Source organism: Methylobacterium fujisawaense (assembly GCF_039619325.1).
GTDB classification, from domain to species: Bacteria; Pseudomonadota; Alphaproteobacteria; order Rhizobiales; family Beijerinckiaceae; genus Methylobacterium; species Methylobacterium fujisawaense.
This window is the reverse complement of sequence record NZ_CP155000.1, coordinates 5,924,401-6,034,855: the sequence shown is the minus strand read 5'-3', so window position 1 is coordinate 6,034,855 and position 110,455 is coordinate 5,924,401. Positions and strand designations below refer to the sequence as shown.

The 110,455-nt window shown below is 70.8% G+C and carries 107 protein-coding genes and 2 pseudogenes (2 of these 109 running past the window's edge); 60 read left to right on the top strand and 49 right to left on the bottom strand.

Going from position 1 to position 110,455, the window contains the following annotated elements:
* Positions 1–333: the 5' end (the start) of an MFS transporter gene (locus ABC766_RS28635; protein ID WP_345820051.1), read on the bottom strand. It extends 972 nt beyond the left edge of the window; only the first 333 of its 1,305 coding nucleotides appear in the window; the start codon lies at positions 331–333; its stop codon lies beyond the left edge, outside the window.
* Positions 334–558: 225 nt separating this feature from the next.
* Here ABC766_RS28635 and dnaN point away from each other — a divergent pair, with 225 nt between their 5' ends.
* Entirely contained in the window at positions 559–1,680 is a 1,122-nt protein-coding gene (gene dnaN / locus ABC766_RS28630) for a DNA polymerase III subunit beta (protein WP_043384901.1), read from the top strand.
* Between the two features lie 209 nt (positions 1,681–1,889).
* Positions 1,890–3,044 carry a DNA replication/repair protein RecF gene (gene recF / locus ABC766_RS28625; protein WP_051045120.1) on the top strand — a complete coding sequence of 385 codons (1,155 nt, stop codon included), beginning with the start codon at positions 1,890–1,892 and terminating at the stop codon, positions 3,042–3,044.
* A gap of 7 nt (positions 3,045–3,051) precedes the next feature.
* Here recF and ABC766_RS28620 read toward each other — a convergent pair whose 3' ends face one another.
* Positions 3,052–4,743, bottom strand: coding sequence for a methyl-accepting chemotaxis protein (locus ABC766_RS28620; protein WP_287090731.1), 1,692 nt, complete (start codon positions 4,741–4,743; stop codon positions 3,052–3,054).
* A 427-nt stretch (positions 4,744–5,170) separates the two neighbouring features.
* On the opposite strand from ABC766_RS28620, the gene ABC766_RS28615 reads away from it, so the two are divergent.
* Both ABC766_RS28615 and ABC766_RS28610 read left to right on the top strand, forming a co-directional pair.
* Positions 5,171–5,566, top strand: a complete 396-nt coding sequence (locus tag ABC766_RS28615) for a VOC family protein (RefSeq protein WP_043384907.1) — start codon at positions 5,171–5,173, stop codon at positions 5,564–5,566.
* A 44-nt stretch (positions 5,567–5,610) separates the two neighbouring features.
* Entirely contained in the window at positions 5,611–6,198 is a 588-nt protein-coding gene (locus ABC766_RS28610) for a histidine phosphatase family protein (protein WP_345820050.1), read from the top strand.
* On the opposite strand, the gene ABC766_RS28605 is transcribed toward ABC766_RS28610, so the two are convergent.
* The 5 genes from ABC766_RS28605 to ABC766_RS28585 form a co-directional block, all read right to left on the bottom strand.
* Entirely contained in the window at positions 6,199–6,915 is a 717-nt protein-coding gene (locus ABC766_RS28605; RefSeq protein WP_345820049.1) for a hypothetical protein, read from the bottom strand.
* Positions 6,916–6,976: 61 nt separating this feature from the next.
* A complete protein-coding gene (locus tag ABC766_RS28600; RefSeq protein WP_043384916.1) occupies positions 6,977–7,969 on the bottom strand; it encodes a nickel/cobalt transporter in 993 nt (330 codons plus the stop codon).
* Complete coding sequence (locus tag ABC766_RS28595; protein ID WP_053608340.1) at positions 7,960–8,634, bottom strand: DUF1007 family protein; 675 nt, start codon at positions 8,632–8,634, stop codon at positions 7,960–7,962. Before ABC766_RS28595 ends, ABC766_RS28600 begins: the two co-directional genes overlap by 10 nt.
* Before the next feature lie 100 nt (positions 8,635–8,734).
* A complete protein-coding gene (locus tag ABC766_RS28590; protein ID WP_345820048.1) occupies positions 8,735–9,649 on the bottom strand; it encodes an amino acid ABC transporter substrate-binding protein in 915 nt (304 codons plus the stop codon).
* Positions 9,650–9,904: 255 nt separating this feature from the next.
* Positions 9,905–11,185 carry a dicarboxylate/amino acid:cation symporter gene (locus tag ABC766_RS28585; RefSeq protein ID WP_043356732.1) on the bottom strand — a complete coding sequence of 427 codons (1,281 nt, stop codon included), beginning with the start codon at positions 11,183–11,185 and terminating at the stop codon, positions 9,905–9,907.
* Positions 11,186–11,429: 244 nt separating this feature from the next.
* Between ABC766_RS28585 and ABC766_RS28580 the strand changes: the two genes are divergently transcribed.
* From ABC766_RS28580 to ABC766_RS28535, 10 genes are all read left to right on the top strand, one after another.
* On the top strand, positions 11,430–12,347 hold the full coding sequence (locus tag ABC766_RS28580; protein WP_020094234.1) for a branched-chain amino acid ABC transporter permease: 918 nt from the start codon (positions 11,430–11,432) through the stop codon (positions 12,345–12,347).
* Positions 12,347–13,741, top strand: coding sequence for a high-affinity branched-chain amino acid ABC transporter permease LivM (livM, locus tag ABC766_RS28575; protein ID WP_043384925.1), 1,395 nt, complete (start codon positions 12,347–12,349; stop codon positions 13,739–13,741). The genes ABC766_RS28580 and livM overlap by 1 nt, the downstream gene beginning before the upstream one ends.
* Positions 13,741–14,631 (top strand): ABC transporter ATP-binding protein, encoded by an 891-nt coding sequence (locus ABC766_RS28570; RefSeq protein ID WP_043757476.1) that lies wholly within the window; start codon positions 13,741–13,743, stop codon positions 14,629–14,631. Before livM ends, ABC766_RS28570 begins: the two co-directional genes overlap by 1 nt.
* Complete coding sequence (locus ABC766_RS28565) at positions 14,628–15,425, top strand: ABC transporter ATP-binding protein (RefSeq protein WP_043348611.1); 798 nt, start codon at positions 14,628–14,630, stop codon at positions 15,423–15,425. The genes ABC766_RS28570 and ABC766_RS28565 overlap by 4 nt, the downstream gene beginning before the upstream one ends.
* 5 nt (positions 15,426–15,430) lie before the next feature.
* Positions 15,431–15,799, top strand: a complete 369-nt coding sequence (locus ABC766_RS28560; protein ID WP_043348619.1) for a DUF6867 family protein — start codon at positions 15,431–15,433, stop codon at positions 15,797–15,799.
* A 49-nt stretch (positions 15,800–15,848) separates the two neighbouring features.
* Positions 15,849–16,970 (top strand): branched-chain amino acid ABC transporter substrate-binding protein, encoded by a 1,122-nt coding sequence (locus ABC766_RS28555; protein WP_043348612.1) that lies wholly within the window; start codon positions 15,849–15,851, stop codon positions 16,968–16,970.
* A gap of 391 nt (positions 16,971–17,361) precedes the next feature.
* Positions 17,362–18,285: an amino acid ABC transporter substrate-binding protein gene (locus tag ABC766_RS28550; RefSeq protein ID WP_043384931.1), complete on the top strand. Its 924-nt coding sequence runs from the start codon at positions 17,362–17,364 to the stop codon at positions 18,283–18,285.
* 89 nt (positions 18,286–18,374) lie between these two features.
* Positions 18,375–19,097: an amino acid ABC transporter permease gene (locus ABC766_RS28545; RefSeq protein WP_043348617.1), complete on the top strand. Its 723-nt coding sequence runs from the start codon at positions 18,375–18,377 to the stop codon at positions 19,095–19,097.
* 56 nt (positions 19,098–19,153) lie between these two features.
* Positions 19,154–19,846, top strand: coding sequence for an amino acid ABC transporter permease (locus tag ABC766_RS28540; protein ID WP_043384934.1), 693 nt, complete (start codon positions 19,154–19,156; stop codon positions 19,844–19,846).
* A gap of 152 nt (positions 19,847–19,998) precedes the next feature.
* Positions 19,999–20,727, top strand: coding sequence for an amino acid ABC transporter ATP-binding protein (locus tag ABC766_RS28535; protein ID WP_043385028.1), 729 nt, complete (start codon positions 19,999–20,001; stop codon positions 20,725–20,727).
* 11 nt (positions 20,728–20,738) lie between these two features.
* Here the strand turns inward: ABC766_RS28535 and ABC766_RS28530 are convergent, their stop codons facing one another.
* Positions 20,739–21,758, bottom strand: coding sequence for a gamma carbonic anhydrase family protein (locus ABC766_RS28530; RefSeq protein WP_053608400.1), 1,020 nt, complete (start codon positions 21,756–21,758; stop codon positions 20,739–20,741).
* A 159-nt stretch (positions 21,759–21,917) separates the two neighbouring features.
* Between ABC766_RS28530 and ABC766_RS28525 the strand changes: the two genes are divergently transcribed.
* Positions 21,918–22,385 (top strand): molybdenum cofactor biosynthesis protein MoaE, encoded by a 468-nt coding sequence (locus ABC766_RS28525; protein WP_043757480.1) that lies wholly within the window; start codon positions 21,918–21,920, stop codon positions 22,383–22,385.
* A gap of 499 nt (positions 22,386–22,884) precedes the next feature.
* The gene (locus tag ABC766_RS28520; protein WP_043761155.1) at positions 22,885–24,030 is read left to right on the top strand and encodes an AI-2E family transporter; all 1,146 of its coding nucleotides are present in this window, start codon (positions 22,885–22,887) and stop codon (positions 24,028–24,030) included.
* A 528-nt stretch (positions 24,031–24,558) separates the two neighbouring features.
* Here ABC766_RS28520 and ABC766_RS28515 read toward each other — a convergent pair.
* Positions 24,559–24,789, bottom strand: coding sequence for a DUF6894 family protein (locus ABC766_RS28515; protein ID WP_043350926.1), 231 nt, complete (start codon positions 24,787–24,789; stop codon positions 24,559–24,561).
* Positions 24,790–25,170: 381 nt separating this feature from the next.
* Complete coding sequence (locus tag ABC766_RS28510) at positions 25,171–26,403, bottom strand: amidase (RefSeq protein ID WP_345820047.1); 1,233 nt, start codon at positions 26,401–26,403, stop codon at positions 25,171–25,173.
* Between the two features lie 111 nt (positions 26,404–26,514).
* Here ABC766_RS28510 and ABC766_RS28505 point away from each other — a divergent pair, with 111 nt between their 5' ends.
* The 6 genes and pseudogenes from ABC766_RS28505 to ABC766_RS28480 all read left to right on the top strand — a co-directional run bounded on the left by ABC766_RS28505 (position 26,515) and on the right by ABC766_RS28480 (position 31,785).
* Positions 26,515–27,501 (top strand): extensin family protein, encoded by a 987-nt coding sequence (locus ABC766_RS28505; protein WP_043757487.1) that lies wholly within the window; start codon positions 26,515–26,517, stop codon positions 27,499–27,501.
* A 196-nt stretch (positions 27,502–27,697) separates the two neighbouring features.
* A complete protein-coding gene (locus ABC766_RS28500; RefSeq protein WP_043350928.1) occupies positions 27,698–28,159 on the top strand; it encodes a hypothetical protein in 462 nt (153 codons plus the stop codon).
* A 2-nt stretch (positions 28,160–28,161) separates the two neighbouring features.
* Complete coding sequence (locus ABC766_RS28495) at positions 28,162–28,824, top strand: ribonuclease T2 family protein (protein ID WP_043350900.1); 663 nt, start codon at positions 28,162–28,164, stop codon at positions 28,822–28,824.
* 66 nt (positions 28,825–28,890) lie between these two features.
* Positions 28,891–29,740, top strand: a pseudogene (locus ABC766_RS28490) (23S rRNA (adenine(2030)-N(6))-methyltransferase RlmJ).
* 222 nt (positions 29,741–29,962) lie between these two features.
* Positions 29,963–31,240, top strand: a complete 1,278-nt coding sequence (locus ABC766_RS28485; protein WP_043350904.1) for a porin — start codon at positions 29,963–29,965, stop codon at positions 31,238–31,240.
* Positions 31,241–31,506: 266 nt separating this feature from the next.
* Complete coding sequence (locus tag ABC766_RS28480) at positions 31,507–31,785, top strand: hypothetical protein (protein WP_345820046.1); 279 nt, start codon at positions 31,507–31,509, stop codon at positions 31,783–31,785.
* A 43-nt stretch (positions 31,786–31,828) separates the two neighbouring features.
* Here ABC766_RS28480 and ABC766_RS28475 read toward each other — a convergent pair whose 3' ends face one another.
* A complete protein-coding gene (locus ABC766_RS28475) occupies positions 31,829–32,383 on the bottom strand; it encodes a GNAT family N-acetyltransferase (protein WP_043384948.1) in 555 nt (184 codons plus the stop codon).
* 202 nt (positions 32,384–32,585) lie between these two features.
* On the opposite strand from ABC766_RS28475, the gene ABC766_RS28470 reads away from it, so the two are divergent.
* Positions 32,586–34,097 carry a peptidoglycan DD-metalloendopeptidase family protein gene (locus ABC766_RS28470; protein WP_345820045.1) on the top strand — a complete coding sequence of 504 codons (1,512 nt, stop codon included), beginning with the start codon at positions 32,586–32,588 and terminating at the stop codon, positions 34,095–34,097.
* 113 nt (positions 34,098–34,210) lie between these two features.
* Here ABC766_RS28470 and ABC766_RS28465 read toward each other — a convergent pair whose 3' ends face one another.
* Positions 34,211–34,552 carry a YidB family protein gene (locus tag ABC766_RS28465; RefSeq protein WP_043350910.1) on the bottom strand — a complete coding sequence of 114 codons (342 nt, stop codon included), beginning with the start codon at positions 34,550–34,552 and terminating at the stop codon, positions 34,211–34,213.
* Positions 34,553–34,716: 164 nt separating this feature from the next.
* On the opposite strand from ABC766_RS28465, the gene ABC766_RS28460 reads away from it, so the two are divergent.
* Positions 34,717–34,977, top strand: a complete 261-nt coding sequence (locus ABC766_RS28460) for a hypothetical protein (RefSeq protein WP_043757495.1) — start codon at positions 34,717–34,719, stop codon at positions 34,975–34,977.
* Positions 34,978–34,988: 11 nt separating this feature from the next.
* Here the strand turns inward: ABC766_RS28460 and ABC766_RS28455 are convergent, their stop codons facing one another.
* Positions 34,989–35,381, bottom strand: coding sequence for a YidB family protein (locus ABC766_RS28455; protein ID WP_345820044.1), 393 nt, complete (start codon positions 35,379–35,381; stop codon positions 34,989–34,991).
* Between the two features lie 123 nt (positions 35,382–35,504).
* On the opposite strand from ABC766_RS28455, the gene ABC766_RS28450 reads away from it, so the two are divergent.
* From ABC766_RS28450 to ABC766_RS28425, 6 genes are all read left to right on the top strand, one after another.
* Positions 35,505–36,386 (top strand): alpha/beta hydrolase, encoded by an 882-nt coding sequence (locus tag ABC766_RS28450; protein ID WP_345820043.1) that lies wholly within the window; start codon positions 35,505–35,507, stop codon positions 36,384–36,386.
* A gap of 131 nt (positions 36,387–36,517) precedes the next feature.
* Positions 36,518–36,850: a preprotein translocase subunit YajC gene (gene yajC, locus ABC766_RS28445; protein WP_012319243.1), complete on the top strand. Its 333-nt coding sequence runs from the start codon at positions 36,518–36,520 to the stop codon at positions 36,848–36,850.
* A gap of 57 nt (positions 36,851–36,907) precedes the next feature.
* The gene (secD, locus tag ABC766_RS28440; protein ID WP_043350919.1) at positions 36,908–38,512 is read left to right on the top strand and encodes a protein translocase subunit SecD; all 1,605 of its coding nucleotides are present in this window, start codon (positions 36,908–36,910) and stop codon (positions 38,510–38,512) included.
* A gap of 228 nt (positions 38,513–38,740) precedes the next feature.
* Positions 38,741–39,682 carry a protein translocase subunit SecF gene (secF, locus tag ABC766_RS28435; protein WP_043757501.1) on the top strand — a complete coding sequence of 314 codons (942 nt, stop codon included), beginning with the start codon at positions 38,741–38,743 and terminating at the stop codon, positions 39,680–39,682.
* A gap of 13 nt (positions 39,683–39,695) precedes the next feature.
* Complete coding sequence (locus ABC766_RS28430) at positions 39,696–40,094, top strand: Mth938-like domain-containing protein (RefSeq protein WP_043384961.1); 399 nt, start codon at positions 39,696–39,698, stop codon at positions 40,092–40,094.
* Positions 40,094–40,972 (top strand): phytoene/squalene synthase family protein, encoded by an 879-nt coding sequence (locus ABC766_RS28425; protein WP_043757506.1) that lies wholly within the window; start codon positions 40,094–40,096, stop codon positions 40,970–40,972. The genes ABC766_RS28430 and ABC766_RS28425 overlap by 1 nt, the downstream gene beginning before the upstream one ends.
* A gap of 104 nt (positions 40,973–41,076) precedes the next feature.
* Here the strand turns inward: ABC766_RS28425 and ABC766_RS28420 are convergent, their stop codons facing one another.
* The 5 genes from ABC766_RS28420 to ABC766_RS28400 form a co-directional block, all read right to left on the bottom strand.
* Positions 41,077–41,724 carry a protein-L-isoaspartate O-methyltransferase family protein gene (locus ABC766_RS28420; protein ID WP_345820042.1) on the bottom strand — a complete coding sequence of 216 codons (648 nt, stop codon included), beginning with the start codon at positions 41,722–41,724 and terminating at the stop codon, positions 41,077–41,079.
* Complete coding sequence (gene surE / locus ABC766_RS28415; protein ID WP_043346675.1) at positions 41,721–42,485, bottom strand: 5'/3'-nucleotidase SurE; 765 nt, start codon at positions 42,483–42,485, stop codon at positions 41,721–41,723. Before surE ends, ABC766_RS28420 begins: the two co-directional genes overlap by 4 nt.
* A complete protein-coding gene (gene serS / locus ABC766_RS28410) occupies positions 42,485–43,825 on the bottom strand; it encodes a serine--tRNA ligase (RefSeq protein WP_043385037.1) in 1,341 nt (446 codons plus the stop codon). Before serS ends, surE begins: the two co-directional genes overlap by 1 nt.
* 100 nt (positions 43,826–43,925) lie before the next feature.
* Positions 43,926–44,291 (bottom strand): nuclear transport factor 2 family protein, encoded by a 366-nt coding sequence (locus tag ABC766_RS28405; protein ID WP_345820041.1) that lies wholly within the window; start codon positions 44,289–44,291, stop codon positions 43,926–43,928.
* An 80-nt stretch (positions 44,292–44,371) separates the two neighbouring features.
* Positions 44,372–44,815: an OsmC family protein gene (locus tag ABC766_RS28400; protein WP_345822851.1), complete on the bottom strand. Its 444-nt coding sequence runs from the start codon at positions 44,813–44,815 to the stop codon at positions 44,372–44,374.
* A 165-nt stretch (positions 44,816–44,980) separates the two neighbouring features.
* On the opposite strand from ABC766_RS28400, the gene ABC766_RS28395 reads away from it, so the two are divergent.
* Positions 44,981–45,856, top strand: a complete 876-nt coding sequence (locus tag ABC766_RS28395) for an ATP-binding protein (protein ID WP_345820040.1) — start codon at positions 44,981–44,983, stop codon at positions 45,854–45,856.
* A gap of 8 nt (positions 45,857–45,864) precedes the next feature.
* Here the strand turns inward: ABC766_RS28395 and dut are convergent, their stop codons facing one another.
* Complete coding sequence (gene dut / locus ABC766_RS28390; RefSeq protein WP_345820039.1) at positions 45,865–46,335, bottom strand: dUTP diphosphatase; 471 nt, start codon at positions 46,333–46,335, stop codon at positions 45,865–45,867.
* Positions 46,332–47,213, bottom strand: coding sequence for a CoA ester lyase (locus ABC766_RS28385; protein WP_342142646.1), 882 nt, complete (start codon positions 47,211–47,213; stop codon positions 46,332–46,334). The genes dut and ABC766_RS28385 overlap by 4 nt, the downstream gene beginning before the upstream one ends.
* Before the next feature lie 101 nt (positions 47,214–47,314).
* Here ABC766_RS28385 and ABC766_RS28380 point away from each other — a divergent pair, with 101 nt between their 5' ends.
* The 3 genes from ABC766_RS28380 (at position 47,315) to ABC766_RS28370 (ending at position 49,400) form a co-directional block, all read left to right on the top strand.
* Positions 47,315–48,058, top strand: a complete 744-nt coding sequence (locus ABC766_RS28380; protein ID WP_043384979.1) for a DUF429 domain-containing protein — start codon at positions 47,315–47,317, stop codon at positions 48,056–48,058.
* A gap of 115 nt (positions 48,059–48,173) precedes the next feature.
* On the top strand, positions 48,174–48,689 hold the full coding sequence (locus ABC766_RS28375; RefSeq protein WP_043351773.1) for an NUDIX hydrolase: 516 nt from the start codon (positions 48,174–48,176) through the stop codon (positions 48,687–48,689).
* 45 nt (positions 48,690–48,734) lie between these two features.
* On the top strand, positions 48,735–49,400 hold the full coding sequence (locus ABC766_RS28370; RefSeq protein WP_043351772.1) for a carbonic anhydrase: 666 nt from the start codon (positions 48,735–48,737) through the stop codon (positions 49,398–49,400).
* Positions 49,401–49,712: 312 nt separating this feature from the next.
* On the opposite strand, the gene ABC766_RS28365 is transcribed toward ABC766_RS28370, so the two are convergent.
* A complete protein-coding gene (locus tag ABC766_RS28365; RefSeq protein ID WP_345820038.1) occupies positions 49,713–50,414 on the bottom strand; it encodes a DUF4142 domain-containing protein in 702 nt (233 codons plus the stop codon).
* Between the two features lie 256 nt (positions 50,415–50,670).
* Between ABC766_RS28365 and ABC766_RS28360 the strand changes: the two genes are divergently transcribed.
* The 5 genes from ABC766_RS28360 (at position 50,671) to nudC (ending at position 54,881) form a co-directional block, all read left to right on the top strand.
* Positions 50,671–51,864 (top strand): acyltransferase, encoded by a 1,194-nt coding sequence (locus ABC766_RS28360; RefSeq protein ID WP_345820037.1) that lies wholly within the window; start codon positions 50,671–50,673, stop codon positions 51,862–51,864.
* A 27-nt stretch (positions 51,865–51,891) separates the two neighbouring features.
* A complete protein-coding gene (locus ABC766_RS28355; protein WP_043351769.1) occupies positions 51,892–52,755 on the top strand; it encodes a universal stress protein in 864 nt (287 codons plus the stop codon).
* A 121-nt stretch (positions 52,756–52,876) separates the two neighbouring features.
* Positions 52,877–53,470 (top strand): hypothetical protein, encoded by a 594-nt coding sequence (locus ABC766_RS28350; RefSeq protein WP_236952938.1) that lies wholly within the window; start codon positions 52,877–52,879, stop codon positions 53,468–53,470.
* Between the two features lie 81 nt (positions 53,471–53,551).
* Positions 53,552–53,971, top strand: a complete 420-nt coding sequence (locus ABC766_RS28345; RefSeq protein ID WP_053608360.1) for an HIT domain-containing protein — start codon at positions 53,552–53,554, stop codon at positions 53,969–53,971.
* Positions 53,972–53,978: 7 nt separating this feature from the next.
* Positions 53,979–54,881 carry an NAD(+) diphosphatase gene (gene nudC, locus ABC766_RS28340; protein WP_345820036.1) on the top strand — a complete coding sequence of 301 codons (903 nt, stop codon included), beginning with the start codon at positions 53,979–53,981 and terminating at the stop codon, positions 54,879–54,881.
* Positions 54,882–54,896: 15 nt separating this feature from the next.
* Here the strand turns inward: nudC and ABC766_RS28335 are convergent, their stop codons facing one another.
* The 8 genes from ABC766_RS28335 to ABC766_RS28300 all read right to left on the bottom strand — a co-directional run bounded on the left by ABC766_RS28335 (position 54,897) and on the right by ABC766_RS28300 (position 67,188).
* Positions 54,897–55,391, bottom strand: coding sequence for a cupin domain-containing protein (locus ABC766_RS28335; protein ID WP_345820035.1), 495 nt, complete (start codon positions 55,389–55,391; stop codon positions 54,897–54,899).
* Between the two features lie 126 nt (positions 55,392–55,517).
* Positions 55,518–56,990, bottom strand: a complete 1,473-nt coding sequence (cysG, locus tag ABC766_RS28330) for a siroheme synthase CysG (protein ID WP_345820034.1) — start codon at positions 56,988–56,990, stop codon at positions 55,518–55,520.
* A 109-nt stretch (positions 56,991–57,099) separates the two neighbouring features.
* A complete protein-coding gene (locus ABC766_RS28325; RefSeq protein ID WP_345820033.1) occupies positions 57,100–59,796 on the bottom strand; it encodes a molybdopterin-dependent oxidoreductase in 2,697 nt (898 codons plus the stop codon).
* 209 nt (positions 59,797–60,005) lie between these two features.
* A complete protein-coding gene (locus ABC766_RS28320) occupies positions 60,006–61,610 on the bottom strand; it encodes a sulfite reductase subunit alpha (RefSeq protein WP_345820032.1) in 1,605 nt (534 codons plus the stop codon).
* Positions 61,607–63,424, bottom strand: a complete 1,818-nt coding sequence (locus ABC766_RS28315; RefSeq protein WP_345820031.1) for a NirA family protein — start codon at positions 63,422–63,424, stop codon at positions 61,607–61,609. Before ABC766_RS28315 ends, ABC766_RS28320 begins: the two co-directional genes overlap by 4 nt.
* Positions 63,425–63,434: 10 nt before the next feature.
* A complete protein-coding gene (locus ABC766_RS28310; protein WP_345820030.1) occupies positions 63,435–64,703 on the bottom strand; it encodes an NAD(P)/FAD-dependent oxidoreductase in 1,269 nt (422 codons plus the stop codon).
* 899 nt (positions 64,704–65,602) lie between these two features.
* On the bottom strand, positions 65,603–66,604 hold the full coding sequence (locus ABC766_RS28305) for a CmpA/NrtA family ABC transporter substrate-binding protein (protein ID WP_345820029.1): 1,002 nt from the start codon (positions 66,602–66,604) through the stop codon (positions 65,603–65,605).
* Complete coding sequence (locus ABC766_RS28300) at positions 66,601–67,188, bottom strand: ANTAR domain-containing response regulator (protein WP_043353887.1); 588 nt, start codon at positions 67,186–67,188, stop codon at positions 66,601–66,603. The genes ABC766_RS28305 and ABC766_RS28300 overlap by 4 nt, the downstream gene beginning before the upstream one ends.
* Before the next feature lie 222 nt (positions 67,189–67,410).
* Here ABC766_RS28300 and ABC766_RS28295 point away from each other — a divergent pair, with 222 nt between their 5' ends.
* From ABC766_RS28295 to ABC766_RS28265, 7 genes are all read left to right on the top strand, one after another.
* Complete coding sequence (locus ABC766_RS28295; RefSeq protein ID WP_345820028.1) at positions 67,411–68,007, top strand: hypothetical protein; 597 nt, start codon at positions 67,411–67,413, stop codon at positions 68,005–68,007.
* A 107-nt stretch (positions 68,008–68,114) separates the two neighbouring features.
* Complete coding sequence (locus tag ABC766_RS28290; protein WP_043385017.1) at positions 68,115–70,004, top strand: glycoside hydrolase family 15 protein; 1,890 nt, start codon at positions 68,115–68,117, stop codon at positions 70,002–70,004.
* Entirely contained in the window at positions 70,001–72,076 is a 2,076-nt protein-coding gene (gene tkt, locus ABC766_RS28285) for a transketolase (protein WP_345820027.1), read from the top strand. Before ABC766_RS28290 ends, tkt begins: the two co-directional genes overlap by 4 nt.
* A gap of 236 nt (positions 72,077–72,312) precedes the next feature.
* Positions 72,313–75,159, top strand: a complete 2,847-nt coding sequence (locus ABC766_RS28280) for a bifunctional transaldolase/phosoglucose isomerase (RefSeq protein ID WP_345820026.1) — start codon at positions 72,313–72,315, stop codon at positions 75,157–75,159.
* A gap of 111 nt (positions 75,160–75,270) precedes the next feature.
* The gene (gnd, locus tag ABC766_RS28275; protein WP_043384168.1) at positions 75,271–76,248 is read left to right on the top strand and encodes a phosphogluconate dehydrogenase (NAD(+)-dependent, decarboxylating); all 978 of its coding nucleotides are present in this window, start codon (positions 75,271–75,273) and stop codon (positions 76,246–76,248) included.
* A 65-nt stretch (positions 76,249–76,313) separates the two neighbouring features.
* Positions 76,314–77,039 carry a 6-phosphogluconolactonase gene (gene pgl / locus ABC766_RS28270; RefSeq protein ID WP_345820025.1) on the top strand — a complete coding sequence of 242 codons (726 nt, stop codon included), beginning with the start codon at positions 76,314–76,316 and terminating at the stop codon, positions 77,037–77,039.
* Between the two features lie 322 nt (positions 77,040–77,361).
* Positions 77,362–77,883: a cysteine dioxygenase gene (locus ABC766_RS28265; RefSeq protein ID WP_075380259.1), complete on the top strand. Its 522-nt coding sequence runs from the start codon at positions 77,362–77,364 to the stop codon at positions 77,881–77,883.
* Between the two features lie 22 nt (positions 77,884–77,905).
* On the opposite strand, the gene ABC766_RS28260 is transcribed toward ABC766_RS28265, so the two are convergent.
* Both ABC766_RS28260 and ABC766_RS28255 read right to left on the bottom strand, forming a co-directional pair.
* Positions 77,906–78,367, bottom strand: coding sequence for an Lrp/AsnC family transcriptional regulator (locus ABC766_RS28260; RefSeq protein ID WP_012319278.1), 462 nt, complete (start codon positions 78,365–78,367; stop codon positions 77,906–77,908).
* 35 nt (positions 78,368–78,402) lie between these two features.
* A complete protein-coding gene (locus ABC766_RS28255; RefSeq protein WP_345820024.1) occupies positions 78,403–79,527 on the bottom strand; it encodes a 2'-deoxycytidine 5'-triphosphate deaminase in 1,125 nt (374 codons plus the stop codon).
* A 275-nt stretch (positions 79,528–79,802) separates the two neighbouring features.
* On the opposite strand from ABC766_RS28255, the gene apaG reads away from it, so the two are divergent.
* Genes apaG through speG form a run of 3 tightly spaced genes read left to right on the top strand, consistent with a single transcriptional unit; the run spans position 79,803 to position 81,965 of the window.
* A complete protein-coding gene (apaG, locus tag ABC766_RS28250) occupies positions 79,803–80,195 on the top strand; it encodes a Co2+/Mg2+ efflux protein ApaG (RefSeq protein ID WP_043355208.1) in 393 nt (130 codons plus the stop codon).
* A 34-nt stretch (positions 80,196–80,229) separates the two neighbouring features.
* Positions 80,230–81,399 (top strand): acetylornithine deacetylase, encoded by a 1,170-nt coding sequence (gene argE, locus ABC766_RS28245; protein ID WP_345820023.1) that lies wholly within the window; start codon positions 80,230–80,232, stop codon positions 81,397–81,399.
* Positions 81,396–81,965 (top strand): spermidine N1-acetyltransferase, encoded by a 570-nt coding sequence (speG, locus tag ABC766_RS28240; RefSeq protein ID WP_427902270.1) that lies wholly within the window; start codon positions 81,396–81,398, stop codon positions 81,963–81,965. Before argE ends, speG begins: the two co-directional genes overlap by 4 nt.
* A gap of 232 nt (positions 81,966–82,197) precedes the next feature.
* On the opposite strand, the gene ABC766_RS28235 is transcribed toward speG, so the two are convergent.
* The 4 genes from ABC766_RS28235 to ABC766_RS28220 all read right to left on the bottom strand — a co-directional run bounded on the left by ABC766_RS28235 (position 82,198) and on the right by ABC766_RS28220 (position 87,300).
* Positions 82,198–83,472, bottom strand: coding sequence for a hypothetical protein (locus ABC766_RS28235; protein WP_345820022.1), 1,275 nt, complete (start codon positions 83,470–83,472; stop codon positions 82,198–82,200).
* A gap of 169 nt (positions 83,473–83,641) precedes the next feature.
* The gene (locus ABC766_RS28230) at positions 83,642–84,685 is read right to left on the bottom strand and encodes an Hsp33 family molecular chaperone (RefSeq protein WP_053608403.1); all 1,044 of its coding nucleotides are present in this window, start codon (positions 84,683–84,685) and stop codon (positions 83,642–83,644) included.
* A 275-nt stretch (positions 84,686–84,960) separates the two neighbouring features.
* Positions 84,961–85,941: an ornithine carbamoyltransferase gene (gene argF / locus ABC766_RS28225; protein ID WP_051045020.1), complete on the bottom strand. Its 981-nt coding sequence runs from the start codon at positions 85,939–85,941 to the stop codon at positions 84,961–84,963.
* A gap of 168 nt (positions 85,942–86,109) precedes the next feature.
* Entirely contained in the window at positions 86,110–87,300 is a 1,191-nt protein-coding gene (locus ABC766_RS28220; RefSeq protein WP_043384310.1) for an aspartate aminotransferase family protein, read from the bottom strand.
* Between the two features lie 372 nt (positions 87,301–87,672).
* Here ABC766_RS28220 and ABC766_RS28215 point away from each other — a divergent pair.
* The 6 genes and pseudogenes from ABC766_RS28215 (at position 87,673) to ABC766_RS28190 (ending at position 93,068) form a co-directional block, all read left to right on the top strand.
* Positions 87,673–88,147 (top strand): annotated as a pseudogene (locus tag ABC766_RS28215) (RidA family protein).
* Between the two features lie 2 nt (positions 88,148–88,149).
* On the top strand, positions 88,150–88,899 hold the full coding sequence (locus tag ABC766_RS28210) for a glycerophosphodiester phosphodiesterase family protein (RefSeq protein ID WP_345820021.1): 750 nt from the start codon (positions 88,150–88,152) through the stop codon (positions 88,897–88,899).
* 42 nt (positions 88,900–88,941) lie between these two features.
* The gene (locus ABC766_RS28205; protein ID WP_345820020.1) at positions 88,942–89,376 is read left to right on the top strand and encodes a lysozyme inhibitor LprI family protein; all 435 of its coding nucleotides are present in this window, start codon (positions 88,942–88,944) and stop codon (positions 89,374–89,376) included.
* A gap of 197 nt (positions 89,377–89,573) precedes the next feature.
* Positions 89,574–90,851: a GNAT family N-acetyltransferase gene (locus tag ABC766_RS28200; RefSeq protein WP_345820019.1), complete on the top strand. Its 1,278-nt coding sequence runs from the start codon at positions 89,574–89,576 to the stop codon at positions 90,849–90,851.
* Positions 90,852–90,854: 3 nt separating this feature from the next.
* Positions 90,855–92,015, top strand: coding sequence for a M20 aminoacylase family protein (locus ABC766_RS28195; RefSeq protein ID WP_345820018.1), 1,161 nt, complete (start codon positions 90,855–90,857; stop codon positions 92,013–92,015).
* A 465-nt stretch (positions 92,016–92,480) separates the two neighbouring features.
* Positions 92,481–93,068, top strand: a complete 588-nt coding sequence (locus tag ABC766_RS28190) for a PAS domain-containing protein (RefSeq protein ID WP_345820017.1) — start codon at positions 92,481–92,483, stop codon at positions 93,066–93,068.
* 16 nt (positions 93,069–93,084) lie between these two features.
* Here ABC766_RS28190 and ABC766_RS28185 read toward each other — a convergent pair whose 3' ends face one another.
* The 3 genes from ABC766_RS28185 to modC form a co-directional block, all read right to left on the bottom strand.
* Positions 93,085–94,728 (bottom strand): TadG family pilus assembly protein, encoded by a 1,644-nt coding sequence (locus ABC766_RS28185; protein ID WP_342143953.1) that lies wholly within the window; start codon positions 94,726–94,728, stop codon positions 93,085–93,087.
* On the bottom strand, positions 94,725–95,171 hold the full coding sequence (locus ABC766_RS28180; RefSeq protein WP_043345500.1) for a TadE/TadG family type IV pilus assembly protein: 447 nt from the start codon (positions 95,169–95,171) through the stop codon (positions 94,725–94,727). The genes ABC766_RS28185 and ABC766_RS28180 overlap by 4 nt, the downstream gene beginning before the upstream one ends.
* Before the next feature lie 193 nt (positions 95,172–95,364).
* A complete protein-coding gene (modC, locus tag ABC766_RS28175; protein WP_342143951.1) occupies positions 95,365–96,468 on the bottom strand; it encodes a molybdenum ABC transporter ATP-binding protein in 1,104 nt (367 codons plus the stop codon).
* Between the two features lie 62 nt (positions 96,469–96,530).
* Here modC and ABC766_RS28170 point away from each other — a divergent pair, with 62 nt between their 5' ends.
* Positions 96,531–97,187, top strand: coding sequence for a glutathione S-transferase (locus ABC766_RS28170; protein WP_043384205.1), 657 nt, complete (start codon positions 96,531–96,533; stop codon positions 97,185–97,187).
* A 30-nt stretch (positions 97,188–97,217) separates the two neighbouring features.
* On the opposite strand, the gene modB is transcribed toward ABC766_RS28170, so the two are convergent.
* From modB to ABC766_RS28150, 4 genes are all read right to left on the bottom strand, one after another.
* Positions 97,218–97,910, bottom strand: coding sequence for a molybdate ABC transporter permease subunit (modB, locus tag ABC766_RS28165; RefSeq protein ID WP_043345507.1), 693 nt, complete (start codon positions 97,908–97,910; stop codon positions 97,218–97,220).
* A gap of 15 nt (positions 97,911–97,925) precedes the next feature.
* Complete coding sequence (modA, locus tag ABC766_RS28160; protein ID WP_345820016.1) at positions 97,926–98,744, bottom strand: molybdate ABC transporter substrate-binding protein; 819 nt, start codon at positions 98,742–98,744, stop codon at positions 97,926–97,928.
* A 118-nt stretch (positions 98,745–98,862) separates the two neighbouring features.
* Positions 98,863–99,060 (bottom strand): hypothetical protein, encoded by a 198-nt coding sequence (locus tag ABC766_RS28155; protein ID WP_043345513.1) that lies wholly within the window; start codon positions 99,058–99,060, stop codon positions 98,863–98,865.
* Between the two features lie 156 nt (positions 99,061–99,216).
* Entirely contained in the window at positions 99,217–99,360 is a 144-nt protein-coding gene (locus ABC766_RS28150; RefSeq protein WP_167380412.1) for a hypothetical protein, read from the bottom strand.
* 298 nt (positions 99,361–99,658) lie between these two features.
* On the opposite strand from ABC766_RS28150, the gene ABC766_RS28145 reads away from it, so the two are divergent.
* The gene (locus ABC766_RS28145) at positions 99,659–100,579 is read left to right on the top strand and encodes a 50S ribosomal protein L11 methyltransferase (protein WP_182593132.1); all 921 of its coding nucleotides are present in this window, start codon (positions 99,659–99,661) and stop codon (positions 100,577–100,579) included.
* A 48-nt stretch (positions 100,580–100,627) separates the two neighbouring features.
* The gene (locus ABC766_RS28140; RefSeq protein WP_342143943.1) at positions 100,628–100,816 is read left to right on the top strand and encodes a ribosome modulation factor; all 189 of its coding nucleotides are present in this window, start codon (positions 100,628–100,630) and stop codon (positions 100,814–100,816) included.
* On the opposite strand, the gene ABC766_RS28135 is transcribed toward ABC766_RS28140, so the two are convergent.
* A complete protein-coding gene (locus ABC766_RS28135) occupies positions 100,817–101,080 on the bottom strand; it encodes a hypothetical protein (protein ID WP_053608381.1) in 264 nt (87 codons plus the stop codon).
* Positions 101,081–101,207: 127 nt separating this feature from the next.
* Between ABC766_RS28135 and ABC766_RS28130 the strand changes: the two genes are divergently transcribed.
* Together ABC766_RS28130 and ABC766_RS28125 are read left to right on the top strand one after the other, a co-directional pair.
* Positions 101,208–103,046: an aminopeptidase P family protein gene (locus tag ABC766_RS28130; RefSeq protein WP_345820015.1), complete on the top strand. Its 1,839-nt coding sequence runs from the start codon at positions 101,208–101,210 to the stop codon at positions 103,044–103,046.
* Between the two features lie 88 nt (positions 103,047–103,134).
* Positions 103,135–105,306 carry a protein-disulfide reductase DsbD family protein gene (locus ABC766_RS28125; protein ID WP_345820014.1) on the top strand — a complete coding sequence of 724 codons (2,172 nt, stop codon included), beginning with the start codon at positions 103,135–103,137 and terminating at the stop codon, positions 105,304–105,306.
* Positions 105,307–105,485: 179 nt separating this feature from the next.
* Here ABC766_RS28125 and phoB read toward each other — a convergent pair whose 3' ends face one another.
* From phoB to pstS, 6 genes are all read right to left on the bottom strand, one after another.
* Positions 105,486–106,181 carry a phosphate regulon transcriptional regulator PhoB gene (phoB, locus tag ABC766_RS28120; protein WP_342145464.1) on the bottom strand — a complete coding sequence of 232 codons (696 nt, stop codon included), beginning with the start codon at positions 106,179–106,181 and terminating at the stop codon, positions 105,486–105,488.
* Positions 106,182–106,369: 188 nt separating this feature from the next.
* A complete protein-coding gene (gene phoU, locus ABC766_RS28115) occupies positions 106,370–107,089 on the bottom strand; it encodes a phosphate signaling complex protein PhoU (RefSeq protein WP_043345524.1) in 720 nt (239 codons plus the stop codon).
* A gap of 118 nt (positions 107,090–107,207) precedes the next feature.
* On the bottom strand, positions 107,208–108,023 hold the full coding sequence (gene pstB, locus ABC766_RS28110; RefSeq protein WP_342145462.1) for a phosphate ABC transporter ATP-binding protein PstB: 816 nt from the start codon (positions 108,021–108,023) through the stop codon (positions 107,208–107,210).
* Positions 108,024–108,043: 20 nt separating this feature from the next.
* A complete protein-coding gene (gene pstA / locus ABC766_RS28105) occupies positions 108,044–108,934 on the bottom strand; it encodes a phosphate ABC transporter permease PstA (protein ID WP_345820013.1) in 891 nt (296 codons plus the stop codon).
* A 12-nt stretch (positions 108,935–108,946) separates the two neighbouring features.
* On the bottom strand, positions 108,947–109,924 hold the full coding sequence (pstC, locus tag ABC766_RS28100; protein WP_043345529.1) for a phosphate ABC transporter permease subunit PstC: 978 nt from the start codon (positions 109,922–109,924) through the stop codon (positions 108,947–108,949).
* Between the two features lie 84 nt (positions 109,925–110,008).
* On the bottom strand, positions 110,009–110,455 hold the 3' end of the coding sequence (pstS, locus tag ABC766_RS28095) for a phosphate ABC transporter substrate-binding protein PstS (protein ID WP_043345532.1). 594 nt of this gene lie beyond the right edge of the window; the window shows 447 of its 1,041 coding nt (coding positions 595–1,041); the start codon falls outside the window, past its right edge; the stop codon is at positions 110,009–110,011.

Sequence of the window (110,455 nt, the reverse complement as noted above, 5' to 3'; positions counted from 1 at the left end):
CAGGCAGCCGATCAGGACCGTGGAGAGGCCCATGATCAACAGGGAGGCCACCAGGGTCGCCTTGCGGCCGACGCGGTCGCCGAAATGCCCGAACAGGGCCGCGCCCACCGGCCGCGCGAGGAACGCGATCGCGAAGGTCGCGAAGGCGCTGAGCTGCTGCACGCCCGGGGCGCCGGCGGGGAAGAAGACTGGCCCGATCACGAGGGCGGTGGCGGTGGCGTAGATGTAGAAGTCGAAGAACTCGATGGCGGTGCCGACGAAACTCGCGGCGAGAATCCGGCCGGCGCTCGGCGTGGCGTGCGTCGAGCCCGCGGTGTCGATGGTCTGCAACATGATCGGGATGGGAGAGGAGGAATCCGGGTCGGTTGCGGCGCTTTCGCACGGGGCGGCGCGAGCGGATACCCCGGTTTCGGCATGGGCACCCGACATGGGCGCGGAGGTCGCTGTGCGGCGCACCAGCGGCGGCCTTGCGTTCCCCGGTCCCGTTCGCCAAGCTGAACGGCCATATTCCGCGACGGCTGCCGGCCGCGGCGCCGTCCACATCACTTGAGTATTGCGATGAGAGTCACTGTCGAGCGCGCGGCCCTACTCAGGTCGCTCGGCCACGTGCACCGGGTCGTCGAGCGCCGCAACACGATCCCGATCCTGTCGAACGTGCTCCTGCGGGCGGAAGGCTCGGGGCTCCAGCTGCGGGCGACGGATCTCGACATCGAGGTGACCGAGAGCGTGCCGGCCGACGTGGCGGATGCCGGCGCCACCACGGTGCCGGCGCACGTGATCTACGACATCGTGCGCAAGCTCCCCGACGGCGCGCAGGTCTCCCTGGAGACCGGCGGCGAGTCCGGCCAGATGACGATCCGGTCCGGACGCTCGCGCTTCGCCCTCGGCGCCCTGCCGGAGGGCGACTTCCCGGATCTCGCCGCCGGCGAGATGCCGCACGGCTTCGAGATCGCCGCCGCCGACCTGAAGCGGCTGATCGAGAAGACCCAGTTCGCGATCTCCACCGAGGAGACCCGCTACTACCTCAACGGCATCTACCTGCACACGCTGGAGACCGAGGGCGGACCCGTGATGCGGGCCGTGGCCACCGACGGCCACCGGCTCGCCCGCGTCGAGATCCCGGCCCCGCAGGGCAGTGTCGGCATGCCGGGCGTGATCGTGCCCCGCAAGGCGGTCGCCGAGATCCAGAAGCTCCTCGACGACGGCGGCGAGACCGTCGCGGTCGACCTGTCGCCCGCCAAGATCCGCCTGCGCTTCGCGGGTGGCCTGACCCTCATCTCCAAGCTGATCGACGGCACCTTCCCGGATTACCAGCGGGTGATCCCGGCCAACAACGACAAGCGGCTGACCGTGGAGCGCGACGCCTTCGCCAAGGCGGTGGACCGGGTCTCGACGATCTCGTCGGAGCGCGGGCGCGCGGTGAAGCTCGGGCTCGCCGAGGGGCGCCTCGCGCTCTCGGTGAACAACCCGGATTCGGGCAGCGCCACCGAGGAGCTCGATGTCGACTACGAGGCCGCCAACCTCGATATCGGCTTCAACGCCCGCTACCTGCTCGACATCACCGCGCAGCTCGAGGGCGACACCGCCCTGTTCAAGCTCGCCGACCCGGGCTCCCCGACCCTGATCCAGGATCGCGAGGGCGCGCCGGCGCTGTACGTGCTGATGCCGATGCGGGTGTGAGTCTGCCGAGGCACAGCCTGGTCCTGCCCTCGTCCTGAGGTGCCGGAGCGTAGCGGAGGCCTCGCAGGAGGTCTCCAGATGGCGACACGGGTTCTGGAGCACTCCTTCGAGGACCGCCGACGCGGGCACCTCGGGATGCGGTAGTTGGATGGGATGTCAGACAAGAAGGGACGGTTGAGCGCGGTGCGGCTCGACCTCCGGGTTCCCCGATGAGCGATGTCCTCGATCCGCGGGTCGAGCCCAACGGGTCGGATCTGCGCGTCACACGCCTGATCGCCCGTGATTTCCGCAACCACGCCGATCTCGAGCTCACCCCCGGGGCGCGGTTCGTGGCGCTGGTCGGGGAGAACGGCGCGGGCAAGACCAACCTGCTCGAGGCGATCTCGCTGTTCGTGCCGGGAAGGGGCCTGCGCCGGGCGGAATTCGCCGCGATGGCGCGCAACGGCGGTCCGGGGGGCTTCGCCGTGTCCCTCACCCTCGATCGAGAGGGCTCCGAGCACCGACTCGGCACGGGGCTGGAGCCGCCGGGCCCCGACGGGCGGACGAGCCGGCTCTGCCGGATCGACGGCGCCACCGCCGCCTCGCCGGTGGCGTTCAGCGAGTTCCTGCGGGTGGTCTGGCTGACCCCCGACCTCGACGGGCTGTTCCGCGGCGCGGCCGGGGACCGGCGGCGGTTCCTCGACCGTCTCGTGCTGGCCGTCGATGCCGCGCACGGCGCCCGGGTCTCCGCGATGGAGCGGGCCCTGCGCTCGCGCAACCGCCTGCTGGACGAGCGCCCCGACGACGACCGCTGGCTCGACGCGGTGGAGCGGGAGGTCGCCGAGCTGGGCGTCGCCGTGGCCCTTGCCCGGCGCGAGACCGCCGAGCGCCTCGACCGGCTGATCGCCGAGACCCGGGACGACGCGCAGCCCTTCCCCTGGGCCTCCATCCGGCTCGAAGGCGATCTGGACGATCTCGTCGCGGTCTGGCCGGCCATCGAGGCGGAGGACCGCTACCGCCTCGCCCTGCGCAACGGTCGCCACCGGGACCGGGCCGCCGGGCGCACGCTGATCGGGCCGCAGAGCAGCGACCTCGTGGTCCGCCACGGTCCCAAGGACGTGCCCGCGGGCACGGCGTCCACGGGGGAGCAGAAGGCGCTCCTGATCGGGCTCGTCCTCGCCCATGCGCGGCTCGTGCGCGCCATGAGCGGCATCGCCCCGCTGATCCTCCTCGACGAGGTGGCGGCCCATCTCGATCCCCGCCGCCGGGCCGGCCTGTTCGAGGCCCTGGAGGCACTCCCGGGGCAGGTCTGGATGACCGGTGCCGACCCGGACGCCTTCGCCCAGGCCGGCGCACGGACCGAGGTGTTGCGGATCGGGGCCTGAGGCGGTCTCAGGCCGCCCGCACCGTGCTCAGGAAGCGGGCGACCTCCGCCCCGAGATGCTCGGACTGGCGCGACAGCTCGCCCGCCGCGCCCAGCACCTGGGCGGCGGCCGCGCCGGTTTCCTCGGAGGCTCTGGCGACGCCGGTGATGTTGCTGGTCACCTCGTCGGTTCCGGCCGCGGCCTGGGAGACGTTGCGGACGATCTCCTGCGTCGCCGCACCCTGCTCCTCGACGGCCGCCGCGATGGTGGTGGCCACCCCGTCGATCTCGCGGATGCGGCTGGCGATCGTCTCGATGGCCGTGACCGCCTGGCCGGTGACGCCCTGGATCTGTCCGATCTGCTGGCTGATCTCCTCGGTGGCCCGTGCGGTCTGAGCGGCGAGTTCCTTGACCTCGGCGGCGACCACCGCAAAGCCGCGGCCGGCATCCCCCGCGCGGGCCGCCTCGATCGTCGCGTTGAGCGCGAGCAGGTTGGTCTGCCCGGCGATGGTCGAGATCAGCCCGACCATGTCGCCGATGCGGGCCGAGGCTTGGCTCAACGCCTGGACGAGATGCTGCGTCTGATCGGCCTCCCCCACCGCCGACTGGGCGAGCTGGGCCGAGCCGGAAACCTGCCGGCCGATCTCCTGCACCGACGAGCCCAGTTCCTCCGCGGCGGCCGCCACGGTCTGGACATTGGCGGAAGCTTCCTCGGCGGCGGCGGCCACGGTGGTGGACTGGCTGGCCGTCTCGGTGGCGCTGGCCGTCATGGTCTGGGCGGTGGCCTGGAGTTCGGTGGCCGAGGACGAGACCATGCCGACGATGCTGCCGACTGCCCGCTCGAACCCGTCCGCCAACTCCAGCATGGTGCGCCGGCGCTCGGCGGCCGCGGCCGCGTCGGCCAGCCGCTTGACCTCGGCCTCCTCGGCGGCCTTGCGGGCGACCATGGCCTTGATGCCCTCCACCGCCTTGCCGACGGCGCCGACCTCGTCCTGGCGCGCCGCCTCCTTGATCTCGGCATCGATCTCGCCCCGCGCCATGCGCTGCAGGACCTGCACCAGGCGATCGAGCGGGCGAGTGATGCCGACCGTCGCGACGAACACGGCTGCGATCAGTCCGGCGAGCAGCCCGAGGGCGCTGACGGTCATCAGCGCGCGGCGGGTGTCGTTGGTCTGGTCGGTCAGGTCGTCCGAGCCCTTCGCCATGTAAGCGCTGATGTCTTCGGCGAGCCTGTTGCCGTCCGCGAGCATGCCGGAGAAGACCGGGTCGATCGCCGAGTGGACCAGCGCGATGGCTTGGTCGTTCTGGTTGGAGGTGCCGAGCCGGCGAACCTCGCTGACGTCCCGGATGTAGCGCTCCATGCGTGCCGCCTGCTCGTCGATGCGCGCCGCGAAGCTCTGTGCGTGCGACCGGAAGAGCGGCAGCAGGGCCTTCACCTCAGGCAGGACGGCTTCGAAGCCCTTGTTGGCATTCTCCATCTGGGACGGCTCGGTCTCCGCTATGACCCGGTACACGTAGTAATTGAGCTCAATCATCAGGCGGTTGAGCCGGCGCGCCTCGGCGACGGCGGCCGCCTCGTTGACGATGAAGTGGCTGTACCCGTCGTCGATCTTGGTCATCTGTGACTGTGCATACCAGATGCATCCGCCGACGATCGTGACGATCAGGGTAATGACGGCCAGCAGTTTCGGCAGAACCTTGATGTTGGACAGGCGTAACATGGCGGTCGTGCACCCGATCGGACTGGTTGGTCTGTGAAATAATCGATCTCGGAGCATTTGTAAGCATCATAAGTAAAAAATCTATTAATGCGATGATGTTATCAAGATACAAACATCGGCAGATTTGAGTTTGAAACTTACAGGTGGCGATGTTGTCGAATATCACTAATCTTTTCTCGAATAGGACATCGAGAAAGACAAATCCAAAGCGAATTGGCTGGCCAATCGCGCGAATTGGCGGTTGAAAAGCCCGGACGATGTCCTGCCGGTTTCCCCGCGTCCGGTGACGCCGACCCTCCGAGGGTGCGGCGCCGGACACCATCGGGGCCGCGGATCTGCAGTCGGGCCCGGCCCTTTTCGGCATGGGGGTCGGGCGCCACATAGGAGGCCCGGCGCGCCGCCCGCCCGCTCACGGAACCCACAGCATATGTCCAAGCCCGTCCACGCCATGATCCGCGTCCTCGAGGAGGAGCGCGCGCGCGACTACTATGCCCGCGCCTTCGGCCTGGAGGTCTCCGACCGGTTCGACTTCCCGGACTTCACCCTCGTCTATATGCGGGATCCGGCCTCGCCGTTCGAGCTGGAGCTCACGGTGAACAAGGGCCGCGACAAGCCCTACGATCTCGGCGACGGCTACGGGCACATCGCCTTCGTGGTCGACGACGTGGAGGCCGAGCACGCCCGGCACCGGCGCGAAGGCTTCACGGCCACCGACGTCAAGACGCTCAAGCACGGGGATGACGTGCTGGCGCGCTTCTTCTTCGCCACCGATCCGGACGGCTACAAGATCGAGGTCATCCAGCGCGGCGGCCGCTTCCTCTGACCGGTCCCGTGCACCCCGCCCTCCCCGACACGCATCCGAGATCCATGCAGGACAAGACCCGCATCGTCTGCATCCGCCACGGGCAATCCACGTTCAACGCCGCGCACAGGCATGGGGGCGGCGATCCCGGCCTCCTCGACGCGCGCCTGACCGAGCTGGGCCACGCCCAGGCCCGGGCCGCGCGGGACCGGCTCCGGTCGGTCCCCTTCGATCTGGTGGTGGTCTCGCCCCTGACCCGGGCGATCGAGACCGCCGCGATCCTGTTCGGCGACCATCCACGCCGGCCGCGCGTCCTCGTCGAGGTGCTGCACCGGGAATGCCAGGAGAGCAGCTGCGACGTCGGCCGGGCGGCCTCGGAGATCGCCGCGGAGTTCCCGCACCTCGATGTCGGGCACCTGCCGGAGGTCTGGTGGCATGCGGAGCCGAGCTGCGAGGTCGGCGGCTACCCGGTGGAGCCGCGCCCCCTGTTCGACGCCCGGGTCGCGGCGTTCCGCGACTGGCTGCGGGCCCGGCCGGAAGCCACCATCGCGGTGGTCGGGCACGGCACGTTCTTCTACCACCTCACCGGCACGTTCCTGGAGAATTGCGGCTCCGTCGAGCTAGATCTCGAGGCGGCGCCCGCGGCGGCCTGATCAGGCCAGTGCCCTGGTCCGCGCGGCGTCCATGCGCTGACGGGCGCCGACGAGCGCGATCTCCGGAGCCTGTCGGCCGATGGCGAGCGCCTCGTCGAGGATCGCGCAGGCCTGGCTCCAGGTCCCGGCCACGAAGGGCGCGGCGCCTTCGGCCACCTCCGCGGCGCAGCGCGCATCCGTGCCCGCGCGTTGTGCCGCCGTCGCGGTGCGGGACACCGCCGCGGTCAGCGCGCCCTCGCGCCAGCGCCGCGCCTCGGCCGCCGCCTGCGAACGCGCCCCGCCCCGCCACGCGGCCGCATTCGCCGCCGCCAGGGCCGCGGGCCAGTCCGGCGCGCCGATGCAGGCCTTCGCGTCCTCGACCATGCCGGCGACGGCGCAGAGCGGCGCCAGGATGCGGCGGACACTCTCCAGCGCCAGCGTCCGGGTGCGGGCGGCCTCGATCTCCGGAGCGTCGGCGCTGCCCGACAGCCGCAGCACGAAGGCCATCAGCTGGGGGCGCGCCTCGTCCGGCATGGTGTCGTTGAGCCCGAGGGCGTAGGCGGCGACCGGCCTGGAGAAGCAGGGCGGGCAATCGGCGCTGGAGCGGATCGCCCGGTAGGGCAGGCCCGCGGCCACGATCGCGGCCTCGTTGATGCAGGTCCCGCCGTCCGGGCCGGGGAAGGGATGCGATCCGGCGAGCAGACGCCAGTTCAGGATCGTCTCGAAATCGGGATGCATCTGCGCGCGCTCCGTCTCGGGTGCGCAGCGTGGCACGCCGCGCCCCGGATGGCGAGGCCCTTCAGCCGCCGAGCCCGGGCGCGAGGCCGGAGAGCATGGCGGCTCCCAGAACCAGCACGAAGGCGGCGGCGACGAGTTCGAGGCCGCCGAGCGCCAGGAGGCCCGCCTGTCCCCGGCCGCCGGCGAGGCGCAGGGCCGCCCGCTTGGCGAAGACCGCGAGGCAGGCCAGCGCCGTCGTAGTCAGGGCGGTGCCGAGGGCCATCGCCAGAACCGCCAGCACGCCCGCCCCGGGCACGCCCTGCGACACCGCGAAGACCAGGACCAGAACCGCGCCGGCGCAGGGGCGCGTGCCCGCCGCCAGCACCACCCCGGCCCGCTCGCGCCACGTGTCGAGGGTGTCGAGGGCCTGCGGCCCGGGCAGGTGGTTGCAGCCCGGGCCGCAGCCCGCACCGAGGGTCGCGAGGCGTCCGGCCTTGCGCCACGTCAGCACCAGCCCGATCAGGGCGACGAGGGCGAAGCTCACGGTCTCGATCAGGGTGCCGGCCCGGGTGATGCTCGCCGCCGTGGCGTTGAGGACCAGGGTGCCGAGGCCGACGATCGCCCCGGCCATGCAGGCCTGGAGCAGCGCGGCGCAGAGGCTCAGCGCGGCGCCGCGCCGGAGCGCCCGCTCCCCCGCCAGGATGTAGCCGGCGATCACCGCCTTGCCGTGGCCGGGACCGGCGGCATGGAACACGCCGTACGCGAAGGCGAGGCCGACCAGCGGGCCCCAGCTGCCGCCGCCCCGCAGCGCGCCGACCGCCGCGTTCAGGCTGCGGGAAAAGCTCGCCTGCAGCGCCAGGATCACCCCGCCGATCCCCGTGGCGGACGGGGCAGCCTCCCGGAAGCCGATCCCGAAGGGCGAGCGCGGCGGCGGCGCGGAGAGGCCGGGCGCGACGAGCCACGCGATCCCGGCCGCCAGGAGCGCGGCCAGCCCGATGGCCAGGGCCATGAGGCCGAGCCTCAGTCCCAGCCGTCCCGCCCCGGCGGGGGCGACGATCCCGATCCCTACGGACATGCCACGAGAACCCGGCTGGCGAACTGCACCCCGTAGGTCGAGGCGGCGGTGAGCGCCTCGAAAAAGGCCTCGGTCATCCCCGGGGATCCGGCATCGGCCGTCTTCGGCTGCTCGGTCTTCGGGCGGGTCACCGTGGCGGCGCAGCCCTGCGGCGCTCCCGCGAGGGTCGCGGCGTCGGTCCCCTCGGCGAACGAGAAGGCGACGAAATAGGTCGGGTCGTAAACCTCCAGCGCAGCCACGCCCCGCCCCTGCTGGACCGGCGTCTTCAGGGGCAGCAGGAAGGTCATGACCAGCGCCTTGTCCTCCATATGGGCCGCCGGCTCCTTCGGATCGCTGAAGGCCTGCTCCTTGCCGCCGACCTTCAGCTTCGTGAAGTAGCCGAACTCGGCGAGGTTGGCGGTGTTCTCGGCCGCGAGCCCGGCAAGCTCCTCCGGGCTGAGCTTGCCGTCCTTGTTGGTGTCGAGGCCCTGGGTCACGAAGGCCGTGTATTCGGGGTCGAAGCTCCACGTGTCGCGGACGCCCACGAGCTTTCCGCCCTCGTAGACGAGCTGCGCCTTGGCGGTGACCCAGACGTGGGGGTGGGCGGAAGCGCCCGAGGCGGCGCAGGCGAGGGCGGCGGCCAGCACCAGGGCGAGCGGTTTCGGGCAGTGCGCGGCGATCAGCATGGAAGGAGGCACGCTCGCGGCGGGAGGAACACGGTCAGGCCGGATCTTCCTCGCGTGCCGGTTGGGCGAAAGCGAGGCGCCGCCCCGTCGCGTGCGACGCTCACTCGCCCCCGTCGAGCCCCATCAATTGGAAGCTCACCCGCAGGTCGTTCGACATCGGGATGTCGAGGCGCTCGCCGTTGGGCAGGCGCTTGAGGAACCAGCGCTCGTAGGTCCAGCGCAGCGCCCGGCTTTCGGCGAGGCGCGTGAAGGTCTGCTGCACGATGCCGGCGAACTCCGGGTCGTCCTTGCGGAACATGATGCCGTAGGGCTCGTAGGAGAGCTTGTCGGGGAGCACCGTGTAGTTCGCCCCGTCCCGCGCGTCCGTGGCGATCAGCCCGTAGAGCAGCACGTCGTCGGTGGCGAAGGCGTCGGCCTTTCCGGCCTTCACCAAGGCGTAGGACGCGGCATGGTCGGGCGCCGTCACCACCTGCGCGTCGATCTTCAGCCGGGCGAGGAGGTCGCGCACGGCCTTCTCGTTGGTTGTGCCGGCCGTCACCACCACGGTCTTGCCGCCGAGATCCCGATAGGAGGCGACGCCCGAGCCCCGCTTCACCAGCAGCTGCGTGGCGCTGATGTAATCCACCGGCGAGAAGGCGACCTGCCTGCGGCGCTCGGCATTGGCGGTGGTCGAGCCGCATTCGAGGTCGATCTTGCCGGAGGTGAGCGCCGGGATGCGCGTCTCGGCGGTGACGGGCTCGTAGCGGATCCTCACCGGCCGGCCGATCGCCGCCTGGACGTCGTCGGCGATCTCGCCGCAGAGGTCGATGGCGTAGCCGATCGCCCGGGGGCTGCCGTCCGGCCGCTTGCCTTCCACGAAGGAGAACGGCACCGAACTCTCCCGGTAGCCGAGCACGATCTCCCCGCGCTCGGCGACGCTCCTGAGCGTGCCGGTGAGCACCTCGACGGCGGCTGCGGGCGACACGCCCGCCAGCGCCAGCGCCAGCGCCAGAACCGCGATGAGCCGCATCGTCATCACAGAGCCTCCCAGGCGCACCGCACAAGCCACACCGCACGGGAGAGTGCCGGCGCCCGGCCCCTCCCATCCATCCCCCATCCAGAGGTGCCGAAGCGCAGCGGAAGCCTCGAAGCAGCCTTCCGGTCAGCGCCGCGATCCCTGGCGTCCTCCTCCGAGGCCCGCAGACGCGGTCACCTCAGGATGAGGAGGATGGGTTCGACAGCCGCCCTGCACCCGACATCCCGGCGGGTGCAGATCCCGTAAAACCGGCCCCTACTCCGCCGGCGAGGCCACGGTGCCGACATGGTCGAGGCGCTGGTCGGTGGTGGTGAGCTGCCCCTCCCACTTGGCGACCGCCACGGTGGCGACGCTGTTGCCCAGCACGTTGGTGGCCGAGCGCCCCATGTCCAGGAACTGGTCGATGCCGATGATCAGCAGCAGCCCGGCCTCCGGGATGTTGAAGTGCGCCAGCGTCGCCGAGATGACCACCAGCGAGGCGCGCGGCACGCCGGCCATGCCCTTCGACGTTACCATCAGCAGCAGCAGCATCGTGAGCTGCTGACCCCAGCTCAACGGGATGTTGTAGGCCTGCGCGATGAACATCACCGCGAAGGTACAGTACATCATCGAGCCGTCGAGGTTGAACGAGTAGCCCATGGGCAGCACGAACGACGTGATGCGGTTCGGCACCCCGAACTTCTCGAGGTTCGTCAGCATCTTCGGGTAGGCCGCCTCGCTCGACGCGGTCGAGAAGGCGAGCACGAAGGGCTCCTTGATCAGGTTGAACAGCCGCATGATGCCGCCGCCCCCGAGCATCAGGAAGCCGACGCCCATGAGCAGCGCCCAGAGCACGGCGAGCCCGATGTAGAACTCCACGAGGAACTTGCCGTAGGTCACGAGCACGCCGATGCCCTGCGTGGTGATCGTCGCCGCGATGGCGGCGAACACCGCCACGGGGGCGAACATCATCACGTAGCCCGTGACCTTGAGCATCACGTCGGCCAGGCCCTCGATGCCCTGCGCGAGGAGGCGCCCCTTCTCGCCGAGGGATGCCAGGCCGACGCCGAAGAAGATCGAGAAGACCACGATCTGCAGGATCTCGTTGTTGGCCATCGCCTCGACGGCGCTCTTCGGAACGAGGTGCGTCACGAATTCCTTGAGCGACAGCGAGGCCGCCTTGAGCCCCGTCCCGGCGCCGGCATCGGGCAGCGGCAGGTTCAGGTTCTGGCCGGGCTGCATCAGGTTGACCATGATCAGGCCGAGCATCAGCGAGCAGAACGAGGCGCCCACGAACCAGAGCAGCGCCTTGCCGCCGACCCGGCCGACCGCAGCGGTGTCCCCGAGATGCGCGATGCCGACCACGAGCGTGGAGAAGACCAGCGGCGCGATGATCATCTTGATCAGCCGCAGGAACACGTCGGAGACCAGCGCGATGTAGCCGGCGATCTCCTTGGCGGTCTGCGGATCGGGCCAAGTGATGCTGCAGGCGTAGCCGACGGCGATTCCGAGGAGCATGCCGACGAAGATCATCGTCGTGAGTCTCGACCCTGCCATCGGTACTGCTCCTCGCCTGAGCCCGGGATGATCGAGCATTTCAATTCGTTAACGTGTCGCAGGAACTGCGCCGCACGCAAGCCCGGCCGGGGCGCGTTACTGGCGTGGTCGACTGTTTTCGCGCGACGCTCGGGCGGCGATGAAACCTGTGGCCGGTGTGCTACGGCTGCGGTACGAGACTTGCCCCGCCGCGCCACCTGCGGTTCCCGTAGGCGGCACGAGAAACCTGCGCGCGCGAGAGTTCATGGACGTCTTCGTACAGCAGTTGATCAACGGGCTGACGCTCGGCTCGATCTATGGCCTGATCGCCATCGGCTACACGATGGTGTTCGGCATCATCGGCATGGTGAACTTCGCTCACGGCGACGTCTTCATGGTCTCCTGCTTCATCGCGCTGATCACCTTCCTGCTGTTGACCGTGTGGCTCGGGGTCAGCTCCATCGCCCTGGCCTTCCTGGTGGTGCTGGTGGTCGCCATGGTGCTCACCGCCCTGTGGGGCTGGGCGATCGAGCGCGTCGCCTACCGGCCGTTGCGCGGCTCGTTCCGGCTGGCGCCGCTGATCTCGGCGATCGGCGTCTCGATCTTCCTGTCGAACTTCGTCCAGGTGGTGCAGGGCGCGCGCAACAAGCCGACGCCGCCGATGCTGTCGGGGGGCATCACCCTGTTCGAGCGGGACGGCTACGCGGTGTTCCTGGCCTGGAAGCAGGTTCTGATCATGGCGGTCACCGCCGTGCTGCTCACGGGCTTCTGGTATCTCGTCCAGCGCACCCCCTTCGGCCGGGCGCAGCGCGCCTGTGAGCAGGACCGCAAGATGGCGGCGTTGCTGGGCATCGACGTCGACCGCACGATCTCCCTGACCTTCGTGCTCGGCGCCGCGCTGGCGGCCGTCGCCGGCGTCCTCTACCTCATGTATTACGGCGTCGTGTCGTTCTCGGACGGGTTCGTGCCCGGCGTGAAAGCCTTCACGGCGGCGGTGCTCGGCGGCATCGGCTCCCTACCCGGCGCGGTTCTCGGCGGCCTGATCATCGGCCTGATCGAGACCTTCTGGTCCGCCTATTTCTCCATCGAGTACAAGGACGTTGCCGCCTTCTCGATCCTGGCGATCGTCCTGATCTTCATGCCCTCGGGCATCCTGGGCCGGCCCGAGGTCGAGAAAGTCTGATGGCCCGTTCTCAGGCTGCGCTTCCCGACTCCGCGATGGCCGGCATCCTGCGCGACGCCGCCCTGTACGCCCTCGTCACCTTCGGCCTCTGCGTGCCGATCATCGCCTACCGCACCGATCCCGGGCCCGGGACCGAGCTGGTGCTCGTTCCGCGCTGGGGACTGGTGGCGGCGCTCTGCGCGGCGATCTTCGTGGCGCGGCTCGTCCAGCGCCTCGTGCTGCTGCGCCGTGACGCCCGGCGGGCGCTGACCCCCTCCCCGTCCCAGGCCACCGAGGCGGTCCACGGCGAGCCGGATGCGGGCCAGAAGACCTCGAAGGTCGGGCTCTATCTGTTCATCGGCATCGCCCTGACGCTGCCGATGATCGCGGCGGCGGCCACCGGCGGCCTGTCCTCGGCGCGCTACTGGATCGACCTCGGCATCCTGATCCTCACCTACGTGATGCTCGGCTGGGGCCTGAACATCGTGGTCGGCCTCGCCGGTCTCCTCGATCTCGGCTACGTCGCCTTCTACGCGGTCGGCGCCTATTCCTACGCCCTGCTCTCGACCACCTTCGGCCTGTCGTTCTGGGTCTGCCTGCCGCTGGCGGGCTTGTTCGCCGGCCTGTGGGGGATGATCCTGGGCTTTCCCGTGCTGCGCCTGCGCGGCGACTATCTGGCCATCGTCACCCTGGCCTTCGGCGAGATCATCCGCCTCGTCCTGATCAACTGGACCGACGTGACCGGCGGCGGGGCGGGCATCTCGTCGATCCCGCGGGCGACCTTCTTCGGGATCCCGTTCACGGCGGGCGACGACGGGTTCGCGGCGACCTTCGGCATCCCGTACGATTCGATGCACCGGCTGGTCTTCCTGTACTACCTGATCCTCGGCCTCGCCCTGATCACGAACTTCGTCACCCTGCGCCTGCGCCGCCTGCCGATCGGGAGGGCCTGGGAGGCGCTGCGCGAGGACGAGATCGCCTGCCGCTCCCTCGGCATCGACACCACCGCCACGAAGCTCACGGCCTTCGCGCTGGGGGCGGCCTTCGGGGGCGTCGCCGGCTCGTTCTTCGCCGTGCGCCAGGGCTTCATCAGCCCGGAGAGCTTCAACTTCCTCGAGAGCGCCATCATCCTGGCGATCGTGGTGCTGGGCGGCATGGGCAGTCAGGTCGGCGTCGCGATCGCCGCTGTGGCGATGGTCGGCGGGCCGGAGATGCTGCGCAACCTCGGCTTCCTGAAGGCCGTGTTCGGCGAGGGGTTCGATCCCAGCGAGTACCGCCTGCTCCTGTTCGGGCTGGCCATGGTGGCCATGATGGTCTGGCGCCCGCGCGGCCTGATCTCGGAGCGCATGCCGTCGGTGTCGCTCGGCGAGCGCCGCGCGGTCTCGGGCGCCCATGTGAGCGAGGGGCACGGCTGATGGCGGCCTCACCCCTCGCCCCCCCGGTGCTCACGGTCGAGCACCTGACCATGCGGTTCGGCGGGCTGACCGCCGTCTCCGACCTGTCCTTCGCGGCGCGGCGCGGCGACATCACCGCCTTGATCGGCCCGAACGGGGCCGGCAAGACCACGGTGTTCAACTGCATCACCGGCTTCTACAAGCCCACCGAAGGCATGCTGACGCTGGCGCATGCCGACGGCACCGCGCACCTGCTGGAGCGGCTGCCCAACCACAAGGTCAACCGCACCGCCCGGGTGGCCCGGACCTTCCAGAACATCCGCCTGTTCCAGGGCATGACGGTGCTGGAGAACCTTCTGGTCGCCCAGCACGCCCCGCTGATGCGCGCCTCGGGCTACACGATCCTGGGCTTGCTCGGCCTCAAGACCTACCGGGACGCGCAGGAGGCCGCGATCGAGCGCGCCAAGGCGTGGCTGACGCGCATCGACCTGATGGCGCGGGCCGACGATCCGGCGGGCGCCCTGCCTTATGGCGCGCAGCGGCGCCTGGAGATCGCTCGGGCGATGTGTACGGACCCGGTCCTGCTCTGCCTCGACGAGCCGGCCGCCGGCCTCAACCCCCGGGAATCGGCCGAGCTGAACGGCCTCCTGCGCCACATCCGGGACGAGCACGACACCTCGGTGCTGCTGATCGAGCACGACATGTCGGTGGTGATGGAGATCTCCGACCACGTGGTCGTGCTGGATTACGGCGTGAAGATCGCCGACGGCTCTCCCGCCGAGGTGCGGGCCGACCCGAAGGTGATCGCCGCCTATCTGGGTGTGGAGGACGAAGAGGTGGAGGCCGTGGAGGCCGAGGTCGGGATCACCGTGCCGCACGCGGACGAGACCCATACGGGAGCCTCGGCATGAGCGTCGCCGGCATCAACGTCCTGGTCGAGGAGACGCGGGCGATCCAGGCGGGCCGCAAGCCGCCGCTCCTCGCGGTGCGCGACGTCTCGACCTATTACGGCAGCGTCGCCGCCCTGCGCGGCGTCGATCTCGACGTCGCCGAGGGCGAGATCGTCACGCTGATCGGCGCCAACGGCGCCGGCAAGTCGACCCTGATGATGACGATCTTCGGCAGCCCCCAGGCGCGCTCGGGGACGATCACCTATGACGGGCGCGACATCACCCGGATGCCGACGCACGCCATCGCCCGGCTCGGCATCGCCCAGTCGCCGGAGGGCCGCCGGGTCTTCCCGCGCATGACGGTCTACGAGAATCTCCAGATGGGCGCCGCCCTCCATGACGGGCGCTTCTTCGCCGAGGATCTGGAGAAGGTCTGCACCCTGTTCCCGCGGGTCAAGGAGCGCCTGAACCAGCGTGCCGGCACCATGTCGGGCGGCGAGCAGCAGATGCTGGCCATCGCCCGGGCGCTGATGAGCCGCCCGCGCCTGCTGCTCCTCGACGAGCCGTCGCTGGGCCTCGCGCCGCTGGTGGTGAAGGGCATCTTCGACGCGATCCGGGAACTCAACCGGACCGAGGGCATGACGATCTTCCTCGTCGAGCAGAATGCCTACCACGCCCTCAAGCTCGCCCATCGCGGCTACGTGCTGGTCAACGGTCGGGTCACCATGAGCGGCACCGGCCGCGCGCTGCTCGACGACCCGAACGTCAAGGCCGCCTATCTGGAAGGGGGCCATGCCGGCCCGGTCGGGGCATGAGCGCGCTGCAGGGAATCCTCTACGAGGAGCCGTCGGCCTGGCTGTTCCTGCTCGTCACCGTGGTGATGGGCGGCTGGGCCGGCTGGATGGCGGCCCGCGGCATCGCCCGGGGTTGGCGGCCGTTCTGGCACTGCGCACTGGCGCTGCTTCTGGTGGCGGCTGCCGTGCGCTTCATCCACTACGCCCTGTTTTCGGGCACGCTGCTCTCGCTGCACTACTATGCGGTCGACGCGGTCGTCGTCATGATCATCGGCGCGGCGGGCTTCCGCTACACGCGGACGCGCCAGATGACGAGCCAGTACCGCTGGCTCTACGAGAAGACCTCACCGCTGACATGGCGCGCACGGGCGCCCGAAGCGGACGAGGTCCGATGAGTGCGGCCGGATCCGCACGTGCGGTCCTGACACTTAGGGGTAGTACGCGATGAGATCGATTCTGCTGGCCGGGCTCGCCCTCGGCGCGATGGTGGCGGCCGCCCAGGCCGCCGAGGTCAAGCTCGGCGTCGCCGCGCCGATCACCGGCAACAGCGCCGCCATCGGCGCGCAGCTCAAGAACGGCGCGAGCCAGGCGGTCGAGGACCTGAACAAGGCCGGTACCCTCAAGGGCACGACGCTCACCGTCACGGTGGGCGACGATGCCTCCGACCCGAAGCAGGGCGTCTCGGTGGCCAACAAGTTCGCCAGTGAAGGCGTGAAGATGGTCGTCGGCGACTACAATTCCGGCGTGTCGATCCCGGCCTCCGACGTCTACCTCGACGCCGGCATCATCCAGGTCACGCCGGCCTCCACGAACGTGAAGTTCACCGAGCGCGGCATGTGGAACACGTTCCGCACGTGCGGCCGCGACGACCAGCAGGGCGCGGTGGCGGGCAATTACCTGGCCGAGAAGTTCAAGGGCAAGAAGATCGCCTTCGTCCACGACAAGACGCCCTACGGCAAGGGGCTGGCCGACGAGACCCTGAAGGCGCTCAAGGCCAAGGGCGGCAAGGAGGTCATGTACGAGGGCATCAACCCGGGTGAGAAGGACTACTCTGCGCTCGTCTCCAAGCTGAAGTCGGCCAATGTCGATGTGGTCTATTTCGGCGGCTACTACACCGAGGCCGGCCTGATCCTGCGCCAGATGCGCGATCAGGGCCTGAAGGCGCCGATGATGGGCGGCGACGGCATGGTCGATCGCGAGCTCGTGGCGATCGCCGGTCCCGCCGCCGAGGGCACGCTGACCACCTTCCCGCCGGACGCCCGCAAGAACCCGAACGCCAAGGCGGCGCTGGCCGCGTTCAAGGCCAAGAACATCGATCCGGAGGGCTACACGCTCTACTCGTACGCGGCCGTGCAGGTCCTGGCCAAGGCGATGGCCGAGACCGGCTCCAGCGACGGCAAGAAGCTGGCCGACTGGCTGCACCAGGGCAAGCCGGTGGACACGGTGGTCGGGCCGATCGCCTACGACAAGAAGGGCGACATCACCCGGCCCGACTACGTCATGTACGAGTGGAAGAAGGGGCCGGACGGCAAGATCGACTACAGCGGCAATGAGCTGACGAAGTAAGCCGCGGCCACGAACCGGGTTTCCAGTCCGACGCCGTCTCCCGATACCGCGGGGGGCGGCGTCGTCGTTTTCTATGCCGTGGATTCGTCAGCTTTCCGGGCGGATCCGTCCTCCGCACCGCGTGCGTACGCCTAAGAAGTGTGCATGATGCCGCCGGCGCGAGCGAGAGGCCGGCTCAGCGCTTGGGAGGAGGCCATGGGGACGGCAGGGACCGCGTCTGCAGACGTGCGCAGCAGCTTGGCCGCGACGTGTCCGTACTCAGCCGCAGGCCTGCGCGGCACGACAGCCCTTCTCCCGGCACCATCATTGCAAAGGCGTCGCCCGAGCGGGCGGGCCCGCGTACCCCGCCGCCGGCCGACACGATTCGGCCCGATCCAGGAGTTCCGTACCGATGCAGTCTGATATCGCTCGCCGCGGCCTTGCCGCGGCGCTGGGCCTGACCCTCGCCCTTGCTCCGATGAGCCTGCGGGCGGAGGAGCTGACCGGCACCCTCAAGAAGGTGAAGGACGCCAACGCCATCGTCATCGGCTATCGCGATGCCTCCGTCCCGTTCTCCTATCTCGGCGGCGACCAGAAGCCGGTCGGCTACGCGATGGACATCTGCTACAAGATCGCCGACGCCGTGAAGGCCAAGCTCAACCTCCCGAACCTTGAGGTGAAGCTCAACCCGGTGACCTCCGCCACCCGCATCCCGCTGATGGCGAACGGCACGATCGATCTCGAGTGCGGCTCGACGACCAACAACGCCGAGCGCGAGAAGCAGGTGTGGTTCACCAACTCGCACTTCCTGACCGCGACCCGCTACGTCTCGAAGAAGTCGGCCAACCTGCACACGATCGAGGACCTGAAGGGCAAGACCGTCGTGTCGACCTCGGGCACCACGAACATCAAGCAGATCAACGAGGCCAACACGGAGCGCAAGCTCGGCCTGACGATCCTGCCGGCCAAGGACCACGCCGAGGCGTTCCTGATGGTCGAGACCGGCCGCGCCGCCGCCTTCGTGATGGACGACGTGCTGCTCGCCTCGCTCGCCGCCTCCTCGAAGGACCCGTCCGCCTACGAGATCTCCACCGAAGCCCTGTCGAAGCCTGAGCCCTACGGCATCATGCTCCGCAAGGACGACACGGAGTTCAAGAAGGTCGCGGACGACGCCACCGCCAAGCTCTACACGAGCCCCGAGGGCAAGGCGCTCTACGACAAGTGGTTCACGAAGCCGATCCCGCCGCGCAACATCAACCTCAACCTGCCGATGAGCGCGGAGATGAAGAAGCAGTTCACGACCCCGATCTCGAGCCCCGACCCGGCGGCCTACTGAGATCCGTTCGGTACGCTTTCATGCCATGATGCGCACCGCGGGCTCCCGCCCGCGGTGCGTCTCTGTAAGTTCACAGTAGAAGCGGCGCGATGAACTACAACTGGAACTGGCGGATCTTCTTCGACGCCTCGCCGGAGGGCACCGGCACGTATCTCGACATGCTGCTCTCGGGGCTCATGTGGACGATCACGACCGCGCTCTGCTCCTGGGTGATCGCTTTCTTCCTGGGCTCCCTGATCGGCGTGCTGCGGACCCTGCCGTCGAAGACCGCGAACACCGTCGGTACCGCCTACGTGGAATTGTTCCGCAACGTGCCGCTGCTGGTGCAGATGTTCCTCTGGTACTTCGTGCTGCCCGAAGTGGTCCCGACCCGGATCGGCGACGCGATCAAGCAATTGCCCGACGCGCCGTTCTACACGGCGGTGGTGTGCCTCGGCTTCTTCACCGCTTCGCGCGTCGCCGAGCAGGTCCGCGCCGGCATCCAGGCGCTGCCGCGGGGCCAGCGCATGGCCGGCACCGCCATGGGCTTCACGACCTATCAGACCTACCGCTACGTGCTGCTGCCCAACGCCTACCGGATCATCCTGCCGCCGATGACCTCGGAATTCCTCAACAATCTCAAGAACACGTCGGTGGCGCTGACCATCGGCCTGCTGGAGCTGACCGCCCGGGCCCGCTCGATGCAGGAATTCTCGTTCCAGGTGTTCGAGGCGTTCACGGCGGCGACGATCCTCTACGTGATCATCAACCTCGTGGTGGTCACGGCGGCGACCTTCCTGGAGAAGGCGGTCGCCATCCCCGGCCAGCGCTGAGGGCCGCCCGCTTCCGTTCCGCCACCCCGCCCGACGGCCACCGGTAACAGGCCCCGATGCTCTCGAATTTCGACTTTTCCGTCATCGTCTCGTCCCTGCCCTACCTGTTCGGTCAGGGCATGGTCTTCACCGTGACGCTCACCGCCATGGCTGCCGTGGGCGGGGTGATCATCGGCACGCTGCTGGCGATGGCGCGCCTGTCGGGCATTCCCGGCCTGTGGCACCTCGCCAAGGGTTATGTCGAGCTGTGCCGCTCGCTCCCGCTGGTTCTGGTGATCTTCTGGTTCTACTTCCTGGTGCCGTATATCGGCGCCTACGTGACGGGGGCCTCGACGCCGATCCAGGTCGGCGCCTTCCCGTCCGCCCTGATCACCTTCATGGCCTTCGAGGCGGCCTACTTCTCGGAGATCATGCGGGCCGGCATCCAGTCGATCCCCAAGGGCCAGACGGCGGCCGCCCAGGCGCTCGGGATGAATTACTGGCAGACCATGGGCAACGTGATCCTGCCCCAGGCCTTCCGCAACATGCTGCCGCTGCTGCTGACCCAGACCATCATCCTCTTCCAGGACACGTCGCTGGTCTACGTGCTGTCGCTCACCGACTTCATGGGCGCCGCCTCGAAGGTCGCCCAGCGCGACGGACGCCTCGTCGAGATGTATATCTTCGCGGCGGTGGTTTATTTCGTGATCTGCTTCTCGGCCTCGTTCCTGGTGCGCCGCCTGCAGCGCCGCGTGGCCATCATCCGCTGACCGACACTGGAGACCGTGCCATGACCTCGTCCCCGATGCCGGCTCCCACCGCCGCCGAACCCGTCGCCGATGCCAGCCACGCGCCCAAGGATGCCGGCCTGCAGTCGGGCGGCCTCATCGCCGGCGCGCCCGTCGTCGCGCCCGGCGAGACGATGATCGCCATCGACAACATCAGCAAATGGTACGGCGACTTTCAGGTGCTGACGAACTGCACCACCAAAGTCGCCAAGGGCGAGGTGGTGGTCGTCTGCGGTCCTTCGGGCTCGGGCAAGTCGACCCTGATCAAATGCGTCAACGCCCTGGAGCCCTTCCAGAAGGGCCAGATTACGGTGGCCGGCACCAAGGTCGCCGACAAGGCGACCAATCTGCCCAAGCTCCGCTCGCGGGTCGGCATGGTGTTCCAGCATTTCGAGCTGTTCCCGCACCTGTCGATCACCGACAACCTCACCATCGCCCAGCGCAAGGTGCTCGGCCGCAGCGCCGAGGATGCCAAGAAGCGCGGGCTCGACCTTCTCGCCCGGGTCGGCCTCGGCGCCCACGCGAACAAGTTCCCCGGCCAGCTCTCCGGCGGCCAGCAGCAGCGCGTGGCCATCGCGCGGGCGCTCGCCATGAACCCGGTGGTGATGCTGTTCGACGAGCCGACCTCGGCGCTCGACCCCGAGATGGTCGGCGAGGTGCTCGACGTGATGGTCGAACTCGCCAAGGAAGGCATGACCATGATGGTCGTGACCCACGAGATGGGCTTCGCCCGCAAGGTCGCCGACCGGGTGATCTTCATGGATCGCGGCGAGATCGTCGAGGACGCCAAGAAGGAGGAGTTCTTCGGCAGCCCCCGCTCAGAGCGGGCCCAGACCTTCCTGTCGAAGATCCTGCAACACTGAGTTGGAGCGCTCTACTCCGACGCCTCCTGCGCGGCCCGATATTCCCGCCCGTGCTGGCAATAGCCCTCGACGATGCGGATCATCATGGCGCGTTTCTCGGCGTCGAGGGGGCCCAGGATCCTGGCCGGGCGGCCGCCCCACAGATAACCGGCCTCCAGGATCTGGCCGGGATCCGTGGTGGCGCCCGCCGCCAGCATGACGTCGTCGGCGATCAGGGTTCCTGACGCAATCGTCGCGCCGATGCCGATCAACGAACGTGCCCCGATCCGGCAATCCGAGATCCGGACGTTGTGGGCGATGGTGGTGTCCCGCCCGATCACCACGCCGTCCGCCCGGGTGCGGATGACCGTGTTGTCCTGAATATTGGTATCGGCGCCGACGACGATCGGGCCGACCTCGGCGTTGAGGTCGCAGCAGAACAGCACGCTCGCCCCGGCTCCGAGGCTCACCCGCCCGCGCAGACGGGCGTTGCGCGCCACGAACACGCTGTCGTCGACCTCCGATACTTCCCCGGGCGGGAGAGCGGATCCGTCGCCCATGCGCTCACGCAGCCGCTCGGCGCGCTCAGCGATCTCATCGGCTCCGATCGCACGGCTCGGACGGGCGGGACTGCCGGCATAGGCGTAGCCGCCGGGCAGCGTCGCCCGAGGGAATACGGTCGAGCCCGCCTCGATCACCGCACCGTCGCCGACCTCGGCGCCGTCGAGGATCACCACGTCGTCCTCGACGACCACGTCGGAGCCGAGCGTGCAGGCGTGCACGACGCTGTTGCGCCCGACCGTGACGCGGTCACCGACCCGGGTGCCGTGCGTCCGGGTGGCGATGTGCACCGTCGAGCGGTGGCCGAGCCAGAAGCGGTCGCCGAGGATGACGGTTTGGCCGTCGGCGCGAATCACCGCCTCGTCGCCGATCCAGGCCTGCGCGCCGATCCGCGCGGCGCCGATCACCGTGCTGCCGCGACCGCACCAGACCGGGCGGCTGACGAAATCCGGCTGCACGCCGTCGTAGGGCAGGATCAGGTCGGGGGTCACGCGGGTATCCTTCTCCAGCGCCGTCCGGAGCACGCGGGCTCATCCGAGGACCGCGCGCCGGGCCGGCAGGGCGCGACGGACCGTCTCATATAGAGGCGGGGCCGGGTGTGACAGGGACGGGACTGGCCCGCAAAGCCGCGGACTCCTATGGATCGGGCCATGAGCGCCCCCGTTCCGAGCATCGCCATCCAGGCCGAGCCCTTCGACACCGCGGCCGAGATCGCCAGCGTGAGCGCGGCGCTGGGCGGCCGGGCGGGCGCCGTCGTCACCTTCACCGGCCTGTGCCGCGACGAGGGCGGGCGGTTGACCGCCCTGGAGCTGGAGCACTACCCCGGCATGGCCGAGGCCGAGATCCGGCGGGTCGCCGACGAGGCGATGGCCCGCTGGCCGCTCCAGGCCCTGCGGGTGATCCACCGCCATGGGCTGGTGCGCCCGGGCGACGGCATCGTGCTGGTGGTGACCGCCGCGAGCCACCGGGTCGCGGCCTTCGCGGCCGCGGATTTCCTGATGGATTACCTCAAGACCCGCGCCCCGTTCTGGAAGCGCGAGCACCTCGCCGACGGCACCACCGGCGGTTGGGTCGAGGCGACGGCTCAGGATGACGCCGCGGCCGGGCGCTGGCGCTGAGGGTCGAGTCCCGGGCCGCGCCGCGCGACACGATCCGCGTCCCGAAGAGGACGAGGCGGCTGGATTGATCGCCGGTATCGATGTCCGGCCCGGGCGCGGGCGCGGATCCGGCTGGCGCCGCCAGTGCTCCTGCTGGGGCGCCCGATGGGCCGAAGCCTGCGGTCCGGCGGCGCGCGCGGGACAATCGGCGGACGGGCATCCCCGCCCCGCAGCCCCCCGCAAAGGCCGGAGAGAGCCGGCGGTTCAGGACATCGCCGTCCCGAACGCCCGCCGCCATCGCGCAGACGCCTGCGTGTCCCCCCCGGTCCCGCCTTCGGTGCCCGGACTGACGGGACGGCCGATCGGGGCATCCGTCGCAGTCGGAGGGTCGAACAAGCCGGGGACGTCGCCGGCGAACCCGGACCATGGTTTCGGGCTCGCTTCACCCTGAGAACCCGCGGTCTCGCCCTTGACCCCTGAGGGCCCAGGGCGTTCGTGAACCCGCGGTGCAGGAGTGATGATGTCGGACAGCAAGCTACAGGACTTGGACGGCCCGGTCGGGCCCTGGCGCGGAACGGCGCCGCTCGCAGCCTCCGGGATCGCCGTGGTGTGCTTCGTGGCGGCGCTGGCGCTGGCCTGGATGTCCGCCGGCACGCTCCTGCTGATCTTCGCCGGCGTGCTCCTCGGCGTGTTCCTCGACGGCCTGACCCGCGGGCTCGGCCGCATCCTCCCCCTGCCGCGGGCCCTGCGACTGTCCGTCGTCAGCCTCGTGGTGGCGATCGCGGTGGTCGGCTTCGCGAGCTACGGCGGGGCCACCATCGTCCAGCAGGGCCGCGAACTCGGCACCACGATCAAGGATCAGGCGGCCACGGTGTCGGGCTGGCTCTCGGAGCGCGGCATCGACGTGCCGAGCCTCGCCCCGCAGGGCAGCGGCAAGGACGGCTCGACGGATTCGGGCCAGAAGGAGGGCGGCCTCGCCGGCCTCGCCTCTGGCCTGATGAAGGGCAGCGGCTCCTTCGTGTCGGATGCCGGCAGCGTCCTCGGACCGGCCGCGGCGGTGGTCCTGGGCCTGTTCGATGCCCTCGGCAACGTCCTGGTGATCGCCTTTCTGGGCCTCGCCTTCGCGGCCGACCCGAAGGCCTACCGAGACGGGGTCGTCCGGTTCGTGCCTCCGGCGAAGCGCTGGCGCGCCAGCCAGGTCCTCGACGGGGCCGGCGAGACCCTGCGCCACTGGCTGTTCGGCCAGCTGATCATCATGGCGGTGATCTTCCTGTGCACCTGGGCCGGCCTCGCCTTCCTGGGCATCGGCGGTGCGCTGATCCTGGGGCTCCAGGCGGGCGTGCTCGCCTTCGTGCCGACGGTCGGGCCGCTGGTCGCGGGCCTCGTCATCATCCTCGCCGCGCTCGCCTCGGGCACGAAGGCGGTGATCGGCGCGATCGGCGTGTATCTGGCGGTCCAGTGCCTGGAGAGCTACGGCCTGACGCCGTTCATCCAGAAGCGGGCGCTGGACATCCCCCCGGCCACGATCTTCGCCGGCCAGCTGATCCTCGGCGTGATCTTCGGGCTGTGGGGCATCGCCCTCGCTCTGCCCTTGATGGCGGTCATCAAGGTCCTGCTGGAGCAGCTCTACGTGGAGGATACGCTCCACGAGCAACCGAGCAATTGAGCGGAGGGACTTGCGCCAGGGCGGCCGGCGATCGGATCGCCGCCGCAGAGGGCGTGCCGGCCGAGCTTCCGCGTCGGGTAGCCGGCCCGATCCCCGAGCCTTCCCCGGGAGGGGCCGCCGCACCGCGCATGCCGGGCCTGACCGAAGGACGGCGCGGTTCGAGGGCTTGCCGCCTGCGCGACGGCGCGCCGGTCTCCAGGGGTGGCATCTACGGCCTGCCCGGCGCCCCGAAGGAGAGCGCCGATGAGGCTCCGGCCGCCGCGGTGTCCTCCGGCGATGTCCGATTGTCGGCGGGGTGTAGGCCGACACCGCGGGTGATCTGAGGGCCGCGACGATGCCGACCGACACATGCGCCAAGACGAAACCCGCCGAGCCGAAACCCGTCAGGTGCGGCGCCGATAAGCGCGCCCCGAGGAAGAGCGTCGCCGGTTCATCGACGCCGCGCGCGGCAGGGGCCAATGAGGACGAAGCTGAGTCCGCTTCCGTGCCGAAGCGGAGCGCGACCTCCGGGTCCTTGAGGGAGCCGGCCTATTGGTCCGTGACGGAGAAGCTGGCCCGCGCGACCATGACCAGTCTGCCCGCCTCGTCATAGGCGTGAGCGGAATACTCATTGACCCCGGTCAGATCGCCTTCGTCGCGCAGGAGTTCCGTCAGGACTCGGCGCAAGAGCTCGCGGAGCGCGCCGTGGCTCGGGAGCTCGACGCCCTCCTCGTCCATGACCGTGACGTGGTTGGTCGTGCTGATGAAGTAGCGTGCCAAAAGACGCTCCACCATTTGGGCGGGAGCGCGCGTCTTCCGGCCGCTTGCGCCCGGATAACGTTGCGAGCGATGAGCCGTGTCTAGTGTCGCGTCGGTGAGCTCACAATCACAAATGTACGCTAGGGAACATAACGCGACATTTTGCGCGACCGTCATCATCGCGGCCAGCGAAGGGGCCCCCTCCCGAGCGGCTGACGGCGCTGCTTGGCCGGGGCGACGCTGGCGAACCCGGACTTCCTGAACGCCGCTGGCGCCAGGATCGGCCGGGTCGGTGGTTCTGGATTCCGGGCGCCGCGCTGCGCGGCCCCGGAACGGCGGACGGGATGGGCACCCGGCGGCGTCGCCCGAATGCGTGCCGGTGCGGGTCGCCCTGACGGCCGGTCAGCCGCGCAGCGCGGTCTCGATCATCCGGGCCACCGCCAGGGTCCGGCCGTCGTCGCCGAAGCGGCCGATCACCTGGACGCCCACCGGCAGGCTCTGGCCGGGCACCGGCACGTTCACGCAGGGCACGCCCATCAGCGTCCACAGCTGGTTGAAGCGCGGGTCGCCCGTCGAATCCAGGGTCGCGGGTGCGGATCCCGGCGCCGAGAAGGTCAGGATCGCGTCGTAATCGGCGAAGAGGCCCTTCAGCACCCGCCGGGCGTGATGGCCGTGGCGGCGGGCATCGTCGTACTGGGCCGGCTCGATCGCCGCGCCGGCGTCGAGATGCTCGCGGACGCGGGGCGGGAGCGCGTCGGCCTGCGTGTCGTACTCCCAGGCGAGCGCCAGCCGCCCCTCGTAGTTCTGGATGATGCGGTGGCGCTCCCAGGCCTGCGCCAGCTCCGGCGGCAGGGCGAGGTCGCTCACCCGCGCCCCGGCCCGCTCGGCCGCCTGCCGGGCGCGCATCAATGCGGCCTCGGCCGCCGGTTCTGGGGCCTCGGCGAAGTCCTGCCGCACCACGGCGATGCGGGGGGCCGAGCCCGAATCCGCGCCGTCGATCTCCGGGCGTCCGGTGACCAGGGCGAGGGCATGGGCGACGTCCGCGACCCCGGCGGCGAACAGCCCGACCGTGTCGAGGGCCCAGGAATAGGTCTTCACGCCGACCGTGGGGATCAGCCGGAACGACGGCTTCACCGCCGCGCAGCCGCAATAGCTCGCGGGCCGGATCACCGACCCCGCCGTCTGCGTGCCGAGGGCCAGGGGCAGCATCCCGGCCCCCACGGCGGCGGCCGAGCCCGCCGATGAGCCGCCCGGCGTGTGGCCGGGATCGTGCGGGTTGACCGTCTCGGTCGGGTCGCTGCTGGCGAAGGCCGTGGTGGTGGTCTTGGCGAGGGCGACGGCGCCGAGCTGCTTCAGCCGGCTCACCACGGCGGCGTCACCCCGGGGCGTCCAGCCCGCGTAGATCGACGAGCCCATCTGGCTCGGCAGGCCGGCGCTGTCGATGATGTCCTTCACGCCCACCGCGATGCCGGCGAGCGGCCCGGTCTCCGGGATCGCCGGCGCCGGGTCGAGGGTGACCAGCGCGTGCAGGTCCGGCTCCCGCGCGGCGATCGCGGCGCGGCACAGATCGATCGCCCCCGCGGGGGTCAGGGTGCCGGCGGCGATGCGGGCGCGGAGGTCGAGAAGTGAAAGCATAATGCATTCAGTCTGCGGTCCGCGGCGCTGTCAACCGAGACGCCACAGGTCGCGTCATTCCCGAAACGCCGTTGACGAACGCTTTACGCGACCGTGCGCATCGTCCGGGTCATGTGGCGTGGCGTATCCCTGTTCTCGGCTCTGGCGCTGTTCGGCGCGGGCCTCACCGCGTGCTCGATCAATCATTTCGAGCGGCGCGAACCGTGGCGCGATCAGGCGGAGCAGGTCTGCCTGGCCAAGAAGCTCGTCGAGCCCTCGGAGTTCATCACGCCGATCGCGGCCATGGACGGCCCGGGGCCGTGCGGCATGCAGCAGCCCTTCCGGGTAACGCGGCTCGGCGGCGGCTCCGTCCTGCTGAAGCAGCGGATGACCCTGGGCTGCCCGGCGCTGGCCGAGGCCGAGGCGTGGCTCGCCGACACGATCCAGCCGGCCGCCAACCTCTATTTCGGCGTGCCGGTGGCCGAGATCAACGCGGGTTCCTATTCCTGCCGCGGCCGCAACAACCAGCCCGGCGCCAAGCTCTCCGAGCACGGTTTCGGCAACGCCATCGACGTCATGTCGATCAAGCTCGCCGACGGCCACGTGATCACCGTGAAGGGCGGCTGGCGCGGCACGGAGGCCGAGCAGGGCTTCCTGCGCGAGATCTTCCTCGGCGCCTGCCAGCGCTTCACCACGGTGCTGGCCCCCGGCTCGAACGTGTTCCACTACGACCACATCCACGTCGATCTCGCCCGGCACGACCCGCGCGGTCTGAGGCGGATCTGCCAGCCGATGATCAAGTTCACGCCGCAGCTCGGCACCGGCGTCGAGCGGCCGCTGAGCCGTCCGGTCCCGCCGCAGCGCCAGCCCGCCGCCCCGCAGGCGCCGGTGGATGTGGAGCAGGACGATCCCTACGGCGTGTCGCCGATGTCGAAGGCCGGCGGCGCGACGCAGGTCGCCCGGGCGCCGGCCCGCCCGACCGCGGCATCGGCCTACACCGCCGCGCCGCCGGTGCGGCCGGCGCCACGGATCGCCGCGGCCGCCCCCGAGGAGCCCGCGCAGGACTACGACGAGCCGCTGCAGCTCGGCGCGCCACCGAGCACGGGGCCGATCTACTGACCGGGCGACGCCGGAACGCGTGTTGATGGGATCGGGCCGCGGGCCGGTCCCGCTCCGGGGGCATCGGCCGGCGAGTGTAGCGGCCGCGCCGCACAGGCCGCCAAAGCACCGGCGCGGGGCCGCCGGAGCTTGACTGGCGGCGCGGCCGGGCCATCGTTCGCGGATGCAGGATCGCACATCCGTCGAGGCACGCGCCATGCGCCCGCTCTTTCACGGCTTCGCCCTCGGGCTGGCCCTTCTCGCCCTGGCCCAGCCGGCGCTGGCCCGCTCGGCCCGGGAGGACATCGAGCCCGCCGAGGAGCGGATCTTCCCCTTCGACGCGCAGATTCCCGGCTGCCAGGACCCGTCGGTGCTGGAGCGGGTCTCGACCAACTTCGCCGAGAAGGAGGCGAAGTTCTGGAATTCGTCGATGACGATCCTATCCTTCGACACGATCGAGCGCACCGCCTGGCGGCCCTGGGGCCTCGACACCTATCCCCGCCGCTTCTGCACCGCGACCATCACCACGTCGGACGGCGTCCGCCGCAAGGTCGACTACTCGGTGCGCGAGAGCCTCGGGATCATCGGGGCGACCTGGGGCGTCGAGTTCTGCGTCCACGGGCTCGACCGGGACCTCGCCTACGCCTACGCCACCGCCTGCCGGATGGCGCGTCCCTGACCATGCGCAGGCTCGCCGCCGGCCTCGCGGGCCTGCTCCTCGCCGGGCCGGCCGCCGCCCAGGATTACGGCGGCTTCGCCCGTGGCGGCACGCCCGGCGCGTTCGACTTCTACGTCCTCGCCCTGTCGTGGTCGCCGACCTACTGCGCGGGGCCGGGCGCACGCCGGGACGACGTCCAGTGCGCCCCCGGTCGCGGCCTCGGCTTCGTCGTCCACGGCCTGTGGCCGCAATATGCCCGCGGCTATCCGGAGAACTGCTCGGCGGTGAACCGTGCGCCCACCCGGCAGGCCATGGAGGTGGCCGGACAAGTCTATCCGAGCGAGGGGCTCGCCCGGTACGAGTGGCGCAAGCACGGCACCTGCTCGGGACTCGATCCCGCCGCCTATTTCGCGGCCGCCCGCACGGCGCGGCAGGCGGTGACGATCCCCGACGGCCTGACGGGCGGCTCCCCGCCGCAATCCCTCGCCCCCATCGAGATCGCGCGGCAATTCGTGGCGGCCAATCGCGGCCTGCGCCCCGACATGATGGCGGTCACCTGCACCCGCGGGCAGCTCCAGGAGGTCCGGATCTGCTTCGGCAAGGACCTGCGCGGCTTCGCCCCCTGCCCCGAGGTCGCCCGCGGCAATTGCCGGGCGCCCGAGGTGCGTCTCGACGCCGCCCGCTAGGTTTTTTCGGCGTTTTGCGCGCCGGGTGCTGGACCTGGGGCGCCGGATCGGCTTGAGCGCGCGGCCATGAACTATCGGCACGCCTTCCACGCCGGCAACCACGCCGACGTCCTCAAGCACCTCGTTCTGGCGCGGGTGCTCGACCACCTCCGGCTCAAGGACAAGCCGTTCCGGGCGCTGGACGCCTTCGCGGGACTCGGCGTCTACGATCTCGAGGCCGACGAGGCGGCCCGCACCGGCGAGTGGCGGGAGGGGTGGGGCCGGATGGCCGCGCCCTTCGCGCCGGATGTCGAGGCGCTGCTTGCGCCCTACCGGGCCGCGGTGGCCGCGGTGCAGGCGCGCGACGGCGCCACCGCCTATCCCGGCTCGCCCGCCCTGATCCGCGAGGCGCTGCGCCCCGGCGACAAGGGCGTGTTCGTGGAACTCCATCCGGCGGATGCCGCCACGCTGCAGGACCGCTACGCCCGCGATCCCCGCACCAAGGTGATGAGCCTCGACGGCTGGACTGCGATCAACGCCCAGATCCCGCCGCCGGAGCGGCGCGGCCTCGTGCTGATCGATCCGCCCTACGAGGTGCCCGGCGAGATCGAGCGCCTCGGCGCCCACCTCGCCCGGGCGGTGGCGAAATGGCCCACCGGGGTGTTTTTGGCCTGGTATCCGATCAAGGACACCGAGGCCCTCGACCGGATGGTCCGCGACCCTCGATGCCGCCCTGCCCCGCCCGGCCCTGCGACTCGATCTCCTGATCGAGCGGCCGGGCGACCCGACGCGGCTCACCGGGAGCGGCCTGATCGTGGTCAACCCGCCGTGGCGCCTCGCCGAGGAGGCGATGCTGTTCCTGCCGGCCCTGGCCGAACGGCTGGCCCGGCATGAGTTCGGAGGATTTCGCTGCGATCCGATCGGTCCCGCGGCCTGACACGGTAGACTTGGGCCGTGCCGGGAAAGCTGTTCCGGACGCCCGCAAAGGAAAACGCCGGTCCGCCCGGACGATTGTGGCGGCAAAGTCACATTTCCGCGTCGAACGTGTTCAGCGATAGGGATCTGCCCAAAAAATATGCAACTGCTCTTTGTTTGATTTTGTGTCATCCGCAGCGCGATGTCAGCTTGGCCGTAGACGAATCCGAACGAGCTCCGAACCATGCTGAAGCGATCCGCCCTGGCCGGCCTGGCCACCGTGCTGCTGTCCTCGACCAGCATCCTCGCGGCCGATCTGTCGGCCCCGGCGCCGGTTCCCGTCGCGCCCCCCGCCGAGCCGTGCAAGGCCACGCTGATCGGCCCGGCCTATAGCGGCGTGATCAAGGCCAACCCGAATCCGAGCTGCTTCTCCGCGGGTCCGCTCGGGGACCTCTACGTGGGCGGCGCCATCACCGGCTACGGCTACACGCAGTCGAACCCGTTCGCCTCGTTCTCGACCCCGGCGGCGCCCAACGACCGCGACCGGTCGGCCCGGTTCGACTTCTCGAACGTGCAGGGCATCATCCAGAAGCCCGAGGGCGCGTTCCAGTTCTACATCCAGGCCGGCGGCTACTCGATCCCGCAGCTCGGCTTCCCCACGCTCGGCACCTTCACCCAGACCGATCTCCTGTTCGGCCCGGTCCCGGTCGCCTTCGGCAAGATCCAGATCAACGATGAATGGTCGGTCCAGGGCGGCCGGATGTTCACCCTGATCGGCACCGAGCTGCTGTTCACCTACCAGAACCTGAACATCAACCGCGGCCTCCTGTTCGTGCAGGAGAACTTCATCAACCAGGGCGTGCAGGTCAATTACAGCAGCGGCCCGCTCTCGGTGTCCCTCGCGGGCACGGACGGCTTCTTCTCCAACGAGATCACGTGGTTCACCGGCAACGTCGCCTACAAGCTCGACGACTACAACACGATCGGCGTCAACGGCGGCCTGAACGTCGGCCGGACCAATGCCCTCGACCGCAGCCCGCGCTACCAGTTCGCGACGCCGAACCTCCAGCAGAACAGCGGCATCTTCAACATCAACTACACCTACGCGAACGGCCCGTGGATCATCTCGCCGTACTTCCAGTTCACCAATGTCGAGCGGGACCTGCGCGTCGGCATCGCCAACTCGGCGTCGACCTACGGCGGCGCGCTGCTGGCGGCCTACTCGTTCACCGATAATTTCTCCCTGGCCGGCCGCGTCGAGTACACCGAGCAGACCGGCGTCCGCGGATCCGGCGGGACCAACCTGCTGGGCTTCGGTGCGGGCAGCAACGCCTTCTCGGTCACCGTCACGCCGACCTTCACCTTCGACCGGTACTTCTTCCGGGTGGAATACGCCCACGTCGAACTCGGCGGGATCACCCGTGGCAACCTCGCGGAGGGGACGCTCGGCACCGGCTTCGGCCGCACCGGCAACAAAACCTCCCAGGACCGCTACATGGTCGAGACCGGCATCACCTTCTGATCGGATGACCCGGACCGGTTCACGGAACCGGTCGCCAGCAAGCCCCCGGCCTCAGGTCCGGGGGCTTTTTGTTGTCTGCTGAAATTGAAGGTATTCTGGCAAATCGATTGCGACATTTGTAGTAATCGACTTCGTATATCGACGTATTGTTGTGACAATATGTGCTCGATGAGCCGCCGATCTTGCGGTCGTCTGAACGAGACTTGCGTCGTTGCTGGGCCGATCCGTATAAAGACGATGGGACTCGACCGACGGGGGCGTTTCGGATGGCTTCGATCGAGGCGCTCGCGGCGACGCTCTGGAGCCTGGCCGCACTTGGCATGACGCCGAAGGCGCTGCGCGTCGCCGTCCGCGAGACGCATCCCGACGCGTCCAGGAAGGATGTGGTGCGGGCGGCCTTCTACGCCCTGGTCGCGGTGCAGCCCCGGGACGGGGGCGGGCTGAACGAACTGCACAGCTTCGCCCTGGCGGAGCGCTCGCCGGAGGACGAGGCGTCCTTCGCGCTCGGCCCGCGGCGCACGAAGGTGCGGCGGCGTGGAGCCTGAGACCTGAGACCAGCGGTCGGGGTCCGCCCGCCGGCCATGGGGCTCAATCCCGTCTGAGCAGGCGGCGGCCCGGGCGGTGCCCCTCCTCGCCGGTGTCGCGAAAACCCAGCTTCTGCAGCAGGCCCCAGGACGCGACGTTGGCCGGGCGGCATTCCGCCACCACGAGGCGCGCCGGGAAGCGCGCGCCGAGAAGGCCGAGGATCGCCGATACGGCCTCGTAGGCGAAGCCGCGCCCGCGGGCGGCGCCCCCGATCCAGTATCCGATCTCGATCGTGCCGGTGCCGCGCAGATGCGTCCCGACCACCCCCACCAGGTCGCGTCCCGCCGGATCGGGGGCGACACCGGGATCGGCGCCGCCGCGGGTCCAGGCCCCGAGGAAGCAGTCCCGGCCCCGCCGACCGCTGCGAATCAGATCCTCGGCATCCTGGAGCGTGAACGGGGTCGGCAGGAAGTCCACCGCGGCGGTGATCGCCGGATCGTCGGTGAGCCGGCGCAGGGCCGCTGCGTCCGCGGGCTGAAGGGCGGCGACCGAGAGGCGCGCGGTCTCGATCGCCGGCAGATCGGCCAAGCTGTCGCGCGCGCCGCGGATGGTAAACATGTCCACGATGTGGGGAGCCGCCCAGGTAGGAAAAGGGACGGTCTCGCCCCTGGGTTTCATCCCCGGCACGGCGCGAAACCCTGCGCGAAACCCTGCGCGCTCCTTCGCTTCTGGGTCGCAGGTATGCGGAACGGGAACGGTTGCTTAACCTGAATCCGTCTTCATTGGGGCATCAGGTTGCGTCAGGCAAACGGGTGTGTCGATGCGGGTGCGCGGTACGGGTCAGATGTTGCGGACGCTGTCGCGCGTCGCGCTCATCGGCATGATCGGCGGGGCGGCCGCCGCCTGTTCCTCGGACGCATCGCGGCTGGGCAACCCATTCTCGAATCCGTTCGACTCGGAGCCTTCGGCCACCGGCAGCCTGCCGGACGGATCCCTGAAGTCGGTGCCGCCGGTCCGGACCGGCCGCATCCAATCGGAGGCGCTGAGCGCGCCCGGCGCCGCGCGTCCGGCCGCCGCCGCGAGTCCGGCCCAGACCCCTGCTGCCGCCCCCGCGACCCGAGTCGCCTCCACCGGCGGCGTCGGCTGGAGCGCCGAGGGCGGCACGCAGATCACCGTCTCGCGCAACGACAGCCTGAACCAGATGTCCACCCGCTTCGGCGTGCCCGCTTCGGCGATCCTGGCCGCCAACGGCCTGAGCAACGCGAGCCAGATCACGCCCGGTCGTCAGATCGTGATCCCGGTCTACAACGCCTCCGGGCTGAACCCCGCCGCGGCCCCGATGTCCGCCCGACCCGCCCGGGCTGCCGAGGAGAAGCGCGAGGACGCCAAGCAGGTCGAGAACAAGATCGCCGCGAAGCGCGAGGAGGCCAAGGAGGCCGCCCAGAAGCTCGCCGAGGCGAAGGCCGCCAAGGAGGCGGCGCAGAAGGCCGCCGCCGCCGAGAAGGAGGCGGAGCGCAAGGAGGCGCTCGCCCGCGACGCCGCCGCCCGCAAGGTCGCCGACGCCAAGACCCGCAAGGACGCCACCGCGAAGGACGGCGAGAAGCCGAAGCACGTGCGTCCCGGACAGGTCGCCAAGGCCGAGGAGAAGAAGGTCGACGACAAGAAGGCGGATCCGAAGCTCGAGGCGAAGGCGAAGGCCGAAGCCAAGGCCCAGGAAGCCCGCGCCGAGGCGAAGGCCGCCGCGAAGGCGGAGGCCGCCCAGAAGCTCGCCGAGGCGAAGGCCGCCAAGGAAGCCTCCAAGGAGGCGGCCAAGCAGGCCACCAAGGAGGCCGCCAAGGAGGCGGCGCAGAAGCCCGCCGCCGCCGAGAAGGTCGCCGCCAAGGAGACGCCGAAGCCGGTGGCCGCCGCGGCTCCTGCCCAGGCCAAGTCCGAGCCCGCCGCCACCGGCTCCGTGGCCGAGGCGACGGAGAACTTCCGCTGGCCCGCCAAGGGCCGGGTGATCTCCGGCTATGGCAGCTCCGGCAACGAGGGCATCAACATCGCCGTCCCGGAGGGCACCCCCGTCAAGGCCGCCGAGGAGGGCACGGTCGCCTATGCCGGCTCCGACGTGAAGGGCTACGGCAAGCTGGTCCTCGTGCGTCACGCCAACGGCTACGTCTCGGCCTACGCCCATAACGGCGAGATCGACGTGAAGCCCGGCGAGAAGGTCAAGCGCGGTCAGACCATCGCGAAGTCCGGCGCGTCGGGCAACGTGACCTCGCCGCAGCTCCATTTCGAGATCCGCAAGGGCGGCGCGCCCGTGGATCCCATGTCCCAGCTCGCCAGCAACTGAGCCGACCGGAAAGGCGGCGGCACGCGGCGGCGGTCCCGGACGGGGCCGCCGTTTCGCGTTGCGGACCGACGGTCATGCCGCGCCGGCCCTCCCCCCGCCCGCGCCGTGGCCGCCTAGGCCTTGGGCACCTGCAGGGTCCCGTCGGGGCTGTGGTGGTCCACGGTCTCGGGAAGGGCCTGCGCGAGGGTCGGGAACAGCTGGTCCATCGGGATTCCGAGCTTTCCCGCCATCTGGCGCACCTGATCGTTGTCGAGGACCTTGCGCAGGTCGTCGGCGGTGATCGGCTCATTGGGCCCGCGGCCGAGCCAGGAATTGACTTGGCTCTCGTAGCCGGATCGCCGGAGCTGATCGAGCAGGGCGTTGAGCCCGCCGGGCAGGACCTGCTGGATCACGCCCGGCAACGCCTTGAGGGCGATCTGCCCCAGCGAGCCGCCGAGGGAATTGAGCAGACTCATGTGGGCCTCTCGTCGAAGGATCGGTCGACGGGAGTCTAGGGCGTCGTCCGGAAAGCGGGAGAGGCCGGCGGCTGCCCCCGGCCCGCGTGAACCGCAATTTAGTCGACAGGACCCGGACTTTGGCCCGGTATGCCGGCCCGGACACGGTTCCACGGTCGACGCGAATGAGAGTCCTGGCACCGTCTTTCGTGCTCGTGGTCGCGGCCGGTGCGGCGGTGGCGCTGCCGGCCGCGGAGACGGCGCGGTCGTCGGAGGCGCGCCCCCTCGCCGATGCCGTCTTCGTTCGGCCGCTCTACGGCACGTACCGGCATTGCGGCGGATCCTGCCTGAAGAGCGGCGCGCTCTCGTGGTTCTGCTTCGCGAAGCAGAGCTGCCATCTGAGCTGCGCGACCGCCCCGCCCCTGATGAAATGCGCGGCCCCATGAGGCCCCGATGATCAGCGGACCTGCGTGCTGAAATTCGGCTGGGGCTTCAGGCTCCCGTTCTCGCTCTGATCCGCGACGGCGGCGGGCAGGAACTCCGCGAGCACGGTGGGAACGCGCGCGGCCGGCACGCCGAGATCGTAGGCGAGACGCTCGGTCACCGCCTCCGGCAGGCAGGCCGCCAGCGCGGAGGCCGGAACCGCCTGCCGCGTGCCCGCCGAGAGCCACGAATCGACGGCCGCGCCGTGTCCGGTCTCCCTCAGGCGGTCGAGGAAGGCCGCGAGGCCGCCGGGATAGAATTTCGCGAGCGCCAGGGCGAGCTTGCCGCTACCGGTCTCCTCAAAGGCCCGGTCGGCCGCCGCGACCACGTCGCCGATCAGGTTCTTCGCACCGTCGAGCAGTCCCATCGTTCTCCACCGTCGCGCTTCTTCGTCGCAGGAGAAGTCGGGCGCGACGCGGCGGCGGCAAGCGCGTGCGGCAATTGCGCGGCGAACCCGTTAGGATCGCCCCGTGGCGAGGGGGAGTCGTTCATGGAACGCGTGCGGGCCGGCGTGCTGGACATCGCCTATCGGGAGTTCGGTCCGCCGGACGGGCCGCCCGCCGTGCTGCTCCACGGCTTCCCCTACGATATCCAGGCCTGCGAGGCGGCGGCCCTGCGGCTCGCCGCCGACGGGGTGCGCTGCCTCGTCCCGTACCTGCGCGGCTACGGGCCGACCCGCTTCCTGGACCCCGCCACGCCGCGCTCGGGCGAGCAGGCGGCCCTCGGGGCCGACCTGCTCGCCTTCCTCGACGCCCTCGGCATCGGGCGCGCCGTGCTCGCCGGCTACGATTGGGGCGGCCGGGCCGCCTGCGTGGTAGCGGCGCTCTGGCCGGACCGGGTCCGGGGCCTCGTGAGCTGCGGCGTCGGCTACAACATCCAGAACATCCCGGCCGCCGGGCGGCCGGTCGCGCCGGAGACCGAGCACCGTCTCTGGTACCAGTACTACCTCCACGGCGAGCGCGGCCGCGCCGGCCTCGCCGAGAACCGGGATGCCTTCTGCCGCCTGCTCTGGCGGCTCTGGTCGCCGACCTGGGCGTTCGACGCGGAGACCTTCGCGCAGACCGCCCGCGCCTTCGACAATCCCGACTTCGTCGACGTGGTGGTGCATTCCTACCGCCACCGCTTCGGGCTCGTGCCGAGCGATCCGGCGCTGGTGGAGATCGAGGCGCGGCTCGCCGCCCAGCCGGCGATCGCCGTGCCGACGATCGTGCTGCTCGGGGCCGACGACGGCGTCGGGCCGCCGCCCGCCACCGACACGGACGCCCGCCACTTCACGGGACCGTACCGGCGTGAGATCGTCGCGGGGGTCGGGCACAACTTTCCCCAGGAGGCGCCGGAGGCGTTCGCGGCGGCGATCCGCGCCCTGCTGTGAGCGCGCCGCATCGGCCTGTCGCTTCGGCGTTGCTTTCGGGTAGCCCCTGGCTATAGTCCGCGCGCTTTTCGACAGGTCTGCGGGCGCCTCATCCGGCGGCAGACCTGCACGCCATTCGCAGGAGACGCTCGTTGATCACCCCCGCCTTCGCGCAAGGGGCCGGTGCGGCCGCTGGCGGAGCGGAGATCGCCTTTCAGGTGGTCCCGTTCGTTCTGATCTTCGTGATCATGTACTTCCTGATCCTGCGGCCGCAGCAGAAGCGGGTCAAGGACCACCAGGCGCTGCTGAAGTCCGTGCGCCGGGACGATACGGTCGTCACCAATGGCGGCCTCGTCGGACGCGTGACCAAGGCGTCGGACGACCAGCCCGAGATCGAGGTCGAGATCGCCCCGAACGTGCGCGTTCGGGTGGTCCGGTCGATGATCTCCGAGGTCCGCGCCAAGGGCACGGTGAAAGCCGCCTGAGTTCCCGGTTGAACCGGCCGGCGTCGTGCGCCGGCCCAAAAGAGAAAAAGACGGCCGATGCTGCGCTTCTCCCGTGCGAAGATCATCGCGACACTGGGCTTGATCCTGGTGGGGCTGATGCTCGCCGTGCCGAGCTTCTTCTCGCCCGAGCAGCGCAAGGGCTTCGTCGCCAGCCTGCCCACGTGGTTCCCGAGCTGGATCGTGCCGACCCGCGCCATCGTGCTCGGCCTCGACCTGCAGGGCGGCTCGCAGCTCCTGCTTGAGGTCGACCAGAACGAGCTGGTCGCCTCCCAGGCCAAGGCCCTGCGCGACGACGTGCGCCGCGTGCTCCAGCAGGAGAATGTCCGCGCCGACGGCGGCATCGGTCTCCTGCCGCGCGGCGTCCAGGTGAAGATCGACGACGCCGCCGCCCGTGCCAAGGTCCTGCCGAAGCTTCAGGAACTGTCGCAGCCGATCACCACCTCGATAGGCCAGACGGCGGCCCGTACCCTCGACATCTCCGAGCAGCCGGGCGGCGTGATCCGCCTCATGCTGACCGATGCCGGCATCACCGACCGGACCCGCCGGGCCGTGAGCCAGGGCATCGAGGTCATCCGGCGCCGCCTCGACTCCACCGGCACCACCGAACCGTCGATCCAGCAGCAGGGCGCCGACCGGATCCTGATCCAGGTGCCGGGCGAGCAGAATCCCGAGCGGCTGGAAAAGCTCCTCGGCTCGACCGCCAAGCTCGAGTTCCGCATGCTCGCCGACAGCCCCTCGGGCGACGTCGACATGCTGCCCTCCAAGGACGAGAAGGGCGCCAAGGTCCCGGTGGAGCGCCGGGTCATGGCCGATGGCGGCGAGCTGACCGACGCGCAGCCCGCCTTCGACCAGCAGTCCCACGAGCCGATGGTGAGCTTCAAGTTCAACCTGCGCGGCGCGCAGCGGTTCGGGCAGGCGACTTCGGAGAATATCGGCCGGCGCATGGCGATCGTGCTCGACAACGAGGTCGTCTCCGCCCCCGTGATCCGCTCGGCGATCACCGGCGGTTCGGGCCAGATCACCGGCAACTTCACCGTCCAGCAGGCCAACGACCTGGCGGTCCTGCTCCGGGCCGGCGCGCTGCCGGCCAAGTTCACCGTGGTCGAGCGCCGCGTCGTCGGCCCGGGCCTCGGCCGCGACTCCATCGAGGCCGGCAAGCTCGCGACCCTGGTGGCGGCGGGCCTCGTGGTGGCCTTCATGTTCGCGACCTACGGGACGTTCGGCTTCATCGCCAACATCGCGCTGATCGTCCACGTCGGGCTGATCCTGGGCCTGATGTCGGTGCTGGAGGCGACCATGACGCTGCCGGGCATCGCCGGCATCGTGCTCACCATCGGCACCGCGGTGGATTCGAACGTCCTGATCTACGAGCGCATGCGCGAGGAGAGCCATGCCGGCCGCTCGCTGATCTCGGCGCTGCAGGCGGGCTTCGACCGGGCCTTCGCCACCATCATCGACTCGAACTCGACCATGGCGATCGCCGCCCTGATCCTGTTCTTCCTCGGTTCGGGCCCGGTGAAGGGCTTCGCCGTGGTCTTCATCCTCGGCATCCTCACGACGGTCATCACCGCGGTGACGCTGACCCGGATGATGATCGCGGTGTGGTACAAGACCTTCCGGCCGAAGACCCTGCCGTTCTGAACGAGTTCACTTTCGGGAGACGCATCACCGGCGGAAGAAGGCCGCTCCAGACCCTCACCTCATCCTAAGGTGCCCGCGTCAGCGGGCCTCGAAGGGGCCCTCCAGACGGCGCTGCGATCCCTGGAGCCCTCCTTCGAGGCCTCCGCTTCGCTCCGGCGCCTCAGGTCGAGGGTGAGGGTGGGACGAGCGGACCGGTGCTGAGATCTCCCAAACGTTAGGTCCGTTTCCATGCGCCTGCTCCGCCTCTGGCCCGATGAATCGCATTTCGACTTCATGCGATTCCGGCGCTTCACCTTCCCGCTCTCGGCGGTGCTGTCGCTCGTCACGGTGGCGCTGTTCCTGACGATCGGGCTGAACTTCGGCATCGACTTCAAGGGCGGGACCCTGGTCGAATTGCAGGCGAAATCCGGCACCGCCGACGTCGCGGCGATCCGGCACACGGCGGCGGGCTTCGGCTTCGGCGAGCCGGAGGTGCAGGAACTGGGCAACCAGGGTACCGTGCTGGTCCGCCTGCCGCTCCAGCCCGGCGAGCAGGGCCAGACCGCGGTGATGAACAAGGCGCACGCCGCCTTCGACAAGGATTACGAGTTCCGCCGCACCGAGACCGTCGGCCCGCGCGTCTCCGGCGAACTCGTGCAGTCCGGCACGCTGGGCGTCGTGCTCTCCGTCGTGGCGGTGCTGCTCTACCTCTGGTTCCGGTTCGAGCGGGAGCTGGCGCTCGGCGCCATCGTCGGCACGCTCCACGACATCGTGCTGACGGTGGGCGTGTTCATCATCACCCGGATCGAGTTCAACATGACCTCGATCGCGGCGATCCTGACCATCGTGGGCTACTCGCTCAACGAGACCGTGGTGGTGTTCGACCGGACCCGCGAGCTGATGCGGCGGTACAAGACCATCCCCACCGTCGACCTGCTGAACCTGTCGATCAACTCGACCATGTCGCGCACGGTGATGACGTCGATCTCGTCCTCCCTGTCGCTGCTGGCGCTGGTCCTGTTCGGCGGCGAGGCGATCAAGGGCTTCGCCGTGGTGATGCTCTGCGGCGTCCTGATCTGCACCTACTCGGCGATCTTCATCTCGACTCCGGTGTTGATCTATCTGGGCCTGATGCTCTCGGGCGCCCGCGCCGCGTCCGAGCGGTCCGGCGTCCCGCAACCGGCGGAGTAGTCCTTTTTCCGAGATGGCCGATCAGCCAAGTCCGAAGACCTTCGACTCCGGCTTCGTGCCGGGTCGCCACATCATCGACACCTACGGCAATGGCGGCTTCCGCTTCGCCGGGATGTCGCATCGCGGCTCGATCCTGCTGCTGCCCTCGGGGGTTCGGGCCTGGGAGGTGACGGAGCCGAGGGCGATCGACCGGACGGCCCTGCGGCCGGTCCAGGCGGAATCGGAGGGGATCGAGTTGCTGCTCGTCGGCACCGGCCTCGACATCGCCGCCATCGACCCCGCCTTGCGGGGCTGGCTCAAGGATTTCGGCGTCGGCCTCGACGTGATGCAGACCGGGGCCGCGGCCCGGACCTACAACATCCTGGTGGCCGAGAACCGCAAGGTCGCGGCCGCGCTGATCGCGGTGGCCTGATGCCGGAGGTCGAGGGCAGGACCACCGAGACCGGGCTCGCCTTCGCGCAATCCCATTGCGAGGATCTCGTGCGGACCGGCGATCCGGACCGCTACTACGCCACCCTGTTCGCCCCGGCCGCCGCCCGTCCGCACCTCTTCGCCCTCTACGCCTTCAGCCTGACCATCGCGCGGGTGCGCGAGGCGGCCTCGAACCCGCTGGCCGGCGAGATCCGCCTGCAATGGTGGCGCGACGCCCTCCAGGGGGAGGCCCGGGGCGACGTGCGCGCCAATCCGGTGGCGGCGGCCCTGGAGGAGGCGATCCGGGTCAACCGCCTCGGTCGCCAGCCCTTCGTCGACCTGATCGACGCACGGGTGTTCGATCTCTACGAGGACCCGATGCCCCGGGTGAACGACCTGGAGGGCTATTGCGGCGAGACCGCCTCGGCCCTGTTCCGGCTGGCGAGCCTCGTGATCGGCAACGGTACCGAGCCGGGCGGCGCGGGGGCGGCCGGCCATGCCGGGGTTGCCTATGGGATCACCGGACTCCTGCGTGCCCTGCCCTGGCACGCCCGCTCGGGGCAGGTCTACCTGCCGGCGGACATCCTCGGCCGCTACGGCGTCACCCGCGAGGACATCGTCACGGGCCGCGGCGGGCCGGGCCTGCGCCGGGCCTGTGCCGACCTGCGCGACCTCGCCCGGCAGCACCTCAAGGCATTCGAGGCGGCGCGTCCGACCATCGCCCCCTCGGCGGGCGCCGCCTTCCTGCCCACGGCCCTGGTGGAACCCTACCTCGCCGCCATGGAGCGGGCCTCCTACGACCCGCTCAACACGCCCGTCGAACTGCCGCGCTGGCGCCGGCTGTGGCGCCTGTGGCGGGCGGCGCGGCGGGTGGGCTAAGGGTCGCTCCACCGTCCTCGCGAGGGGGCAATCCAGCGGCGCCGCGCTCGCAAATGTCGCCCGGCCCTCGGTCGCTTCGCGGCGCGCGCGCTGTCGGCTCGGCGTCAGAGAACCCGCGCCAGTCCCGGCATCAGCGCCGTCAGCCGCACCGGCGCCCCCGGTTCCGGCTCGGCCTCCGGCGTCGGCAGCACCGCGACCCGGCAGCCGCCCTCGCCCCTGAGGCCCGCCACCAGCCGTCCGCTGGGTTCGAGGGCCGCGCGCCAGTGCTGCGGGATCGCCGCGACGCTGCCGTGGACCAGGATCCGGTCGAACCCCCCGTCCGGCAGGTCCGGGGCCAGCCCGTCCGCCCGGACGACATGCACCTCGGACAGGGCCGCGAGCCGCCGCGTCGCCGCCCCGGCCAGGGAGGTGTAGCGTTCCAGGCTGAGCACCGCCCCGGCCCCGAGCTGGGCGAGCAGGGCGGTCACGTAGCCCGAGCCCGTGCCGATCTCCAGGACGCGCTGGCCCGGCTCGAGCCGCAGCAGCGCCAGCATCAGGGCCACGGTGGAGGGGGCCGTCATCGATGCCCCGCAGGACAGCGGCAGGGCGATGTCCCGCCGCGCATGCTCCCGATGCTGCGGCGGCGCGAAGGTGTCCCGGGGCACCTGTTCCATGGCCCGCAGCACCGCAGTGTCCCGCAGGCCCCGGCCCCGGAGCGCCATGACGAAGGCCGCGTTGCCGGCAGCCTCTTCCAGGCTGCCCAGATCGATCACTCGGCGAAGGCCTGCGCGAAGCGCGTCAGCGTCGGCTCGTCCGTGAGATCGAGGCGCAGGGGCGTCACCGAGATCCGCTTCTCGGCGATGGCTTTCAGATCCGAACCGTGGCCCGGCTCGAACCGGGCCTTGGCGAAGGCCAGCCAGAAATACGGGTTGCCGCGCCCGTCGACCCGGGCGTCGATGGACAGCAGCGCCTGGTTGCGGAAGCCCTGCGCGGCCACCGCGATGCCCTGCACGTCGGCCGGTTCGCAATCCGGGAAGTTCACGTTGACCAGGATGCCGGGCTCGATCCCGGTCTCCAGGATCTTCCGGACGACCTTCGCCCCGTGCGTCCGGGCGCAGTCCCACTTGAGGGCGCCGCGTCCGCCCACCCCGTAGGCTTGGCTGAGCGCGATCGAGCGGATGCCGAGGATCGTCCCCTCCATGGCGGCCGCGATCGTGCCCGAATAGGTCACGTCCTCGGCGACGTTCTGGCCGCGGTTGACCCCCGACAGGACGAGGTCCGGCCCGTGGTCGCCCAGGATGTGGCGCACGCCCAGGATCACGCAGTCCGACGGCGTCCCCTTCACGGCGAAACGCTGTTCCGAGACCTGCCGCAGGCGCAGCGGGTCGTTGAGCGACAGCGAGTGCGACACGCCGGACTGGTCGCTCTCCGGCGCCACCACCCAGACGTCGTCCGACAGCTCCCGGGCGATCTCCTCCAGGGTACTGAGCCCCGGCGCGTGGATGCCGTCGTCGTTGGTGACCAGGATGCGCATCAGCGGGTGCCCTCGATCCGGTTGAGCCCGCCCATGTAGGGGTGGAGCACCGACGGGATCGTGATGCTCCCGTCCGGGTTCTGGTAATTCTCCATCACGGCGATGAGCGCGCGGCCGACCGCCACGCCCGAGCCGTTGAGCGTGTGGACATAGGCCGGCTTGCCGTCCTTGCCCCGGTAGCGGGCGTTCATCCGCCGGGCCTGGAAGTCGCCGCAGACCGAGCACGACGAGATCTCGCGGTGGGTGCGCTGGCCCGGCACCCAGACCTCGATGTCGTAGGTCTTCTGCGAGGCGAAGCCCATGTCGCCGGTGCAGAGGGTCATGACCCGGTAGGGCAGATCCAGCTTCTTCAGAACCGCCTCGGCGCAGGTGAGCATCCGTTCGTGCTCGGTGGCGGATTCCTCCGGCGTGGTGATCGAGACCAGCTCCACCTTGTTGAACTGGTGCTGGCGTAGCATGCCGCGGGTGTCGCGCCCCGCCGACCCGGCCTCGGCCCGGAAACAGGGCGTCAGCGCGGTGAAGCGCAGGGGCAGCTCCTCCTCGCGGAGGATCGACTCGCGGACGAGGTTCGTCAGCGGCACCTCGGCGGTGGGGACGAGCCAGAACTTCTCGGTGTTGCCGGAGGCCGGGTCCGCCGCGGAGTCCAGCGTCTTCACGGCGTCCAGCCCCTTGAACACCGAGAACTGATCGTCCTCGAACTTCGGCAGCTGCGCGGTGCCGAACATGGCGGCGTCGCGCACCAGAACCGGCGGCGCCACCTCCAGGTAGCCGTGCTCCTGGGTGTGCAGGTCGAGCATGAACTGGCCGAGCGCCCGCTCCAGCCGGGCGAGCTGACCTTTCAGCACCACGAAGCGCGCGCCGGACAGCTTGGCCGCCGCCTCGAAATCCATCAGGCCGGCGGCCTCGCCGAGTTCGAAATGCTCGCGGCCCTCGGTAAGCCGCTCGCGGGTCGCGGCGTGGCTGCGGTAGAGGACGTTGCCGTGCTCGTCGGCGCCCTCCGGCACATCGGGTTTCGGCCGGTTCGGGATCGCGGCGAGCTTGTCCGCCAGCGCCTTGTCGGCCGCGTCCTGCGCGGCCTTCAGCTCCGGCTCGGCACCCTTCAGGGCCGCGACCTCCGCCATCAGGGCGGCGGCGCGGTCCTCGTCCTTGGCCTTCTTGGCGCCGCCGATCTCCTTGGCCAGGGCGTTGCGCCGCTCCTGGTTGGCCTGCGCGGCCGAGACCGACGCCTTCCGCGCCTCGTCCAGCGCGATCAGCGCGGCCGAGAGCGGCGCGAGGCCCCGGCGGGCGAGGTCGCTGTCGAAGGCGTCCGGGTTCTCCCGGATGGCGCGGATGTCGTGCATCGAGTCGGCTCGGGTCTTCTGCGCAGCGTCGAGCGCGCGGGCTCCGCTTTGCCGCATCGCGTCCGGTGGGACAAGCGCGGGGGCGCGTCCGGGCCGACGGTCAGCTCTTCGGCGGCGCGATCTTGAGCTGGTCGATCGCCCAGAGCCACGTCCCGTCCGCCTGCTCCCGGGCGGCCTCCACCGACAGGGCGCCGTTCGGCAGACGCGCGAAGGTCAGGGCGAGGGGGCCGTTGCGCAGGGGCGGCAGCGTCTCCGGGGCCGGGAAGTCGGATTTGCGCGCCAGCAGGTCGGCGTAGAAGCTCCGGATCTCGGCATGGCCCGTGGCGACGACCCGGCCGGCGGCCAGCACCGCGTCGGGCTCGTAGAGGGCGACGAGGCCCTCGACATCGCCGGCATTGGCGCGCAGGTTGAACAGGACGGCAAGGTCCTCGGGGGCGCGGGCGGGTTCTCGCGTCTGATCCGACATGGCGTCTCCTCGTCCGGCTCCGGCGGCCGGTTGGTGCTGCGGCAATGCGCCGGGCGGCCGATCTTTCCCCGGGGCGCCGGTCATTTCAGGCGCGTGCCGTCGCGATCGGCCACCGACACGGCGACCGGGATCCCGGCCTTCACGCTCTCCGAGACGGTGCAGAACCGCTCGAACTGCTCCAGCACCCGGTCGATCCGCGGCAGGTCGGCCGCCGCCGCGCCGAGGCGGATCCGCACGTCGATCGCGGTGACGCGGAGCCGCCCCTCGGCATTGCGCTCCAGCCGGCAGGACGCCTCGGCGGCCACGCCCCGCGCCTCCTGGCGGAACTTCCCCAGGGCGAAGACCAGGCTGGCGCAGAGGCAGTTCGCGACGCCGGAGATCAGCAGCTGCTCGGGGAACGGCCCGGTCCCGCCGCCGATCGGAGGCGCCTCGTCGGTGAGAAGCGCCGGCAGGGCCGCGCCGAAATCCACCGTGAAGACGTAATCGGCGACCTGGGTGATCCGGATCGTCGGTCCCGCGTCCATCATGCCCCCCGGCCGTTACGGCACCCGCGCCGCCGCGATGATCAACGCCCGATCCGGGTTCCCGTTCGGAAGGCCCGGGCCATGCATCCAAATACGGATGATTTCCCCGGATCTTCCCCGTAGAACCGGCCGCCTGACCGACCCGCACGCGAACCCCCCGATCCGATGACGAGCCCCGCGACCCTGGATACCCTGATGCCGCTCCTGGAGCGCATCGCCACCGCGCTGGAGCGGGCCGCGCCCGCCGCCCCGCCGGCCTTCGATCCCGACGCCGCGGACGCCTTCCTGTGGGGCCCCGAGCGCCGGCTGACCCCGGTGCCGCAGGTGGCGCGGGTGGAGATGGGCCTGCTCACCGGCATCGACCGGGCGCGCGACACCCTGGTGGAGAACACCGAGCGCTTCGCCCGCGGCCTGCCGGCCAACAACGCCCTGCTGTGGGGCGCCCGCGGCATGGGCAAGTCGTCGCTGGTCAAGGCGGCCCATGCCGAGATCAACGCCCGCAGGCCCGCCGGCAGCCGGCCGATGAAGCTCGTGGAGATCCACCGCGAGGACATCGAGGCCCTGCCGGACCTGATGGCCCTGCTGCGGCCGGACCCGCACCGCTGGCTGGTCTATTGCGACGACCTCTCCTTCGACGCCGACGACACCTCGTACAAGTCGCTCAAGACCGCGCTCGATGGCGGCATCGAGGGGCGTCCGAACAACGTGCTGTTCTACGCCACCTCGAACCGCCGGCACCTGCTCGCCCGCGACATGGTGGAGAACGAGCGCTCCACGGCGATCAACCCCGGCGAGGCGGTCGAGGAGAAGGTCTCGCTCTCGGACCGGTTCGGCCTCTGGCTCGGCTTCCACAAGTGCAGCCAGGACGAGTACCTGGCGATGATCCGCGCCTATGCCGAGCGCTACGGCCTTTCCGTGCCGCCGGAGCAGCTGCGCGCCGAATGCCTCGAATGGGCCACCACCCGCGGCTCCCGCTCGGGCCGGACCGCCTTCCAGTTCATCCAGGATCTGGCGGGGCGGCTCGGCAAGACGCTCGACTGAGGGCGCCCCTACCGCCCGCTCGACCCGAACCCGCCCGACCCCCGCTCGGAGCCGGGACCGGGCTCGCCCTCCAGCACGGTCAGGACCGGCCGGGTGATCCGCGTGAAGACCAGCTGGGCGATCCGCTCGCCCGGCTCGATCCGGACCGGATCGGATTCGTCGCGGTTCCAGGCGGAAACCATCAGCGGCCCTTCGTAATCCGCGTCGATGACGCCGGTGCCGTTGCCCAGCACCAGACCTTCGCGGTGCCCGCGCCCCGAGCGCGGGAAGATCAGGCCGCACCAGTCGGGATCGCGGATCAGGACGCTGAACCCCGCCGGGATCAGCGCCGGCTTGCCCTGGGGCGGGAGCACCAGCGGCGCGTCGAGGCAGGCGTGCAGGTCGAGGCCGGCCGCGGCCGACGAGCCCCAGCGCGGGAAGCCCCAGCCCGGCAGCCGCGGATCGAGCAGCCGCAGGCCGATCTCCGGCCGGTCGCTCACGCGTCGAGACGCGCGATCGCCTCGGCCATGGCGAGGGTCCGCCGGGCGGCCTCGACATGGAGGCGCTCGACCATCTTCCCATCCACCGCGATGACCCCGCGCGCCCGGTTCTCCGGCGCGTCGAAGACGTCCATCAACGACCGCGCCTGCGCGATCTCCGCGGCATCCGGGCCGAAGGCCGCGTTGGCCGGGCCGATCTGGCTCGGATGGATCAGCATCTTACCGTCGAAGCCGAGGTCGCGCCCCTGGACGCACTCCGCCTCGAATCCGGCCGCGTCGGTGAGGTCGGTGAAGACGCCGTCGATCGCCTCGATCTCGTAGGCCCGGGCGGCGGCCAGCACGGTCATCAGCCAGGGCATCAGAGCGGCCCGCCCCGGGGGCCGGATCCGGGACGCCTTCAGCAGGTCGTTCGGGCCGATCACCAGGGCGGCGAGCCGCCCGTCCACGTCCCGGGCCGCGCCCGCGATCTCGGCGGCGTTCACCACCGCCATCGGCGTCTCGATCATCGCCCAGACCCGCGTCGCCAGGGGCGCGCCGAGCCGGCGCAGCCGGGATCCGACCGCGATCAGCGTGTCGGAGGTGCGCACCTTGGGCACCAGAATGGCATCCGGTGCGGCCGCAGCGAGCGCCACGAGATCGGCCTCGCCGTCCTCGGTCTCGGGCGCGTTGATGCGCACCACCACCTCGCGGGCGCCGAAGCCGCGCGCCGTGACCGCTGCGGCGACCTGGGCACGGGCGGCCGCCTTGACCTCCGGGGCCGTGCCGTCCTCAAGGTCGATCAGGATGACGTCGGCGGGGAGCGACCGCGCCTTTTCCAGCGCCCGGGCGTTGGAGCCCGGCATCGCCAGCACGCTGCGACGGGGACGGATCTCGCTCATCACGCTTCTCCCGGGCCGGCGGCGCCCTCGGCGACGCGGATAGCTTTCCCTGCGCATCCCGGCAAGAACGCCCGCCGCGCGTCGCGCGAGGAAGGAACGGCATGGCACGCTGGATCGCGGGTTTGGACGGCTGCCGCGGAGCCTGGGCGGGCGCGCTCCTCGACCTCGACGATCCCGACCGGCACCGCTCTGCCCTGTTCCCCGACGTCGCCGCGCTGCTCGACGCCCCGGAGCGGCCCTGCATCGTCGGGATCGACGTGCCGATCGGCCTGCCGGACCGGATCATCGGCGGCGGACGTGCCGCCGACCGGGCGGCCCGCGCCCGGCTCGGGCCGGCGCGGGCATCGGTGTTTCCGATGCCGCCGCGGAGCGCGGTCTACGCCCCCGACTATGAAGCCGCGAAGGCCGCCTCGCGCGAGGCGAGCGACCCGCCCTTCGCGCCCTCGATCCAGGGTTACAACATCTTCCGCGCCGTCCGCGCGGTCGACACGCTCCTGCGGGAGCGGCCGGAGGTGCGGGCGCGGGTCCACGAGGTCCATCCCGAGGTGGCCTTCCACACCCTCAACGGCGGCCGGCCGCTCGGCCTGCCCAAGAAGGGCCGGCGCGCCCGGGAAGGATTGGACCTGCGCCGGGCGCTCCTCGCGGCGGCGGGCCTGCCGGGCGCGCTGATCGAGGCCCGGGCGAAGGGCGTTCCGGAGGACGACCATCTGGATGCGCTGGCCGCCCTGGTGGTCGCCCGCGACATCCGCCTCGGATGCGCCGTGCCGCTGCCGGATCCGCCGGAGCGGGACGCGTTCGGGCTTCCCGTGGTGATCTGGGCCCCGGCTTTGCGCGCGCCGTCCTGAGCGGCCGTCCGCCAGGGATCGCAACCGGCGCCGTGCGCGACCCAACGTGCTGTTTTGCACGCAGCCTCGCGCACAGGCGGTGTCCGTTCACCGCGCCCGCTCTAGCTCTCGCTGCATGAGCGCCGCGAACCCCCTGCCCGTCCGCCACATCGCCCGCGCGATCGTGCTCGATCCGCAGGATCGGATCCTGCTCATCGCCTACACGTCGGTCCATGCCAAAGGGCCGGACGGCGCGCCCCTGCGGTTCTGGTTCATGCCGGGGGGCGGCCTGGAGCCCGGCGAGGACCACGTCACCGCCTGTCGCCGGGAGCTCGAGGAGGAGATCGGCCGCGGCGATGTCGCCATCGGCCCGCAGGTCGCCGCCTGCGACGGCCCGTTCCACCTGTTCCGGCAGGCGCGGGACGCCCGCGAGCGCTACTTCCTCGTCCGCCTGCCCGACGACCGGGTCGATACGAGCCGCCTCGCCGAGACCGAGGACAACCCGCTGATCGGGACACGCTGGTGGCCGATCGACGAATTGCGCGCCAGCGGCGAGCACTTCGAGCCGGCCGGTCTCGCCGATCTCGCCGCGGATCTCGCGAACGGGACTATTCCGGCCCACCCACGCGTTCTTGCCTGGCGAGAACTTTGAGTTCACTTCCTGCCGTCGCGGGATTGTCTAACTGGAGACGCCTTTATGTTCCCCGTCTACCTGACCGAAGGCTACCGGTCCTTCCTCCTCGACCGCTTCCCGACCGAGCGCCGGCGCTTCGCGCAGCTCGCCTCCACACAGAACCCGGAGATCCTGGTCATCAGCTGCTGTGACAGCCGGGTGTCGCCCAGCGCGATCTTCAACGCCGGGCCGGGCGAGCTGTTCACGATCCGCAACGTCGCGAACCTCGTGCCGGTCTACCAGCCGGACGGTCAGTACCACGGCACCTCGGCGGCGCTGGAATTCGCCGTCCAGGCTCTGGAGGTGAAGCACATCGTCATTCTCGGCCACGCCACCTGCGGCGGCATCAAAGCCTACGCCAACAAGGCCAAGCCGCTCTCTCCCGGCGACTTCATCGGCAAGTGGGTCTCGCTCGTGGGTCAGGCCGAAGACAAGGCCGGCGATCCCGGCGCGCCGGACTACCTGACCAAGCTGGAGCATGCGGTGGTCGTCCAGAGCATGGAGAACCTGCTGACCTTCCCGTTCGTGAAGGAGCGGGTCGACGACGGCCGTCTGGAGATCCACGGCGCGCATTTCGGCGTGGCGAGCGGCTCCCTGCTGGTGCGCGACCCGGAGACCGGCGTGTTCAAGCCGCCGATCGACACGACGGGCCAGACCGTTCGCTCGGTCGCCGCCATAGCGTGCGATTGAGCGCGACGCGCGCCGAAGAACGGGGTCGGCTGACCGGCTCCGATCGGTAACTTTGCGGCAACGGCCGGCTGCGCATCGCGCACCGGCCGTTTTCGTTTGGGGCTCCGGTCGGCGCGCGGATCTCGGCACTGCCTCTGCGCGGCCCGTCCGTGGCGGAAACGAATGGCGCAACGTGCCGGCCCGTGAACGCGGCGCGCCCGCGGGTTAGCCGGTGGTCGGGGCAGAGGGGCCGGACATGAAAACGGCGGCGGGCTCGCACCCGCCGCCGGAGGTCTGGCCCGGCGGAAGCCGGGCCGTCCCTGACGATGACCCTTACATCGCGCCGGGGAGGCGCTGAGCCTGGTTGTAGTGCATCTGCAGGGCCGGAAGGGCCTGCTGGGCGTAGTTGCGCAGGGCCGGGTTCGGGCCGCCCTGGGCGTAGGCCTGCGTCATCGCGATGGTCATCTGATGCGCCTGGAGCTGCTGGCTGGCATAGACGCGGTCGAAGCGCGGGCCGGCCGGGGTCGACGACAGCTCGGCCAGCATCGCCTGCTGCTCGGGGCTCGGCGCCACCATCGTCGAGGCGCCCGTGGCCATCATGTCGCCGCGCCCGATCTGACCGCCCGCGGCGGCGCCGCGCGCCGCACCGGCGCCGGCGCCCTCGAGGCCGCCGACCGGTCCGCCCGCGAGGGTGCCGCCGACCACGCCGGTCGCCGCGCCGACGCCGGCGCCCACGGCGCTGCCCGCCACCGCGATCGGCGCCGTGATCAGGCCGCCGACGCCCGGATCGCCGGCCACGCCGTTCATCTGGCCGCCCGCCAGGGCGACGTTGGCGGCCCGGTGGTCGCGGAGGACCTCCTGGGCGTAGGAGCGGACCTTCGGGTTGCGCGACTTGGACAGGGCGATCTGCGAGGACTGGATTTCGAAGGCGTTCGCCTGCATCGACTGGAGGCGGAAGTCGTTGGCGCTCTGAGCCAGGGCCGGGGTCGACAGCGCCAGGACAAGCGCGGACGCGGCAGCATAGTTCTTCAGCATCGGGACCTCTGTTCGAAATGGATACGCGAACTCTGGCAGGTCGCATGCGCAGCACGAAGGATCGGGCGCAGGCGGGTTCGCGAATTGGTCGGTCAACGAGGTTATGGGCTTATGGTTCCTGCCGTTTTCGCCCCGGATGGGGCGGTGGCCGAAGGGCGGCGGTCCGCGGGGTGAGCCGCCGGTCCGCAGACTCGGCCGCCGGACCGATCGCCGTCCGGCCCGCCTCCGACCTCGGCTGCAGCCGCGGCGGAGCCGCATGCGCGCCCTGCTGGCGGGGCGCGGGGCGAGGCATGGTCGCCCGGTGATCTTCGTCCTGCTCCAGGTCCTGCGCGCCGCCGCCGCCCTGATGGTCGTCTGGCATCATGCGCGGCACGAGGCGGGGCTGCTGGCGGAGCGCGGCTTCGGCCACGCGCCCGCCCCGGAAACGCTCCTGCCCTGGTGGGGCGGGGTCGATTTGTTCTTCGTGATCTCCGGATTCGTCATCGTCCATACCGGGATCCGGCTGGCCGGCAGGCCGGGGGGGCGGGCCCGCTTCCTCGCCCATCGGATCGCCCGGGTGGTCCCGCTCTACTGGCTGGTGAGCCTCGTCTTCCTCGCCCTCGCGCTGGCCCGGCCGGATCTGCTCGGCGACGCGGCGGCCCTCCTCGGCGATCCCGCAGCCCTCGTGGCGAGCTTCCTGTTCTGGCCGGTGGCCCGGCCCGACGGCACCGTCCAACCGCTCTATGGCCTCGGCTGGACCCTGAACTACGAGGCCTTCTTCTACGCAGTCTTCGCGGCAGGGCTCGCCTTCGGCCGGCGCGGCGCCGTCGCCTGGCTGTGCGGGGGCCTTGTGCTCCTCGTGGCTGTCGGAGCCCTCGTGCCCGGTCTTCCGGTGCCGCTCCGCTTCTGGACGGATCCGATCGTGCTCGAATTCGTCGCCGGCGCCGGTCTCGCCCTCGCCTACCGCGGGGGTTACCGGCCGGGCCTGCCCCTGCGGGTCGGTCTCACGGTTCTGGGCGGCGTCGGGCTCGTCCTGGCCGCGCGCGTGCTCGCCGGCCAAGGCGGGGCCGACGGATTTCTGCGGCCCCTCCTCGTCGGCGGCCCGGCCGCCCTGCTGGTGGCGGCCGCCCTCGGACCGACGCGCGATGCCGCCCAGGTCGCGCGCCTTCCCGTCCCGGTGCGCGGGCTCGCCGGGCTGGGCGACGCCTCCTACGCCCTTTATCTCGTGCATCCCTTCGCGCTGCGCCTCGTGCGCGAGGGGCTGCTCCGGCTCGGGCTGGCGCCGGCCGTGCAGCCCTGGGGCAGCATGGTCCTGATGCTCGCCGGCAGCGTGGCGGCCGCGCTCGTGGTCCACCGCCTCGTCGAGGCGCCGCTGACCCGGATCCTGCGGGCGCGCCTCGATCCGCGCGGGCCGCAAAACCGTGTGCGCGCCGCGCTGGCCCCGGTTCCACCGGGCGGCCGGGCGGATTAGCCTCTCGAGACCGGGGAGATTGCCACCATGAAGACCCTGCTCGTACCCGTCGCGATGCACGACGCCCTGCCCTCCGTCTTCGAGACCACCCGGCTGGCGGCGACGCGCTTCGGCAGCCTGATCGAGGGCGTGTCCCTGCGCCCGGCCCTCGCCGAGTACGTCCCCGTCGACATGGTCGGCGGCATGACGTGGCTGCGCGACGAGGAGGCCGACCGGGCCGAGGCCGAAGAGGCGGGCAGCCGTTTCATCGCCTTCATGGACGGTGCCGGCATCCCGCGGCATGCCCGCGACGGCCTGTGCATTCCGGATCGCGTGCCGGATGCCGGCCCGCGCTACCGCTGGCGGCAGGACGTCCCCACCGGCGACGCGTTCCTCGGCCAGTATGCACGGCTCTTCTCGGCCACCGTGGTCGGGCGTCCGGGCACGACCGACAATGCCCCGCGCATGACCACCTTCGAGACGGCCCTGTTCGAGAGCGGCCGGCCGATCCTTCTGGCCCCGCCCAGCGCCCCGGCGAGCCTCGGCGACGCGGTGGTCATCGCCTGGAACGGCTCCACCGAGACCGCCCGGGCGGTGGCCTTCGCGATGCCGTTCCTGCGGCGGGCCGAGCGGGTGCTGGTGCTCAGCGTCGAAGGCGGCATGGTGCCGGGCCCGACCGCCCAGGATCTCGCCCAGGCACTGGCCTGCGAGGGCGTGGACGCGTCGCACCGGGCGCTGCCGGCCGGCCGGCGGGTGCCCGGCGAGACCTTCCTGGCGGAGTCCAAGGCCTTCGGTTGCGACCTGCTGATCAAGGGCGCCTACACCCAGAGCCGCCTGCGCCAGATGATCTTCGGCGGCGTCACCAGCCATGTCCTGGCGCATGCCGACATGCCGGTGCTGATGGCCCATTGACCGCTGCGCGGACCGGGCCGGTGGCAACCGGGACCGCGCCGGGAACCGGCGCCGGCCCGTGGCGTTCGGCTCCCGCGTCCGGATGGTGCGACGCCGCGAAAGGAGCCCCGTGACGAGCCCCGTGAGACGCCTCTTCCTCGCCGGCCTTCTGGCGATCTCAGCCGTCGGCGCCGCCCGGGCGGAGCCGACGACGGTCCGGTTCCGCGGCACGGTGGTCCGGGCCGACTCGGAGCGCCTGGAGATCCGCCGCGCCAGCGGCGGCACCCTCACCGTGCGGATGGTCCCGCGCACCCGGATCTACGCGGTCAATGCCGCGAGCCTCCGCAACATCAAACCCGAGAGCTACGTCAGCGTCATCGGCGAGGCCGGCCCCGAGCCGCGCCAGGCGACCGCGGTGACCCTGTACTCGCCCTCGGAGCGCGGCTTCGAGGCGGGCAGCCAGCCCTGGGACACGGCGCAGGGCGCGAGCCTGACGGCCGGCTGGGTCGCCGACCTGCAGAGGGGGCCGCCGATGCGCGTGACGCTCGCCTACAAGGACGGGCAGGCGTCCTTCGCGATCCCGGACGGCGCGCCGGTGACGCAGTTCGCCCCGGGCGAGAAAGCCATGCTCCAGCCCGGCGCCGCCGTGACGATCTTCGCCCGCTCCCACCCGGAGGGCGGCCTCGTGGCCGGCACGATCGCGGTCGGCCGCCAGGGCGTCGTGCCGGGGCTCTGAGGCGGACGAGACCCGCGCCGCATCATCGGCGGCGCACCAAACCCGCGCGCCGATGCGGAAGCTGCGCTACATCGTGTCCCGATGACCGAGCCCGCCTTCACCCTCGACCCGCGCCTCTCCGCCGACACGGCGGAGGTGGGCGACCTCGCCCTGTGCCGCGTGCTGCTGATGGACGATGCCCGGTTCCCATGGCTGATCCTGGTGCCGCGCCGCCCGGACCTCTGCGAGATCACCGATCTCTCCGAGGCCGATGCCGCCGCGCTTTGGCAGGAGATCCGTCTCGCCACGGGGGTGATGCAGGCCCTGTCGAAGCCCGACAAGGTGAATGTCGGCGCCCTCGGCAACGTGGTGGCGCAGCTCCACGTCCACGTCATCGGCCGATTCCGGTCGGATCCGGCCTGGCCGGGTCCGGTCTGGGGGTTCGAGACCCGCAAGCCCTATCCACCCCACGCCCGCGCCCAGCTCCTCGAGCGCGCCGGCGCCCTGTTCTCCGCGGCCTGACCCTGGCATGACCGATCCCCGCGACACCCTCGGCTTCGTCCGCAACCGCCTCGTCCGCCACTCGTCCGAGCAGCCCGAGGAGGCGGTGCCCGCCTTCGACGCGCCGGACGCGCGCCTCGTCCTGATCTGCGGCGACCGGATCGTGCTGCGCGGATCGACCGCGCTGATCGCCCCCGCGGAGGCCGCGGGCCTCGACGGCGGGATGCGCATCTTCCTCGGGCACCGGGACGGGCAGCCCGTCTTCGCCGCCGCAGCCTCCGCCGAGGCGGCCGAGCGGTTCGCCGAGGCGCCGGTCCGCACCCTCGACCTGCGGTCGATCGCCACCGAATCCGCCGTGGAGGCCGAGGAGCTCGGCCTGCTGGCCGTGGCCAAGTCGATGCTCGACTGGCACGCCCGCCACGGCTTCTGCGCCAAGTGCGGCACCGCCACCGTGGCGAAGGCCGGCGGCTTCCGGCGCGAATGCCCGGGTTGCGACGCCCACCACTTCCCCCGGGTCGATCCGGTGGTGATCATGCTCGTGCGCCGGGGCGACACCTGCCTGCTCGGCCGGGGCCCGCATTTCAAGCCGGGCATGTTCTCGTGCCTCGCGGGCTTCCTGGAGCCCGGCGAGACGATCGAGGACGCGGTCCGCCGCGAGGTGTTCGAGGAGACGCGGATCCGCGTCGGCGCCGTCACCTATCGGACGTCGCAGCCCTGGCCGTTCCCGTCCTCGCTGATGGTCGGCTGCGCCGCCGAGGCCCTCGACGCGGCCATCGTGACCGATCCGAACGAGCTGGAGGATGCCCGCTGGTTCGACCGGGACGCCGTCGCGGCGATGCTCGACGGGACGCATCCCGAGGGGATCCAGGCCCCGCCGCCCATGGCGATCGCGCACTACCTGATGCGCGCGTTCGTGGCGGGCGAGACCTGAGCCCCCCACCCGTTTCTAGCCGGGCTTGCCGGCGTCCCGGCTCGGATCGTCGGCGGGGTTGATGTAGTTCAGCCCGAACGGCCCGGAGCCGTTGACCTGCAGTTCGACCGCCTCGTCGGTGGTCCACAGCGAATGCGGCATGTCCTCCGGCAGGTAGACGAAGCCGCCGGCCTTCAGCACCGAACCCTTGGTCTTGTCCAGGGTCCGCCCGTGCGCGTGATGGATCGAACCCGAGAGGATCGTCAGCGTCTCGGGCTTGGAATGGGTGTGCGGCGCGATCACCGTATTGGCCGGTACCTTCACCCGCAGCACGAAGGCGCCGGGCTTCGACGGATCGCCCGCGATCCGGCTGATCTGGGTCCCTCTGGGCAGGTTGGGCGGGCCGGGCTCGTAGGTGGCGGAGGCGCCATCCGGAACCACCACCAGCCCGGCGTGGTCGGCCGCCGAAGCCGGCCCGAAACCGCCGAGCATCGCCAGCGCCGCCGCGGCGCTGATCCATGACCGTGTCATTCCACCCTCCGTTTCTGCCCGGGGCCTGGGCCCACGGGCAGTTCTGGGTCCGGGCGGGCCGTTTCCCAGGCAGGGCAACCGTTTCAGATCGTCGCAAGCCGCGCGGGGCACGCGGGATCCGTGCGGTCAGACGACCATCCGGCTCTGCGCCCCGTCTTCCGTCACGGCGCTCCGCATCTCCGAGAAGGCCGTACCGACCATCAGCAGCGCCGGCCCTTCGAGCCCCGCCGCCTCCACCCGGTCGGCGAGGTCGGCGGCCGTGCCCCGCAGGGCCTGCTGGTTCGGGCGCGTCGCGTTGAACACCAGCAGCGCCGGCGTCGACGGCGCCAGACCTTCCTCCACCGCGCGCGCCAGCAGCGCCCGCAGGGTCCGCTTGGGCATGTAGATCACCGTGGTGACGCTCGGATCGGCGAGCGCCCCCCAGTTCAGGTCGTCCGGCAGCGCCCCGCGGCGGTCGTGGCCGGTGACGAACTGGAGCCGGCGCGCGGCGTCCCGATGGGTCAGGGACACGCCGAGCGCCGCCGCTGCGCCCTGCGCGGCCGAGACCCCGGGGATCACGGTGACCGGGATGCCGGCGGCCCGGCAGGCCTCGATCTCCTCGCCGGCCCGGCCGAAGACCAGCGGGTCGCCGGATTTCAGCCGCACCACCTGCTTGCCCGAGCGGGCGAGCTGGACCATCAGCGCGTTGATGTCGTCCTGGCGGCAGGACGGGCCGTGGCCGGTCTTGCCCACCAGCATGGTGCGCGCCTCGCGGCGGGCGTAGTCCAGGATCTCCGGGGCGACGAGGTCGTCGTAGAGGATTACGTCGGCGTTGCGGAGCGCCCGCAGCGCCTTGAGGGTCAGAAGCTCCGCGTCGCCGGGGCCGGCCCCGACCAGGGTCACCGCCCCGCCCTTCGGGGCGGCTTCCGTCTCGCCGAGCAATTCCGCGAGATCCGTGTCGGACGGGGCGCGGTCCGGCTCCGCGAAGGCCCGGTCGGTGAAGCGCTCCCAGAAGGCACGGCGCTCCGCGAAGCCGTGGAAGCGCGCCGTGACGCCGTCGCGCCAGTCGCGGGCCGCCCCGACCCAGCGGGCGAAGCCCCGGGGCAGCATCGCCTCGATCCGGGCGCGCACGGTCTGGCCGAAGACCGGGGCGGCGCCCTCCGTCGAGATGCCCACGACCAGCGGCGAGCGGTTGACGATGGCGCCGAACTTCACGTCGCAGAGATGCGGCCGGTCGACCGCGTTGACGATCGCCCCGGCTCCGCGGGCCGCCACCACGAAGGCGACGCACTCGGCCTCGTCCTCCAGGGCGCCGATGCAGAAGGCCGCGCCCCAGAGGTCGTCCGGCGTCCAGGCGCGCTCGTGCAGCGTGACGTGCCCATCGACGATCTCGCCCGGGACCGCGCGCAGCTCCTCGCCGGGATCGGGGGCGTAGACGTCCACATGGGCGCCGGCCGCCGCCAGGACCTTCACCTTCCACGGCGCCCCGCCGGAGGATCCGGCCAGAACCACCCGCTTGCCGCGCAGGGGCACGAAGACGGGCAGCACCGCCAGCGGCTCCAGGCCGGCGGCCTTGGTCTCGCGGGGGGCGCGGGCTGCGCGCAGGGGGGTCTCGGTCACGGGCCTGTCCTGAATCGACTCGAACCGGCCTCTCCTGTCCACCCCCCCCAGGATGAGGGGGTCCGGTTGGACGGGTCGGTCTGTCCTCGCCGGCGAGTGTATCAGAAAATCACGCGGCGCATGCGGTCTGCCCGGCCAGCATCTTGCGGATCTCCGGTATGCACGAGCCGCAATTCGTGCCGGCCTTGCAGGCGGCGCCCACCGCCTCCACGGAGGCGGCGCCCCCGGCGATGGTGGTGGCGATGACGTCGGCGCCGACGCCATGGCAGGCGCAGATCACGGGCCCCGCCGAGGCCGTGGCCGCGCGGCCCGAGAGCAGCGCCCGTCGCTCGGCGGCGTCGGGCACCTCGGTGGCGAACAGGGCCTTGGCGGCCTCCCAGTCGGGCCGCTCCCCCGCGGGCGCGTAGGCGAGGCAGGCGACGAGGCGGTCGCCGTCATAGACCGCGCAGCGGTAGCGGTTGCGGGTGTGATCGGAATATTCCGCCAGTTCGCAGCCCGACAGTGCCTCGCTCTGGATCAGGCCGCGCACCATCAGCGCCACGGCCCGGGAGCTGTCGGCGGTGGCGAACTGCGCGCCCCAGCCGCCGGTGATCGCGGCGCGCGCCCACCACCAGCCCTCGGGCATCGCCACCTGCCGGCGCGTCAGCAGGAAGCCGCGGGCGCGGTAGCCGACGGACGCGATGGCCGCCGGGGTCGCCTTGAGTTCGGGCTGGCCCGAGACCGGATCGGTCATGCCGCGCACCAGCGCGCCGACCCGGGCCTGCGACGCGAAGGCGCCGCCCCAGTGCATCGGCATGAACAGATTGCCCGGCACCACCGTGTCGGTGACCGTCACCTCCAGCTCGGCCGCGCCGTGCTCGGTCGTGAGCCGGGCGATGTCGCCCTCCGCGAGGCCGTGGGCCGCCGCGTCGTCCGGGTGGATTTCGACGAACGGGACGGCCCGGTGCGCCGAGAGGCGCTGGCTCTTCCCGGTGCGCGTCATCGTGTGCCAGTGGTCGCGGACCCGGCCGGTGTTGAGCATGAGCGGGAACGCCGGCGAGGCCGCGAGCGCGAGGGCCGGCGGCTGCACCGCGACGAAGCGGGCGCGCCGGTCGAAGGTGTAGAACCGGCCGTCGCCGAACAGCCTGGCCTTGCCCTGCGGGGCGCCCCGGAAGCCGGAGCGCTTCGGGATGGGCCACTGCACCGGCAGGGTCACGTCGTAGGCGGCGTCGCCGATGTCCGCGAGCGCGCCGAGGTCGAAGTCGCGGGTGCCGTTGTTCTCGTAGGCCGAGAGCCCGGCATGCTCGCGGAAGATCGCGGCGGCGGAGTCGAACGCGAAGGCCTTTCCGTGCCCGAGGCGGCGGCCGACATCGGCCAGCGCCGCCCAGTCCGGCCGCGCCTCGCCGGGGCTCGCGAGGAAGCGGCGCTGGCGGGAGATCCGCCGCTCGGAATTGGTGACCGTGCCGTCCTTCTCACCCCAGGCCTGGGCGGGCAGCAGCACCGTGGTTTTACCCAGGCCCCGGGCGGTGTCGGAATCCGCCACCGCCTCGGACACCACGTAGAGGTCGAGGCCGGCGAGCGACTCGCGGATCGCGTCGGCCCGCGGCATCGAGACCAGCGGGTTGGTGCCCATCACCCAGAGCGCCTTGATCTTGCCCCGGGCGATCGCCTCGAACAGCGCCACCGCCTTCATGCCCTCGCCGGTGATGATCCGCGGGGCGCCCCAGTAGCGGCGCACCCGGTCCACCTCCTCGGGGGTGAAGTGCATGTGGGCGGCCAGCATGTTGGCCAGCCCCCCGACCTCGCGCCCGCCCATGGCGTTGGGCTGGCCGGTCAGGGAGAACGGCCCCATCCCGGTCTCGCCGATGCGGCCGGTGACGAGGTGGCAGTTGATGATGCTGTTGCCCTTGTCGGTGCCCTGCGCCGACTGGTTCACCCCCTGCGAGAAGGCCGTGACCACCCGGCGGGTACCGGCGAACAGGGCGTAGAAGGCCGCGATGTCGGCCTCCGGCGCCCCGGTGACGGCGGCGACCGCCGCCACGTCCGGCGCGATCTGGCGGGCGCGGTCGAGGGCGCCGTCGAGGCCGGCCGTGTGGGAATCGATGAAAGCGCGGTCGCGGAAACCGTTGTCGGACAGGTAGACCAGCAGGCCCGAGAACAGCGCGGTGTCGGTGCCCGGCCGGATGCCGAGGAACAGGTCGGATTCCTGCGCGGTCTGGGTCCGGCGCGGGTCGATGACCACGAACTTGGTCCCGCGGCGCGCCTTGGCGTCGGCCATGCGGCGGAACAGGATCGGGTGGCACCACGCGGTGTTGGAGCCGACCAGCACGATCAGGTCGGCCTCGTCGAGATCCTCGTAGCAGCCCGGCACCGTGTCGGAGCCGAAGGCCCGGCGGTGGGCCGCCACCGCGCTCGACATGCACAGCCGGGAATTGGTGTCCACGTGCGGCGTGCCGATGAAGCCCTTCGCGAGCTTGTTGGCGACGTAGTAATCCTCGGTCAGGAGCTGGCCCGACAGGTAGAAGGCGATCGCATCCGGCCCGTGCTCCTCGGCGACCGCGCGGAGTTGCTCCGTCACGGTGTCGAGCGCCGCGTCCCACGAGACCTGCGCGCCGTCGACCTGCGGGTGAAGCAGGCGGTTCTCCAGCGACAGGGTCTCGCCCAGCGCCGAGCCCTTCGAGCACAGGCGCCCGAAATTGGCCGGGTGGTCGGTGTCGCCCGCGATCGTGGCGCCGCCCTGCCCGTCCGGACTCGCGAGCACGCCGCACCCGACCCCGCAATAGGGGCAGGTGGTCCGCACCGTCGGCGCCGCCACTGGCTGGGTCATGGCTGAAGTCCTCGAAGGTTCGCGCCGCGTCTCCCTCCCCCCTCTGCGGGGGAGGGTGGCCCCCGAAGGGGGTCGGGAGAAGGGAGCGACGCATCCGGGAGGAGTGCAGCCTTCATGAAGGCCACAGCCCTCTTCTGCACCGTCGCTCCCCTCTCCCGCCCCGCATCCGCGGGGCACCCTCCCCCGCAGAGGGGGGAGGGTTGGGCTGCTCAGTACACATCGGCCTGATAGCGCCCGGCCTTCTTGAGCGCCGCGAGATACGCCACCGCATCCTCGGGGCTCTTGCCTCCGTGCTGCGCGGCCACGTCGATGATCGCCCGCTCGACGTCCTTGGCCATGCGCTTGGCGTCGCCGCAGACGTAGAAGTGCGCGCCGCCCTCGAGCCACTTCCACAGCTCGGCGCCGTTCTCGCGCATCCGGTCCTGGACGTAGGTCTTCTCCTTGCCGTCCCGGGACCAAGCCAGGGACAGGCGGGTGAGCACCTTGTCGTCCTTCAGCTGGGTCAGCTCGTCCTTGTAGAAGAAGTCGCTGGCTTGGCGCTGGTGACCGTAGAACAGCCAGTTGCGGCCCGGCGCCTGCGTGGCGGCGCGTTCCCGCAGGAACGCCCGGAAGGGCGCGATGCCGGTGCCGGGGCCGCACATGATCACGTCCTTCGACAGATCGGCCGGCAGCCCGAAGCCGTGCGCCTTCTGAAGATAGACCTTGACCCTGGTCTGCTCGGGCAGGCGCTCGCCGAGATGGGTCGAGGCCACGCCGAGCCGCAGCCGCGAGCGGTGGTTGTAGCGCACCGCGTCCACCGTCAGGGACACGCGGCCGACATCCATCTTGGGCGAGGACGAGATCGAGTAGAGCCGCGGCTGCAGCTCGTCCAAGGCCTCCAGGAAGACCTCGGCGTCGGGCCGCGCGCCCGGGAACTTGTGGAGCGCGCCGAGGACGTCGAGATAGGCGGCGTCGCCGTCCGGATCCTCGCCGGAGGCGAGCGCCTGCGCCTTCTTGCGGGCTGGCCCCGAGGTGAGGAGCGACAGGAGCTGATAGAGGTTGTCGGGCGCGGCACCCAGCGCGTAGTTGATCAGCAGGTGCTCGCGCAGGGTTTTCTCGCCGATCACCCGCTCGGGCCGGGCGCCGAGCTCCGCGATCACCGCGTCCACCAGCGCCGGGGCGTTGGCAGGGAACAGGCCGAGCGAGTCGCCGACCTCGTACTGGATCGGCGTGCCGTCGAGGCCGATCTCGATGTGCCACGTCTCCTTCTCGCCGCCCGGATCGTTGAGGCGGCGGCGGGACAGGAACAGCGCCTCGACCGGGTTCTCGCGGCAGAAGCCGAGCGGCCCGAGGTCGGCGGCGGCCTTCGGGGCGTCGTCCTCCGCCTTCGGCGCGGCCGGGGCGCCCCCGGCGGCGCCGAACTCCTCGTCCAGCTTCTTGAGCATGCGCAGGGTCTCTTTGCCGCCGGGCTGGCAAAGGTTCAGGCGCGCTTCGTTCTTCAGAAAGATCGCGTTGGCGTAGTCGGCGCAGTTGTAGCCGCACTGGCCGCAATCCTGCTGGGCCATGGCGGCCATCAGCTTCTGCGGCTCGGGCCGGTCCTTGGCCATCTCCATCCGGTCGCCGAGCGGCATCGACGGGTCGTGCCAGGGGGCGTCGTCGTTGTCGGCCAGTTTCGGCCCGGTCGCGGGGCCTTCGCCGGGCGCGAGCGCCGTGGCGCCCGCGACGGCGGGGCCGAGCAGGGCCGCGAAGTAGCCCGAGAGCCAGGCGCGCTGGTCCTCGTTGAAGGGCGCGGTCTCGGGGATCAGGACGAGGGGGGGCGAGACGTGCTGGGTCATGCGGCGGCCTTCAGGGCGGGCTGGTCCTCGGCGGCGTCGCGGAGCGCCTCCGCGCCGGTGCGGCTGGTGAAGGCCTGGAAGCTCTCCTCAGGTCCCTGTCGCAGGGCGAGGTAGGCGCGCAGCAGCGCCTCGACGCGGGAGGGCGCATCCTCGGCCTTCACAGCCTTCCAGATCTCGGTGCCGATCTTCGGGTTCTCGGCGAAGCCGCCGCCGACCACGACGTCGTAGCCCTCGACGGTGTCGCCCTCCTCCGAGACGACGACCTTGGCGCCGATCAGCCCGATATCGCCGATGTAGTGCTGGGCGCAGCTGTGGTGGCAGCCGGTGAGGTGGACGTTCACCGGCACGTCGAGGTTCGGCACGGCCTTCTCGACATGGTCGGCGATGATCAGCGCGTGGCCCTTGGTGTCGGAGGCCGCAAACTTGCAGCCTTTGGCGCCCGTGCAGGCCACGAGGCCGGAGCGGATGCCGGCGGCCTTGGTGGTGAGGCCGAGCGCGTCCACGCGAGCCTCCACCTCGGCGACCTTCGCGTCCGGAACACCGGAAAAAATGAAGTTCTGCCAGACGGTGAGGCGGATCTGGCCGTCCCCGCACTCCGCGGCGATCTTGGCGAGCGCCCGCACCTGATCGCTCGTCATCTTGCCGACCGGCAGGACCACGCCGACCCAGTTGAGGCCGGGCTGCTTCTGGGCGTGGACGCCCACATGGGCGTAGCGGTCGGTGGCTTTACGCGGCGCCACGTGCTCCGGCGCGACCCTGTCGAGCTTGCGGCCGAGCTTGTCCTCGACGGCGGCGAGGTACTTGTCGAAGCCCCAGGCGTCGAGGACGTACTTCATCCGGCTCTTGTTGCGGTTCGTCCGGTCGCCGTTCTCGATGAACACCCGGATGATCGCGTCGGCGACCGCGTTGCAGTCTTCCGGCTTCAGGACGATGCCGGTGTCGCGGGCGAGGTCGCGGTGGCCCGAGATGCCGCCGAGCACGAGGCGCATGTAGATCCCCGGAGGCACCGAAGCGCCGTCGAGAACCTCCACCGCCTGGAAGCCGATGTCGTTGGTCTCCTCCAGGGTCGGCATCACGCCGCTGCCGTCGAAGGCGACGTTGAACTTGCGCGGCAGGCCGTAGAGGGAGCGGTCGTTCAGGATCCAGTTGTGCCAGGACTTGGCGAGCGGGCGCGTGTCCAGCAGCTCCTGGGCGTCGATGCCGGCGGTCGACGAACCGGTGACGTTGCGGATGTTGTCGGCGCCCGCCCCCCGGGCCGTGAGGCCGATATCGGTGAGCCCGTCGAGGAAGGGCTGGGCATGCTCGGGGCCGATCTCCCGCACCTGGAGGTTCGCCCGGGTGGTGACGTGGACGTAGCCGCCGCCATGCTCGTCGGCGAGGTCGGCGACGCCCGCGAACTGCCAATGGTGCAGGATCCCGTTGGGGATCCGCAGCCGGCACATGTACGAGACCTGGTTCGGCGCGACCCAGAACAGGCCGTGGTAGCGCCAGCGGAAATTGTCCTCGGGCTTCGGCTGCTTGCCGGCGGCGGCCTCCTGGATCAGGCGGTTGTGGCCGTCGAACGGGTTCTCGGCGCGCTTCCACTTCTCCTGGTCGCAGAGCTTGCCGCCCGCCTTGACGGTCTTGTCCTGCGCCTTGATGTGGATCGCGTCCGGGCCCGTGGGCTCGGCGGGTGGCGCGGCCGCCCCGGCCCCGCCCGCGGCGAGGCCGCCGGTCATGCGGACGGCGGCGATGCCGGAGGCGAAGCCTTCGAGATAGCGCTTCTGCTCGGCCTCGAACGCGCCTGCGGCGCTCTGGGTGGTGGTCTCGGACATCCGCGCCTCCTCAAGCAGCCAGCGGCTCGGGCACGGGGCGCCCGAACATCAAGTCGTCCACGTTCTCGATCGGGTCGCCGGAGCGGATCAGCCCCTTGCAGGCGCCCTGCTCGGCGATGTCGCCGACGAACACCGCGCCGATCAGCTTCCCGTCGCGCACCAGAAGCTTGCGGTAGAGGCCGGCGCCCGGGTCGGAGAGCACGATCGCCTCAGCATCGTCGGGCGTGTCCACGATGCCGGCCGAGAAGACCGGCAGGCCCGACACCTTCAGGCTCGTGGACAGGGCCGTGCCCCGGTACTCGGCCGGCTCGCCGGCGAGGTGGCGGGCGAGCGTCTCGGCGTGCTCGTAGGCGGGCTCGACCAGGCCGTAGATCTGGCCGCGGTGCTCGGCGCACTCGCCGAGCGCGAAGATCTGCGGGTCCGAGGTGGTCATCCGGTCGTCGACCGTGATGCCCCGGCCGACCGCCAGTCCCGCGTCCTGCGCCAGCGCCACCGAGGGGCGCACGCCCACCGACATCACCACGAGGTCGGCCGGGAGCGCGGTGCCGTCCGCCAGGACGAGGCGCTCGACGCGGCCGTCTCCTTCGAGGCGGGCGGTATCCGCCTTGAGGATCACCCGAACCCCCCGCGCCTCCATGGCGCGCTTCACGAGCGCGGCGGCATGGTGGTCGAGCTGGCGCTCCATCAGCCGGTCCATGACGTGGAGCAGCGTGGTCTCGACGCCGAGGCGCGCGAGCCCGACCGCCGCCTCCAGGCCGAGAAGGCCGCCGCCGATGACGATCGCCCGGGCGTGCTGCACGGCGGCCTTCCGGATCGCCGCCACGTCGGCGAGGTCGCGGAAGGTGATGACGCCGGGGAGATCCATGCCGGGCTTCGGCAGGCGGATCGGCAGGGAGCCGACCGCGAGGACCAGCCTGTCGAAGGGCAGGACGTGGGTCTCGCCCACGCGGACGTACCCGTTCTCCCGGTCGATCCGGGTCGCCGGCGCGCCGGTGATCAGGCGGATGCCGTGATCCGCGTACCAGTCGAGGCCGCGGAAGGCGCAGGCGGCCTCGTCGACCTCGCCGCCGAGCAGCGAGGAGAGCAGGACCCGGTTGTAGGCGACCGTCGGCTCGGCGCCGATGCAGGTGATGTCGTAACGGCCGGGTGCGATCTCCGTGAGCCGCTCCAGGAATCGCAGGGAGGCCATGCCGTTGCCGACGACGACCAATCTCTCGCGCGGCAGGCCGCTCTCGGCGCGCGCGTCGTGTCCGCGTGTGTCCTCAGGGGATGTCGCCATCGCTCGATCGTGTCTGGAACCTCGATTGCAGGGTCGTTGGCGGACCGCCCACGAAAAAGCCGCTGCCGGTCGTCTCCCGGCAGGCTTCAGCCCCAGGAGAACCGGATCAGCGGCCTCGCTGACGGCGCTGTCCGTCGCCGTTGACGGACGCGGCTCGCCTCGCAGGTTCCGTGCCAATCGAAATGCGCTGCACGGCGCGCGTGGACGTTGCCGCCGGAGCGAGGCCTGCCGATCGGAGGTGCAACAAGAGGCCGCCCATCGGCGCTGCACAAAATCTGTGCGGCCCGTCGCAAAAGCGATCACGCGCCAGCGGCGCGGTGGGGCAAGCTGCGGAGGGTTAAGGATGACTTCCGGACTGACGGAGGGTCGGCTCGGCGCTTACCGTCGCGAGATCACGACACGGGCAAATTGGAGAGCGAGCAAAGGTCGGTCGAGAATACTTCGACGACGAAATACCGAACTTATATGTGAACAACATCCGTATTTGAACGACATTCTACCTGTAACGAATGTCGAATTCTGTCCTTTTGGACAGCGCGGGCACTCAGCTCCCACTCTCGCTGGACGATAACCAGTCCAATTGATGTGGAGCCTAAAGGAGCTGCGACAGCATCGCCAGGAGGCCCAGAGTCGGCATCGCGCCGGCCGCCAGCACCCAGTACCAAGCGTGGCGCGCACCAGCCCGCCGGTTGTCGTTGCAAGCGCGGGGGACACGGCCGCCCCGGCATACGTAGCGTCGAAGTTCGACCCGCCCGCGCGGATGCGACATCAACGATCCAGTTTCGAGTTTGCGACATCCAGGCATGGCGTAGGCACAACGGGCGAGCCCGCCCGACGTTCCGCGGCTGTTCGCGCCGGCGTTGCGGGTGGATGACGAATGGCTCGAAGTGTCGCGGGCCTCAGATGTCGGCGACCGCTTGCCGGTAAAGGTCGGGTCTGTAGACGGTCGTGATCGCCGCCGGGATGTCGAAAGGCCCGGGGATCTGCTGCGCGGCGCGCATCTGCTCCAGCACCCAGCGGGCCTGCGCCGCGCGCGGCTCCTCGATCGCCGCGCCGAAGCGGAGACGCGCACCCGTCCCGGCCATGACGTCCGGACCGTCGGAAAAGGTCCGCGCGACCAACGCCGGATCGAGATTCAGATAGGTCCGGCGTGCGAGGCGATGGATCAGCTCGGTCCGGTTCTCCGGATCCGCGCACCAGCGTCCCGCCCGGGCGACCGCCCGCACCAGCGGCAGGATCGCGCCGTCGAGCCGTGCGGAGACGGCCAGGACCTTCTCGGTCGCGTTCGGCGCGAGGGCGCTGCCGTGGACGGCGATGCGCCCATGGCCGGCCTCGGCCGCCACGTCGTTCCAGGGTGCGCCGGCGCAGAATCCGTCGACCAGGCCGCGGGCCAGGGCCTCCACGCAATGTTGCGGGGGGACCACGACCGTGCGGAACGCGGCAGGGTCGAGGCTCCCGGCTTCGGCGAACAGCCGTAGCTGGTAGCTGTGGCACGAGAAGGGATGCACGGTGCCGAGGGTGAGCGGGTCTCCGGCGCGGTGCCGCATCTCCGCGACGCCCGCGAAGGCGCGGGCGACATCCGGCAGGGCCTCGCTGTCGGGGGCCATCGCCGCCCAGAGGGTGCGGGACAGCGTGAGGGCATTGCCGTCGGTGCTGAGCTGGAGCGGCACGATCAGGTCGGAGGGCGGCCCGGACAAGGCGAGCCGGCTCGCCAACGCCAGCGGCGCCAGCATGTGCGCGCCGTCGAGGTGCCCCAGCGCCAGCCGGTCGCGAAGGGTCGCCCAGGAGGGCTCGGCGGTGAGGTCGAGGTCGAGCCCCTCGGCCCGGGCGAAGCCCAGTTCATGGGCCGCGATCAGGGGGGCCGCATCGCAGAGCGGGACGTAGCCGAGCTGGAGCCTCATCCGAGCAGGTCCGCGGTGGTGACGATCGCCCGGGCGATGTCGACGATCTTGCGCTTCTCGTTCATGGCCTTGCGGCGCAGCTGCTTGTACGCCTCGTCCTCGGACAGGCCCTTCATGGTCATCAGGATGCCCTTCGCCCGCTCGATCAGCTTGCGGTCGGCGAGTTCGCTGCGCGCCTCCGTCAACTCGCGCTGGAGGCGCGCGAAGGCGTTGAAGCGCAGGATCGCGATGTCGAGGATCGACTTGATCCGTTCCGCCCGCAGCCCGTCCACCACGTAGGCGGAGATCCCGGCATCGACGGCGGCCTGCATCATGGTCGAATCCGAGCGGTCGACGAACATCGCCACCGGCCGCTCGACCTGCCGGGAAACGCCCGACATCTGCTCCAGGATGTCCCGGCTCGGGCTCTCCAGATGGATCACCACCACGTCGGGCTTCAGCGCGGCCACGCGTTCCATGAGGTCGGCGGTATCGGGAATCACCACCACACGCCCGATTCCGGCTGCGCGCAGGCCCTCCTCCAGAATGGCCGCGCGGGCGCGGCTCGGATCGATCACGGCGACGGTGAGATTGGATTCGGTCATCTTGGCCCGGGACGGGGCGGGTCTTCTTCTGGAGGACGGCCCGGTTCGGGCCGCCGCGAACTAAGCAAGGCCCGTGCCCGCGTCGGGGCCCGTCGCGGACGAATCCGCGCAATCCCAATGTACGATGCCGGTAACCGCCGCGCAAAGAAACGGTCCAGCTTCCGCCGCAATGCTGGCCGCATTCTCTTCGCCTCACGGTGGTCAGGGAGATCGGTGATTCGGATGCGCAGGCCAGATCAGCCCGCCCTGACGGATGCCGCGAATGGCCGCGTGTCCATGCCCTTCCTGCCGACGCTGGCCGTCGTGGCGCTCCTGGGTGTGGCCTCGCTCTACTGCCCGTCGTCCAATCCGGTGCCCCCCGGTGCCCGGGCGGGCGGATCCCCCGCTCTCGGACCCACGGATTTCGCACCGGTCGCCGCGGTGGCGTCGCCGATCCGGCCGCCGGCCGCGATCGCGTTCGCCGAGCTGTACCCTCTGGACGCTGCTGTCTCGCGGACGGGGGCCCTGCCCGTCCGTCCGGCGACGACGGCGCGGGCGACGTCCCATGTGGCGGTGGCGGGTCGGCGTCCCTGCCCGGGACGGCGCTGCCCCGAGCCGCTCCGCAGCCCGATCGATCCCATGGCGCCCGGACGCGCGGAAGCCGCCGAACCGGCCGAGGATGCGCTGCTCCCTGGGCGGGCCCTGCCCTTCGCCACCTCGGTGGTCGAGACGCTGGTCCCTGCGGCCCGGGCGGTCGGCGATGCCGCGGACTTCGTGCGCAAAGGTGCGGCGTCGGTTCAGGGCTCGGTGGCCCTGGCGGTGGCCGACTGCCTGCGCTGACCGCATCCGCGGGCCGGCCCCAAACCTCTGGATCTCGTGGACGGACGTCCTAGGTGCGTCGCAGCGGATGGACCGAGCTTCCGTCCGCGGACCGGAGCCGGGGCCGGATGGCTGCACGCATCGAGGATTACGCGCTCGTCGGGGATTGCCGCAGCGCCGCGCTGATCAGCCGGCAGGGCAGCGTCGATTGGTTGTGCTGGCCGCGCTTCGACGCGGCCGCCCTGTTCACAAGCCTGCTGGGCACCGAGGCGCACGGCTTCTGGAAGATCTTCCCCGAGGCGGAGCACGTCGAGACCCGGTGGTCCTACCGCCCGGGCAGCCTCGTCCTGGAGACGCGGCACACCACGCGGCTCGGCGAGGTCCTGGTCACGGACTTCATGCCCGTCGGCGACGGATCGCATCTCGTGCGCCTCGTCGAGGGCGTGCACGGGCGGGTCGCCATGCGGATGGAGATGGCGGTCCGGTTCGATTACGGCTCGGCCGTGCCCTGGGTGTCGCGCTCCGAGCTGGGCGACCTGCGCGCCGTCTCGGGACCGCACAAGGTCGTGCTACGCTCCGACGTCCATCTCAAGGGATCGGAGGCGCAGACCACCGTGGCCGAGTTCACGGTCCATGCCGGCGACCAGCACCGGTTCGTCCTGAGCTACGGGGCCTCCCACGAGGACGATCCGCCCCCGATCGAGCCGCGCAAGGTTCTCGAAGCCACGGATCAGCACTGGCGGGATTGGGCGTGCCGCTGCGCGGGCGGTGCCCCCTGGGATCGGATGCTCCAGCGCTCCCTGCTGACCCTCAAGGCGCTGATCTACGAACCCACCGGCGGCATCGTGGCGGCGCCCACGGCGTCCCTGCCGGAGGGGCTCGGCGGGATCCGCAACTGGGATTACCGGTTCTGCTGGCTGCGCGATTCGACCCTGACCCTGATCGCCCTGATGGATGCGGGCTATATCGACGAGGCCCGGGACTGGCTGGGCTGGCTGCTTCGGGCCGTGGCCGGCAATCCCGAACAGGCGCACATCCTCTACGGGATCGGCGGCGAGCGGCTTTTGCCCGAGATCGAGCTCGACTGGCTGCCGGGCTACGAGAATTCGAGGCCCGTGCGAATCGGCAACGCCGCCGCCAGCCAGTTCCAGATCGACGTCTACGGCGAGCTGTTCGACGCGCTCTATCAGGCTCACGCCCGCGGATTGCCGGTGAGCCAGGACGGCCTGCGAGTCGGCCTCGCGATCCTCGGCCACCTGGAACAGGCATGGCGCGAGCCCGACGAGGGGATCTGGGAGGTGCGCGGCGGGCGGCGCCACTTCACCCATTCCAAGGTCATGGCCTGGGTGGCGTTCGACCGGGCCCTGCGCATGCACGAGATGCACGAATCGGGCGCCACCGAGGAGCATGCCAAGCGCTGGCGCGCCATCAAGGACGAGATCCACGCCGAGGTCTGCGCCAAGGGCTTCGACCCCGCGCTCAACAGCTTCGTCCAGTCCTATGGCTCGAAGGCGCTGGACGCGAGCCTGCTGCTCATCGCCCATACCGGCTTCCTGCCGCAGGACGACCCCCGGGTGATCGGCACCGTCGAGGCGATCGGCAAGGGGCTGATGCGGGACGGGTTCATCCTCCGCTACGAGACCGAGGGCCAGACGACCGACGGCCTGACGGGCAGCGAGGGGGCTTTCCTGCCCTGCACCTTCTGGTACGCCGACAACCTCATCGGCCTGGGGCGCCGCGACGAAGCGGGGGTGCTGATCGAGCGCCTGATCGGCATCTGCACCGATCTCGGCCTGGTCAGCGAGGAATACGACGTGCAAGCCAAGCGTCTTGTGGGTAACTTCCCTCAGGCGTTCACGCACGTCGCGCTCGTCAACACGCTGCTCAGCTATACGCGCGGCGAAGGGCCGGCGGATCGGCAGGGTGGTAAGGCCAATGGAGCCCCTCCCGCCGTCCTACGGCAGCGCGAAGCCGCGAAACGGACCGCGCGAGGCGAACTGGAAGACGCGACATCATGAGCGGTGCTGACACTCCCGCCAAGGCGGACCTCGCTGAGATCGATACGCTCAGCATCAACACGATCCGGACGCTCGCGATCGACGCGGTGCAGAAGGCCAATTCCGGCCATGCCGGCGCGCCCATGGCGCTGGCGCCGGTCGCCTACACCCTGTGGAACCGCTACCTGCGCTACGACCCGGCCCATCCGCACTGGCCGAACCGCGACCGCTTCGTGCTGTCCTGCGGCCACGCCTCGATGCTGCTCTACGGGCTGCTGCATCTCGCGGGCGTCGCGCAGAGCGACGGCGGCAACGCGCCGGCGGTGTCGCTGGACGACATCAAGAAGTTCCGCCAGCTGGACAGCCGGACCCCGGGCCATCCCGAGTACCACTTCACCACCGGCGTCGAGACCACCACCGGCCCGCTCGGCCAGGGTGTGGCCAACTCGGTCGGCATGGCCATGGGCAGCCGCTTTCTCGGCCAGCACCTGAACAGGCCGAACCTGCCGCTCTTCGACTACAATGTCTACGCGATGTGCTCGGACGGCGACCTGATGGAGGGCGTGGCCTCGGAGGCTGCGTCCCTCGCCGGCCACCTCCGGCTCGCGAACCTCTGCTGGATCTACGACGACAACACCATCACCATCGAGGGCCACACCGAGCTGGCCTTCGGCGAGGAGGTGGCCACCCGGTTCCTCGCCTATGGCTGGCAGGTTCTGCGCGTTGCGGACGCCAACGACGTGCACGCGCTCGCCGGCTCGATCGAGACCTTCCTCGCCACCAACGACCGGCCGACCCTGATCGTCGTCAAGTCGGTGATCGGCTACGGGGCGCCGAAGAAGCAGGGCACGTCCAAGGCCCACTCGGACGCGCTGGGCGAAGACGAGGTCAAGGGGGCCAAGCGCGCCTACGGCTGGCCGGAGGACGCGCAGTTCCTCGTCCCGGACGGCGTCCGCGAGAATTTCCGCGATGGGATCGGCAAGCGCGGCGCCGGCCTCTACGACGCGTGGCAGGGCCTGCTGAGCCAGGCCAAGGCGGCGGATGCCGCCCACGCCGAGGACCTGAACGCCTTCCTGGAAGGCCGGCTGCCGCACGGCTGGGACAAGGACATTCCGGTCTTCGAGGCCGACGCCAAGGGCCTCGCCACCCGGGAATCCTCCGGCAAGGTGCTGAACGCCATCGCCCAGCACGTGCCGTTCCTGCTCGGCGGCTCGGCGGATCTGGCGCCGTCCAACAAGTCGAACCTGACCTTCGAGGGCGCGGGCTCGTTCGGCCCGTTCTCGCCGGGCGGCCGCAACCTGCATTTCGGCGTCCGCGAACACGCCATGGGCTCGATCGTGAACGGCCTCGGGCTGTCGGGTCTGCGGGCCTACGGCGCGACCTTCCTGGTCTTCGCCGACTACATGCGCCCGCCGATCCGTCTCGCCGCCCTGATGGAGCTGCCGGTCTTCCACATCTTCACGCACGATTCGATCGGCGTGGGCGAGGACGGGCCGACCCACCAGCCCGTCGAGCAGCTGCTGTCGCTGCGCTGCATCCCGGGCCTCGTGACCCTGCGCCCGGCCGATGCCAACGAAGTGGCCGAGGCCTACCGGGTGATCTTCTCGCTGAGGAACCAGCCGGCCGTGCTCGCGCTCTCCCGCCAGCCGCTGCCGACCCTCGACCGGACCCGGTACGGCGCGGCCTCCGGCACCGCCAAGGGCGGCTACGTGCTCGCCGATTGCGACGGCACGCCCGACGTCATCCTGCTGGGCTCGGGTTCCGAGGTGCAGCTCTGCGTCGGTGCCTACGAGGCGCTGAAGGCCGAGGGCGTGAAGGCCCGGGTGGTGTCGATGCCGTCGTGGGACCTGTTCGAGCGGCAGGATCAGGCCTACCGCGACTCGGTGCTGCCGCCCGCCGTCAAGGCGCGCGTCGCCGTCGAGCAGGGCAGCGTCATCGGCTGGGACCGCTACGCCGGCTCCGAGGGCGCGATCATCGGCATGCACACCTTCGGCGCCTCGGCGCCGATCAAGGATCTCCAGACCAAATTCGGCTTCACCCCCGACAAGGTCCTGGAGGCCGCGAAGGCGCAGATGGCCAAGCATAAGCGGTAACAGCTGATGCGCGACGCCTCCCTCCCCCCTCTGCGGGGGGAGGGAGGCCCCGAAGGGGGTCGGGAGAGGGGAGCGACGGTGCACAGGACGGTGCCGTCCTTATATGAAGGCCCGCGTCCTTCCCTGAACCCGGGTCCCCCTCTCCCGACCCTCGCTGACGCGAGGGCCACCCTCCCCCGCAGAGGGGGGGAGGGAGAGCGCCCGGCAAGTAGCGGCACGCGAGACGAGGAACCGACATGAACGCGCTCAAGGCCCTGCACGACGAACAGGATCAGGCGGTCTGGCTCGACTTCGTGGCCCGCGGCTTCATCCAGAAAGGCGAACTGAAGCAGCTCGTCGAGCGCGACGGCCTGCGCGGCGTCACCTCCAACCCGTCGATCTTCGAGAAGGCGATCGGGCACTCGGACGAGTACGACGACAGCCTGAAGGCCGTTCAGGTGACCGGGGACAGCCGCGTCATCGACCTCTACGAGGGTCTCGCCATCGCCGACATCCAGGCGGCCGCCGACGTGCTCCGCCCGGTCTACGAGGCGAGCGACGGGGCCGACGGCTATGTCAGCCTGGAGGTCTCGCCCTACCTCGCCCTCGACACCGAGGAGACGCTGGCCGAAGCCCGGCGCCTGCACAAGGCGGTCGCCCGCGACAACCTGATGGTGAAGGTGCCGGCCACACCGGAGGGCATCCCGGCGATCCGGCAGCTCACCAGCGAGGGCATCTCGATCAACGTCACCCTCCTGTTCTCGCAGGAGGCCTACGAGGCCGTGGCCCGCGCCTTCATCGACGGGCTGGACGCGCGCGCCAAGGCCGGCCACGACGTCTCGAAGGTCGCCAGCGTGGCGAGCTTCTTCATCAGCCGCATCGACGTCCTGGTCGACAAGCGCCTCGACGAGAAGATCGCCGAGGCCAACGACCCCGACGAGAAATTCGCCCTGGAGCAGCTGAAGGGGAAGGTGGCGATCGCCAACGCCAAGCTCGCCTACCAGCGCTACAAGCGGATCTTCGCGGAGTCCAAGTGGACGGCCCTGGCCGAGAAGGGCGCCAAGGCGCAGCGCCTGCTCTGGGCCTCCACCGGCACGAAGAACAAGGCCTATTCGGACGTCCTCTACGTCGAGGAGCTGATCGGGCCGAACACCGTCAACACCATGCCGCCCGCCACCATGGACGCGTTCCGCGACCACGGCGTGGTGCGGGCGACGATCGAGGAGGACGTGCCCGGCGCCGAGGCCGTGATGGCCAAGCTCGCGCGGTCCGGCATCGACATCGAGGCCGTCGCCGAGCAGCTGGTGAAGGAGGGCGTGCAGCTCTTCATCGACGCCGCCGACAATCTGCTCGGCGCCGTGGCGGGCAAGCGCACCGCGCTTCTGGGGCATCGGCTGGACGGCCAGAGCCTCGTCATGGACGACACCCTCGCGGCCGAGGCCAAGAAGACCGTCGAATCCTGGCGCGCGAGCGGCTCGATCCGTCGGCTCTGGGCGGGTGACGCCTCGGTCTGGTCCGGCCACGACGAGGCGAACTGGCTCGGCTGGCTGCACATCGTCGAGGAGGAACTGGAGAAGGCCGCCGACTACGCGGCTTTCTCGGACTGGGTGAAGGCGGAAGGCTTCACCGACGTCGTCGTGCTGGGCATGGGCGGATCGAGCCTCGGCCCGGAGGTTCTGAGCCTGACCTACGGCCAGCGCGAAGGCTTCCCGAAGCTTCAGATCCTCGACTCGACCCACCCGGATCAGGTGCGCGCTCTGGAGGCGAGCATCGATCTGGCGAAGACGCTGTTCATCGTCGCGTCGAAATCCGGCTCGACGCTGGAGCCCAACGTCTTCCGCGACTACTTCCTGGCGCGCGCCAAGGACGTGCTCGGCGACCGGGCCGGTGGCCACTTCGTGGCCGTCACCGACCCCGGCTCCGACATGGAGCGCGCCGCGAAGGCGGACGGGTTCAAGCGCATCTTCTACGGCGTGAAGCAGATCGGCGGGCGCTACTCGGTGCTCTCGGCCTTTGGCCTCGTGCCGGCGGCCGCCATGGGCCTCGACGTCAAGGCGCTTCTGGAGACGGCCCGCATCATGGTCCGTTCCTGCGGCCCGGCGGTGCCCCCGGCCCAGAACCCGGGCGTGCTGCTCGGGACCGCCATGGGCGCGGCGGCGCTGGCCGGCCGCGACAAGGTGACGATCGTCGCCTCCCCGGCGATCGCGAGCTTCGGCGCCTGGGCCGAACAGCTGATCGCGGAATCGACCGGCAAGCAGGGCAAGGGCTTGGTTCCCGTGGACGGCGAGCCGGTGGGCGTTCCGGCGGTCTACGGGCACGATCGGTTCTTCATCTATCTCCGCCTCGACGGCAACGCGGAGGCGGCGCAGGACGAGGCCCTGCGGGCGCTGGAGCGGGACGGCCACCCGATCGCCCGCATCACCCTCGATTCGGTCGAGCAGCTGCCGCAGGAATTCTACCGGCTGGAGATGGCCACCGCCGTGGCCGGCGCGGTGATCGGCATCAACCCGTTCGACCAGCCCGACGTCGAGGCCAGCAAGGTCGAGACCAAGAAGCTGTTCGCCGAGGCCGAGGCGAGCGGCGCCCTCCCCGCGGAGAAGCCGCTCTTCTCGGATGATGCGATCGCCCTCTACGCCGACCCGCAGAACGCGGACGGGTTGAAGCAAGCGACCGACGGACTGGAGCCTGCGCTCAAGGCGCAGATCGCCCGGCTGAAGGACTGCGATTACCTCGGGTTGCTCGCCTACGTGCCGCGCAACGCCGAGGCCGCCGGCATCCTCCAGGAGGCGCGGATCGCCGTGCGCGACACCCGCAAGGTGGCGACCTGCCTGGAGTTCGGGCCCCGGTTCCTGCACTCCACCGGTCAGGCCTACAAGGGCGGCCCGGATACCGGCGTGTTCCTGCAGATCACCGCGGATCCGTCGCAGGACCTGCCGATCCCGGGCCGCTCCCTCGGCTTCGCCACCGTCGTGGCCGCGCAGGCGCGGGGTGATTTCGCCGTGCTGGCCGAGCGGGGACGGCGGGCGCTGCGGGTCCACATCAAGGGCGACCTCGAGGCCGGGCTGAAGCGCATCGCGGCGGCCCTCAAGGCCGCCGTGGCGTAGGCGCCGGAGGTGGGGGCGATTCCCGATGAGGCTCAGCGGTTCCGTCTGCACCACCCCCACCCCTGACCCCTCCCCGCACGGGGGAGGAAAACCCCCGAGGAGATGACGGCAATGCAACTCGGCATGATCGGCCTCGGCCGGATGGGCGGCAACATCGTCCGGCGTCTCCTGCGCGACGGACACACGGCCGTGGTGTTCGACCAGAACCCCGAGGCCGTCGCGGCGCTGGTGGAGGCCGGCGCGGTCGGCGCATCGAGCCTGGAGGATCTGGTCTCCAAGCTGGAGGTGCCGCGCGCGGCCTGGGTGATGTTGCCGGCCGGCGCGATCACCGAGCAGGCGGTCCAGACGCTGTCGGGCCTGATGCAGGCGGGCGACTGCGTCATCGACGGCGGCAATTCCTTCTACGGTGACGATGTCCGCCGTGGGCTCGCTCTGAAGGAGAAGGGCCTGCACTACGTGGATGTCGGCACCTCGGGCGGCGTCTGGGGCCTGGAGCGCGGCTACTGCATGATGATCGGCGGCGACACGGAGACCGTCGACCGCCTCGACCCGATCTTCAAGACCCTGGCGCCGGGCGTCGGCGACATCCCCAAGACGCCGAATCGCGAGGGGCGCGACCCGCGTGCCGAGCAGGGCTACATCCATGCCGGGCCGACCGGTGCCGGCCACTTCGTCAAGATGGTCCATAACGGCATCGAGTACGGGCTGATGCAGGCCTATGCCGAGGGTTTCGACATCCTCCGCCACGCCAATGCCCAGGAGCTGCCGGCCGAGCGCCGCTTCGACCTGAACATGGGCGACATCGCCGAGGTCTGGCGGCGCGGCAGCGTCGTCTCGTCGTGGCTCCTCGACCTGACCGCCCAGGCGCTGGCGGGCGACGAGCAGCTCACCGACTTCTCCGGCTACGTGGAGGATTCGGGCGAGGGCCGCTGGACCATCAACGCCGCCGTCGAGGAAGGCGTCCCGGCGACGGTGCTCTCCGCCGCCCTCTACCGCCGCTTCCGGTCCCGGGAGCACGCAAGCTACGCCGACAAGCTGCTCTCGGCGATGCGCAAGGGCTTCGGCGGCCACCAGGAGCCGAAGGGCTGAGCCGGCCGCCTCGGGCCGCCCGCAGACCGACCCGTCCGACCCCCGAAGCCGCAGGGCCGTCACCCATGAGCCTTCCCGCCGGAAGCCACATCCTGAAGGATCCGGAGGCGGTCGCCCGCGCGGCGGCCGAGCGGCTCATCGAGGCCTGCGGCGAGAGTCGGTCCGAGCGGATCGCGATCTGCCTCTCGGGCGGTTCGACGCCCAAGGTGCTGTATGGCCTGCTCTCGGGGCCGGACTACGCGACCCGGCTGCCCTGGGCGCGAATCCACTGGTTCTTCGGGGATGATCGCGCGGTGCCGTGGGACGACCCGCGCAGCAATGTCCGGATGGTCCGGGAGGCGTTCGGGCACGGTGCCCCGATCCCGCCGACGCACCTCCACTTCATCCCGTCCGACGCAGGCCCGGACGCGGGCGCCCGCGCCTATGAGCGGACGCTTCTCGACTTCTACGGCGCCGAGCGCCTCGATCCGGCACGGCCGCTGTTCGATCTCGTTCTGCTCGGCCTCGGCGAGGACGGGCACACCGCCTCGCTGTTTCCCGGCACGCCTGCCGCCGACGAGTCCCGGCGGCTCGTCGTCCCCGTGCCCGAGGCCGGCCTGGAGCCGTTCGTCCCGCGGATCAGCCTGACGCTGCCGGCGCTCGCCTCCTCGCGGCACGTGCTGTTTCTGGTCACCGGCGCCGGCAAGCGGGCGCCCCTCGCCCGGCTCGCCGCGGGCGAGAGCCTGCCCGCCGGCCGTGTGACCAGCACGGGCGCCGTGGCGTGGCTGCTCGACGAGGCCGCGGCCGGCTGACACCCTCGGTGGTTCTCGCCGGCGGCATCGCGGGCTCATCCGCCGCCTTTTCCCGGCAGGAACCGATCCCCGGACAGCTATGGCGTCGGGACGGCCGGACGTTCGCCGACGGCACGCCCGGTTCCGTCACGACGGCATCGGCTTCGCCGGGATAGCGGAGGTCGCGCAACGGGATTTCGTCCGATCGCCGAATGGCGCAATCCCATTGCTCGCTCGGGCGACATCGCGGTCAAGAACGCAACCCCGCGCCGTCGGGCCTGCGGTACGCTTCGCGCAGCCTCGTGAAGGGCGCCGCGTGAAGGGCGCCGAAGGAGACCCGCCGATGCCGCAGACGACCATCCCGACCGATGTCGAGGCGATGATGGCGAGCCTCGCCCGTTCCGCGGGCCGCTCGCCGGAGGCCTATCTGGCTGCGGCCCGGGCCACGCTGGTCCGCATCCTGACCCAGCCGGATCTCCTCGACCCGTCGCGGCTGGTCGGCCGCGGTCCGGGCCTGAGCCGCAATCTGCTGTTCGGCACCGAGGCGATCAGCGTCTGGGCGATGGTGTGGGCGCCGGGCGCGGTGACGCCGGTCCACGACCATCACTGCTCGTGCTGCTTCGGGCTGCTGCGCGGCCGGCTGCGGGAAACGTGGTACCGCCCGATCAGCGAGACCCACGCGGTGGCGACGCAGGACGTCGTCCGCGAGCCCGGCTTCGTCGCCTGCATGATGCCGTCGGGACCGAACCTGCACCGGATCGCCAATGACGGGCCGGACGCGGCCGTATCGATCCACGTCTACGGCTACGACCACCGGGCGCAGGATTCGTCGATCCACCGGACCTACGCGGTCGCGGCGGGCTGAGTCGCGCCGCGGAGCGACCGCGTCACGCCACGTAGATCGTCGGGACCGCGGTCGTGTACTTCATCTCCTCCATGGCGATGGAGGAGGACAGGTTCGAGAAGTCGAGCTTGGCGATGAGGCGCTGGTAGACCGCGTCGTAGGCCTCGATGTCCGGCACCACGATCCGCAAAAGGTAGTCGATCTCGCCGGTCAGGCGCCACGCCTCGACGATCTCCGGGAAGCCGGCGACGACCCGCCGGAACGCGTCGGACCAGTCGGCGGCGTGACGGGGCGCCTTCACGGCCACGAACACCGTGGTGGGGACGTTGACCTTGCGGCGATCCACCAGGGCGACCCGGCGCCGGATCACGCCGGAGGCCTCCAGCTTCTTCACCCGGCGCCAGCAGGGGGCCGCGCTGATCCCGACCTGCTCGGCGAGTTCGGCCACCGGGAGGGTCGCGTCCTGCTGGAGGAGGTCCAGGATCTTCCGGTCCACCGCGTCCATGCGAACGATGCTCCCGTCGACGGCTCCGGGCCGGATTACAACGCGAAGTGCTTCGAGAGCTTGAGGCCCTGGGCCTGGTAGTTCGACCCCGCCCCCGCCCCGTAGAGCGTCTCCGGGAGGTCGAGCATGCGCTCGTAGACGAGGCGGCCGACGATCTGCCCGTCCTCCAGCAGGAACGGCACGTCGCGGGAGCGGACTTCCAGGACGGCCCGCGCCCCCTCCCCGCCGGCTCCGGCATAGCCGAAGCCCGGATCGAAGAAGCCGGCGTAGTGGACCCGGAACTCGCCCACCAGCGGATCGAACGGCACCATCTCGGCGGCGTGGTCCGGCGGGACCTGGACCGCTTCCTTGGAGGCCAGGATGTAGAATTGCCCGGGATCGAGGATCAGGCTGCCCGATCCGTCGGCCGCCAGGGGCTCCCAGAAATCCGCGGCGCGATGACGGCCGGGGGCGTCCACGTCCACGAGGCCGGTATGGCGCTTCGCCCGATAGCCGACGAGGCCGTCGAAGCCGGAGAGGTCCACCGAGACCGCCACACCGCCCTGAAGGGACGGGCTGCCCACGTCGACCAGCGCCGAGCGGGCATGGAGCAGGCCGAGCTCGGCCTCGGTCAGCCGCGGCGCCCCGCGGCGGAAGCGGATCTGCGACAGGCGCGAGCCGGTCCGCACGAGGACCGGGAAGGTGCGCGGCGAGATCTCCGCGTAGAGCGGTCCGTCATATCCGGGCTCCACCTGATCGAAGGCCTCGCCCCGGTCGGTGATGACCCGGGTGAAGACGTCGATGCGCCCGGTCGAACTTTTGGGGTTGGCCGCCGCCGCGAGGTCGCCCGGCAAGGCGAGGCTCTCCTGCAGCTCGGCGATGTAGACGCAGCCCGTCTCCAGGACGGCACCCGGGCGCAGGTCGATGGCGTGCAGCGACAGCCGGTCGACGCAGGCCTGGACCGTCCGGCCGGAGCCCGGCAGGAAGCTCGTCCGCACCCGGTAGGCCTTGGCGCCCAGGCGCAGGTCGAGGCTCGCGGGCTGGATCTGGTCGGGCGCGAAGGGCGTCGCGGCGCGGATCCCGCCCGCCCTGGCCAGGGCGGCGATCGCCTGGGCCGGCAGAATGCCGGACCGGCCATCCGCGCCCGAATCGGCGGCTCCCGTGGCTGCGCCCGCGTTCATCGCGCCCATGACTCCTTCGCGCGCCCGGCAGGTCCGCGTCGGCGAGCGTTGTCGGCCGGGACCCGCTAACGCGGGCTTAACCGCTTCCGAGGGCCACGTCATGTCGGCGCCGCGACCTGGCCGGTCGCGGCGCCCGGCCCGCGGCCGGGATCGGGACGACGCGAGGTAGTCCGCCGCAATTGACGGCGATTCCGCCGCCTACTACGACCGGCCAGGAAGCGCGTTCCTTTCGGCTTCTGCGAATCGCACAGTCCGAAGAAGGGCCAAATAGGGCGATGTACAAGGCCGAGACGCGGGGAATTAGTGTGACCGTGCAATCTCGCTTCGTCGAGGAGGAATCCTCGCCGAATGAGAGCCGTTACTTCTTCGCCTACACGGTCGAGATCGTGAACAACGGCAGCGAGCAGGTTCAGCTGCGCTCGCGGCATTGGCGCATCATCGACGGCCACGGCGCCTGCCAGGAGGTGCGCGGCACCGGCGTGGTCGGGAAGCAGCCCGTGCTGGAGCCGGGCGAGTCCTTCTGCTACACCAGCGGCTGTCCCCTCAACACGCCCGACGGGTTGATGGCCGGCAGCTACACCATGGCGACGGTGGCCGGCGAGAGCTTCGAGGCCGAGATCCCCGCCTTCTCCCTCGACAGCCCGCACGTCCGCCGCAGCCTGCACTGAGGTCCCGGCCCGGGGCCTCGCCCCGGAGGAATCCATGTCCGCGACCGGCGAGCGGCTCAGCCCGCTCGACATGCTCGCCCGCCTCGTGTCCTTCGACACGGAGAGCGACAAGTCCAACCTCCCGCTGATCGAGGCCGTCTGCGATTATCTGGGCGGCTGGAACGTCCCGTATCTGCATCTGCCGAACCCTGGGGGCGACAAGGCGGCCGTCCTCGCCACGATCGGGCCGATGGTCGATGGCGGCGTCGTCCTCTCCGGACATACCGACGTGGTGCCGGTGACGGGGCAGGCCTGGACCGGCGACCCGTTCACGCTGCGCCTTGCCGACGGCCGGGCCTACGGACGGGGCGCGGTCGACATGAAGGGTTTCGACGCGCTGGCCCTGGCCCTGGTGCCCGACATGCTCGCCGCCGGCCTGAAGCGGCCGATCCACATCCTGCTCTCCTACGATGAGGAGACGACCTGTCTCGGATCCATGGACGGGATCGCGCGGTTCGGCGCCGACCTGCCGCTGCCCGCCGCGGTGATCGTCGGCGAGCCCACCGGCATGGAGGTGGCGGACGCCCACAAGAGCATCGTCACCTGCCTCACCACGGTTCACGGCCATGAGGCCCACTCGGCCCGTCCCGCCCTCGGGGCGAACGCCGTCTCGGCCGCCTGCGATCTCGTCGCCGGCCTCAACCGGATCGCCGATCTGATGATCGAGCGTGGCGACCCGTCCGGGCGGTTCGACCCGGCCTCGACCACGGTCCATGTGGGGACGATCCAAGGCGGGACCGCCCGGAACATCCTGGCCAAGGAGTGCCGCTTCCTCTGGGAGTATCGCGGCCTCCCGGATCTCGACCCGGCCGAAATTCCGCGCCTCTTCGCCCAGGAGGTCGAGCGGGTCACCCGCGAGCGCCTGAACCGCTACGGCGCGTATGGGCGGATCGAGACCCTCGAGGAGGTGGACATCCCGGGCTTGGCCCCCGAGCCGGGCTCGGAGGCCGAGCGGCTCTGCCTGCGTCTCGCCGGACGCAACCATACCGTCGCCGTCCCCTACGCCACCGAGGCCGGACGGTTCCAGGCGGCGGGCCTCCCGACGGTGGTCTGCGGCCCCGGCGACATCGCCCAGGCGCACCAGCCCGACGAGTTCATCACCCTCGACGCCCTCGGCCAGGGTGAGCGGTTCCTGCGCAACCTGATCGAGGCGTGTGCGTCATGAACGCGATGAGCGGAATCACCATCAAGCTGCGACCGCTGGAGCGGGAGGACCTGCGTTTCGTCCACCAGCTCAACAACAACGACAGCATCATGCGCTACTGGTTCGAGGAGGCCTACGAGTCCTTCGCCGAACTCCAGCAGCTCTACGAGCGCAACATCCACAATCAGACCGAGCGCCGTTTCATCGTCGCCGATCCGAGCGGAGAACCGGCCGGACTGATCGAGCTGGTCGAGATTAACCACCTGCACCGGCGCTGCGAGTTCCAGATCGCGATCCATCCGAGCTTCCAGGGGCGCGGCTACGCGTGGCAGGCCACCCGGATCGCCATGGATTACGCCTTCAGCGTGCTCAACATCCACAAGCTCTACCTGCACGTCGACCGGGACAATGCCCGGGCCGTGCGGATCTACGAGCGCTGCGGCTTCCATCCCGAGGGCGTGCTCAAGGACGAGTTCTTCGTGAACGGGCGCTACCGCGACGCCGTGCGGATGTGCCTGTTCCAGCCCCAATATCTCAGGGCCCGCGGCGGGGGCGGCGACATCGCGGAGCCGGTCCTGAAGGCGTGAGACCGTTCGGCCGGAGGGCCGGGGGCGAGGCAGCCCCTCGCATCAGCCGCGACGCCGTCGAAGGACGCCGTCGAGATTGTCGCCGAGGCCATCCCGCACGTCTGGGCTCCGCGATGCCGCACGGCGGATGTTCACCGACCGGCCTCGCTCCGCGTCCGGAGGCGGGGCATCAGGCCCTCGACCGAGACAGAAGGGGGGAGGAGCGCCAAGGCTCCTCCCCCTGATCGTCGCGTCAGTTGCGGCCGGCACCCGCCTGACCGCCCGACCGGCCGGCACCCTGCGCACCATCCATGCCGGCCTTGCCGCCGTTCATGCCGCCACGCTCGGCGCCGCCCATCCGGCCGCCTTCGGCGCCGGACTTCATGCCGCCCGCCTGGCCGCCGCGATCCGACGCGTTGCGGATGCCGTCCTGCTGGCCGCCGCGCATGTCGCTGTTGCGCATGCCGTCCGTCTTGCCGCCCGTCTTGCCGTCCATCTTGCCGTCCCGACCGGCGGCCCGATCCATGCCGCGATCCTGGCCGCGGTCGTTGCGGTCCGTCCGGTTGTCGTTGCGACCCTCGGTCCGCGAGACGTCGCGGATGCCGTCCCGGCCGCCGCGGTTGTCGAAGCGCGCCCCGGCCCGCTGCTCGGAGCGGAAGCTCGCGCTGACCGCGCCGCCGCCGCTGAGACGGCGATACTCCGCGGAGCCGTAGCGCACCCGCTGACCGCGGATCGTCACGAAGCGATCCTCCTGGACCGAGACGAGGCGACGGTACTCGGGCGAACCGTAGAGGACGCGCTGGCCGCGGACGACGACGTAGCGCGCGCGGGGTCCGGTCTCGCGGATGCTGACGAGACGACGGTACTCGGGCGATCCGTAGAGGACGCGCTGTCCGCGAATGACGACATAGCGGACGCGCGGGCCACGGTTCTCGGTGACGATCAGGCGCCGATACTCGGGGGAGCCGTACACGACGCGGCGGCCACCGATGAACACGTAGCGCCCCTCACGGCGGAAGCCGCCTTCGAAGCGCTCGGACCGGACATCGGTACGGCTCACATCCGTCCGACCGCGGAAATCAGCACGGTCGCCACGCCGCTCACCATGACGGTCGCCATGTCGATCACCGTGCCGGTCGCCGCGCTCGGCGCGGTCGCCGGTGCGATCGCCGCGCTCATTCCGCTCGGCGCGGTCGCCATCCCGACCGCTACGCTCGGCACCGGCCCGATCCTTGTCCTGGGCCATGCGACCCTCGCCGCCGGCCTCACGGCCCTGCGCGGACCGGCCCGTCTCGGCGGCCCCGCGCTCGGAGCCCGCCTGGCGGCCGGCCTTCATGTCGCCCTGCGCGCCACCCTGCGCGCCACCCTGCGCGCTACCCTGCATCCCGCCGCGCTCGCCGCCGCCGGCCTTCATGCTGGACTCGGCAGCCCCCTGACCGCCACGCCCGCCCATCTCGGCGCCACCCTGCTGGGCATAGGCCGAGGTGCTGATCAGCAGCGCAGCCAAACCAATCGACATCTTCCGCATGGCGAAACCTCCAATCTTGAATCTGCCACGCAACGTCGAAGGTCGCGAAACGGTTCAGACTGGAGGATCCAAAAATTCACGCAACGAATACCGAACTTCGTGCGTTTCGCGCGGAAAAGCTTGGCCATAAGCACGGGTCTGCGGATCCGTGCTTGCGCCGATCGGCGCTCTACTGGGTCGGCTGTCCGGCAACCTCCGCCTCGACCTCCTGGGGATCGAGATCGTAGCGCCGGGAGCAGAACTCGCAGGTGATGACGATGCGTCCGTCATCCGCCACCATGTCGTGGCGCTCCTGCGGGGAGAACGAGCGGATCATGCCCATCACGCGCTCACGCGAGCAGCGGCAGGTCTCCCGGACCGGCTGGCGGTCGAACACCCGCACCCCGCGCTGGTGAAACAGCCTGTAGAGCAGCCGCTCGCTGGAGACATGCGGATCGACGAGTTCGTGGTCCTCGATCGTGGCGACCAGCGAGCGGGCCTCGACCCAGGCATCGTCCTCCGGTGCCTCGCCCGAGAGATGCCTGTGCCCCTCCGGGATGTCGCCCGGCGGCAGATCGGCGAGGCGCGCCCGGTCCACCGACTGCGGCAGGAACTGCACGAGCAGCCCGCCGGCCCGCCAGCGTCCGGCCCCCTCCTCCACGGCCTCGGCCACGGCGAGGCGCACCTGCGTGGGGATCTGTTCCGACTGCCGGAAGTACTGATACGCGGCCTCCTCCAGGCTCTGGCCCTCGAGGGCCACGACGCCCTGGTAGCGGCTGGCGGCCGTGCCCTGGTCGATGGTCATGGCCAGATGGCCGGTGCCGATCAGGTCGGAATCCGCGAGCGGGCCGCTGCCGAGGGCGGCCACGCGCGCCGGGTCGAACCGCGCGGTGGCGCGCAGCCGGTCCGGAGCCTCGAAATCGACCACGATCATCGCGACCGGACCGTCGGTCTTGGTCTGGAGCTGGAACCGGCCCTCGAACTTGAGGGAGGAGCCGAGCAGCACCGTCAGCGCCGCCGCCTCGCCGAGGAGGCGTGCCACCGGGTCCGGATAGCCGTGGCGGCGCAGGATCGTATCCACGGCGGGACCGAGCCGCACGACGCGTCCGCGCACGTCCAGCGCCTCGACGGCGAAGGGCAGCACGGCATCGTCCGCCCCTGCCTGGCCGTTGCCGGCATTCTCGGGCTGCGACGGGGAATGAGACGGGGAATGCGACTGGGTTCCTGAGGTCATGCCCTCTCCGATCGATGCGTCCGGCATGCCGTGCCGGCGAGGCGTGGATCCGTCCTCCCGGCGGACCGGGCGGCGTGAGGCGATGACCTTGGCGGAGCGATCGGATCCCTCACCCCGACCGGCCCGGAGTCGGAGCCGCCGCGCTGCGCGCGCCGTCCGTCGCCGGGATGCCGCCTGACGGCAGCCATGATGGGGAGGCGGACGGCATCGGCCGACCGCTCACGCCCATATGGTGCACCGACCCCGCCAGCGCGAGGCCGGTGACATCGACCGGATCAGAGCCCGTTCGCGCCCAGGCACCACGCCAGGATGCCCTTCTGCGCGTGCAGGCGATTCTCGGCCTCGTCGAACACCACGGAGCGCGGGCCGTCCATCACGTCGGCCGTCACCTCCTCGCCGCGATGGGCCGGGAGACAGTGCATGAAGATTGCGTCTGGATTCGCCGCCGCCATCAGCTTGGCGTTGACCTGATAGGGGCTGAGCAGGTTGTGCCGGTGGGCCTCGTCGTCGTCGCCCATCGACACCCAGCAATCGGTGACCACGGCATCGACGCCCTCCACCGCCGCGAAGGCGTCGGTGGTGACGTGGATGTCGGCGCCCTCCTGCTGCGCCCAGGCGAGGAGCGCGGGGGGCGGGGCCAGCTCGGGCGGGCTCGCGATGTTGAGCGTGAAGTCGAACCGCGCGGCCGCATGGACCCAGCTCGCCAGCACATTGTTGGCATCGCCGGACCAAGCCACTTTGCGGCCCTTGATCGGTCCGCAATGCTCCTCGAAGGTCAGCACGTCGGCCATGATCTGACAGGGATGCGAGACCTTGGTCAGGGCGTTGATCACCGGGACGGTGGCGTACTCGGCCAGTTCCAGCATCTGACCGTGGTCGAGGATGCGGATCATGATCGCGTCGACGAAGCGGGACAGCACCTGCGCGGTGTCGCCGATGGTCTCGCCGCGCCCGAGCTGCATCTCCGAGCCGGTGAGCATCAAGGTCTCGCCGCCGAGTTCGCGCATCGCCACGTCGAAGGACACGCGGGTGCGGGTCGAGGGCCGGTCGAACACCATCGCCAGGGTCTTGCCCGTGAGGGGGCGCTCCGCGGCCAGTTCGCCCTTCCGACGGCGCCCCTTGATGGCGGCGCTGGCATCGAGGACCCGGCGCAGCTCTGCTCCGGAAAAGTCCTTCAGATCGAGGAAATGACGAGGGCCGGCACCGTTCAGGTGCCTGGCCGGGGCCTGTGCCCGGCCGTCAATCTGGGCTTTCATCGCGTCACAATAACTAGAGTCTGCTCAACGATCACCTGATCATGAACCGCACTCTACCTCCTGGCAGGGGCATCTCCGTCAGGCGCGGCGGGATCGACCGCGCCCGGAAATGCTTCGGGCCGCCCCCCGGCATCCGGAGGGCGGTGTTCTGAAACTCTCGGATCGGTCCTACTCGGCCGCGCCGCGCACGGCCTCGAAGCTGGACGCCGCCGCGTCCAGGCGCCGGACCGCCTCGTCGATCTCGGTCTCGCCGATGGTCAGCGGCGGCAGCAGGCGGACGATGTTGTCGCCCGCCGGGATCACCAGCAGGTGCGCGTCCCGCGCGGCGGCGGCGAAATCCGTGTTCGGCACGCCGAGCTTGAGGCCGAGCATCAGCCCCTCGCCGCGGATCTCCTCGATGACGTGCGGATGGCGATCGCGCAAAGCCGCGAGCTTCTGCTTGAGCAGCAGGCCGGAGCGGGCGACGCGATCGAGGAAGCCCTCCTCCAGCACGACGTCCAGCACGGCGTTGCCCACCGCCATGGCGAGGGGGTTGCCGCCGAAGGTGGTGCCGTGCGTGCCGGCGGTCATGCCGCGGGCCGCCTCGCGGGTGGCGAGGCAGGCGCCGAGGGGGAAGCCGCCGCCGATGCCCTTGGCCGCGCTCATGATGTCCGGCGTGATGCCGGACCATTCATGGGCGAACAGCCGGCCGGTGCGGCCGACGCCGGTCTGGACCTCGTCCATGATCAGAAGCAGGCCCTTCGCGTCGCAGATCTCGCGCAGCCGGCGCAGGTCCGCGTGGGGAATCACCCGCACGCCGCCCTCGCCCTGGATCGGCTCGATCATCAGTGCCGCCGTCTCCGGCCCGATCACCGCCTCCAGCGCCGCCCAGTCGCCGGCCGGGACCTGATCGAACCCCTCGACCTTCGGCCCGAACCCCTCGATGTACTTCTGCTGTCCGCCGGCCGCGAGAGTCGCCAGGGTCCGCCCGTGGAAGGCGCCCGCGAAGGTGACGATCCGGTACCGCTCCGGATGGCCGTCGGCCGCGTGGTACTTGCGGGCGATCTTGATCGCCGCCTCGTTGGCTTCCGCGCCCGAGTTGCAGAAGAACACCACGTCCGCGAAGGTCGCATCGACGAGCCGCTGCCCGAGGCGTTCGCCGCCGGGGATCTGGAACAGGTTCGAGGTGTGCCAGATCTTGCCCGCCTGCTCGGTGAGCGCGCCGACGAGGTGCGGATGGGCGTGGCCGAGGCCGTTCACCGCGATGCCGGCGCCGAAATCGAGGTATCGCTCGCCACCCTCCGTCACGAGCCAGGCGCCCTCGCCGCGCTCGAAGGCGAGCGGCGCGCGGACGTAGGTCGGCAGAAGGGCTGACGTCACGGGTCCCATCTCCGTTTCATGCAGGATCCGGGAGCCAGCGTTGAGCCGGCTCCAAATGAAAGTGCCGCCTCAGTCCTGGGCGGCACGCGCGCGATTACTATGAAAGAGCCGGCTCCTGTCAACGTTTCAATGTCAGGTGGGCCCGCCGGGCAGGCCTGCACGGAGCACGGACAGAGCTGATCTCTGGGACGAATCCGCGGCTTTGCCGTGCGCCGTCGGCGAATCGCGAGCCCGCGAAACGGAGGCTGGACGGCTGCCGCCGCGGCCGGTCATCGAGGCCGCGATCCGAGCCTTCGCGGCGCGCGGCCCTTGCGCCGCGGGGCGCGGCCGTGCTCCTGCTCCCGCGGATTCGCAGGAACCAGGGAGAACCCGATGAGCTCGATCAAGGAACGCCTGGAGGCGCTGGGCCTGACCCTGCCCAAGGCGGCCGCGCCCGTCGCCAACTACGTGCCGTTCGTGCGCACCGGCAACCTCGTGGTGATCTCCGGCCAGGTCTGCTTCGGCGCGGACGGCGCCATCGCGGCCGAGCACAAGGGCAAGGTCGGCGGCGGGGTCTCGGCGGAGGCCGGCAAGGCGGCCGCCCGCCTGTGCGCCCTCAACGTCCTCGCCCAGCTCGAGGCCGCGGTCGGCGACCCTCGACCGCGCGGTGGTGCAATGCGTGCGGCTCGGCGGCTTCATCAACGCGGCGCCGGGCTTCTCGGCGGTGGCCGGGGTGATGAACGGCGCCTCCGACCTGATGGTCGAGCTGCTCGGCGACCGCGGGCGCCACGCCCGCTCCACCGTCGGCGTCGCGGAACTGCCCCTCGACGCCGCCGTCGAGGTCGAGGCGATGTTCGAGGTCCGCTGACGGTGGGCGCCCCCGACTGGCTCACCGCGCGGCCGATCGCCCATCGCGGCCTGCACGACCGGGCGGCGGGCCGGCCGGAGAACACGCTGGCGGCGGCCCGGGCGGCGGTCGCGGGCGGCTTCGCCATCGAGTGCGACGTCCAGCTGAGTGCCGACGCCGAGGCGATGGTGTTCCACGACGCCGCCCTCGGCCGCCTCACGACGGCGCGCGAGGCGGTCGCCGAACGGTCGGCCGCCGAACTCGGGACGCTCACCGTCGCCGGGTCCGCGGAGACGATCCCGACGCTGTCCGCCTTCCTGGCGGCGGTGGCCGGGGTCGTGCCGGTGGTGATCGAGGTGAAGTCCCGCTACGACGGCGACCTGCGGCTCGCGACCCGCACCGCCGAGGTCGCCGCGGCCTATGCCGGGCCGGTGGCGCTGAAATCCTTCGACCCGCAGGTGGTCGCGGCCCTGCGCGATCGCTGCCCTGCCACGATCCCGCGGGGCATCGTGGCGGAGACGACGCAGGACGATCCCGCCTACGCGGCCCTGACGCCCTCGCTCCGCCGGTCGCTCTCCGACCTGCTGCACTTCGCCGAGACCCGGCCCGACTTCCTGTCCTGGCGGGTGGACGACCTGCCCTGCGCGCCGACCTATCTCTGCCGGCTGCTCGGACGGGTCCCGGTGATGACCTGGACGGTCCGGACCGAGGAGCAGCGCGCCCGGGCCGCCGCACACGCGGACCAGATGGTGTTCGAGGGATTCGTCCCGTAAATTTTCCTAAGGCCCGTCCGATTCGTCACGACGAAGACCGCCATGACCGTTTCGAGTGAATCGCGCGCACGGTTCGTGCGGCACTGCGGCGGGCTCGCCCTCGCCGCGACCCTGCTCTCCCCGGCGCCCGCCGCGGCGGCCGACCCGTGCGAGGGCACGACCCAGGCGGATCTCAACGCCTGTGCGGGTGCCGATTACCGAACCGCCGATACGGCGTTGAACGCCGTCTACGGGCAGTTGATGAAGAAGGTCGGTCCGAAGACGAAGGATGCCCTGCGGGGCGCCCAGAAGGCCTGGCTGTCGTACCGGGACGCGACCTGCTTCCTCGAGACCATGGGTTTCGACGGGGGCTCGGCCTACGCGATGGAGTACAACGGCTGCCTGAAGGGCCTGACCGACGCGCGGACCAAGATCCTGAAGGGCTATCTCGACTGCAAGCCGGACAATGTGTCCTGCGTGGGCCGGCTCGGGGAGTGAGCGCGGGCCGCGACGGCGGCGTCCCGTTCGGGTCTCAGGCCCGTTTCCGCGCCGTCGAGCAAGCCGTCGAGGAAGCGCGCGACAGCGGGTCCGGCGCGCGCAGCGGGTGACGGCGGCGGCCATCTGACAAGGCAGCCATGGCTGCCGTGCGCATCCGCCCGCTTGCTCCCTGCGGGGCACAGGCTAGATTCCGGCCCATGAAGCAAGCACCCGGGCCGACGCCGGAGACCGCCGCACTCACCGTGCGGGCGCTTCCCGGATTGAAGGAGATCGGCGCCGCGGATTGGGATGCCTGCGCCTTCTCGGCCGAGACGCTGGCGGCGGGCGACGAGACCCACAATCCCTTCCTGTCGCACGCCTTCCTGTCGGCGCTGGAGGATTCGGGCTGCGTCTCCCGCAGGACCGGCTGGCTGCCGCTCCACATCTCGGTCGAGCGCGACGGCGAGCGCCTCGGCGTGGCGCCCTGCTACCTGAAATCCCACAGCCAGGGCGAGTACGTGTTCGATCACGGCTGGGCCGACGCCTATGAGCGGGCCGGCGGCGCCTACTACCCGAAGCTGCAAGTCAGCGTGCCGTTCACGCCGGTGACCGGCCCCCGCTTCCTGATCGCGCCGGGCGCCGATCCCGACGAGGCCACCGCCGGCCTCGTCGCGGGCCTGCGGGCGCTGCGGGGCGAGACCAAGGCCTCCTCGATCCACGTCACCTTCATGCGCGAGGCCGAGTGGGAGCGGGCCGGCGCCGCCGGCTTCCTGCAGCGCACCGACCAGCAGTTCCACTGGCAGAACGACGGCTACGCCACCTTCGACGACTTCCTGGCCGCCCTCGCCTCGCGCAAGCGCAAGACCATCCGCAAGGAGCGCCGCGACGCCCTCGCGCCCGGGATCACCGTGGAGCACCTCACCGGCGCGGACATCACCGACGCCCATTGGGACGCGTTCTACGCCTTCTACATGGACACGGGCTCCCGGAAATGGGGACGGCCCTACCTCAACCGCCGCTTCTTCTCGCTCCTGTCCGAGCGCATGGCCGACCGGGTGCTCCTCGTGATGGCCAAGCGCGCGGGCACCTACATCGCCGGGGCCATCAACCTCATCGGCGATACGGCGCTCTACGGGCGCAACTGGGGCTGCATCGAGGACCACCCCTTCCTGCATTTCGAGATCTGCTACTATCAGGCGATCGACTTCGCGATTGCCCGAGGCCTGAAGCGGGTCGAGGCGGGCGCCCAGGGCGAGCACAAGCTCGCCCGCGGCTACCGGCCGGTCCTGATGCATTCGGCCCACGACATCGCCGACCCGGCCCTGCGCCGCGCGGTGGCCGATTACTTGCAGCGGGAGCGCGCCCACGTCGCCGAGGCGGTGGACGTCCTCGACACGTTGACGCCGTTCCGGCGCACGGACGAGGGCGGTGCCTGCGACGGCGCTGCGCCTTCCGAAACCTCGCCCTCCAAGACGTCAGCCCCCGAGAGTCCGTAAGACATGAGCCCGATCGACCGCATCCAGACCTATGCCGAAGAGCTGACGGCCCTGCGCCGCGACCTGCACGCCCATCCGGAGCTCGGCTTCGAGGAGGTGCGCACCGCCGGCATCGTCGCCGACCTCCTCGAGACCTTCGGCTGCGAGGTGCATCGCGGCGTCGGCGGCACCGGCGTGGTGGGACTGCTCAAGGGCCGTACCGACAACGGCCGCCGGATCGGCCTGCGCGCCGACATGGACGCCCTGCCCATCGAGGAGGAGACCAACCTCCCCTATCGCTCGACCTATGCCGGCAAGATGCACGCCTGCGGCCATGACGGCCACACCACGATGCTGCTGGGCGCGGCGCGCTACCTCGCCGAGACCCGCGACTTCGACGGCACCGCGGTGTTCGTGTTCCAACCGGCCGAGGAGGGCCGCGGCGGCGCCCGGGCCATGCTGAAGGACGGGCTGTTCGAGCGCTTCCCCTGCGACGAGATCTACGGCCTGCACAACCAGCCGGGCGGCGGCCACGGCATGATCAAGCTGCGGCCGGGGCCGATCATGGCGGCGGCGGACTTCTTCGACATCCACATCCGCGGCAAGGGCATCCACGCGGCCCAGCCGCACCGGGGCGTCGACCCGATCATCATCGCCACCGGCCTCGCCCAGGCCTTGCAGTCGATCGTGTCGCGCAACGCCGATCCGCTGAAATCCATCGTGCTGTCGATCACCCGGATCGAGGCGGGCTCCGCCTACAACGTCATCCCGGAGACGGCCCATCTCGCCGGCACGATCCGCACCTTCGACAAGGAGATCCGGGCCCTCGCCGGCACCCGCATGCGCGAGCTGGCGGCGGGCTTCGGCGCGGCCTACGGCGCCGAGGTCACGGTCGACCTGCAGGACGTGTTCTCCGTGTTGGAGAACGCCCCCGAGCAGGCGGCCGCCGCCACGGAGGTCGCCACCGAGCTGCTGGGCGCCGACAAGGTCGAGGCGAACGTCGTGCCGAAGATGGGCAGCGAGGACTTCGCCGACATGACCATGGCGGTGCCCGGCGCCTATGTCTGGCTCGGCGCCAATCCGGGTCCCGGCCTGCACAATGCCGGCTACAACTTCGACGACTCGATCATCCCGATCGGCAGCGCCTTCCTCGCCCGGATGGTGGAGCGGCGCACCGCCGCCTGACGCCCGGCGGTCCCCGCCGTCCGGAGCTGTCCGGATGGCGGGCGATGATGGGTCTGGGCGCAGGCGACCGTCGACAGACCGACCGATCGGTGCGATTCTTGACGCAACCAGCCCGCGAACCAACACGGGCCGTGATGGGAGGGCGCCATGTCACCGGAGATACGGGAATCCCGCGCGGCGCTGATCCTGCTCGCCGCCTCGGTGGGAGCGGTTCTGATTTTCGGCGCGTTCACGCTGCTCACGCAACTCGGTTGACGTGCTGCCGGAATTGCAACTTGGGCGGGTCGTTAGGCGAACGCAACGAAGTGGACCTACTGCCGGAAAAAGAGAATCGTGATGGAGGCTCAGTCGCGTACCGGGATAGATGCCTCGCTATGGGTTGAGTTAACTGCTCATTAATTCTATCAAAGGTTGTATGTCTCCGGCGAATGCGTGCATGCGGCACGCCGGAATCGGAGATCGCCCATGATTGCCGACGCGATCCAAGATCCCCGTCCTCGGCCCGTCGATCTCGCGGCCGCGCTGAACGCGTCCGGGATCATCGGTGCGTGGTCCTGGTCGCCGCGGGACGAGCGGTGCATCCTCGATGCCGGCGCCGCCGACGTTCTGGCCGGGGATTCCGGGCTCGCCGGGCGTCCGCTCCCGCTCTCGGTCGCCAAGGCCTGCGTTCATCCCGAGGACCGGCCGGCCGTGGTGCGGCAGTTCAAGGCGGTGCGCGCGCGCGGCGGCCTGTTCGTGGCCGAGTATCGAACGCTGTCGCCCTCCGGCCAGGTCCGCCGGATCCTCGATCGCGGACGCATTCCGGCGGGCGCGTCGAGCCGGCGCCTCGGACACGGCATCATCATCGACGTGACCGATGCACTGCCGGCGGATGTGGCGGCGGAGCCCGCGGACGCGCTCACGCAGGCGGTGGATCGGGCCCTCGAATGCCGCGACGCCCTGGAAGGGGTGGCGGATACCGAGCTTCAGCTCCTCGTCGACATGCTGCTGCTGCACCTGGGCCGGCACATCGCCAAGGCTTCCACGACCGGTGCGCGCGGTCGCGGCCACTGAGCCGGGCCGGCCCGGCTCACTGCACCAGAACAGCCTGGCTGCAGAGGGTGCCGTCGACATCGAGATCGGCGTAGCCGAGGCGCAGTCCGAGGCTGCGCAGCACGCTGTCGAGCACGAGGTCGATCGCGGGCGCCACGGCGCCCAGGGTCGTCGTCAGGGCCGACTGGAGCAGCGGAGCCACGCCGATCCCGTTGATGTTCAGCGTGAGGTTGCGCAGCAGGCTGCCGGTCAGCGACTGGGTCAGGTTGCCCGACGCGACCGAGCGCACGGTGTGGTTGGCGATGTCCGCCTCCGAGAAGGTCAGGGTCTGCGCGCCCGTACCCAGTGTCACCAGCGCGCGGCCGGAGACGGTGATCAGCGGCAGGGCGATCAGGGGCGCCGGTTGCGAGAGGTCCGGACCTGTGCTGCCGCCGTTGATCGCCGTGCGCGGCACGCCGGCGATCGCGAGGGTCGCCAGCCCGGTCTGCGCGTCGAGGGTGACCTGACGTCCGCTGGGCCCCGCGCAGGTGAGCGACCGCAGGGTCGCCTGGGCGGGCGCCACCTCGGCGTAGACCGGCAGGGTGAGGCTCCCGAGTCCGAGGGGCGCCGTGACCGTGGCCTCGATCAGCAGCCGGGTCTGCGCGGTCTGCACGGTGGCGTTCGGGCTGCCCGGGCGGACCCAGCCCGAGCTGCGCTTGCGCTCGCCGATCGCCAGGGTCAAGCGGGTCGCGAGCAGGCCCGGAACGGTCGCCCCGAGATCGACCGCCACCTGGTTCTGGCCGTTCGCCAGCGCGGCCGCGGCACCCAGAAGGTTCAGCACGTTGAGGGAGGGGCCGGCGAAGCCCCGGGGCGGCGCCAGCGCCGCGGCATCGCCCAGCCCGTCCACCTGGCCGATCGCGATGAGGTTGCCGGCATTCGGCAGGGCGTTGAGGATTCCCGAGAGGGCCGAGACAACGCTGCCATTGTCCTGCGCGGCGACCCGGAGCGCCATCAACATCTGCCCGACGCTGGCCTGCGCCTGGACGATGTCGGTGTAGTTCGCCGCCTGCATGTTGAGGCTCGCCCCGAGCGCGTCGAGCACCCGCAGGCCGTCCACGCGGGCGCTCGCCAGGGCGTCGTAGTCGCTGACGCTGAGCGACAGCTTGGCGCCCAGAAGCGCGCCGAGCAGGGCGTTGGCGATGCCGCCCTGGAGTTGCAGGGTGCCGGAACCGATCGTGAAGGCGGCGAACTGCGCGCTCGCCGCGGTGCCCGTGACCCGCAGCGGCACCGCGGCCGGAAGGCCGATCGCCCGGCCGAAGGTCACAGGGACCGAAGTCGAGAGACCGACCCGCACGGCGTTGGCCGGGCTGCCGCCGGCCTTGAACCGGCTGCCGGGCGCGGTTCCCGGCGCGCTGGCGTCGTAGCTGCCCGGGCTGACCGTGGCGGTCGCCGTGGCGTAGCCGTTGTCGCCGAGGGAGCGCCGCGCCGCCGTGTCCGCCTGGGTCGGATCGACGGCCGCCAGCATGGCGGCGATGTCCACCGCCCCCTGTGCCTTGCGCCGCGCCTGGAAGACCATGCCGAGGTCGATCCCGACCGCGCCCGCTCCCATCAGCATCGCGCTGCCGAGGGCGACCAGGATCGCGACGTTGCCGCCCCGGGCCGCCCGGAAGCGCCGTGCCCGGCCTGCGCGCAGCCCGGTCACAGGCCGCCCTTTCGAACGCTGACGGTGCTGCGCAGCACGCTCGGCAGCATCGGCAGCAGGCGGGAAAAGACGTTGATGCCCAGCGTCGTGGCGTCGAGGGTGACGGTGACCGTGTACACCGTGGCGTCGCTGGGATCCGGCCCGACCTGCACGACGATGCTGCCCGGCCGGAACATCGCGCCGGCGTTCAGGCTCTGGTTCACCATTTTCTGGGCGAGGCTGGCGCGCTCGGAATCGGTGACGCCCGCCACGGAGGCGCGTGCCGCCTCCGCGGCGATCTGGCGGAGGTTGTGGGCCGCGCCGAGACAGATCCCGAACACCGCGATCCCGGCAAACAGCAGGAGCAGCATGGGCGCCACGAGGGCGAACTCCACCGCGGAGCTGCCCCGCCGGCAGGTCCACCCCTTCGGCGCGCCACGCCGGCGCAAGCGCCGCAAGTCCATCGCATCGCCCTCCACGGGTCGCGCAGCCCGATGACTGCACGACCTATGGTGGCGCCGATCTTCTAACCAATGGTTGTTTTAATCGTCGATTATACAACCTTTGAGCGAAAACAGCCGCTCCGGTGCGGCGCAGGCAGGGGGGACCGCGCTGCGCCATCGCGTGCGGCGCCGACGCCGTCGCGCCGGGGCGGCCTCAGATGGCCGTCGGCGGCCGCAGCAGACCGATGCCGGCGGGATCGAAGGCCGCGCTCTTGATAATGGCATGAACGTCGCGCCCCGGCACCAGCCCGAGTTCGCGGACGGCAGCGGCGGTGACGCGCGCCACGAGGCGCGCGCCGTTGCAATCGATCTCCACCGCCGTCTCGGCTCCCGCCGGGGCGAGCCCGCAGATCCGGCCCGCAAGCACGTTGCGGGCGCTGAGCCCGCGAGGGCGCTCTGTGGCGACGAGCACGTCGCGGGCGGGAATCCGGACGCGCAGCCGCGTTCCGGGCGGGCGCGACAGCCCCGGCACCAGCAGGCGCCCGGCGGCGCCCGTCAGACGCGTGAGCCCGGTGGCGTCATCGACGGCCTCGACGACCATGTCGAGCAGCGCGCCGGCTTCGGCCTCGTGGATCGGGACGAGATCGGCCCGGCGCAGGATCGTTTCCGCGGGGCCGGCGGCGGCCACGCGCCCGGATTCCAGCACGATCACCGTGGTGGCGAGCCGTGCCACCTCGGACACCGCGTGGCTGACATAGATGATCGGGATGCCGGCCTCGTCGCGCAGGCGCTCGATGTAGGGGAGGATCTCGGCCTTGCGGGCCTCGTCCAGGGCCGCGAGGGGCTCGTCCATCAGCAGGAGGCGCGGTCTGGCCAGGAGGGCCCGGCCGATCGCCACCCGCTGGCGCTCACCCCCCGAGAGCCCGGCAGGCCGCCGGTCGAGGAGATGGTCGATCCCGAGCATGCCCGTCACCGCCGCGAAGGCCACCGGGTCGGCACGGTGCCGCGCGAAGATGCGGCCGTAGCCGAGGTTGGTCCGGACGCTGAGATGCGGGAAAAGCCGCGCATCCTGGAACACCACGCCGACCTGTCGCCGTTGCGGCGGAAGGATCAGTCCCGCCGCGGTATCGACCCATGGGGCCCCCCCGACCGTGATCCGGCCCCGGTCCGGGCGGGCGAGGCCGGCGATCAGGTCGATCAACGTGGTCTTCCCCGAGCCCGAGCGCCCGAACAGGGCGGTGAGCCCCGGCCCGGCCTCGAAGGCGGCCTCGAGCGCGAAGGCGCCGCGCCGGATCTGGACGTCGACCTGGATGCTCACGCGGCGGGACTCGGGTAACAGGGGCCGCGGCGCGTTCCGGCGCCGGCCCGGACTCGCCCGCGATGATTACGGTCCATCACCTCGAGAACAGCCGGTCGCAGCGCGTGCTGTGGCTGCTGGAGGAACTCGGCCTGCCCTATCGCGTGACGCGCTATGCCCGCGATCCCCGGACCCTGCGCGCGCCCCCCGAGCTCGTGGCCGTGCACCCGCTCGGCAAGGCGCCGGTGATCACCGACGGCGAGACGGTAGTCGCCGAGACCGGCGCCATCGTCGCCTATCTCACGGAGCTGGCCGGCGCGAGGCTCGTGCCCGAACCGGGGACTGAGGCGCGGCGGCGCTACGTCTACTGGTCGCATTACGCCGAAGGGTCGGCGATGCCGCCGCTGCTGCTGAAGCTGGTCTTCGGTCGGCTGGCGCCGAGCAGCCCTTGGCTGCTGCGGCCCCTCGTGCGCCGGATCGCCGACACGGTGCTGCGGGGCTTCGTCGATCCGGATCTGCGCCGGCATGCGGCCTTCTGGGAGGCGGAGCTCGCGGACCGGCCGTATTTCTGCGGCACCGATTTCTCCGCGGCCGACATCCTGATGAGCTTCCCGCTGGAGGCTTTCGCGGCGCGCGGCACGGGAACGGGCCCGCAGGTCACGGATTGGCTCGCACGCATCCATACCCGCCCGGCCTATCAGAGGGCGCTGCAGCAGGGCGGCCCCTACGCCTATGCCTGAGCGGGTCTCCCCCTTAGAGGCGGCGGCCATTCAGCCCGCCCCCAGCCGTCGACCGGCCCGCGTGGCGAGGACTTCCGAGATCAGAAGGGCCGAGACCGACAGCGCGATCGAGATCAGGGTGAGGCGCAGGGCAGGCCCCTCCCCGCCGGGCACCTGCGTCAGCGTGTAGATCGCCGACGGCAGCGTCTGGGTCTCGCCGGGGATGTTCGACACGAACGTGATGGTCGCGCCGAACTCGCCCATCGCCTTGGCGAAGGCCAGCACGGCCCCGGCGAGGCAGCCGGGCAGGCTGAGCGGCAGCGTGATGGTCAGGAACACCGCGAAGGGATTCGCCCCCAGCGTCCCGGCCGCCTGCTCCAGCCGCCGGTCGACCGCCTCGATCGACAGCCGCATCGCCCGCACCATGAGCGGGAACCCCATCACCGCGCAGGCGAGCGCCGCTCCGGTCCAGCGGAAGGAGAGCACCACGCCGATCTCGGCGAGGGGGGCGCCGAGCAGACCGCGCCGGCCGAAGGCCAGCAGCAGCAGGTAGCCGGTGACCACCGGGGGGAGGATCAGCGGCAGGTGGACCAGCCCGTCGAGCAGGGCGCGGCCGGGAAAGCGGCGCCGCGCCAGCAGCCACGCCACGGCGAGGCCGGGCACGAGGCTCGCAAGCGTCGCCACCGTCGCCACCCGAAGGCTCAGGCCGACGGCGGTCCACTCCTCCGGGGTCAGACCGAACACGGGGCCGGCGCGCCGCTACTGGCTGGCGCCGGGCTGCTGCGCAACCACCGTGAAGCCCTGGCGCTCGAAGAAGCCCCGGGCCTCCGGGCCGCGCAGGTAGCCGAGCAGGGCTCCGGCATCCGGGTTGCGCGAAACCTCGGTCACGGCCGCCGGATAGATGATCGGCGGGTGGCTGTCGGTCGGGAAGGTCGCCAGCACGTGGACGCTCGGGTCCGCGGCGGCGTCGGTGGCATAGACGATGCCGAGCGGCGCCTCGCCCCGGGCGACGAGCAGCAGGGCGGCGCGCACGTTCTCCGCCTGCGCCACCTGCCCCTTCACGGCGTCCCAGGCGCCGAGCTTCTCCAGGGCCGCCTTGCCGTACTTGCCGGCCGGGACGGCGTCGATCGTCGCCATGGCCAGCCGGCCGCCGCCGAGAATCCGCGTCAGCGTGGTGCCGAGGTCCGGCGCCAGGGCGATTTGCGGGTCCGCGGCGCCGGTCTTTGGACCCGGCGCGATCAGCACCAGGGCATTGCGCAGGAAATCGACCCGCGATCCGGTCTTCAGGAGCCCGGCCCGGTCCACGTAGTCCATCCAGGCGAGGTCGGCCGAGATGAACAGGTCCGCCGGCGCCCCCGCCTCGATCTGCTTGGCGAGGGCGTTCGAGCCCGCATAGGAGATCCGCGCGGTCTTGCCCGTCGCCCTGGTCCAGGCGGCCGAAGCGTCGTCGAGGGCGTTCTTGAGGCTGGCGGCCGCGAACACCACGACGGGCTCCTCCGCCCGCGCCGCCCGATCCGCGGGGGCGAGCGCCAGCGTTGCGAGGGCCAGCGTGGCCAGGATCCGTCGGGTCAGGCGCATGGATGGGGTCTCCCCGGTCGCGACCCGCTATATCCGGCGGGGAACGACGGGGATCATAGGGACGCTACAGCCGCCGGCCAAGGCCGGCGGTCAAGCGGGGAAGGACGCCCTCGTCGGATCACCCCAGATTGGCGTCGCGGCGATCCTTGGGCTCGGCCTCGGCGCGGTGCAGGCGGCTCAGCAGAACCAAGAGGTGGCCCGGGAGGGGCCCGTCCGGTGCGGGGCCCCCGAAGATCCGCTCACGCGGTCGGGACTGCACGGCCGTGCCGGTGACGACCACGGGCCCACGGGGGCCGGAACGCCGGGACTTGGTCACGCTGTACGCACCCTGCTCAATCGTGATTCACGTAAAAAGCCGGCAAAAACGCCGCCCGAAGCGGCTGGTTCCACGGCCCCGGTGGATCATGTGATTAACGCGCGACCATCGTGCCGCATTCCTGGGCAGTCGCGCGCACGAATCCATAGGCGGGGCTCACCAGGTCCGGATGTCGCGGCCTTCCACCGGCTGACTCTCCGGCGCGCCGCTCATGCCGTCCGCAACCAGCAGCGCCCACAGCGTGGCCGCGGCCGTGGTCACAACCGCGAAGGCGACGCTGATAAGGAGAGGCGATGTCATGGCAGCACGATCGTCTGTCAAAACCGGCGCGCCGCTCCACGAAGTGCGGCGCGCCTGAGTCGAGGGTCTGGCCTTGGGGAAGCCGAGATTGTTTAAGCACGTGCGATGCCCCTGGACACTGATTTAGATCGCTGAGATCACAAGTATTGACCCTTGTGTCTGTCCGGCAACAAAGGGCGGGACCGCGCGTCGGCCGCGCGTCGGCCGCGTCTCCCGGGCCTCCCTGCGCCGGCGGGGACCGTATTTTTTCGCGCCAGCCCCTGGGCTGCGGCGCGCCCCGGCGTTACAGCCCGGCATCATGCTCGAAGGCCTGCCGCCCCACCGCCCGTCTCACGTCCTGCGCCTGCTGACCGATGAACGGTCGGCCCGGGCGATGACCGACCTCCTGGGTGAGATGTTCGATCCCATGGACACGGCCGTCGCCGCCTTCGAGGACGAGGACGGCCGCACGTGGCGCCTCGAAGCCTATTTCGCCGACGCGCCCGACGAGGATTACGTCCGGGACCTGATCCGGCCCGTCATCGGCGATGCGGCGGATGCGGCCGAGTTTCGCACCATCGCGCAGCAGGATTGGGTGCGCGCGTCGCTCGAGGGGCTGAAGCCGGTCCGGGCGGGACGCTTCCTCGTCCACGGCTCGCATGACCGCGACGCCGTGCGGGGCAACGATCTGCCCATCGAGATCGAGGCGGCCCTCGCCTTCGGTACCGGCCACCATGGGACCACCCTGGGCTGTCTGCGCGCGCTGGTCTCGGAGCTGAAGCGCCGGCGCCCGGCCCATGTCCTCGATGTCGGTACGGGAACCGGGATCCTCGCCTTCGCGGCCGCCAAGGCCCTGCGGCAACCCGTCGTGGCCGGCGACCTCGACGCGGAGGCCGTGCGCACGGCCCGCGAGAACGCCCGGGCCAACGGGCTCGGGCCCTATCTCAAGCTCTACGAGGGGCCGGGGGTGCGCCACCGCCTCGCCGACCGGCCGCGCCATTTCGATCTCGTCTTCGCCAACATCCTGGCCCGGCCCCTGCGGCTCCTCGCGCCGACGCTGACGCGCGTGGTCGCCTCCGGGGGCGTTCTGGTCCTGTCCGGCCTGATCGCGCGCGACGTGCCCGGCGTCCTCTCGGCCTACCGCCTCCAGGGCTTCTCCCTTGTCCGCCGCGGCATGATCGAGGGATGGGTCGCCCTGGTCCTGATGCGCGGCGGCGCCGCCCGCCGCCCACGGCCCTGAGGCGCTGAGGCGCCCCGAACCGGCGGCGCGCCGGCGCGTTGATTGGCCATGAGCCAGACGTCGCTCCATGATCCGCCCGCGGACCCCATCGCCGAGGGCGCCCGCGCCCGGGCCCAGGGCCGTCCCAAGGACGCGTGCCCCTATCCGGCGAAATCGCCAGCACGCATTGCATGGTTCGAAGGCTATGACGGTGCGCCCATCGAGCGCATGCCGGACCTGCCGGTCGCGAAGCGCTGATCAGCGCGCGGTGCGGAGCCGGCCCGACGGCGTCGAACCATCCGACGCGGGGGCGGTTTCGGTTGCTGTTTCCGCCCCGTCTGCCCGCGACACGGGAGCGCCGAGCGCCGCCATCAGCACGCGCAGACCGTCCACCCATTCTTCGAGTTCGGCGAGCGAATCGAATCCGTCCCGGCGAACCACCGTGTCGGGTTCGATCGTCACGATGGCGTCGAAGCGGCCATCGGGTCTGTCGCTGATCCGGTAGTAGACGCGGCGTGGCATGTCTGAGGAATAGGCCAAATCCGGCGGCGTGATAAGATTGTTAGCGATCTTTTAGGCGCCGCACCCGGACGCCTCCTCTGAGGACGGGGTGTTGCGGCGTGGGAGCGGCGGGCGCTAGGCTCGACTCATGACTGAGCCCCGTCCGCCCCAGCCGCGTCAGCGCTTCCAGAGCTTCGACGACCCAAGCCACCGGAAGGGCGCCGAGCGGATCGAGGCCTTGCGGGCCGCTCTCCGCGAGAACGGGATCGACGGTTTCGTCGTGCCCCGGGCGGACGAGCACCAGTCCGAATACGTTCCGGCCGACGCCGAACGGCTGGCTTGGCTCACCGGCTTTACAGGCTCTGCGGGGACGGCCGTGATCCTGATGGAATCCGCGGCGCTGGTCGTCGACGGCCGCTACACCCTGCAGGCGCCCGAACAGGTCGATACCGGCATCCTCACGGTGGTGCCGCTGGCCGAATCGACGCCGGAAGCCTGGATCGGCGTCAACCTCAAGAGGGATCAGGTTCTGGGCTACGATCCCTGGCTGCATACACCCGACGGTCTCGCACGCCTGGAGCGGGCCGCCACCCGGGCCGGCGGCACCGTGCGGGCCGTGCCGAACCTCGTCGACGCCGTCTGGGCGGGCCGCCCGAGGGCCCCTGCCGGACCGGTGGTGCTCCATCCGGATGCCCTGTGCGGCGAGGCCTGCACCGACAAAATCGCCCGGATCCGGGCGGCCCTCGCCGAGGGCGGCTGCGATGCCCTGGTCATCTCGGATCCGCACAATCTCGCCTGGGCCTTCAACCTGCGCGGCTCCGATGTCGGTCACACGCCCCTGGCCCTCGGCTATGCCATCCTGCCGCGCGAGGGGTTGGCGCGGCTGTTCCTGGTCTCGCCCGAGGTCGATCCGGCACTGCGCGCGGTGCTGGCCCCGATCGCCGAGATCCTGCCCCGGGCGGAACTGGACGACGGGCTGGGATCCCTCGCCGGCGTGCGTGTCCGCCTCGACGCGGCGACCGGCGCCGTCGCCCTGAAGGAAAAGATCGAGGCTGCCGGCGGCACCGCCGATGTCGGCAAGGATCCGATCACCGGCATGAAGGCGGTCAAGAACGCCGCCGAGATCGCCGGTGCGCGTGCCGCCCATGTCCGCGACGGGGCGAGTGTCGTGCGGTTTCTTGCCTGGCTCGACGGTGCGGCCGCGGCCGGGGGCCTCACCGAGATCGCCGCCGTCGAGGCCCTTGAGGATTTCCGCGCGGCGGGCGGCGATCTGCGCGAGGTCTCGTTCCCGACGATCTCGGGATCCGGGCCGAACGGCGCGATCGTCCATTACCGGGTGAGCCGCGCCACCGACCGGACGGTCCGGACCGGCGAGTTGTTCCTGATCGATTCCGGTGCGCAGTATCCGGACGGCACCACCGACATCACCCGCACGGTCGCGGTGGGCACGCCGAGCGCCGAGATGCGCGACCGTTACACCCGGGTGCTGAAGGGCCATGTCGCGATTGCCCGGGCGGTGTTTCCTGTCGGCACGACCGGCGCCCAGATCGACGCCTTCGCCCGGGCGCCACTCTGGCAGGCGGGACTCGACTTCGATCACGGCACCGGCCACGGCGTCGGCGCCTTCCTGTCGGTGCACGAGGGACCGCAGCGGATCGCCAAGACCGGCACGGTGGCGCTGGAGCCCGGCATGATCCTGTCGAACGAACCGGGCTATTACGCCCGCGGCGCCTACGGAATCCGGATCGAGAACCTCGTGCTGGTCGAGCCCCGCACGATCGCGGGCGGCGAGCGCCCGATGTTGGGCTTCGAGACCCTGACGCTCGCCCCCTATGATCGGCGGCTGATCCAGCCGGACCTGCTCGAACCGGAGGAGCGCGCCTGGATCGATGCCTATCACGCCCGGGTGCGCGAGACCCTGGCGCCCCGGGTCGATGCCGGGACGCGCGACTGGCTGGAGCGTGCGACCGTGCCGCTCGCGGACTGAGCGATCGGCGTGGGATCCCGGGCGCGGCCCGTGGTAAGACCCACCGCCATCGAAACGACCGCGCCCGCCCTGCGCGCGAAGGGACAGCATGATCCGCCGCCTCGCCATTCTGATCCTGGCCTTCGCCGCGAGCCTCTCGGCCGCCGCAGCCCAAGGGGTCCCGCAGGGCTTCCGCACGCCAGCCGACCTCGTGCGGGCGAGCCTCGTGGCCGAGCCCGCCGCGGTCGCCGGCGCGCAGCCGTTCACGCTGGCGGTGCGGATGCAGATCAAGCCCGGCTGGCACGTCTACTGGCGCAACCCGGGCGATTCCGGACTGCCTCCAGAGGTGACCTGGACCCTGCCGGCCGGCTTCAACGCCAGCGCGATCCGGTGGCCGGCGCCGGAGCGCATCCCGATCGCGACCCTCATGAATTACGGCTACGAGGGTGAGGTCACGCTCCTCGCGCCCGTGACGCCGCCGCCGAGCCTCGACCCGGCCAATCCCGTTCAGATCCAGGCGAAGCTGACCTATCTCGTCTGCGAGACCGAGTGCGTCCCCGGTTCGGCCGATCTCGCCCTCACCCTGCCGGTGGGCAAGGCCGAGCCGGACCCGGCCAACGCCGCGCTGTTCGCGCGCGCCCGGGCTGCCCTGCCCGCGCCGGCGCTCTGGCCCCTGCGCCTGTCGAGCCAGGGCGACACGCTGCAGCTCGATTTCGCCGCGACCGGCCTGAAACCGGAATCCATCCGGAACGCCGCCTATTTCCCCTATGCCGAGACGGCGATCGACAACGCCGCCGCGCAGGTGATGACCGTCGACGAGACCGGTCTGCATCTGACCATCGCGCGCAGCAGCCCGACCGATCCTGTGCCCGCGGCCCTGCCCGGCGTCCTGACGATCGACGAGGTCGGCACGGACGGCACCCGCCGCCTTGCCTTCGCGTATGGTGACGAGCCGGTGCTTCCTGCCGTCGCGGCCGCGTCGAGCGCGCCGAATCCGGCCGGAGCCCCGCCGGCCGTCGCCGAGTTCGACGCGCTGACCCTCGCGACCGCCGCGGCCTTCGCCTTTCTGGGCGGCCTGATCCTCAACCTGATGCCCTGCGTCTTCCCGGTGCTGTCCATCAAGGTGCTGAGCCTCGTGCGGCATGCCGGCGAGGGCCCGGCGCGGCTGCGGCTGCACGGCCTCGCCTACACGGCCGGCGTGCTGGCGAGCTTCCTCGGCCTCGCATCCCTGCTGATCGCCCTGAAGGGTGGCGGGGCCGCGATCGGCTGGGGCTTCCAGCTGCAATCGCCCGCCATGGTCGCAGCCCTCGCCTATCTGCTGTTCGCGATGGGCCTGAGCCTGTCCGGAGTGGTCCATGTCGGCGGCCGGCTCGCCGGCCTCGGAGACGGCCTGACCCGGCGTGCCGGCCTGAGCGGCTCGTTCTTCACGGGCGTGCTGGCGACCCTGGTGGCGACCCCCTGCACGGCGCCGTTCATGGGCTCGGCGGTAGGCTTCGCGCTGACGCAGAGTGCCGGTGTCGCGCTCGCCGTCTTCGCGAGCCTCGGCCTCGGCCTCGCCCTGCCCTTCCTGGTGCTGACCCTCTGGCCGCCGGCCCTGCGGGCGCTGCCGCGGCCGGGCGCCTGGATGGAGACCCTCAAGCAGGTCCTGGCCTTCCCGGTCTACGCCACTGTGGCCTGGCTGATCTGGGTTCTGGCGCAGCAGGTCGATCCGCGTGGGCTGCTGGCGGCGCTGATCGGCCTCGTCCTGATGGGCTTCGCCGCCTGGGCCTGGGAACACGGCCGCGCCGCCGCGCCCGGGGCGGGCCGGGTCGCGCGGGTCGCTGCGGCCCTCGCGCTGGTCGCCGTGGCGGCCCTCGCCGTGACCCTTCCGCGTGACCGCGCCGCGCCGTCGGCGCAGGCCGCCGCCGACGGGGTCGAGCCCTTCACTCAGGCGCGTCTCGACGCCCTGGTGGACGCGCACCGCCCCGTCTTCGTGGACATGACCGCCGCGTGGTGCATCACCTGCGCGGTGAACGAGGCGACCTCGCTCAACACCAAGGCCGTGCGGGCCGCGATGGCCGAGCGCGGCGTGACCTACATGAAGGGCGACTGGACCAACCAGAATCCCGAGATCACCCGTCTGCTGGAGAAGCACGGGCGCAGCGGCGTGCCGCTCTACCTCCTCTATACCGGAACCGGAGCGCCTCAGGTGCTTCCGCAGATCCTCACCGAGGGGACGGTTCTGGCGGCGCTCGACGCCGTGCCGGTCGCGTCCGGCCGGAGCGCGGCGCTGACCCGCTGAGACAGTTTTAGGGTCTCAGGCCTCTGGGCATCGACGCGCGGCCCGCCGTCTTTGCGAGCGAAGCGAAGCAATCCAGAAGCGCCACGCTCGCAGGCGTCCCGATGCCCTGGGTCACTTCGCTGCGCTCGTGATGACGGCGCGTCGGACCGTTTTTCTCTCCGATGGCGCGCGGGGCCGCCTCAGGCCTCGAGCGAGAACGTCTCGTCGAAGGCGTAGCCCGAGCCGCGGACCGTGCGGATCGGGTCGGCTTGGCGCGGGCCGTTCAGTGCCTTGCGCAGCCGCCCGACATGGACGTCGACCGTGCGCTCGTCGATGTAGACGTCGTGTCCCCAGACCCCGTCGAGGAGCTGCTCGCGGGAGAAGACCCGGCCCGGCGCCAGCATCAGGAATTCCAGCAGACGGAACTCTGTGGGGCCGAGATGCAGCTCCTCGCCGCCGCGGCGGACGCGATGGCCGGTGCGGTCGAGTTCGAGGTCGCCCGCCGCCAGCCGGTCCGAGACGTGGGCGGGCTTGGCCCGGCGGAGCAGCGCGCGGATCCGGGCGAGCAGTTCCGGGACGGAGAACGGCTTGACGATGTAGTCGTCGGCGCCCGTCCCGAGACCGCGGATCCGGTCGCCCTCCTCGCCCCGGGCGGTGAGCATGATCACGGGCAGCCGCTCGGTCTCCCGGCGCGCCCGGATCCGCCGGCACAGCTCGATGCCCGACAGGCCGGGCAGCATCCAGTCGAGCAGGACGAGATCGGGGATCCGCTCCGCCAGGAGCAGCTCCGCGTCGTCGCCGCGAGCCGCGGAATCCACCAGAAAGCCCTCGGCTTCCAGATTGTAGCGCAGCAGCGTGGTCAGCGCCTCCTCGTCCTCGACGATCAGGACTTGCATGCTCACGTTCGAAGATCCGTTCACGAAGCGGCGCCATACGGCCTGCAGGCGCGCCGACTCTCCTTGGAGCCGGCGGGCAGGCGGAGGGTGCAGGAGGCGCCGCTCAGCCTCAACCCGCACGCTCCGATTCTCCGGCGGCGCCCCACAGGAGCGCGCGCAGGCCGACGCCTGGACCGGGGGCGGCCCGCTTACGGAGCCGGCACCCCGTCCACGGTCGCATAGTTCGACGCATCGTTCTTCGGCCGATCGCCCGCCAGGGCCTCGCCCGTGGCGAGATAGTGGATCGTCTCGGCGATGTTGGTGGTGTGGTCGCCGATCCGCTCGACGTTCTTGGCGCAGAACAGAAGATGCGTGCAGAACGAGATGTTGCGCGGATCCTCCATCATGTAGGTCAGGAGCTCGCGGAACAGCGAATTGTACAGGGCGTCGATCTCGCCGTCCCGCTCCCAGACATCGTGGGCTGCCTGGACGTCGCGGCTCGCATAGGCGTCGAGAACGTCCTTGAGCTGGCCCTCCGCGAGGTCGCTCATGTGGCGCACACCGAGAACGATCTTCTGGGCCGGCGCCTGATCGGAGATCGCCACCACCCGCTTGGCGACGTTCTTGGCGAGGTCGCCGATCCGCTCGAGGTCGCCGGAGACGCGGATCGCCGAGATCGTCTCACGCAGATCGATCGCCAGGGGCTGACGCCGGGCGATCAACAGCACGGCGCGCTCCTCGATGTCCCGCTGCAGGGCGTCGAGGCGCTTGTCGGCGACGATCACCGCCTGGGCGAGCGTGTCGTCCCGGCGCACGAGGGCGTCCGTCGCCTCCGCGGTCATCTTCTCGGCCACGCCGCCCATCTCCGAGATCGAGCGACGCAGGTTCTCCAGGTCGGTGTCGTAGGAGGTGACGATATGGCCGGGCATGGCGAATCCTTCGATGGGTCCCGGGGGCGGCGCTCCGCGGAGGCCCTCGGGGACCCGCCGGCCCTCCGCGGATGCGGCGACCGGACGGCCTTCCCCGAGACCGGAGCGTCCAGGCAGACTAGCCGAACCGGCCGGTGATGTAGTCCTGGGTGCGGCGTTCCGTCGGGTTCATGAACATCCGGTTGGTCGGACCGAACTCGATCAGCTGGCCCAGATACATGAAGGCGGTGAACTGCGAGATGCGCGCCGCCTGCTGCATGTTGTGGGTGACGATCACGATGGTGAACTCGTCGCGCAACTGCTCGATCAGCTCCTCGATGCGGCCGGTGGAGATCGGGTCGAGGGCCGAGGTCGGTTCGTCGAACAGGATCACCTCCGGGCGCTGCGCCACCGTGCGGGCGATGCACAGGCGTTGCTGCTGGCCGCCCGACAGGCCCGTACCCTGCTGCTTGAGCTTGTCCTTCACCTCGTCCCAGAGGGCGGCCTTGCGCAGGGAGGCCTCGATCCGGCCGTCGAGTTCGGATTTCGGCAGCTTCTCGTAGAGGCGCAGGCCGAAGGCGACGTTGTCATAGATCGACATCGGGAACGGCGTCGGCTTCTGGAACACCATGCCGATGCGCGAGCGCAGCTCGTTCAGGTCGATGGAGGGGCTGAGGATGTTCTCCCCGTCCAGGAGGATCTCGCCCTCGGCCCGCTGCTCCGGATAGAGGCTGTAGATCCGGTTGAAGCAGCGCAGCAGGGTGGACTTGCCGCAGCCCGACGGCCCGATCAGCGCCGTGACCTGCCGGTCGTGGAAGTCGAGGTTGACGTCCTTCAACCCGTGGAAGCTGCCGTAGTAGAAGTTCAGGCGCTTCACGGCGATCCGCACGGGACCGCCCTCGTCGGCGCGGTTGCGGTTCAGCTCGACCGTGGGGATCGCGGAGGCGGCGTTCATCGTCGTGTCCTCGAAGGGTCTCAGCGCGAGGTCTGCGGCTTGATCACAAGGCGGGCAATGATCGACAGCACCAGGATGGTGGCGGTGATCAGAAGCGCGCCGGCCCAGGCGAGGCCCTGCCAGTTCGGGTAGGGCGACAGGGCGAACTGGTAGATCATCACCGGCAGGTTCGCGACGCCGCCCATCAGGTTGGCCGAGAACCAGGAATTGTTGTTGAGCGCGGTGAACAGCAATGGCGCCGTCTCGCCGGCGATGCGCGCCAGGGCCAGGATGATCCCGGTGACGATGCCGGCCGAGGCCGCCCGCCACGTGACGTTGATGATCACCGTCGAGGGCGGCGCCCCGAGCGCCGCGCCGGCCTCCCGCAGGGTTCCGGGGACGAGCCGCAGCATGTCCTCGGTGGTGCGGACGATCACCGGCACCGCGATGATCGCGAGCGCGACGCCGCCGGCCCAGCCCGAATAGGTGCCCATCGGCCGCACCATCAGGGTGTAGACGAACAGGCCGATCAGGATCGACGGCGCCGAGAGCAGGATGTCGTTGAGGAAGCGGATCAGGGCCGCGAGCTTCGAGCCGCGCCCGTACTCGGCCAGGAAGGTCCCGGCCATGACGCCGACCGGTGTCGCGATCACGATGCCGATCCCGGTCAGGACGAGGCTGCCCAGAATGGCGTTGGCGATGCCGCCGCCCTCGGATCCGGGGCCCGGCGTCGGGTTGGTGAACAGGGTCGGCGTGAAGCCGCGCACGCCCTGGACGATCAGCATCACCAGGATCGAGCCCAGGACCAGGGCGCCCACCAGCGTCGCCCCGGTGCAGGCAACCCGCAGCGTGCGGTCGGCGATGCGCCGGCCCTGACGGACCCGGCCGGAGCGGCGCCGGGGCGTCGCGGTCATCGTAGGGGAGGCGTCCATCGCGCGTGCTCCTCAGGCGGCCTGGACGCGGCGCGTCAGCAGCCGGGCGATGATGAGAACCACGAAGGTGATCACGAACAGGATGCAGCCCAGAGCCATCAGGGCGTTGAGCTGGAGGCCGTCGGCTTCGTTGAACTCGTTGGCGATGCGCGACGCGATGGTCGAGCTCGGATCGAAGATCGAGGCCGAGAGGCGGTTGGCGTTGCCGACCACGAAGGTCACCGCCATCGTCTCGCCCAGCGCCCGGCCGAGGCCGAGCATGATCGCCCCGATGATCGAGACCGAGGCCTGCGGCACCAGCACGTGGCGCACCACCTCCCAGGTGGTGCAGCCGATGCCGTAGGCGCTCTCGCGCAGCACGGTCGGGATCTGGTCGAGCATGTCGCGGGCGATCGAGGCGATGAACGGCACGATCATGATCGCCAGGATGATCCCGGCGGTGAAGACGCCGACGCCCGAGGGCACCCGGGCGTAGAACAGCGTGCCGACGATCGGCATGCCCTCGACGAGGTTCGAGACCGGGATCTGGATGTAGCGCGCGAAGAGCGGCGCGAACACGAACAGGCCCCACATGCCGTAGATGATGCTGGGCACGGCGGCGAGCAGCTCGATCGTCATGGCGACCGGCTTGCGGGCCCAGCCCGGGCAGAGCTGGGTGAGGTAGACCGCAATCCCGAGGGAGACGGGGACGCCGATCAGGAGCGCCAGGAAGGCAGAGGCGACGGTCCCGATCACCGCCACCAGCGCGCCGTACTGCTCGGTCCCGACGTTCCAGGCGCTGGAGGTCAGGAATCCGAAGCCGAATTCGCGGAAGGCGGGCCAACCGCCGTAGAGGATCGAGCCCAGGATGCCGGCGAGGACGAGCAGCACCAGCAGCGCTGCGGCATACGAGGAGGTCCGGAACAGGGTGTCGAGGCTCCGGCTCGGCGCCTTCCGCGCCGTCGCGGAACGGGTTCGGCCGAGGGCGATCGATTCTGTCAAAGCGGGCATCCGCTGTTCTCTGCGAAGAGGGCGTGGTAGCGCGGGGCGTTCCGAGAAGCGAGGGAGGAGGTTCGCACCTCCTCCCGGCCACGCTCACATGTTGAAGACAGGCTTACCGTCCTTGCCCTTCACGTCCTTCCACTCCTGGTGGATCAGCTCGACGACGTTGTCCGGCAGCGGGACATAGTCGAGGTCGACGGCAAGCTTGTCGCCGTTCTTGTAGGCCCAGTTGAAGAACTTGAGCACATCGGCGGACTTGGCCGGATCGACGGCATCCTTGTGGACCAGGATGAAGGTCGCCGCCGTGATCGGCCACGCCGCCTCGCCCGGCTGGTTGGTCAGGGAGATGCCGAAGCCCGGGGTCGCCTTCCAGTCGGCGCTCGCCGCCGCGGCCTGGAACGCCTTGTCGTCGGGCTGCGGATACTTGCCGGCCTTGTTCTGCAGCAGGGCGTAGGAAAGCTTGTTCTGCTTGGCGTAGGCCGACTCGACGTAGCCGATCGCGTTCGGGACCTGCTTCACCGTGGCGGTCACGCCCTCGTT

What these genes read in the sequence shown, in the direction of transcription:
- pstA (WP_345820013.1), bottom strand. Translation starts at nt 108,934, where the DNA reads ATGGACGCCTCCCCTACGATGACCGCGACGCCCCGGCGCCGCTCCGGC.
- ABC766_RS28550 (WP_043384931.1), top strand. Translation starts at nt 17,362, where the DNA reads ATGCAGTCTGATATCGCTCGCCGCGGCCTTGCCGCGGCGCTGGGCCTG.
- ABC766_RS28195 (WP_345820018.1), top strand. Translation starts at nt 90,855, where the DNA reads ATGAGCCCGATCGACCGCATCCAGACCTATGCCGAAGAGCTGACGGCC.
- ABC766_RS28310 (WP_345820030.1), bottom strand. Translation starts at nt 64,703, where the DNA reads ATGGCGACATCCCCTGAGGACACACGCGGACACGACGCGCGCGCCGAG.
- ABC766_RS28295 (WP_345820028.1), top strand. Translation starts at nt 67,411, where the DNA reads ATGCGCAGGCCAGATCAGCCCGCCCTGACGGATGCCGCGAATGGCCGC.
- modA (WP_345820016.1), bottom strand. Translation starts at nt 98,744, where the DNA reads ATGCGCCTGACCCGACGGATCCTGGCCACGCTGGCCCTCGCAACGCTG.
- gnd (WP_043384168.1), top strand. Translation starts at nt 75,271, where the DNA reads ATGCAACTCGGCATGATCGGCCTCGGCCGGATGGGCGGCAACATCGTC.
- recF (WP_051045120.1), top strand. Translation starts at nt 1,890, where the DNA reads ATGAGCGATGTCCTCGATCCGCGGGTCGAGCCCAACGGGTCGGATCTG.
- ABC766_RS28395 (WP_345820040.1), top strand. Translation starts at nt 44,981, where the DNA reads ATGACGAGCCCCGCGACCCTGGATACCCTGATGCCGCTCCTGGAGCGC.
- ABC766_RS28545 (WP_043348617.1), top strand. Translation starts at nt 18,375, where the DNA reads ATGAACTACAACTGGAACTGGCGGATCTTCTTCGACGCCTCGCCGGAG.
- ABC766_RS28610 (WP_345820050.1), top strand. Translation starts at nt 5,611, where the DNA reads ATGCAGGACAAGACCCGCATCGTCTGCATCCGCCACGGGCAATCCACG.
- surE (WP_043346675.1), bottom strand. Translation starts at nt 42,485, where the DNA reads ATGCGCATCCTGGTCACCAACGACGACGGCATCCACGCGCCGGGGCTC.
- ABC766_RS28470 (WP_345820045.1), top strand. Translation starts at nt 32,586, where the DNA reads ATGCGGGTGCGCGGTACGGGTCAGATGTTGCGGACGCTGTCGCGCGTC.
- ABC766_RS28335 (WP_345820035.1), bottom strand. Translation starts at nt 55,391, where the DNA reads ATGACACGGTCATGGATCAGCGCCGCGGCGGCGCTGGCGATGCTCGGC.
- tkt (WP_345820027.1), top strand. Translation starts at nt 70,001, where the DNA reads ATGAGCGGTGCTGACACTCCCGCCAAGGCGGACCTCGCTGAGATCGAT.
- ABC766_RS28370 (WP_043351772.1), top strand. Translation starts at nt 48,735, where the DNA reads ATGTTCCCCGTCTACCTGACCGAAGGCTACCGGTCCTTCCTCCTCGAC.
- ABC766_RS28315 (WP_345820031.1), bottom strand. Translation starts at nt 63,424, where the DNA reads ATGTCCGAGACCACCACCCAGAGCGCCGCAGGCGCGTTCGAGGCCGAG.
- ABC766_RS28565 (WP_043348611.1), top strand. Translation starts at nt 14,628, where the DNA reads ATGAGCGTCGCCGGCATCAACGTCCTGGTCGAGGAGACGCGGGCGATC.
- argF (WP_051045020.1), bottom strand. Translation starts at nt 85,941, where the DNA reads ATGAAAGCCCAGATTGACGGCCGGGCACAGGCCCCGGCCAGGCACCTG.
- ABC766_RS28595 (WP_053608340.1), bottom strand. Translation starts at nt 8,634, where the DNA reads ATGCTGATCGCCGCGCACTGCCCGAAACCGCTCGCCCTGGTGCTGGCC.
- ABC766_RS28360 (WP_345820037.1), top strand. Translation starts at nt 50,671, where the DNA reads ATGCGCGCCCTGCTGGCGGGGCGCGGGGCGAGGCATGGTCGCCCGGTG.
- ABC766_RS28605 (WP_345820049.1), bottom strand. Translation starts at nt 6,915, where the DNA reads ATGCATCCCGATTTCGAGACGATCCTGAACTGGCGTCTGCTCGCCGGA.
- ABC766_RS28130 (WP_345820015.1), top strand. Translation starts at nt 101,208, where the DNA reads ATGACTGAGCCCCGTCCGCCCCAGCCGCGTCAGCGCTTCCAGAGCTTC.
- ABC766_RS28375 (WP_043351773.1), top strand. Translation starts at nt 48,174, where the DNA reads ATGAGCGCCGCGAACCCCCTGCCCGTCCGCCACATCGCCCGCGCGATC.
- ABC766_RS28305 (WP_345820029.1), bottom strand. Translation starts at nt 66,604, where the DNA reads ATGAGGCTCCAGCTCGGCTACGTCCCGCTCTGCGATGCGGCCCCCCTG.
- ABC766_RS28460 (WP_043757495.1), top strand. Translation starts at nt 34,717, where the DNA reads ATGAGAGTCCTGGCACCGTCTTTCGTGCTCGTGGTCGCGGCCGGTGCG.
- ABC766_RS28535 (WP_043385028.1), top strand. Translation starts at nt 19,999, where the DNA reads ATGATCGCCATCGACAACATCAGCAAATGGTACGGCGACTTTCAGGTG.
- ABC766_RS28615 (WP_043384907.1), top strand. Translation starts at nt 5,171, where the DNA reads ATGTCCAAGCCCGTCCACGCCATGATCCGCGTCCTCGAGGAGGAGCGC.
- ABC766_RS28500 (WP_043350928.1), top strand. Translation starts at nt 27,698, where the DNA reads ATGCGCCCGCTCTTTCACGGCTTCGCCCTCGGGCTGGCCCTTCTCGCC.
- dnaN (WP_043384901.1), top strand. Translation starts at nt 559, where the DNA reads ATGAGAGTCACTGTCGAGCGCGCGGCCCTACTCAGGTCGCTCGGCCAC.
- ABC766_RS28355 (WP_043351769.1), top strand. Translation starts at nt 51,892, where the DNA reads ATGAAGACCCTGCTCGTACCCGTCGCGATGCACGACGCCCTGCCCTCC.
- serS (WP_043385037.1), bottom strand. Translation starts at nt 43,825, where the DNA reads ATGCACGACATCCGCGCCATCCGGGAGAACCCGGACGCCTTCGACAGC.
- ABC766_RS28180 (WP_043345500.1), bottom strand. Translation starts at nt 95,171, where the DNA reads ATGGACTTGCGGCGCTTGCGCCGGCGTGGCGCGCCGAAGGGGTGGACC.
- ABC766_RS28525 (WP_043757480.1), top strand. Translation starts at nt 21,918, where the DNA reads ATGAGCGCCCCCGTTCCGAGCATCGCCATCCAGGCCGAGCCCTTCGAC.
- ABC766_RS28150 (WP_167380412.1), bottom strand. Translation starts at nt 99,360, where the DNA reads ATGACATCGCCTCTCCTTATCAGCGTCGCCTTCGCGGTTGTGACCACG.
- ABC766_RS28365 (WP_345820038.1), bottom strand. Translation starts at nt 50,414, where the DNA reads ATGCTGAAGAACTATGCTGCCGCGTCCGCGCTTGTCCTGGCGCTGTCG.
- ABC766_RS28405 (WP_345820041.1), bottom strand. Translation starts at nt 44,291, where the DNA reads ATGTCGGATCAGACGCGAGAACCCGCCCGCGCCCCCGAGGACCTTGCC.
- ABC766_RS28455 (WP_345820044.1), bottom strand. Translation starts at nt 35,381, where the DNA reads ATGGGACTGCTCGACGGTGCGAAGAACCTGATCGGCGACGTGGTCGCG.
- nudC (WP_345820036.1), top strand. Translation starts at nt 53,979, where the DNA reads ATGACCGATCCCCGCGACACCCTCGGCTTCGTCCGCAACCGCCTCGTC.
- ABC766_RS28555 (WP_043348612.1), top strand. Translation starts at nt 15,849, where the DNA reads ATGAGATCGATTCTGCTGGCCGGGCTCGCCCTCGGCGCGATGGTGGCG.
- ABC766_RS28345 (WP_053608360.1), top strand. Translation starts at nt 53,552, where the DNA reads ATGACCGAGCCCGCCTTCACCCTCGACCCGCGCCTCTCCGCCGACACG.
- ABC766_RS28290 (WP_043385017.1), top strand. Translation starts at nt 68,115, where the DNA reads ATGGCTGCACGCATCGAGGATTACGCGCTCGTCGGGGATTGCCGCAGC.
- ABC766_RS28570 (WP_043757476.1), top strand. Translation starts at nt 13,741, where the DNA reads ATGGCGGCCTCACCCCTCGCCCCCCCGGTGCTCACGGTCGAGCACCTG.
- ABC766_RS28430 (WP_043384961.1), top strand. Translation starts at nt 39,696, where the DNA reads ATGGCCGATCAGCCAAGTCCGAAGACCTTCGACTCCGGCTTCGTGCCG.
- pstC (WP_043345529.1), bottom strand. Translation starts at nt 109,924, where the DNA reads ATGCCCGCTTTGACAGAATCGATCGCCCTCGGCCGAACCCGTTCCGCG.
- ABC766_RS28200 (WP_345820019.1), top strand. Translation starts at nt 89,574, where the DNA reads ATGAAGCAAGCACCCGGGCCGACGCCGGAGACCGCCGCACTCACCGTG.
- ABC766_RS28300 (WP_043353887.1), bottom strand. Translation starts at nt 67,188, where the DNA reads ATGACCGAATCCAATCTCACCGTCGCCGTGATCGATCCGAGCCGCGCC.
- ABC766_RS28580 (WP_020094234.1), top strand. Translation starts at nt 11,430, where the DNA reads ATGGACGTCTTCGTACAGCAGTTGATCAACGGGCTGACGCTCGGCTCG.
- argE (WP_345820023.1), top strand. Translation starts at nt 80,230, where the DNA reads ATGTCCGCGACCGGCGAGCGGCTCAGCCCGCTCGACATGCTCGCCCGC.
- ABC766_RS28170 (WP_043384205.1), top strand. Translation starts at nt 96,531, where the DNA reads ATGATTACGGTCCATCACCTCGAGAACAGCCGGTCGCAGCGCGTGCTG.
- ABC766_RS28510 (WP_345820047.1), bottom strand. Translation starts at nt 26,403, where the DNA reads ATGCTTTCACTTCTCGACCTCCGCGCCCGCATCGCCGCCGGCACCCTG.
- ABC766_RS28590 (WP_345820048.1), bottom strand. Translation starts at nt 9,649, where the DNA reads ATGACGATGCGGCTCATCGCGGTTCTGGCGCTGGCGCTGGCGCTGGCG.
- ABC766_RS28520 (WP_043761155.1), top strand. Translation starts at nt 22,885, where the DNA reads ATGTCGGACAGCAAGCTACAGGACTTGGACGGCCCGGTCGGGCCCTGG.
- ABC766_RS28385 (WP_342142646.1), bottom strand. Translation starts at nt 47,213, where the DNA reads ATGAGCGAGATCCGTCCCCGTCGCAGCGTGCTGGCGATGCCGGGCTCC.
- ABC766_RS28280 (WP_345820026.1), top strand. Translation starts at nt 72,313, where the DNA reads ATGAACGCGCTCAAGGCCCTGCACGACGAACAGGATCAGGCGGTCTGG.
- ABC766_RS28475 (WP_043384948.1), bottom strand. Translation starts at nt 32,383, where the DNA reads ATGTTTACCATCCGCGGCGCGCGCGACAGCTTGGCCGATCTGCCGGCG.
- ABC766_RS28480 (WP_345820046.1), top strand. Translation starts at nt 31,507, where the DNA reads ATGGCTTCGATCGAGGCGCTCGCGGCGACGCTCTGGAGCCTGGCCGCA.
- ABC766_RS28505 (WP_043757487.1), top strand. Translation starts at nt 26,515, where the DNA reads ATGTGGCGTGGCGTATCCCTGTTCTCGGCTCTGGCGCTGTTCGGCGCG.
- ABC766_RS28255 (WP_345820024.1), bottom strand. Translation starts at nt 79,527, where the DNA reads ATGAACGCGGGCGCAGCCACGGGAGCCGCCGATTCGGGCGCGGATGGC.
- secF (WP_043757501.1), top strand. Translation starts at nt 38,741, where the DNA reads ATGCGCCTGCTCCGCCTCTGGCCCGATGAATCGCATTTCGACTTCATG.
- ABC766_RS28235 (WP_345820022.1), bottom strand. Translation starts at nt 83,472, where the DNA reads ATGCGGAAGATGTCGATTGGTTTGGCTGCGCTGCTGATCAGCACCTCG.
- apaG (WP_043355208.1), top strand. Translation starts at nt 79,803, where the DNA reads ATGTACAAGGCCGAGACGCGGGGAATTAGTGTGACCGTGCAATCTCGC.
- ABC766_RS28325 (WP_345820033.1), bottom strand. Translation starts at nt 59,796, where the DNA reads ATGACCCAGCCAGTGGCGGCGCCGACGGTGCGGACCACCTGCCCCTAT.
- ABC766_RS28205 (WP_345820020.1), top strand. Translation starts at nt 88,942, where the DNA reads ATGACCGTTTCGAGTGAATCGCGCGCACGGTTCGTGCGGCACTGCGGC.
- ABC766_RS28485 (WP_043350904.1), top strand. Translation starts at nt 29,963, where the DNA reads ATGCTGAAGCGATCCGCCCTGGCCGGCCTGGCCACCGTGCTGCTGTCC.
- speG (WP_427902270.1), top strand. Translation starts at nt 81,396, where the DNA reads ATGAACGCGATGAGCGGAATCACCATCAAGCTGCGACCGCTGGAGCGG.
- ABC766_RS28540 (WP_043384934.1), top strand. Translation starts at nt 19,154, where the DNA reads ATGCTCTCGAATTTCGACTTTTCCGTCATCGTCTCGTCCCTGCCCTAC.
- ABC766_RS28400 (WP_345822851.1), bottom strand. Translation starts at nt 44,815, where the DNA reads ATGGACGCGGGACCGACGATCCGGATCACCCAGGTCGCCGATTACGTC.
- ABC766_RS28140 (WP_342143943.1), top strand. Translation starts at nt 100,628, where the DNA reads ATGAGCCAGACGTCGCTCCATGATCCGCCCGCGGACCCCATCGCCGAG.
- ABC766_RS28465 (WP_043350910.1), bottom strand. Translation starts at nt 34,552, where the DNA reads ATGAGTCTGCTCAATTCCCTCGGCGGCTCGCTGGGGCAGATCGCCCTC.
- ABC766_RS28585 (WP_043356732.1), bottom strand. Translation starts at nt 11,185, where the DNA reads ATGGCAGGGTCGAGACTCACGACGATGATCTTCGTCGGCATGCTCCTC.
- ABC766_RS28260 (WP_012319278.1), bottom strand. Translation starts at nt 78,367, where the DNA reads ATGGACGCGGTGGACCGGAAGATCCTGGACCTCCTCCAGCAGGACGCG.
- ABC766_RS28620 (WP_287090731.1), bottom strand. Translation starts at nt 4,743, where the DNA reads ATGTTACGCCTGTCCAACATCAAGGTTCTGCCGAAACTGCTGGCCGTC.
- ABC766_RS28450 (WP_345820043.1), top strand. Translation starts at nt 35,505, where the DNA reads ATGGAACGCGTGCGGGCCGGCGTGCTGGACATCGCCTATCGGGAGTTC.
- livM (WP_043384925.1), top strand. Translation starts at nt 12,347, where the DNA reads ATGGCCCGTTCTCAGGCTGCGCTTCCCGACTCCGCGATGGCCGGCATC.
- ABC766_RS28190 (WP_345820017.1), top strand. Translation starts at nt 92,481, where the DNA reads ATGATTGCCGACGCGATCCAAGATCCCCGTCCTCGGCCCGTCGATCTC.
- phoB (WP_342145464.1), bottom strand. Translation starts at nt 106,181, where the DNA reads ATGCAAGTCCTGATCGTCGAGGACGAGGAGGCGCTGACCACGCTGCTG.
- ABC766_RS28380 (WP_043384979.1), top strand. Translation starts at nt 47,315, where the DNA reads ATGGCACGCTGGATCGCGGGTTTGGACGGCTGCCGCGGAGCCTGGGCG.
- ABC766_RS28145 (WP_182593132.1), top strand. Translation starts at nt 99,659, where the DNA reads ATGCTCGAAGGCCTGCCGCCCCACCGCCCGTCTCACGTCCTGCGCCTG.
- pstB (WP_342145462.1), bottom strand. Translation starts at nt 108,023, where the DNA reads ATGAACGCCGCCTCCGCGATCCCCACGGTCGAGCTGAACCGCAACCGC.
- secD (WP_043350919.1), top strand. Translation starts at nt 36,908, where the DNA reads ATGCTGCGCTTCTCCCGTGCGAAGATCATCGCGACACTGGGCTTGATC.
- pgl (WP_345820025.1), top strand. Translation starts at nt 76,314, where the DNA reads ATGAGCCTTCCCGCCGGAAGCCACATCCTGAAGGATCCGGAGGCGGTC.
- ABC766_RS28600 (WP_043384916.1), bottom strand. Translation starts at nt 7,969, where the DNA reads ATGTCCGTAGGGATCGGGATCGTCGCCCCCGCCGGGGCGGGACGGCTG.
- ABC766_RS28125 (WP_345820014.1), top strand. Translation starts at nt 103,135, where the DNA reads ATGATCCGCCGCCTCGCCATTCTGATCCTGGCCTTCGCCGCGAGCCTC.
- ABC766_RS28425 (WP_043757506.1), top strand. Translation starts at nt 40,094, where the DNA reads ATGCCGGAGGTCGAGGGCAGGACCACCGAGACCGGGCTCGCCTTCGCG.
- ABC766_RS28265 (WP_075380259.1), top strand. Translation starts at nt 77,362, where the DNA reads ATGCCGCAGACGACCATCCCGACCGATGTCGAGGCGATGATGGCGAGC.
- ABC766_RS28230 (WP_053608403.1), bottom strand. Translation starts at nt 84,685, where the DNA reads ATGACCTCAGGAACCCAGTCGCATTCCCCGTCTCATTCCCCGTCGCAG.
- ABC766_RS28495 (WP_043350900.1), top strand. Translation starts at nt 28,162, where the DNA reads ATGCGCAGGCTCGCCGCCGGCCTCGCGGGCCTGCTCCTCGCCGGGCCG.
- ABC766_RS28135 (WP_053608381.1), bottom strand. Translation starts at nt 101,080, where the DNA reads ATGCCACGCCGCGTCTACTACCGGATCAGCGACAGACCCGATGGCCGC.
- ABC766_RS28320 (WP_345820032.1), bottom strand. Translation starts at nt 61,610, where the DNA reads ATGACCCAGCACGTCTCGCCCCCCCTCGTCCTGATCCCCGAGACCGCG.
- phoU (WP_043345524.1), bottom strand. Translation starts at nt 107,089, where the DNA reads ATGCCCGGCCATATCGTCACCTCCTACGACACCGACCTGGAGAACCTG.